Raw genomic sequence first — 115,343 nt, 5'->3', positions numbered from 1 at the left:
CGTTCGTGTTGGCGATACCTGCCTGATAATAGGCCGAGTAGGACCAATTGCCCTTGCCAAGTTCGAACTCGCCATCGGCACCAGCGACGAAGCGATAGACTTCGCGGGTGTTGCTGGAGCCGGCGGCGGGAAAGCCGTTGTTGCTGGTGCCGATCGAGATGCTGTTGAGGTTGCGTGCAACCATCTGGTCGACGATTGCCGTGGGCAGGAAGGCATTGTCCCGCTGGATGGTCACGCCGGTGCTGGGCGTCTGCTGATAGAAACTGCTGCCGGAATAGCCGGAATAGCTGTATTGCAGGAACGGCGTGAAGGCCGGGCTGACTTCATAGCTGATGCGGCCGAAGATGTTGCCGCGCTCTTCATCGGGCGCCAGGCTGTTGCTGCTCCAATGGCCTTCGCGGCTGATCCGAAAATCCCCGCCGACCATCCATTGGCCACGCGTTGGGCCGTAGTTGAACTGATTGAGGCTGGCCTGGCCATTGACGATATTACCGAAATAGGTACCCCGCAGCGGGCCGGTGTTGATGATGCCGCCCGGCGTGATCTGATAAGTGCCGGCGCCGGCGGTCACCAGTCGTTCCGGCTGGCCGTTGCCCTGCACGAACGCCGGATTGTCGATCTGGAAGAAGCCCGATTCCTGCCACGGGCGATCATAGGTATCGACGCCCTTCTGGGTGAAATAATCCCCGGCCAGCAGCACCTTGCCGCGACCGCCGGCGAAATCGAAGCCGCTGGTGATGCGGAACGTGTGGTTGGGCACATCACCGTAATCGGTGATACCGAATTCATATTCGGCGCGCAGGCCCTTGAAATCGCGGTTCAGCGAGAAGTTGACGACGCCCGACACAGCATCGGAACCATAGGCCGACGACGCGCCGCCGGTAACGACTTCCACGCCCTTTATCAGGCCCTGCGGAATGGTCTGCACGTCGACAAAGCCGACCGGCGTGGAGGCAACCGACCGCTGGCCATCGATGAGCACCAGTGTGCGCGCCGCGCCAAGCGCGCGCAGGTTGACCGTGGCAAGGCCAGCCTGGCCGTTGGACAGCGAACCGGAGTTGGTGGACGACGACAACGAACCCTGCACCGACGGCAGCGTGTTGACATAATCGCCGATATTGGCCTGCGGTTCGGCCTTCAACTCGGCTTCGCCAATCACCGACACCGGGATCGGCGAATCATAACCGGTGCGCGAAATACGCGAGCCGGTGACGGTGATGACGGCGCTGTCTTCTCCGGCAGCTTGTTCGGCCTGAGCGGTGGCGACTGGTGCGGCTTGCGCCAGCGCCATGGCAGGGAGCAGGAGGGCGGCAGTGGCGCTGCCCAGCTTGAGCGTACTGCGCAAATTGGCGCAGGCACGACGGTGCATTGTCATTCGGCATCCCCTGATTGCGGCCACGTCCCCACGCGGCTGGAAAACGTACTTCTGGTGGATCGCTCTGGCGCGGCGATCCTGTCCAACGGGACGGCTGGCAATCATGGTCTCAGCCGGGGTTAACCCCCGTCCGACCCGATCTGAATTTCAACTGAACCCGGATGCGTCATTGGCATGACAATGGCTGGTCCGGCGTTACGTCTTTTGGCGTAGGCGCTGCCAGATTCACGTCGCGGTTGGTCAGGATCCTGGCAGCGGTACGTCAAACGCCGGGTCATTGGGGCGGAATTGCAGGCTGCGGGTCACGCCGGCGCGCCGCACATTCACCTGCGTGGAATGATCGGCGTGGGTTTCGCCGAACAGGCCGCCCATGATCGACAGGCTGTCCGGGGTGCCCGCCAACTGCCCGGTGTAGCGCAGCACGACCATGTCCCCGGCCAGCGTGTGGCCGGCAAAGGTCAGCGGCACGCCGGCAATGCGAAATTCGCGTCTGACATAGGCGATCAGGGACTGCACGGCATCCGGATCATCGAGGCTGGGCTGTGCATCGGGCGCGATGTTGGCGAGCACGGGCTCGACATCATGCGCGGACATGCGGTGCGTTACCATCACGGCGCCGGTCTTTGCATCAATTTCCACCACCGAAAGCGTGGCGTGGCCGCGATGCGCGGAGACCGGCCCGGCTGCCAACACGGCCAGCAGCAACAGGCCGATCAAACGCCTCATTTGTCGTCCTTCTTCTCGGGCGACTTCTTGATCGGCTGCGTCCTGGTGCTGTCCGGAGTCACTTCCAGTTCGCTGTCGGCCATGCGGTTGTCCGGGCCGGCCGGGTCGTCGCGCACCTTCAGAACGGCGGGTTCGATGCTGCGCGGATAGCCATTGTTGCTGCGATCGGCATCGGCGGTTTCCCACATCGGGTCGACCATGGCCGATTTCAGCTTCCTGGGCGTCACATGCTGCCAGGTGACGTTGCGATTGTTGTACCGCCACACTTCGGCCGGGATGCGGATGGTTTCCGTGCTGCCATCCTCATAATCCAGCTTCAGGATCACCGGCATCACCAGGCCGCCGATATTGCGGAAGCTGAAGTGATAGAAATGATCCTTGAAGTTCAGCGCCGCGGCCTGTTCGGGTTCCAGCTTCTTCTGCAGCGCCTCGTAATCCTTGCGATCCTTGGCGGTCACGGTGAAGCGATCGGTTTCATCATAGAAATCGCGGGTCGCGGGATCGCGGTCCACCACCGGCACCTGGGTATTGCGGATGTTGGTCAGCGGGGTGGGCTCGGTCTTGGCACGGTCTTTCGCCCAGGCCTTCTCCACTTCGGGATTGCGGGTGTCGAGCCGGGCTTCGACCACCTTGTCGAGGGCGATATCGACATGATCGGTGCTGTAGAACCAGCCGCGCCAGAACCAGTCGAGATCGACGCCCGAAGCTTCTTCCATGGTGCGGAAGAAATCATAGGGCGTCGGCCGCTTGAAGCGCCAGCGGCGGGCATATTCCTTGAACGCGAAATCGAACAGTTCCCGGCCCAGGATGGTCTCGCGCAGGATCACCAGCCCCGTTGCCGGCTTGGTATAGCCGTTGGGGCCGAATTGCAGCAGGCTGTCGCTGTGCGTCATCAACGGCACCTGATCGCGGCTGACCATATATTCGACGATATTGCGCGGTTCGCCGCGGGCATTGGGAAAATCGGGATCCCAGCGCTTTTCGGCTTCGAACTGCAGGAAGCTGTTGATGCCTTCGTCCATCCAGGTCCACTGGCGTTCATCGCTGTTCACCGTCATCGGGAACCAGATGTGGCCAACCTCGTGGATGACCACGCCGATCAGGCCATATTTGGCGCGCTCGGTGTAGGTCAGTTGCCCGGTCTTCTTGTCCTTCACCGGGCGCGGGCCGTTGAAGGTGATCATCGGATATTCCATCCCGCCCACCGGGCCGTTGACGCTCTGCGCCACCGGGTAGGGATAGGGGAAGGCGAAATCACCATACACCTCGATGGTGTGCGCAATGGCCTTGGTGGAATAGGCATCCCACAGCGGGCGGGCTTCCTTCGGGTAAAAGCTCATCGCCATCACCAGCGGGTTGGCGGCATCCTTTTGCTGCACGCCCATCGCATCCCACACGAACTTGCGGCTGGACGCGAAGGCGAAATCGCGGACATTGCGCGCGGTGAAGCGCCAGGTGCGGGTGGTGCTGCTCTTGCCCTTCTCCGCCGCCAGCGCTTCGGCCGGTGTCACGATATAGACCGGTTCCTTGGCGGTGCGGGCCTGCGCCAGGCGCGCCCGCTGCGCGGCAGACAGGATATCGGGATTGGCCAGTTCGCCGGTGGCCGAGATCACATGATCGGCTGGCACCGTCAGGCTGACGTCGTAATCGCCGAATTCCAGCGTGAACTCCCCGCCGCCGATGAAGGCCTTGTTGTGCCAGCCTTCGTAATCCGAATAGACGGCGGCGCGCGGGAACCACTGCGCCGCCAGAAAGATGCAATTGCCATCATCATCGGGCTTGGTGAAACACTCATAACCCGAACGGCCGCCAACCACGCGCGTCTCCGGCATCGGCAGGGTGAAATCGATCTTCACCGTCGTCACGCCGCCGCTGGCCAGCGGTGCGGCCAGATCGATGCGCAGCAAGGTATCGACCACGGTGAATTTCAACGCGCGGCCGGACGCATCGGTGACCTTCAGATCGTTAAAGCCGCCTTCCCACTCCTTCATGCGCATGGCGCGGCGCACGCCGGTCAGGCTGATGCTGCCACCGGGCGACACGGTTTCGGCGCGCTCGGCGATGTGATCCCGCTTGTAATTCTGATCGAGCAGCAGCCACAGATAGCGCAGACTGTCCGGGCTGTTGTTGTGGTAGGTGACCGTCTCGCTGGCGCTGATGGTGCGGGTGGCTTCATCCAGGCGCGCGGTGATGCGGTAATCGACCTTCTGCTGCCAATAACGATGGCCGGGGGCGCCAGCGGCATTGCGGTAATCGGTCGGCGTCGGCCAATCCTCGCCCTCCAGTTGGCGGAACTTGTCGACGAAGCTGCCCTTGGTCTGTTCGATCGGGCTGGCGATTGCAGAACCAAAAGCCGCGGCCCCGGCGATCACGATTGCCCAGCGCGCCAGTTGCCCCAAGATTATCATGAACTGCCCTCTTCCCCCGGCCACGCTGGCCCCTTCGATAGCATCGCCATCTGCCCCGGCGCCCAAAGCTTGGCAAGCACCCCGAAGCAATTGGCTGCTTCCGAGCATGATATACAGTTACATTCAACCCCGGCAACTGGCCTACATGGGTCATTTGCCCCATCAGGCACCGCTTCCATGACACCATGGCGCACACCCGATGCCATTGCGCACAACGGCGCCGTGTGACATTGTATTGTGGGATTCGACGTGATTTGGGAGGGTTCGATGCGCCTGATCGCTTTTGCTGCAATCATTGCTGCTGGCAGTGTCGCTGCGCCGGCCATGGCCTGCGCCTTTGATGGCATGCCGGGTTACAGCCATTATGCCGCCGATGGCAGCGATCCCTATGCCGGCGCCTATGCCGAAGCAGCGGCCCGCATCGCCGAACAGCGCCGCCAGGAAGCCATTGAAACGGCCCGCCTGGCCATGATGAAGCGGCTGGGCATGAAGGACGCAACGGAAACGGCTTCAGCCTCGGGCACGGCGGTCGCCGTGGCCAATGTCCAACCCTGACACGCCAAGTTCAGTGACCGAAAGCGCAGGGCCCCTGGTGGCAGCCAGGGGCCTTTCCCATGCCCGCGATGGCCGCACCGTCATGCAGATCGGCGACTGGACGCTGCAAACCGGTTGCCACGCCCTGCTGCTCGGCCCGTCGGGATCGGGCAAGACTAGTTTCATCAACATCGTCACCGGTCTGCTGACTCCCACCCAGGGCGAACTGTGGGTGGCCGGGGAGGCCATGTCGAGATTGCCGCCCGCGGGGCGCGATGCCTTGCGGCGGCGCACCATCGGCCTGGTGTTCCAGACGCTGCGGCTGATCCCGGCCTTGTCGGTTGCCGACAATCTGGCGCTGGCCCAAAGGCTTGCGCTCGGGACCGCCGATCATGCCGAAATCGCTCGGCTGATTGATCGTGTCGGGCTGGCGCACCGGGCCAATGCGCGGCCGCGGCAACTCTCGCAAGGCGAAGGCCAGCGCGCCGCCATTGCCCGCGCCCTGTGCACTCGCCCGCGCCTGCTGGTTGCCGACGAACCGACGTCGGCGCTGGATAACAGCAATGCGACCCGCATGATCGATCTGATGTTCGAAGCCGCCAACGCCACCGGCGCCACATTGTTGATCGCCACGCATGATGGCCGCATCGCCCATCGTTTTGCCAATCGGCTTGATCTGGTGGCGCCCATGGCAAATGCGGCATGATCGGTCTCAGCCTCGCTTACCTGCGCGATCGGGCGCTCAACACTACGCTCAACATCCTGCTGCTGGCGCTGGGCGTGGCCAGCCTGGTGATCCTGCTGCTGTTTTCCAGCCAGCTTGAAAATCGCTTCGATCGGGATGCGCAAGGGATCGACATGGTGGTCGGCGCCAAGGGCTCGCCGCTGCAATTGATCCTGTCCAGCGTCTATCATGTCGATATCCCGACCGGGAATGTGCCGCTGGACACCGTGCCGCTGCTGCGCCGCCAGATGGGTGTGGCCCAGGCCATCCCGCTGGCCTTGGGGGACAGTTTCCGGTCCTTTCGCATCGTCGGCACGGAGCCGGCCTATCCGGCGCTGCTCGGCGCCGAAATCGGTGAGGGCCGCATGTTTTCGGCGCCGATGGAGGCCGTGATCGGTGCCGAAGTGGCGCGCCGCACGGGGGCCGGGCTGGGCCAACGTTTCGTCGGCGGCCACGGCATGGGCGGCGGCGAAGACGGCCCCAAGCATGACGAAGCCCCGTTCATCGTCGTCGGTCGCCTGAAGCCCACCGGCACGGTGATCGATCGGTTGATCCTGACCACCGTCCAAAGCGTGTGGGCCGTGCATGGCATCGAAGGCCCCCATGACGATGATGATGAGCATCACGAAGGCGAAACCGCCGCCGAGCACGCCGCGCACGATCATGACGATAAGGATGGCGAATCGGCAGAAGAGCATGCCGCCCATGTCAGCCCGGCGGAAGTCACCGCCGTGCTGGTGCGCTTTGGCTCACCGATCGCCGCCGTGCGCCTGCCCGGCTTCATCAACAAGCAGACCAATCTGCAGGCCGCCGTCCCGGCTGTGGAAGTCTCGCGTCTGCTCGCCCTCGTCGGCGTCGGCCTCGATGCGGTGCGCGCTTTTGCGGTGCTGCTGATGCTTACCGCCGGCCTGTCGATTTTCGTGGCCCTGCTCACTGCACTGAAGGAGCGGGAAGGCGACATGGCGATGCTGCGGGTGATCGGCGCCAGCCGGGGCGCGATCATCGCCCAGGTGGCCAGCGAAGGCCTGATCCTGGCCGGCGCTGGCGCGGCGCTTGGCCTGGTGCTTGGTCACGGCGTCATCGCCATTGCGGCGGCCAGCATCGATCAACTGGCGCAACTCGGCTTGTCCGGCCTGTCCTTCCACCCTGGCGAGGCCATCATTGTCGCTGCGGCCTTGACCATCGGGCTGATCGCCGCATTGATACCGGCCGTGCGGGTGTTGCAATCTGATATCGCCGATACGCTGGCCAATGCCCGATAATCACTGGAGGAAGCCGATGTTCGCTCGCATGTCCCTTGCCCTGGCCGCGCTGGTCGCCGTGCTGATCAATGCTCCGGCCGCGCAGGCCCAGGCGGCCGCCGGCGCCTTGCAGCCTTCGGAATCGATCTGGAAACCTGCCCCCACCCCGCCCGGCGGTGTGGCCTGGGGCGTGCTGGAGGCGGCCAAGGAAGACCCCGCCGCCGCCAAGTCCGGCGCGATGAAGCCGGTCTATCCCGCCGCGGTGAAGGCGCTGGCCGGCAAGCGGGTGAAGATCAACGGCTATATGCTGCCGCTCGGCAAGGGCGCCAGCCAGAGCCATTTCGTGCTGCTGGCCTATCCGCCCGATTGCCCGTTCCACCTCAACCCCGGCCCGCAGCAGTTCATCGAGGTGAAAGTGTCCAGCGCCGTGCCGATGAACTATGACGTGCGCACCATCGAAGGCACGCTGGAGCTGGCCGGCGGCGATGGTGCGGGCGTTTTCTACAAGATCAGCGACGGCAAGGAATTATGAGGTCGCTGCTTGCTGCCGTGCTGCTGGCCGCGCCAGCCGCCGCGCAGCCGGTGCCGCCTGAACTGGCCGGCCGGATCGACGCGTCGATGCGCGACTGGGCCGACAAAAATCATGTGCCCGGCCTGACCTGGGGGATCGTCCGTCGCGGCCAGGGCCTGGTGCATGCCGGGCACGCCGGCGTGGCGGATGTCGCGTCCGGGCGCAAGGTAGAGGCCGACACCCGCTTCCGCATCGCCAGCATGACCAAGGCGTTCACGGCGCTGACGCTATTTGATCTGGCCGCGGAAGGCAAGTTGCGGCTGGACGATCCGGTCACCACGCGCCTGCCGGAAACCGGCGATTGGGCCGGCCCGATCACGATCACCGATCTGGTCCACCACATGGCCGGCTTTGTTACCGACGATCCGTGGGGCGACCGCCAGACCCCTTTGCCGGAGGCGCAATTCACCGCGCTGCTTGCCAGGGGCGTGCCCTTCACCCGCGCGCCGGGCCTGGTCCACGAATATAGCAACCTCGGCTATGCCATGCTCGGCCGCATCATCGCCAATGCCAGCGGCCAGCCGTTCGAAGCCGAAATCGCCCGCCGCCGCTTCCAGCCGCTGGGCATGGCCGCCACCAGCTTCAATCTGGCCGATGTGCCCGCCGCCAAACTGGCCACCGGCTGGCGCTGGGAAGACAGCAAGTGGCTGCGCGAACCCGACATGCCGCCGGGCGCCTTCGGGGCGATGGGCGGCGTGATCACCACCGCGCCGGATTATGCCCGCTGGATCGATCATCTCTTGTCCGCCTGGCCGGCCGCCGTGCCGGGGACCGAGGAACCCAAAGCCCGCGCCACCGTCCGCACCCTGCTGCGCGGCGAAGGGTCCCCACGCCGCCAGAACCGCTACAGCGAGACGGCCGCCGAACATCCGTGCCAGATCGCTGTCGTCTATGGCGGTGGGCTGCGGGTCGGCGATGATTGCACGCTGGGCCGCGTGGCGTTCCACGGCGGCGGCTATCCCGGCTATGGCAGCCACATGGTTGTTCTGCCGGAAAGCGGCTGGGGCATTTTCGTGTTCACCAACCGCACCTATGCCGGCCCGGCCGGCCCGGCCTGGGATGCCATGCTGGCCTTGCACGCGGCCGGCGTGATCAAGCCGGATATCGTGCCGATCTCGGTGCCCCTCGCGCAAATGGTCGATCCGCTGCACCGGATCTGGACCAGCGGCAGCGTGACCGGCGAAGCAAAGTCGCTGGCCGTCAACCTGCTGATGGACCGTGATGCCGCCCACCGCGCCGCCGATATCGCCGCCATGAAGGCGCGCAGCGGCCCCTGCCCGCGCCCGCCCGGTGTTCGCGCCCATGGTGCATTGGCCGGCGATTATCTGTGGCATTGCCAAAATGGCACCTTGTTTGCTCGCGTCCTGCTCGCGCCGACGCCGGGTCCACAGATCCAGGCATTGGATTGGTCGTTCGAACCCACGGCGCGCAAGTAACGCGCCACTTCATCGCCATCTTGGCCGATTGATCAGAAACCCGAGCGTTCCGGCCATCAACCAGTCGCGGGACGGACGGCAGGCGATGGCCTGACCGACTCCCTCGGCCGGGTCTGGATCATGCAATGTGGGCTTGCCATCCGGGGATGCGCCTTCATTCGCGCAGCGCTGTCTGGCTGAGCCGGGTGATTGGAGTGAAGATATACGCCAGGACCGAACGCTTCTCACCGATCAGATTGACATCGGCGGTCATGCCCGGCCCGATCGGCAGCGGCTTGCCTGTCGTGTCACGCAGCGAATCCTGATCGACCTCGACCTTAACGATATAATGACTCTCGCCGGTGCGTTCGTCCTGGGTCGCATCGGGCGAGATGGTCAGCACCTTGCCGTCCATCGAACCGTAGATCGCCGAGTCATAAGCCGACAAATTGACCTTGGCTGCCTGGCCAATCGAAATGGCCGCAATGTCCTTGGGCGAAACCAGCGCTTCGATCAGCAGGCGCTTGTCACTGGGCACCACCTCCACAAGCGGCTGGCCCGGCGAAACGCTGCCGCCGATCGTGGAAATCAACACGCGGTTCACCTTGCCGTCGAGCGGTGCCGTCACCGTTGTCCGACCCAGGCGATCGGCCAGCGCCGGCAACACGCGTTCGCGCGCCTCGCGCTCGCCTTGCGCCGCGGCAAGCTCGGTCGCGGCCAGCGAACGCCAGTTCTGCCGCAACTGCGCCAGTTGCGACGTGGCCTCGACAACGCCGCCCTGGGCACGGGCAATCGCCGCCTGCGCCGCCGCTGCATCGCTTGCTGCGACCGATGCGCTGCTTTCAAGCTGCAGCAAGGTCAGTTGCGGCTCGATGCCTTTTTCGACCAGCGGGCGGATGATGCGAAGCTGCGCCTGCGCGGAATCGCGGGCAGTGATGCGCGACTCATAGGTTGCTTGTGCCTCGGCAACTGCGCGGCGGGCTTGTTCGATCCGCGCATCGGCTGCCGCGCTGAGCGCCGACAAATCGGCCATGCGCGAGGCGTGCAGCGACGTTTCGATCGCAATTTGCCGCGCTTCGGCCGCGTTGCGCGGCGCCGGATACACCGGCTTGGTGCCACGCACTTCGGCCACAAGCCGCGCGACCTTGGCATCGAGCGCACCGACCGAAGCCTCGCTGCTGCCGAGTTCCGCGCCGGCCTGCACTTGCGCGAGCAGGATCAGCGGCTGGCCCTTCTTCACCAGATCGCCCGGAACGACCAGGATTTCGCGCACCACGCCGCCTTCGAGATTGGACACGATCTGCAGCCGGTCACTGGGGATCACCCGTCCAGCGGCGTGCACCGTACGGTCAAGCTCGGTTAGCGCCGCCCACACCACCGCAGCCACGAAAAACACGAGGATTGCCCACAGCAGCACATTGGATGCGGCCCGCGGCTTGATGCGATCGACATAGTTTTCGAAATGCGATCGATCGACCATCTTGTTCATGACATTCGTCCTGCTGCCGTGTCGATCAGGCGACGGATCGCGGCCGGTTCATCTTGCTGATGATCTCGTCACGGGGGCCATCGCTGACAATCCTGCCCTGGTCCACCACCACGATCCGATCGACGAGCCGAAGCAGCGAAGCGCGGTGGGTGATGAGAATGACCGTGCGACCCGCCATCTCGATGGCAAGCTGATCGATCAGCGCACTCTCGCTTTGCGTGTCCATCGCGCTGGTCGGTTCGTCAAAAACCAGGATGGGCGGCCGCCCGGCGAGGGCGCGCGCCAGGGAAATCGACTGGCGCTGTCCGCCCGACAGGCTCTCACCGCGGTCGGCGAGCTGCAGATCATAGCCATTGGCCAGTTTACCGATGAAACCATGTGTCCCGCTCATCGTCGCGGCCCGCAGCATTTCGGCATCATCAAGCCCTGGCCGGTCGAGCAGGATATTGTCGCGCACCGAACCGCTCAACAGCACGCTTTCCTGCAGGGCGCTGCCGATGTGGCGGCGCAGCGCAGCCGGATCAAACTGGCGAATATCGGTCTCGTCGATCATCACGAGCCCTTCGGAGGGCGGATACAGGCCCAGGATCGTTCGGGCGATGGTGGATTTGCCGGACCCGACCCGACCCAGCATGGCAAGCTTCTGCCCGGCCGGGATCTTCAGACTGAAGCCGGCCAGCGTCGGTTCGGCGGCGCCAGGATATTTGAACGTCACATTGCGCCATTCCAGGGCGCCCTTGATCGCAACCGGGATCATGCCTTGCGTTTCCGGCCCTTCCGACGGCATCGACATCATCCGGTCGATTTCGCGATAGGCGGTGCGGGTCGCCGACACGCGTGACAACAGGCTGGCAATCTGCGCCAACGGCTGCACGGCGCGCCCGGACAGGATGGAACAGGCAATCAGGGCACCCATCGTCATGTTCTGCGCAGCGATTTCGAACACGCCGACAATCACGACCCCAGCATAGCTGATGCTGTTGGCGCTCGCGGCGATGGTGATGGCGACCGTCGACACCAGGCGCTGCCGCAGCGAGAAATCGGAATGGGCGTCCATCGCGGCGCGCCAACGCTTGGCCAGCATGGTCCCGGCGCCTGTCGACTTGACCATCTCGAGGGCGCCAATGGTCTCGACCAGCACGGATTGCTTGTTCAGCCCTTCCTTCATCGACTTGGCCGACAGCCGATCAAGCGCCGGATGGGTCAGCCACCCGGCGCCGACCACGATCGGGATCATCGCCATCGGCACCAGCACGACCGGGCCGCCGATCACTGCAATGAACACCAGCGTCAGGATGATGAACGGCACATCGACCACCGCCGTCAGCGTTGCCGAAGCAAAGAAGTCGCGCAGCGTTTCAAGTTCGCGCATCATGCCGGCCAGCGCGCCGGTGGACCCGCGCTTCATCTCCATGCGGATGGCGAGCAGCCGATCAAACACCGCCCCGCCCACATCCCGATCGATGTCGGCGCCGGCGACATCGACGAAATAGGCACGCAGGATGCGCAGCACGAAATCGAACACCAGCACCACCGCCAACCCAATCGACAGCGCCAGCAGCGAGGACAGCGCATTGTTCGGCAGCACCCGATCATAGACCGTCATGGTGAACAGCGAGGTGACCAGACCGAACAGATTGATCATGACCGCCGCCAGGGCGACCTTGATATAAATGCCACGGTTCTTCAGCATCGGCTCGGCCAGCCAGCGGGCGAAACGATAATCGCGATCCGGAATGAGCGATTGATTATTCATCAAGGTTTCCGCTGCGCAGAAGGAATATCAAGCACATCCAGCATCTTGCCGGTACGTGCCATCAACACGTAGCGGGCCGTGTCCAGTTCGATCACGGTCTGTATATACTGCACTGCGACATTGTAGAGATTATTCTCTGTATTAAGCACGTCAAACGGCGTGCCGCGCGACAACCGGAACCGTTGGGCCACCGCATCGCGTGATTTCAGGCTGGCGATGTAATTTTCCCGGATCGAACCGCGCGCCTCGTCGAGCGCCTTCGCATCGGCCCAGGCAATCGCGGCATCCCGGGTCGCTTCCAGCCGGATCCGCCTGTAGCTTGCATCAAACCCGCGTGCGCGCGCCCTCGCCCCGTCAGTGCGCTGCGCGGCACCGCCAAATAATCGCCAACTCAACGATGCCGTGCCGCGGACATCAAAATCGCGTGGATTTTCAAATACACCGTAGCGGCCGGCATCCACCCCGGCCGTAACGCCCGGCAAGCTATCGGCCTTGAAGGCCTTGGCATCATAGTCGGCAGCCTCGGCCTGCAGCTTTGCTGCCGCCACCGCCGGGATGGTTTCGGCCTCGGCCTGCGCCTCTTCCAGCGTCATCGTCAGCGCGCCGGGCGCGGGCACGCGGCCAAGGCTTTCGGGGGACGGCAAACCCGTTAACTCCTGAAACTGAGCCTCTGCGCTGGCGAGTGACCGCCGGAATTGCGCCAACTGCGTGTTGGAAGAGGCAACATAGCTGTCAATCTGCGCCAGGTCGGCCCGCGCCGACACACCCTTGGCCACCCGTTCTTCCAGACCGTCGCGGAGTTGACCCAGCCTTGCCGCATAATCGTCCGCCAATCGAAGCAGTGCACGATAGCCAAAGACCAGATTCCAGGCCGATACAGTACGAAGCCCAACTTGTGTCGAACTGTCATCGATCGTCAGCACCGCAGCGTCGATGCGGCGGTTGCCCGCCTTGATCCGGGCCGCGGTCGATCCGAAATCATAGATCGGCTGCTGAACGCGCATGATGGCATCGGTGCGGAACGATGGCCGCTGCCGCTCCAGGATATTGTTGGGATTGTTCGAAAAATCCCGAGCGATCACCCGGAAATATGTCAGCGAAACATCGACAACCGGAAACAGGCCAGCCCGCGCCTCGGACCGCGTGGCAGCCGCCACATCACGCTGCGCTTCGGCCTCGTCCAGCGCCGGATTGCGCCCGATTGTCGTTTGCACGATTTCGATGAACTGGTCGCGAGGACCAAAGGCTTCGAAAAAATTGAGCATCGGATCGGTGGTGCCATCCGCCGCCAGCGGATCATCTGCCGGTGCCGGCATCAGACCTTTGCCAACCGATCCGGGCAGTGGCTCCGTCACAACAAAGCCGGCATCAGCCGAAGCCGGCGGCGCGCCCTGAATGGGGCGGACCGTTGCTGGTGCCGGTGGACCCAAGATCGGTGACGGCACGCGATGGGCCGGCCCGGCAGGTGGCGTCACCGGCTGCGTTTGCAAAGGCACCGGCGTGGCGCCCTGCTGCGGGTTCTGCAGCAGCGACCCCGACTGTGCACGCACCGGCTGCGATGCCGATTGGGCATCAGCCGTCACGCAAACCTGCAACAACGCGGCCCCGATGACGAAGCGATAACCAGACTGCCGATGAGCGCAAAACAACAACTGCGCCACTCCTGAAAAATCGCCGACGCCTTATCAGCTTTCCCTTCAGGCACAATGCGCCATCACCCAGGACGCGACGGGATCATCGTTGACCGGATGATGGTCGGGGAGACAGGATTCGAACCTGCGGCCCTCTGCTCCCAAAGCAGATGCGCTACCAGACTGCGCCACTCCCCGACGCCCGTTTGCCCTAGGTGAAGCCCTTGAAAAGCGCAAGGCTGGTGGGTGAGCCCGTGGACAGGAAAGGCCAGTGTTCGACACGGATTTGCGCAAAAGTCCCGGAATAAGTTCACCACATGTTCCGCCGGATAACTACGACAGGCCGTTGTTCAGCCCCAAATCAACGCTTCATGGGCAATCTTTGGGCCGTTTGCGGACATGCCGGTCTTGGAAGTGACGGAGCACGCAAACTGACGTTTACCGGCTACGGCAACTGGATGACATCGTTGGCGGTTCGGCGCTGACGCGGATTGAGCGGGTCATTTGCGCAAGATAGCGCAAGTGTGCAAAAATTTTCATTCCGCCAGGCATCATCACCACAAGGAACAACGGTTCATATGCCGGACCAACCCATTGTTGCCGCAATCACCGGCCTGCTGTTGCTGCTGGGCGGCGGTCAACTGGTTGTACGCGAGGCTGTAACGCTCGCCACCCGCCTTGGCTTGTCGCCGTTGTTCATTGGGGTGGTGATTGTCGGTTTCGGCACATCTGCGCCCGAATTGGCCACCGGAACGCAGGCAGCGTTCACGGGTGCGCCGGCATTGGCGTTCGGAAATGTCATCGGGGCTTCGCTCGCCAATCTGCTGATCGTGTTGCCCCTGGCGGCGCTGCTGCTGCCGTTCCGCGTGCCGCGCGCCGCCATCCGCCATGAAGCGGCCGCCGTGGTGGCCGCCGCCGGATTGCTGGCCGGAATCGCTGTCCTGCCGCTGCTGGCGCGGGCTGGCGGCTTTGTCCTGTTGCTTCTGCTCGCCGGCTGGTTGTTGATCAGCCTGCGCCAGGCCAGCAACGCGGCCGGAACGGCGGCCTCAGCCAGGCTTCAGGAACGGGAGGGCCAGGCTTTGGTGATCAGCGGGCAGCCGCTGTGGCGCGCCTTTCTGCTGCTGGTGGCCGGCATTGCCGCCTTGCTGGTGGGTGCAGCGCTGCTGGTTGCTGCTGCCACCGATTTTGCCGTGCGCATGGGCGTGGGCGAAGATGTGCTTGGACTGACCTTGCTGTCGGTCGGCACCTGCCTTCCCGAACTGGCGACAGCCATCGTTGCGGTGCGCCAGCGGCAGACCGATATCGTGGTGGGCAATGCCCTTGGCAGTTGCCTGTTCAATCTGCTGGCGGTTGGCGGCACGGTGCTGGCGATATCCGGCACTGGCCCCGCCGGCCTGGCGCGGCAACTGGATGCCCCCATGCTGGTGCTGGCGGCAGCAACTGTTGCGGCGATCCTGCTTGTCCACCAGGGCCTGAACCGGTTTGGCGCGCTGTGCCTGATGGCGCTTTATGCCGCCTGGCTGACCACCCGCTTGCTGATGTGACGATGTCGGTACGGTGTGCGTGTGCGATCAACCGGGCTCAAACGCCTCCGATGCGATCGCTGGAAACGCTGTCCGCGCTTGGGGGGCAGCGCCGCAGAGCATGTCAACAGCGCGATCGGCCGCGTCCTGGAAGGGTTCCAGCACGATGTCCGCGCCGATCGCCAGCATGGCGGCGGTTTCCTGGCTGTTGTGTGATGTCACCGCGATCTGGCCCTGAAATCCGCTGGTGCGGGCCAACTGGATCAGCGTGGCGCGGGCATCTTCGTGGCTGAGGCCGGTGACATGGATGGGAATGGTGGAGACCAGCCAGCCCGCCTTGGCCAATGGCAATTCGTTGATGAACTCCGGATCGGTGACATCACCGAATTCGGCTTCCAAACCCAGTTCACGCCAGCGCCGCACGGCGCCCGGATTGAAATCCACACCCAGCACCCGGATTCCGCGCTTGTGCAATCGCATGCCGATGGCGGTACCGAACCGGCCGAGGCCAAACAGCAAAATGGCCGGCGTATCCTCGCGATGTGCCGCCGCTTCGTGGGGCTCCCGCGGCGTGCCAGCGCGTTCGAAACGCCCGAGCAATGGTTCGCACAGCGCATAAAGTTGGTGGGACCAGGTGATCATATAGGTGGACACGGCAATGGTGACGAGGCCGACCATGGTGACCAGTCCCAGCGCGTCCTGCCCGACATGGCCGAGCGACACCCCCATGGCGACGAAGATCAGCGAAAACTCGCTGATCTGTGCCACGGTGAGCCCGGCGAGGAAGCCGGTGCGCTTGCGGTAGCCCATCGCACCCATGATCGCGAGCACGATCAGCGGATTGCCGATCAGCACGAACAGCGAGAAGATGATCGCAGCGGGAATGTTGGCGCCCAGCAACGACAGATCGAGCTTGGCACCCAGCGCGATGAAAAAGAACAGCAACAGGAAATCCCTGAGCGGTGCCAGCCGGGCGGCAATCGTTTCCCGATAGGGCGTCGAGGCCAGCGACACGCCGGCGAGCAGCCCGCCCACTTCCTTGCCAAGCCCGACCAGATCGCCGACGGCGGCAAATATCGCGGCCTGAGCGATGGCAAAGATCACCAGCAGTTCGGGCGCGTGGGCCAGTCGTTCCGTAAGCGGATTGGCGATATAGCGGATGAACAGCGCCACCAGGGCCACCATCACCAGGCCCGATGCCAGCACGCCGGCCACTGAACCACCGCCATGGCCATCGCCCGACGATCCGATGCCGATCGCCGACAGCACGATCAGTGACAGCACCACCACCAGATCCTGCACGATCAGAAAGCCCAGCGCGATCTGGCCATGCAGCGCATCGATCTCGCGCTTGTCGGACAGCAGCTTGACGATGATGATCGTCGAGGAAAAGGTAAGGGCGACAGCCACATAGAGGCTGGTGATCTGGTCGAGCCCCAGCGCCAGCCCGATCAGGAAACCGAAGACCGATGTGAAGGCGACCTGGCCCAGGCCAGTCATCAGTGACACGACGCCGAGCGAGCGGACAAGCTTGAGGTCAAGCTTGATGCCGACCAGAAACAGCAGCACGGCAATGCCAAGCTGTGACAACAGACTGATCTGTTCATCGGCATGCACCAGATCAAGCGCCGAGGGGCCGGCAAGCAGACCGACGGCAATGAAGCTGACGATCAACGGCTGGCGCAGCACGAGGCCACCAAAACCGATCACCGCGGCCATCACCATCAGCGCGGCAACTTCCCCGAACGGCGTCTGCAACAGCATTTCCATCAGCAGGCTTTCCTTGCACGGTATTGGCCCGAACGGACGCGTTTGCCGGATATCCCATGGTCTTAAGGCGCGCGCACGCGTTGCTGCAAGCGGAGTCGTGTAGGGTATTGTCCGAACTTTACGTAGGGCGCAGCCTAGGCAATCATGACAGGAAAGCAATGAAGGAGAAAAGGCCGTGCAACACCTTCTTGTCGCACTCGATCTTTCCGAACGGGCGGATCGGGCCTTGCGTCGGGCGGTCCTGCTGGCCCGCCAATATGGTTCGCGCCTTACGCTGGCGCATGTGATCGACGATGATCAGCCGGCCTGGCTGCAAGACAGGCAGCGGATGCAGGCCAGGATGATCCTTAATCGCCTTGCCGCAACACTTCACGCGATGGACGGCGTAACCTGCCAGGTTCGCGTGCCCACCGCCCCAACCGACGAGGGTCTGATCGGCCTGGCCGCCGAGCTTTCGCCCGATCTGCTGATCGTGGGCCCGCGCCGGCCGCAGGGGCTGACAACCCTGTTTCGCGGCACCACCGGTGAGCGCACCGTCGGGGTCATGGCGTGCCCGATCCTGATGGCAAATGCGCTGGCGGCAGGGCCGTATCAACATGTCGCGCAGACCAGTGACAAGTCACCGGCCTCGGCCGACGCGCTGCAGCGATTCCGCAATCTCGGCCTGTCAGGCAGCGACCGCAACAGTCTTTTGCATATCTTCGACGCGCCGGCGCTGAGCGCGACGACCAGTTTCGGGACCGGCAAGGGCGAGCGCGACCATTATCTGAAGAACGAGCGCAATCGCGCCAATCTGATGCTGGAAGACTTTGCCAATGCCGCGGCAATCGCCAATCCCGACACCATCCTGCGCCCGCTGGAAACCAGCTATGCCAACGATATATTATTGGCTGCCGAAGAAGAAATGGTCGATCTGCTGGTGATCTCCACGCATGGCAGAGGCGGCATTGCCAAATTGATGCTGGGCAGCGTGGCGCAGAATATCATCGGCAAGGCGCAGATCGATGTGCTGGCGATCCCGCCACGGCAATCCTGACGATCATTGCAGCCGCCACGATGCTGATCGATCCGCACAGCCGCAGCACCGACGACTGTATCGCGGCGCTGGCCAGCACGGCCGATGGCCTGAGCGCCGCAGAAGCGGCCCGGCGCTTGGCCGAACATGGGCCCAACCGCCTGCCTGCCGCACAGGCCAGAAGTTCGCTGCGGCGTTTCCTGGCCCAGTTCAACAATGTGCTGATCTATGTGCTGGTCGCCGCCGCCGTCGTTACCGCGGCCTTGCAGCATTGGGTGGACACCGGGGTCATCCTGGCGGTGGTGGTGGCCAATGCGATCATCGGCTTCATCCAGGAAGGCAAGGCCGAAGCGGCGATGGCAGCGATCCGGTCGATGCTGGCCCCGCGCGCGGCCGTGCTGCGCGACGGCCTGCGCACCAGCATTGATGGCGCCGATCTGGTGCCCGGTGATGTCGTTTTGCTGGAAGCCGGTGACAAGGTGCCGGCGGATCTGCGCATCATCGAAGCCCGCGGCCTTGCCGCCCAGGAAGCCATGTTGACTGGCGAATCCGTGCCGGTCGAAAAGACGCCCGCGCCTGTCGCTGCCGATGCGCCGATTGGTGATCGGCGCACGATGCTGTGGTCCGGCACGCTGGTCACCCAGGGCACCGCGCGCGCCATGGTGGTGGCCACTGGCCCGGCGACCGAGATCGGCCGGATCGGCGGCCTGCTGACGAGTGTGGAACAACTGACCACGCCGCTGGTCGCCCAGCTCGACTATTTCGGGCGCTGGCTGTCGTTCCTGATCGTGCTGATTGCCGCCCTGTTACTGATTTACGGCTATTTTGTTGGGCATCAGGATTTTTCCAGCCTGTTCATGGTGGTGGTCGGCCTGGCCGTGGCCGCCATCCCGGCCGGCCTGCCGGCGGTGATGACCATCACGCTGGCCATCGGCGCGCAGGCCATGGCGCGGCGCAATGCCATCGTGCGCCGCCTGCCGGCCATCGAGGCCATCGGTTCGGTATCGGTGATCTGCACCGACAAGACCGGCACGCTCACCCGCAACGAAATGCTGGTCGCCGCTGTCGAAACCCCGGCCGGGCAATTCACCGTCTCGGGGGAAGGCTATGCCCCGGCCGGCAGCATCACGCCGCCCGGCAACCTGGCCGGCCTCGGCCATGCGGCGGCGCTGTGCAACGACGCCGCCATCGTCTGCCGAGATGACGTCTGGTTGGTCGAAGGCGATCCGATGGAAGGTGCGTTGCTGGCCTTTGCCGGCAAGGTCGCCAGCGATAACCGGGCCACAAGGCTCGATGCGATCCCCTTCGACAGCCGCCACCGCTTCATGGCCGTGCTCACCGAAACGCCGGCGGGGCGCATGATTTACGTCAAGGGCGCGCCGGAACGGGTGCTGGGCATGTGCGGCAGCCTTGATCAGGCGGACTGGCAGGCGCGCGCCGACAGCCTGGCGCGGCAGGGTCTGCGGGTGCTGGCACTGGCCGAACGCAAGTCAACGGGCGACCGCATTGATCCCGCTGCGCTGGAAGGCGGGCTGGATTTCCTCGGTCTTGTCGGCCTGATCGATCCGCCGCGACCCGAAGCCATTGCCGCCGTGGCCGAATGCCGGGCCGCCGGCATCCGGGTGAAGATGATCACTGGCGATCACGCCGGCACGGCTGCCGCCATCGCTGCGCAGATCGGCCTTGCCGCGCCCGATCGGGTGTTGACTGGCGCCGATCTCGACAGGCTGGACGATGCACAGCTGGCGGTTGAGGTTCTGTCTGTCGATGTGTTTGCGCGCACCAGCCCCGAACACAAGCTGCGGCTTGTCACCGCCTTGCAGGCGCACGGCCTGTCGGTGGCGATGACTGGCGACGGCGTGAATGACGCCGCGGCCCTGAAGCGCGCCGATGCCGGCATCGCCATGGGCCTGAAAGGTTCGGAAGCGGCCAAGGAAGCCGCCGACCTGGTGCTCGCCGACGATGATTTCGCCAGCATAGCCGCCGCCGTCCGCGAAGGCCGCACCGTGTACGACAATCTGAAGAAAGTGATCACCTGGACCCTGCCCACCAATGCCGGCGAATCCATGGTGCTGCTGCTGGCTCTGGTTGCCGGGCTCGCCCTGCCGGTGACAGCGGTACAGATATTGTGGGTCAACCTGGTCACGGCAATCACGTTGGGCATCGCCTTGGCCTTTGAACCGACGGAGGCGGGCACCATGGCCCGCCCGCCGCGCGCGCGAAATGCGCCCATCCTGTCGGGTGAACTCGTCTGGCATGTCGTGCTGGTATCTGCGCTGTTTCTGGCGGCGGTGTTCGGCATCTTCAACTATGCCATCGACAAGGGCTATTCGCTGCCGCTGGCCCAGACGATGGCGATGAACACGCTGGTGGTGCTGGAAATCTTTCACCTGTTCTTCATTCGCAACATCCATGGCACGTCGCTGACCTGGGACGCAGTGCGTGGTACGCGCGTGATCTGGACCGTGGTCGCCGGCGTCACCGCAGCCCAGTTCGCCGTGACCTATCTGCCACCGCTGCAGGCCTTGCTGGGAACGCGCCCGATCGACGTCGGCGAAGGGTTGTTGATCGTGGCGATTGGCGTCGTCTTCTTCACCATCATCGAGATCGAAAAGCAGATTCGGCTGAACCTTCAGGGCTGGCGACAACAAGGCATGGCTGCAAAATTGGCCTGAAACGAACAGGCAATTGCGCACCTGATCCTTTGTCCTGGCGGTGCCCTGCTACGTCAGCAATGGAGCATCTGCGCCAACGGGATGAATGTCCGAAAGGAGGGCGCACAGCAGGGATATGCGCCATGCCAATCCAGCGCTCGCCGAACTGGCGATAAGGATGTTCGAGATCGTCGGAAACGGCCCTTCGCTTCAGTTGAACCCAGAACTGCCCCAGTTACGACTCGATCAGGATCAAGCGCATCATGGCAAAAGCTTTTGGTGCCGTCGCGCCGGGGTTCATGGTCGCCCCTGTAACAAAGGCTGCAAGAACAAAGGGGCGGGCGCCGCTATTGCGGCGCCCGCCCCTTTTTGTCCGAAACTGAAACTGTGAGCTTACTTCGGCATCACCACTGTATCGATAACATGGATCAAGCCATTGGATGCTGCCACATCGGTCGCGGTGACCTTGGACGTGTTGCCGGCCGCATCGGTCAGCACAACACCGCCATCGACGATCTTGGCCGTCAAGGTGCCGCCGCCGACGGTTATGATTGCGTAACCCGCTTCACCCGCTGCTGCGATTGCCGCGGTGAGCGTTGCCGCATCAACCGAGCCTGCCACCACATGATAGGTCAGGATGGCCTTGAGCGTTTCCTTGTCGTCCGTTGTCAGCTTTTCCACAGTGCCCGCGGGAAGCTTGGCAAAGGCCGCATTGGTCGGCGCAAACACGGTGAACGGACCAGCGCCCGAAAGCGTTTCGCCCAGTTCGGCTGCCGTCACAGCGGTAACCAGCGTCGAGAAATCGGGGTTGCCCTGCGCCACAACGACAATGTTGCCGGCAGTGGCTGTATCGACGGCGGCGGTATCGTCAGCAACAACCGTGGTATCGGTCGTCGTGGTTTCTGCGGCCTTTTCGTTGGAGCAGGCGGCCAACGCAAGCGCAGCGACCGAAGCAAGCGCGAAATGCATGATCTTCATGGATAATTCCTGTTGTAGACCCAGGGGCCGGGGGTGGCTCGGATACGCCGATGGGTCAGAGGCGAGCAATAAAATGCTTTGCGTCGCGTAGTCGATAAACCGGGCAACGGTCCACCGCTTTGGCTGTTGTGGGGTCCAGACAAATAGCCGCATGCTGTCCGCCGACCGCGCTAGGCGGGCGCAATTCAGCCGTCGATCGCCAGCAGGCTGGACAAGTCCATCCAGTCGTCCTCGCCGATTGGATCGCCTGGCGGCACATTGACGGCCCGTGGCAGGGCGGTGCCAAGTTCTTCGCGCTGTCTGGCATCCAGCAACCGCCGCGCCAGGCTCAACGCCCACGCCCGCTCGGCGCCGCTGGCCTTGCGCTGCGCCAACGCTTCGCCAATGTCGTGCAGTTTCTGGTCGAGCGCGGCGGCAACCTCCGGGCTGGCATCCGGACGGTGCGCGACCTGCGCCATCGTGGCCAGCGTGCGGGTGGCGATGCGGCGGCCGAGATCATCGCTGGTCGACGCCAGCACGTGCCCCGTCAGCCGATCGAGCAGTTCGTCGAGGCTGAGGGCAGACGCATTGCCCTGCTGCTGGACGACGATCCGCGCCAGCCGGCGCGGGGCGAGCAATGTCTGCACCGTCAGCTGCGCGGCAGCATCGGCGGCAACGAGCGGATCGAACACCGGGCCGCCGGCCGTCGCGAAGACCTCGGTGTCGTACTGGCGATCGCTGTTGCCATTCTGGGCTGCCGACAGCAGCGGCAACAACGCCTGCGGCACGCGCAGCGCCTCGGGCTTCAGGGTGGCCAGCGCCGCAGCCAACGCCGCGCGTTGCTGCGCCGGCGCGACCGGCGTGGCCGCCTCACGCCCGCCGCCGTTGACCGCATAAACGAAATCGACACCGCCGATCAGTTTTGCTGCCGTCACCAGCTGATAGCGGTGCAGCAGCCACAGCGGCACCAAGCGGCGACGCAGGTTCGCCACCGGCTCGCCGGGGCTCAACACGCCCAGGCCGAAGCGGGACAGTGCCGCGGCGCGCACGGTCATCAGCCGGTTGAGCTCGGCCACCGGATCGGCGCCATCATCCCACAGCCCGCCCCAGGCATAGGCCGTATCGGCAGCGCGGGCGTTGTCATCCTGCACATAGCGGAACCGTGCGGCCATCGCGGCCGTCTCGCGCTCATCCGCATCGGCATATTGCCAGCGCACGGTTGCCACGTCCCAGGCACCGATCCCCTTGGCATAGGCGTCGGACAGATCGGGCTTGCCATCGATCAGGCCGATGCGCGGCGGCGGATAATCCATCACCGAGGCGCGATCCTGCGTGCTGGCGGCGAAATTGTGCGAAAAGCCCAGCGTATGGCCAACCTCGTGCGCGCCGAGCTGGCGCAGCCGGTCGAGGGCGACCACCACCGGATCATTGGGCCGGCCACTGTTGAGTTCAGCGGCGCCGACCAGCGATTGAAAGATCTGGATGTCCTGGCGCGCCCGCAAGGAGCCCAGCACGACCATGCCCTTCACGATCTCTCCGGTGCGTGGATCGGCGATGATCTGGCCATAGGCCCAGCCGCGCGTGGCGCGATCCACCCAGTTGACCATATTGTAGCGGATATCGAGCGGATCGGCCCCTTCGGGCAGCATTTCCACCCGGAAGGCATCGATCAGGCCGGCAGCATCAAAGGCTTGCGCCCACCAGCCAATCCCTTCGAGCAGCGCCGCCCGGATCGGCTCGGGGGTATTGCGGTCCAGATAGAAGACGATCGGCTTTTTCACCCGTGAGCGCGGCGCCGCAGGATCGACCTTCTCCAGCCGAAACCGGTTGGCCAGATCATATACGACCGCGCCGCCCAGCGGCGCAGAGAAATCCACCGCCTGGCTGGCAATGCCGCCCATACGCGGATCAAATCGGCGCGGGACGAAGCCCGGTTCCGGCAGCCGCACAAAGCTGTGATGCACGGTCAAGCTGACTTTCCGGGGATCTGGCACGATATTCTCGACCTCAGCGCCCGGCATGTCGGACACAAAGGTCTGCAGGGCGTCCACTTCCAGATTGTCGGGAAACAGCCGCACCGAAGCCGGATCGGCAAGGCTGAGTTTTTCATCCAGCTTGAAGCCCTTGCCCGCGATCGCGGTTGCCGCGCCGATGCCCAGATTGTCCTGATCCTGGTTGAACGAGGCGGCAATGCCCAGCGTATCGAGCACCAGGAACGGCGCGATATCGATCACCAGCCGGCCATCGCCCAATGTTTCGGCAATGTCGGTCAACCAGACGGTGGAGATCCCGAAATCGCTGGCCACCACCTTTTGCTGGGTGGCGTCACCAGCGCTGGCCCGGAACCGCGGATTTTCGAACTGCACCGCGATTTTGCCGCCGATCCGCCGGAACGCCAGCACCTGGGTGTTGCCGATCCGCCCGCGATCGAGCACCAAAGGAGCCGAGCCCAGTCCGGTTTTCAGCGCGGTGCTGTACAACAGGCGCAGCGCCACGCCATCGTCCGCAGGGCGCGGCAGGGTCAACAGGATACGGCCCTTGGCGGCATCGGTGCGCACCAGCATCAGCCGGCCCTCCCCTGCGGGCGCCGCGACCTCCTGCAAGCCAGCCTGTGCGCTGAGCGGCGCAAGTGGCAGGGACAGCATCAACAGAAGCGCTCCAAGGCGCATGCGGCGTTTCATTCTCATCCATCCCCCTGTCGGCCCTGTGTCGCATCCGGTGGCCGCCTGGCATCCCGCCTGTCCCGCTCATGCTCGGGCACGAACCGCCAAAACTCAAGCAGCAAACGGCGTGTCGCCATCCGGCCATCTGCACGCACATCAGGTCACGCCCGCTGTTGGCGCGCGGTTAGCCCAGCCTGGGTGTGAATGTGCTTTCATCCTTTAACGCCACACCCGTCAGCCGCCGGGCACGGGCCTGGTGCACCAGCCAGGCAATGCGCGTCGCGGCGGTTTCATAATCCAGTCCATGCGGCGGGCGGATGTTGGAAACACAATTGCGCTCGCTGTCCTGCCGGCCTGGCCGCGGCTGCCAGGTGATATAGGCCCCCAGGGAATCAGGTGCACTCAGCCCCGGCCGCTCACCGATCAGCATCACCACGACATCCACCGCCAGCGCGGCCCCGATCGCATCACCCAGCGCCACCCGGGCCTGATGGGCCGCCACAATCGGCGCCCACACGCCGCCAAGCCGGGGCCGTAGCGCCTCGATCAGCGGTACGGCATGCAGGGCGACCGCCGTCGCCGACAGGCCATCGCCCACCACGATGGCCGTGTTCGCCCCGGTCGGCGCCAGCCGGGCGGCCTCCGTGGCTGGCAGTTGCCGACCCAGATCGGGCCGTTGCAGATAGGTGGCCCGGTCGGGCGCGGCGCTGCGCACTTCGATGGCGCCAAACGCCGCGTGCAGGGCGCCAGCATCAAACACGGCGTGGACGGCATCGCGCGCCCGGGCGTGCGCCAGATCAAAGGCCAGCGTCGCCGCCGTATTCAGCGCATGCCCGGCACGCGGCAGGCCGATGCGCGCCTGGGTGAGCGCGGCCAGACGCGATGGCAGCTCAGCCATCGAGCAGCGCCGGCAGGGCAAGGCGGGCTGACGATGCCGAAATACGCCCGGCCGCATCGGTGATGCCGCTGGCGAGCAGCCACGCCTCGAACTCCGGCGCTGGCCGCAGCCCCAGCACATCGCGCAGGTACAGCGCGTCGTGAAAACTGGTCGATTGATAATTCAGCATGATGTCGTCGGCGCCGGGCACACCCATGATGAAGTTCACCCCCGCCACCCCGGCCAGCGTGACAATGCCATCCATGTCGTTCTGATCGGCTTCGGCATGGTTGGTGTAGCAGATGTCTAGCCCCATCGGCAGGCCGAGCAGCTTGCCGCAGCAATGATCCTCCAGCGCGGCGCGCAAGATCTGTTTGCCATCGTAGAGATATTCCGGCCCGATGAAGCCGACCACCGAATTGACCAGCAACGGCCGGAAGGCGCGCGCCACGCCATAGGCGCGGGCCTCCAGCGTCTGTTGATCGACGCCGTGGTGTGCACCAGCAGACAGGGCCGAACCCTGGCCGGTTTCGAAATACATCACATCCTGGCCCAGCGTGCCGCGCTCCAGCGCCAGCGTTGCCGCCTGCGCTTCGGCCAATAGCGCCAGATCGATGCCAAAGCCGCGATTGGTGCCTTCCGTGCCGCCAATCGACTGGAAGCACAGATCGACCGGCGCCCCGGCTTCGATCAGTTGCAGCGTGTTGGTGACATGGGTGAGCACGCAGCTCTGGGTGGGAATGGCATAGGCTGCACGCAATTCATCGATCAGCAGCAGCAGATTGTGCGCCGCCCCAACGCTGTCGCCGGCGGGATTGATGCCGATCACCGCATCGCCCGATCCCAGCAGCAGCCCATCGAGAATGGCTGCGGCAATGCCGGCGGGATCATCGGTGGGATGGTTGGGTTGCAACCGCACCGACAATCGGCCCGGCAGGCCAATGGTGCCCCGAAACCGCGTGATCACCCTGATCTTGCGTGCCACCGCAATCAGATCCTGATTGCGCATGATCTTGGTGACGGCGGCGACCATCTCCGGCGTCAGGCCGGGCGCCAGCGCTGCCAGGGCGGCACCGTCGGCTTCGCTGGAGAGCAGCCAGTCCCGAAAGCCCCCGACGGTCAGATGGGCGATGGCGGCAAAGGCATGTTCATCATGACGGTCGATGATCAGCCGGGTCACCTCGTCGGCTTCATACGGCACCACCAGATCGGCCAGGAAGCTGGCCAGCGGCAGATCGGCCAGCACCAGCCGCGCCGCCACCCGTTGTTCGGCACTGGTGGCAGCAATGCCGGCCAGCACATCGCCGGACCGGTGCGGGCTGGCCGCAGCCATGACGGCGCGCAAATCGGCAAAGCGGTGGCGCGTGCCGCCAAGATCATGGGTGTAGGGCATCAGACCGGCACCGCCTTGATCGGCCAGCGCCGCCAAGCGGCCAGCACGGCGGCACCCATCAACCCGGCAAACAGCGCGAACAGCCAGGGATTGAACCAGATCATCGCCGCCAATGCCGCCAACGCCAGACCGAGCGCCAGGCCGGGCAGCCATGGATACAGCGGTGCGTGCCACGGGCGTTCCAGTTCGGGCGCGATCGCGCGCAGGCGGAACAGGGCGGCCATGCTCATCACATACATCACCAGCGCCCCGAACACCGCCAGAGTGACGATGCCGGCGGTGAGCGGCTGGCCGCCGAGATGCACGAAACGGTCGCTCCAGATCGCGGTTATGCCCACAGCGCCGGCGGCCAAGGTGGCCAGATGCGGTGTGCGAAAACGCGGATGCAGCCGCGCCAGCGGGCCCGGCAGAAAGCCGTCGCGCGCCAACGCATAGATCTGGCGGGCACAGGCCATGATGATGCCATGGAAGGAGGCGACCAGCCCAAACAGCCCCAGCCATACCAGCATGTGCAGCCAGCCGCTCGCCTGGCCGACCACGGCCTGCATGGCACGCGGCAACGGATCGTTGATGTTGGCCAGCGCCCGCCAATCGCCAGACCCGCCGGCAAACAGCATGACACCAAAAGCCAGCAGGATCAGCGTCATCATGCCCGACACATAGGCGCGCGGGATGGTGCGCTGCGGATCGCGCGCCTCCTCGGCGGCCATCGCCACGCCTTCGATGGCCAGGAAGAACCAGATGGCAAAGGGGATCGCCGCCAGCATCCCCGGCAAAGTCGCCAGGCTGAATTGCTCCGCCCCCGCCCAGCCACCAGCGGCAAAGGCCCGCCACGAGAATGAAGGTGCCACCACGCCCATGAACACCAGCAGTTCAGCCACGGCCAGCAGCGTGACCGCCAGTTCAAAGCTGGCGGCAATGGCGATGCCGGCGATGTTGAGCGTGACAAACACGGCATAGGCACCAGTCGCCACCAGCTTCTCGTCGCTACCTGGAAACTGCACGGCCAGATAGGCGCCGATCGCCAGGGCAATCGCCGGCGGCGCGAACAGGAATTCGATCAGCGTGGCATAGCCGGCAATGGCGCCGCCCAATGGCCCGAAGGCGCGCAGACTATAGGCAAAGGGGCCACCGGCTTGCGGAATCGCCGTCGTCAGTTCGGTAAAGCTGAAGATGAAGGCGACATAGAGCACCGCCACGCCGGCAGCCGTGATCAGAAAGCCCAGCGTTCCGGCCGTCGCCCAGCCATAGCTCCAGCCGAAATACTCCCCGGATATGACCAGGCCAACCGCAATGCCCCACAGCTGCACGCTGCCCAGCGTGCGCGGCAACGTCGAATCCCCGGCTTCATTCATCCCTGGCCCCCTCGCCGGCAAGCCGCTGCTGGCAGCGTTCGCCACAGTGGCGGCGAAATCGTCGTGCGCCAAGTGTAGGGATTCCCCACGGGGAAGCCGACTGAGCGGTACAGACCCGGTCAGCAGGCGTTGCTCAACGGACCACCAGCCTCAAGCGATCGTGGATATGCTGCCCATCGGTCAGCGCCACCAAATGCACGCCCGGGACCGGCCGCCACAACGCTGTCAACCGGTTGCCGTCACGTCGCATTGCGACGGCACGCCCATCGATGGCGATCGCCAAACCTGGTAGCGATCCCGTCGCCCGGATCGTCACCCGCTGCCGCGCCGACGGAATATCGGGATCGATTGCAACCACCGCCCCATCGGCCGGTGCCAGCAGCCGCGGCCGCAGCTGCGCCGCCTCGGCGATGCGTACGGTGTCGAGAGCGGTGCCGCGCAGGAACAGCTCCTCGCGCGGCGGCTCGATGGCCGGCGCCCAGTGCACCCGTTGCCGCACAACGCCGGCGGGCAGTGAAAAACCCTGCCCCGGCTTCGCTGCATGCAGCGCCAGCATGATGCGCGCCCATGCCGGTGCCGCCCCGGTCATCCCCGACACCCCGATCATCGGGTCGCCTTCGAAATTGCCCACCCACACGGCGACGGTGAAGCGATCCGAAAAGCCGATGCACCAATTGTCGCGCAGCGCCTTCGACGTGCCGGTCTTTACCGCCGCCGGAAACGGCATGGCGAGGCCGTTATCCTCCCCGAACGTCGCTGTCCGCGCCGAAGGATCGACCAGAATGTCGCGCACGATGCCCGCTGCGCCCGCCTCGATCACCCTCACATCAGCCGGCGCTGCACCAGGCCGGATACGCAACGGAGACCAGCGTCCGTCCCGCGCCAGCGCCCGAAATGCCGCCGCCTGCTCCAGCAACGTCACCTCCGCGGATCCCAGCGCCAGCGAAAAGCCATAATAGTCGCCGTCTCGGCTGATCCCCTTGTACCCCGCATCATATAGCCGGTCGCGAAACGCATCGACCCCGACGAGCAGAAGGGTGCGCACCGCTGGCACGTTCAGGCTGTTGCCCAGCGCCGACCGCACCGTCACCGGCCCGCGAAAGCTGCGGTCGTAATTCTGCGGGATATAGAGCCCCGACGCAGTATCCAGATCGACCGGTGCATCATCCAGCACCGATGCCGCGGTCAACAGCCGCCGTTCGATGGCCAGCGCATATAGTTGCGGCTTCAGCGTCGAACCGGCCTGGCGCGGCGCCGTCACCCCGTCGACTGCCGCCGCTGTCGACGCCGGCCCGGCTGATCCCACCCACGCCAGTATCTCGCCGGTTGCGTTGTCAACAACGATGGCGGCGCCATCCCGCACGTTGCGCGGCGACAGTGCCGCCAACTGGCTGGCGAGGGCATCCGACGCAAGCCGCTGGATATCGAGGTCGATCGTGGTTTGCACCGCGCCGCTGGTGCCGGCCACCAGCAGCCGGTCCGCCAGTTGCGGCGCCAGCCCGGGTCCCCGGATCGCCGCGCGCGGGCCCAGCATCCGCGCCGTCACCACTTCGATATCGCGGCACGGCAGCGCTGGCGCCGCCCGACACGCCCGCGCCATCACCACCGCCTGACGTGCCGATGGCCCGCGCGCCAGCGCCGTCAGCACCGCAGCCTCCGCCGCATCGATCCCGGCCGGCGCCTTGCCGGCCAGCGCGCGGGCCGCCGCATCAATGCCCACCAGGTCCCCCCGGAACGGCAGCAGGTTCAGCCACGCCTCCAGTATCTGCGGTTTCGTCCAGGTCCGCTCAATTGCCCACGCCGCCCGCGCCTGCATCAGCTTTTGCCGCCAGGAACGGTTGCCGGCACTGCCGATTGCCGGGTCGAGCAGTGCCGCCAGTTGCATGGTGATCGTGCTCGCCCCGCGCCCACCCTGTCCGCGCAGCCGGTCGCGCAGCGCACTCCCGGCCGCCGTCCAGTCGACCCCGCGGTGGGCGGCAAAGCGCCGGTCCTCCGATGCCACGATGCGTGCCGTCAGGGCGCTGCTGATCCGCGCCAGCGGCACCCAGTCGAGCTGCCGCAGCTCAGGATCTGTTCGCCGCACGTCCAGCAGCCGACCGTCGCGTGCCAGCAGCCGCGCCTCGCTCGAAGGCGCTCTTGCCCGTAACGCATCGTAAGTTGGCGGTCGCCCCGGGTCCGTCAGCAGCGCGGCGCAAATCAGCCCGATCGCCATCGCTGCCATGATCGCCAGGCGTTTTCGGCGCTCCGTCAACGCCCCGCCACCACAACCGGCGCGTTCGGCACCATCGCCATCATCTCGGGCGCATACAGCGCTTCGACCCGCGTCGGCGGCATCCGGAAGGTGCCGGCACTGCCCAGCCGCAGCGTATATTCATAGGTCACCGCCGCCCGTCCCAGCGCCGCATAATGCGCGTGCACCGCATCACCGCGCCGTTCGACAAAGCTCGGCTGCGCGCCGCTGCCGGTCTCGTTGCCTGCCAGCAGCTGCGATCGGCCGCCCAGCGCACCGCCCAGGATCGTCGCGCCCGCCGGCACCGGATCGTTGATCACCACCCATTGCGCCGGCGCGCGCGGCGTCACCGTCACGCGCACTCGCATCACGTCGCCGCGCGTCCACCGCCCCGCCACCGCCTGGCTGACGGCCGTCACCTGTCGGCTCAGCGCGAAGCCACTCGCCACCGCCGCCCGCAATGGCACCGCCGCCCGCGCCGACACCATCAACCACGGCGCCCCGCCACCTTCGTGGCTGCTGGTGAGGGTCCCCGGCCCGCCCGGCCACGCCAATGTCTGCGTCGCCGGGCTGCCGTTCCAGGCAAAGCGCGCCGTTGCACTGCCCAGCGCCACCCGCGTCGTCCCGGTCACCGGCGCCGCCTCGAACGCCTGCGCGAACTGGCGCATGGCCAGCGTGCCGAGCGCGTTGGCCGGCGTCGTGTCCCAATGCCCGCGCCGCTGCCCCAGCATCAGCGCCCGCGCGATCCGCGGCGCATCGGCCTGCCACCCCGGTCGGCGGCTGCTCAGCATCAGGAGCTGCGCCGCCGTCGAATCGGGGCTGGCCAGTAGCTGGAACGGCGCCTCGCTGCGCGTGATCCGCAGCGTTGTGCCCTGCACATCGATGCGCGCCCGCAACACCGCCTCGGCTTGCGCCATCTTTGCCGCGCGACCCGAGACCGACAGCCGTTCAAGCAGCTCGATCCAGTCGATCACCGTCACCGTCGGCCAGGTGTCGGGCGCCACATTCAACGGCTCCACCATCTGCGGTGTGGCGGCCCCCACCGCCGCCAGCGCCGCCACTGCCGCCACCAGCCGCGACGGGCCATCGCCCAACACATCGGCACGGCTGCGCACCACCCGCCCGGCGACAAAGCCAGTCAGCCCGCGCACCATCTTGTCGCGCGTCACCTCTGGCAGCGCCCACCCGCTGGCCGTCGACAGGCGCAGGATATAGGCCGTCAACGCCTCGTCGCCTTCGATCCAGTCCGCCGGGAAAAACCGCACCAAACCATCCCGATCGAGATAGCCCGGCAACGCCGCCACCGCATTGTCCCAGGCCGCGCGATCGCCCAGCGCCACCGCCCGCGACAGGCGTTGTTCGATGCAATCATAGGGGTAGGCCGCCATATACTGGCGCACGCCGGGCAGATCGCCGCCCAGCGACCGGCTCGCCGCCACCACCACGCCGCCACGCCCGGGCAAGGCCCCCGCCGGCGCCGCCACTGGCAGCGCCGGCGCCCCGGCCTGGACGACACTGGCTGCCCAGGTCTCCACGGGTACCGCCGGCAGCACGGCTTGCGTCACCTCGACCCGATCGGTCTGGCCAGCTTCAGCCTTGGCCGCCACCCGCCACACCACCGGGCCATCGGCGGGCGCCACCACCCGCCACGCCGCCGTCTGTGCTCCGCCCGCCGGCACCAGCAGATCGATCGGCGGCAGCACGATCGCCCCGGCGTTGCCAGTCATCCGCACCCGCATCGGCGCTTGCGTGGTGTTGCGCGCCAGCACGGTCGCCACATAATCATCGCCATCGCGCACCAGCGGCGGGATGCCGGCCAGCAACTGCAGATCCTGTGTCGTGCGGATCGTCGTCATCCCCGTTCCGAACAGATCCGCCCCCGCCGTCGCCACCGCTACCAGCCGGAATCCGGACAGCGAATCGTTCAGCCGCAGCGGCACCACCGCTTGGCCGCGCGCATCCAGCGGCACCCGCGCCCGCCACAACAGCACGGGATTGAACTCGCGCCGCACCTGGCCCGTACCGGCACCGCCACCTCCGCCGGCCGCCACCGCCTTGCGCCCATAATGCCGCTTGCCGACCACCTGCGTCTGCGCCGTGGCCATCACCACGCCCAGCGGCCGTTCCGCCATCATCGCGGTCAGCACATCCCAACTGTCATTGTCCTGCAACTGCAGCAGCGCTTCATCGACCGCAGCGAACGCCACCTCGGCATCGCGTGGCAGCACCCGGCCCTTGGGCGGCACAACCCGCACCTGCGCCTGCGCCGCACTGCGCACGGCGTAGCTCGGCCGGTCGCTCGCCACGGTCACACCCAGCCGATGCCGATCCCAACCCACCGTCAGCTTGGCCATGCCCAATCGGTAACTCGGCTTGGCCAGGTCGACGAGCGATGTGGGATACGCCGCCTCGCGGCTGATCCATGGCAGGTTCCAGCGCCGCGCCAGATCCGCCAGCCACAGCCGCCAGCCCGCTACCCGGCCCCTGACCGCCAGCACCGACACATAGACATTGGGCGCATGACCCGCCTTCATCCGCACTTCGACCACCGGGTCCTTGCCCGAAAGCTCCGTCACGAAGCTGTCGATCACGCCGTCGCGCAGCACCGTGACCAGCGCCGTGGCCCGCCGGAACGGCATGCGCACCTGCAAGCGTGCCACGCCATCGGCCGCCACCGTCGCCTGTTCCGGTATCACGTCCATGCGGTCGCCATTGTCGCCGCCGAACCACCAGTCGTCGTCACCGGCCAGCCAGACCGAAGTCGAGGCCCGCGCCACACGCCCGGCCGTGTCCTTCGTCTCGGCCACCGCCACCACTTCGCCCGACACACCAGCATCGAGGCTGCACGCCAGCCGACCCAGCGCATCGGTGGTGCCGGTGCATGTGGCAGCGAGCTGCTTCGTCTCGCGGCTGTTGTCATAGGCATAAAAGCCCCCGATCAACCGCTTGCGATAACTGTACGTCTCGCGGGAAAACAGCGTCACGCCCACCCGCTGGCCCTTGACCGGCCGGCCTTCCAGATCGAGCACCACCAGCGTCAGCCGCAGGTCATCGGCCTTGGCCAGCCAGCCGTCGGTCTTCAATCCGACCCGCACCGCGGCTGGATCAAGGTCGATCCGCGCCGAGGTCGTCGCCACTTCGCCGTTGGCGTCGTCATAATCCATCTCGGCAATCAGACGCGACGGTACCGTCACCGGCGCGAGATCACCCACCACCACCCGCGCCACGCCTTTCGGGCCCAGCGCCACCGGCTCGATCCGCGCGCGCATCGGTGCGCGCGCTGCATCGGGCGCCTCGCCATCGCTGCCCAGCGGCACGATCCCCGCCACCATGGTCTCGCCGCTGAACGACCAGTCCTCATAGCCCGGCACGATCACCGTCCGCGGCTCCACGATGGTGCGCAGCTTGACCGGCGCCGCCACCACCGCGCCACCCGACAAATAGGTCAACGCCAGATCGACCGGCACCTGTGTCGGTGCCACCAGCCGCCCGCGCGGCCCCGTCACGCTCGCCCGCACGGTCGGCAGGCGATATTCTTCCACCTTGAAACGGCCCACGGTTTGCGCTTCGCCGTCGGTGCCGGTCAGGCGCAGTTGATAATCCCCCAGCGGCGCCGTCTTCGGCACCGTCCAGCTTGCCGTCGCACCCGCGCCCACCACCGCAAGCGGTGTTTCGAAATCGGTATCCGATCCCAGATGGCGGATCGTCAGCTTGGCAGCGGTAATCGGCGGTGCCGCGGCAAACCCCGCATCCGTCCGTTGCCGCGCCAGCAGCTTCATGTTGATCGTCTCGCCCAGCCGCAGCAACGTCCGGTCGAAGATCGTGTGTACCGCCGTCGCCTGATATCCCCAGCCCTGCGACAGGTTGAAATCGCTGCCCTGGATGCCGCTGCCCCAGTTGGACAATGTAAAACTATAGTCGTCCGCCGTCCGCGCGCTCACCATCAACGGGTGATCGGTGCCATAGCGACAACTGCCATAGCTCGACGGCGGCGGCAGCACATCGCCGATCACCGCCCGCCCTGCCGCATCGCTGCGCCCTTGCCACAACAGCCGCCCCGAACAACTGTCGGTCACTGCAATCACCGCGCCGGCCACCGGCGTGGCGTCTGCAAGCCGCGTCACCCAGGCCAGGCTCCGCCCCTTGCCCCATTGCCAGTGCACCGCCATGTCGGTGACCAGCGCGCCGGTCGCCACATAGCGCGTGCCGCCGCGCCCAAGCAGCGCCTTGCCCAGCGCCGGCGAGGCAATCTCGACAACGTGAAAGCCGCGCGCCTTCAGGGGAATGCCCACGACCTCGAACGTGCGCGGGTCCTTGTCGCGCGCAATCCGGAAGCTGAGCGCCGCCGCATTGCCTGCGATCAATGGCGTGTTTCGCGTTGTCTCGATACGCATGGTGCGGTCCGATCCTGCGATCGGTTCTTCGGCAAATGTGCGTTCCTCGGCCTCCTCGAGCCGCCGCAGCCACGCCGCCACCGCGCCGTCGTTCGTCACCGGCAGGGCCCGTGCCTGCAACGTCAACCCGCCCGCCGCCACCGGCGTCTCCACGCCGCGCAGCGTCACCGGCAGCACGCTGCCCTCCGCCGCCTCCAATATGCCGAAGGTCCCGGCGAACTTTGCCAGCGGCGGGAAGTCCCCGGTCGCCACCGCCAGCGGGAAGCGTCCCGCGTTCACCAGCGAACGCCCGGCATCGTCCTTCAGCCCGGCCGGCAGCACAATCCGATACTGCGCCTGCGCAACGAACGGCGCTTTCCACTCGACCTGCCCGACGGTCGCCACCCGCTGCTTGGGCGCTACCGGCGCCAGCGCCTTGCCATCAGGGCCAACCAGCCGCACCGCCATGGCCCGGGCCAGCGGCACTACGCCGGCAAAGCTGAGCCGCATCGCTTCGAGGGGCAAGCACGCCGCCGCGCTGTTGACCCGCGCACATTCGAAGCGGGCTGCAAACGCCGGCCGCACCGCGATCGCCGCCCGGTAAGGCGCGCCGGCCTTCAATCCTTCGGCCGTTGCGATGTCGCCGCCCCAGCGCAGCGTGACCTTGCCTCCCGCCGGCAACGCCCGACGGCACCGGGTCGCCACGATCACCGCCCGCGGCGGCACCGCATCATCCCCATATTCGGGCTTGCGCCACCCCGCCAACTCCAGAAACCGCCGCACCCGATAGTCGGCGGCCGCACCCTGCAGCACCGTGTCGCGCGCGCTATCGGGCAAGATGTCGAGCGGCACGGCCTCCCCGACCCCCTCGATCAGGCATGCCGCCCCGGCCGCCACCGACGCCGCCGTCGGCCGCGCGTTCAACGCCAGCAGGAACAGCTGATCCTCCTCGATCTGGCCATCGTCGGGCAGTGCCGCCCGCACGGCCGGACCGCCAGTGTCGAAGCCGAACCGGCGCGCCCCGCCCACCGCTGCGCCGCGGGCATCGCGCAGCCCCGGCACCAGATCATATTGGCATTTGCGCCCGCCGGGCAGCGCCGCCGGCAGATCGACGACATAGGTTTGCGCATCGGCCCAGCGCCCCGCCGCGCCCGCCGAACAATTGCCCATGATTGGCGCTGCTTGCCGCGGATCGCCAAGTGCCACCATCGGCGTCGCGAACTGCACGGCGATCTGCTCGGGCGCCTGGACACTGCCGGTCGGCGAAAAGCGGCTGACACGCGGCGGCGGTGCACCCCCGGCAGCGGCGGCGGCCAACACGAGCAACGCAACGCTGATGATCTGCCCCTGCCGCGTCACCGCAATCCCTTTTCGAGCAGAAACACGATGGCCCAAGCACGTGTGTTCGACAAGCCGCCGGGCGCATCGTGGATCCATTGACAGCACAGCCTGACCCCTTCTGGCCGGCTCAAGCCCGACGTTTCGACATCGCGGCTTGCGAATGCCATGGCGCCACAGCGCCATACCGAACCAGAACAGCCAAACCATCATGCCCGCAAAGCCGATGCGCTGATCGCAGCCGGGCAAGATCGGCAGGCCAGCGCGCGGCAAGGCGGGACAACGGCAGGCTTTGGCAAGCCTGCCGTTGTCCAACACGCCTGTGATGGCCTAGAAGCGAGCCGGCGGCCGGTTCAGGGGGGCAGCCAGTGAATTGGGGCAACATGTTCTATATTTCCGAACAATGCGTGATCGATCTGGTGCCACAAAACAGGGTCACCGCCGTGATCGAGGCGGTCTATGCGGCGATGGCATCGGGCGAGGCCGCAAATTTTCCCGTGGTGCGTGAACGGCTGGGATATGCCGATGCCATTTTCGGATTCAAATCCGGCATGGATCGCACCGGGCCGGCGCTGGGCGTGAAGGCTGGCGGGCTGTGGCCGGGCAATCGTGCGCGCGGCCTTGCCAATCACCAATCGACCGTCCTGCTGTTCGACTGCGACAGCGGCGCGCCGATGGCACTGGTGCGCGGCACATTCCTGACAGCGCTGCGCACGGCGGCGGCCAGCGCCATATCGATCCGGCACCTTGCCCGGCCAGACGCCAGGGTGCTGGGCATCCTCGGTGCCGGCGGCCAGGCGGAATTCCAGATGCGCGCCGCGTTGGCGGAACGGGCCTTTTCACGGCTGGTGATCGCAGCACGCGATCCGGCGCGGGGCGAGGCGCTGGCGGCGGCGCTGGCGGACACCGACCTGCCGATCAGCATCCAATCGGCCGAGGACATGGCGCGCATGTCCGACGTGATCATCACGGTAACGCCGTCGTTCAGCGCCGTGATCGAGGATGGCTGGGTGCGCCCCGGCACCCACCTTGCGTGCATGGGCGCCGACACCAAGGGCAAGCAGGAAGTAGACGCGCACCTGGTGGCGCGGGCCAGACTGTTCGTCGATGAACCGGCGCAGGCCATCACCCTGGGCGAGTGCCAGCATGCCCACGCGGCCGGCCTGATCGACACCGCCGCGCTGACGCCCATCGGCGCGGTGATCAACGGCACGCAGCACGGGCGCCTGTCGGCCGACGACATCACCCTGTTCGACAGCACCGGGGTCGGGCTGCAGGATGTCGCAGCGGCGCGGCTGGCCGTCGCGCTGGCGCAGGCTGCCGGACGCGCGGTCGAACTGGAGGATTGAACCCATGACCATCACGATCGCCGATATCGAAGCCGCCGCCGCACGCATTGCCGGCACCGCCGCCGTCACCCCGCTGCTGTCGTTTGACGCGCTCGACGAACGGGTTGGTGCGAAGGTTCTGGTCAAGGCCGAGATGCTCCAGCGCTCGGGCTCGTTCAAGTTTCGGGGCGCCTGCAACCGGCTTTCGATGTTGACGGCGCAGGAACGTGCAGCCGGGGTTGTCGCCTGGTCATCCGGCAATCATGCCCAGGCGGTGGCCGCCGTTGCGCGGTTGCTGGGTACGCGGGCTACGATCGTGATGCCGTCCGACGCGCCGGCCATCAAACGCGCCAACACGCTGGCATATGGGGCGGAGGTGGTGTCGTATGATCGCCACACCGAGGATCGCGAGGCGATTTCCTTTGGCATTGCGCGCGATCGTGGTGCGGTTGTGGTGCCATCCTACGATGATCCGCACATCATCGCTGGCCAGGGCACGGTCGGGCTGGAGATTGTTCGGCAGGCGGCCGCGGTGGGTGCCGATCTTGATATGCTGCTATGCTGCGTTGGCGGGGGTGGGTTGATTGCCGGCACGGCGACCGCGGTCAACGCGCTCAGCCCGGCGACCGCGGTTTTTGGCGTGGAGCCGGCCGGCTTTGACGATACCGCCCGATCTCTTGTCGGCGGCGTGCGGAGGTCCAATTCGCCCGAAGCCCGCTCGATCTGCGACGCCTTGCTGGCACCGACCCCCGGCGCGCTCACATTCCCGATCAACCAGCGGCTGCTCGCCGGCGGCCTGGTGGTGAGCGACGACGAGGTGCGCGACGCGATGCGATTTGCCTTCACCGCGCTGAAGCTGGTCATCGAACCGGGCGGCGCCGTGGCGCTGGCGGCCTTGCTGTCGGGAAAGATCGACGCGCGGGGGAAGATTGTCGCCATCGTCGTTTCGGGCGGCAATGTTGACCGGGAGGCATTTGCGGCCATCCTGCGGCAAGGCGACGAATGACCGCCCTTGCTGACCTCGAAACCCCGTCGCTGCTGATCGATGCCGCGCGAATGCGGGCCAACCTCGCGCGCATGGCGCAGCATGTCGCGGCGCGCGGTGGAAGGCTGCGCCCGCATGTGAAGACCCACAAATCGGCCGACGTGCTGAAGCATGTGCTGGCCGCTGGAAGCGTCGCCGGCATCACCGTGTCCACCCTGGCCGAGGCGGAACATTTCCTGGCGGCCGGGATGACCGACATTTTGTACGCGGTGGGCATCACGCCGCGCAAACTGGATCAGATCGCAGCGCTCCAATCGCGGGGTGGCGACATGAAGATCATTCTCGACAGCGTCGCCATGGCCGAAGCGGTTGTCGCCCGCGCCGCCGCGATGGACACCCGGTTCAAGGTGCTGATCGAACTGGATGTCGACAGCCACCGTGGCGGCGTCGATCCGCATTCCGACACCTTGCTGGCGATCGCGCGGACCCTGCACGCCGCCACGGGCACCGAATTGATGGGGGTGATGACCCACGCCGGCGGTTCTTACGATGCCAGTTCCGACGCTGCGTTGCGCCGCGCCGCCACGACGGAGCGTGACCTGTCCGTACTGGCGGCCGAACGGCTTCGCGCCGCCGGCCTGCCCTGCCCGATGGTTTCGATCGGTTCAACGCCGACGGCGCTGCACGTGGAGGACCTGTCCGGCATCACCGAAGTGCGGGCCGGCGTTTATACCTTCTTCGATCTGGTTCAGGCCGGCATCGGTGTCTGCACGGTCGCTGACATCGCACTTTCGGTCCTGGCGACGGTGATCGGACATCAGGAGGACAAGGGCTGGGCGATCGTGGATGCCGGCTGGATGGCCATGTCACGCGATCATGGCACCGAACGGCAAGCCGTGGATCAGGGTTATGGCGTGGTCACCGATCTGGACGTCCAGCCATTGCCGGGCGTGATCATGGGCAGCGCGAACCAGGAACATGGCATCCTGATGATGCGCCCCGGCGATCCCCGCCCCATGCCGGTGCTGCCGATTGGCAGCCTGGTTCGTATCCTGCCCAACCATGCCTGTGCGACCGCCGCGCAGCATGGCCATTATCACGTGATCGAAGCTGGCCGCGTGACCGCCCGGTGGGCGCGTTTGCGCGGCTGGTGAGCCGCCGCTCCGTCAGCGAGGTGCCGGCATCGACATGCCAGTTGCGCGCAATTGCTGGGTGAAGCGCGGCACGTCCGCCTGCATCAGGGCGCGATATCGGTCCATCACCACAGCAAGCTCGCCCTGCAAAACGTCGTAAACCTGCCGCTGCGCCAGGGTTGGCGCCCCGCTGCCCTGGCCAACGACGGCCATCAGGTGTGCAAGCCGGTCGTTCAGTTGAATGGGGAAGGCAATCTTGTCCTTCGGGCTCTGGTTGCGAACCTGATAAAGGGTCGCCTCGATCGCGCCGAGCTTGTCCAGCAGCACCTGGCGCCGATCAGCAAGCGCGCCGCGGCGCAGTGGCATGGTCCACGACGCGCGCAAGGCCCGGATGTCGCGCACCGTCTGATTGGCCGTCGACACCGCATCCCGCAGCTTGAGCGCCAGATCATGCTGTGCCTCCAGGTCGCGCGGGGTCACGCCATCCAGCCGCGGGTCCAGCAACACCGTCACGTCACGCGAAAGGCGGGTCTGCCCGATATCCAGCGTGACCCGGTAGGTTCCGGGCAGTACGTTCGGGCCATTGGCCGGGTTGGCGGCCTCCAGCACCATGCCATCGAACACCACCGCACCATCGTGGCGCAGGTTCCAGGCGAAGCTGTGCGCGCCGGCAGCAAGGCGCCCGGGCAGCGCGATGCGGCGCACCGTGGCGCCAGCCTGGTCCGACACGGTCAGGGTTGCGCCGTTCACCGCCGTGTCCAGATAGGCATTCATGCGCGCCGGGACGGCGTTCAGCACGGCATCGGCCACGGGAAACAGCATGGGGCCAGACGGCAGCCCGCCGGCCGCGAGGTGGCGCAGCGTTTCCAGCCCTTCCAGCACATAGAAGGAGCGGCCGTGCGTGGCGATGGCAAGCTCGTTACCCACCACGCTCAGCCCGGAAACATGCGTCACCGGCAGGTTCAAGGACAGCGGTTGCCATGATGCGCCATTGTCGAACGAGGTGTGCACGCCCTTTTCGGAGCCGACAAACAACAGGCCCCTTTGCTTGCTGTCCTCGACGATGGCATGGGTGAAGGCCTCGGCGGGCAGGCCCGTGTCGATCCGGCTCCACGACGCGCCATAATCTTGCGTGCGGTAGAGATAGGGCTGGCGATCCCCCATTTCGTGGCGCTTAGCGGCCAGATAGGCCGTGGCGGGATCGTGGGCGGAGGCATGGATGAAGCTGATGCGGGTGTAGGGCGGCAGGCCAGCGGGGGTCACCGCCTGCCAGGATGCGCCATCGTCGCGGGTGACATGCACCAACCCGTCATCCGAACCGGTCCAGACGAGCTGTGGGTTCACTGGCGAGGGCGCGATGGTGAAGATCGTGCCATAGACTTCCGGGCCATCCTGATCCGGGCGGATCGGCCCGCCGGTTTCGCCCAATGTCGCGGGATCAGCACGGGTGAGATCGGGACTGATCTTCTGCCAGCTTTGGCCCTCGTCCCGGCTGCGCCACAGATGCTGGGACCCGATGTACAGCGGATGCGGCGCGATCGGCGAGAACAGGATGGGATAGGTCCAGTTCCAGCGTTCCTTCATGGAACTGGCTGGCTGACCCATCACGCTGTACGGATAGGGTTGCACATCGCGCGTATGCTGCCGACCGGCATCAAAGCGCGACAGGGCATTGGTGGCGCCCACGAAGAACAGGCCCGGCTTGGCGGGATGCGGTGCGACATAGCCGCTTTCGCTGTTGGCGACCACCTTGAAGTCGGCAAAGGCGTCAACATGCGATGCCTCGTCGAGGCGGCTGGTCAGCCGGCTGGGCACGCACACGCTGCTGTTGTCCTGCAAGGCGCCGCAAAGCTGGAACGGGAAGCTGTTGGTTGTCGCTAGTCGATAGATTTGCGCGGTCGGCAGATCCTGTTCGGTCCAGGTGGCGCCGCCATTGACCGATACGCTGGCGCCGCCATCATCGGCGACGATCATGCGGCGGGGATTGGACGGATCGATCCACAGGTCGTGGATGTCGGCATGGCGGGTTGGCACCGGCGAAAAGCTCTTGCCGCCATCGGTGGATTTTTCGAGCCGGAAGCTGAGCACATACAGCGTGTCACGGTCTGCCGGATCGGCCTGCATCCGCATGAAATAAAATGATCGCTGCCACAGGTTGCGATCATCATTGATGTGCGTCCATGTCTTCCCGGCGTCATCGGACCGGTAGAGCCCGCCCGCTTCGGCTTCGATATTGGCATAGATCCGACTGGAATCGGCTGGCGAGACTGTCACGGTGATCTTGCCAAGCACGCCGGACGGCAGACCCTTGTTGCGGGTCAGTTCGGTCCAGGTGTCGCCGCCATCGGTTGATTTGAACAGGCCCGATCCCGGCCCGCCGCTCCACAGCTTCCACGGCTTGCGATAGACCTGCCACAACGAGGCATACAGGGTTTGCGGGTCGCGCGGATCGATCGCCAGGTCAACCGCGCCGGCCTCTGCCGATCGGTACAATATCTTCTGCCAGCTCTTGCCGCCGTCGCGGGTGCGGAAAACACCGCGATCCTCGTTGCTCGCATAGGGATCCCCCAGCGCGGTGGCATAAACCATATCGGGGTTGGCCGGATGCACCCGCAGCGCCGTGATCGTGCGCGTGTTCGCCAGCCCGACATGCGACCAGGTCTTGCCGGCATCGCTTGACCGGTAAACACCGTCCCCCTGCATTACGTTGGCGCGAAGTTCCCCTTCGCCCATGCCGATATAGACGGTGTCCGGGTTGGAAGGCGCCACGGCAACGGCGCCCACCGATGCGCTGTTGATCTGCCCGTCGGTTACCGGGCGCCAGCTGGTGCCGCCATCGTCCGTCTTCCAGAGGCCGCCGCCGGTGGCGCCGAAATAATATTCAAAGGGCCGGCTGGCGTGGCCTGCCGCCGCAATGGACCGGCCGCCGCGCGCCGGGCCGACATTGCGCCACTTGAGCATGGCATAGGCATCCTGAGGCGCCGGAGCGGCCCGCGCCGGCGCACCGGATATTTGCAACGCCAGCGCGATCGCCGGGATTGCCAGCAATTGCCAGAGCCTGCCTGTCGCTGCCGATGCCTGTCGTGTCGCCGCATTCATCGCCCGTTTCCCCCCAAGCGCTGCACTATGGCCGGGTGGCGTTGCAGCCAGTCCCCTTCCCCGGTCCGCACGCTATGACTCTTTTTACGGGATGACCAGTCGCTGATCGTGGCGATGGCAGCAATGGTCCGGTGGACAGCGCAACCCCGTATCGGCCGCGAATCTGGCGAAAAGTCCCGAAATTGTCGCGGGCCAAGCCTGATATTCCCCGGGCCTTCCCTTGGTCTGGGAATCCCATTGTCGTCGGGGAGAGCGGTCCTGTGCGTGTCCAATCTCAGCGGGCGCGGCCCAGCCCCATGCGTGGCAGCAGATTGTCCCGGTCCAGCCATTTGTGCTTGATGATCCCCATCACATGCAGGGCCAGCAGTGCAAGCAACGCCCAACCCAGAATCTCGTGCAGATCATGCGCTGTATCGGCGATCGCTTTCTCGACACCGAATTTGGGCACCGGCACCCCGAACCAGCCCAGCGGCCTCGTGTTGCGATCGGCCATCACCCAGCCCGACAGCGGCAGCGCCAGCATGGCAGCGTAAAAAGCCCCATGCACGGTTTTCGACAGGAAGCGTTCACCGGTGGTGAAATAATTGGGCAAGGGCGGCGGCGGGTTGGCCAGCCGCCAGCCAAGCCGCACCAGGCTGAGCACGATGATGCTCAGCCCGAAGCTCTTGTGCAGGCTCATCACGAGGCTGCGCTGCCCGCCTTCGGTGGGAACGAAATCATGCAGGAAGCCGCCGGCCAGATTGCCGATGATCAGCACCGCCATCAGCCAGTGCAGTGTGATCGCGCCCTTGCTGTATCGGCTCATGTCGGCAAACTCCGCTGTGGTCTGACCAAGGCCTATCCGGCGGAGGGGCGAGTGTCGATAAGGGCATCGACCACGGTCGGATCGGCCAGCGTACTGGTGTCGCCCAGGCTGCCCACGTCATTCTCGGCGATCTTGCGCAGAATGCGCCGCATGATCTTGCCGCTGCGCGTCTTGGGCAGGCCAGGCGCGAAATGCAGCGCGTCGGGCGTGGCGATCGGGCCGATTTCACGCCGGACATGCGCCACCAGCGCGCGGCGCAGTGCGTCACTGGCACTCTCGCCGGCGTTCAGGATGACATAGGCGTAAATGCCCTGGCCCTTGATCTCGTGCGGCACCCCCACCACTGCGGCTTCGGCCACCAGCGGGTGCGCGACCAGCGCAGATTCCACCTCAGCCGATCCCATGCGGTGGCCCGACACATTGATCACATCGTCCACCCGGCCGGTGATCCAATGATAGCCATCGGCATCGCGCCGGCAGCCGTCGCCGGTGAAATACAGGCCGGGAAAGGTGGAGAAATAGGCATCGAAGAACCGGCCTTCGTCGCCCCACACACCGCGCATCTGGCCGGGCCATGACCGCGCCAGGCACAGATTGCCGTCCACCGCGCCCTCCAGCCGCCGGCCTTCGCCATCGACCAGCACCGGCTCGACCCCAAAGAACGGCAGGCTTGCCGATCCTGGCTTCAGCGCCGTGGCCCCGGGCAGCGGCGTGATCAGCGCGCCGCCGGTTTCGGTCTGCCACCAGGTGTCCACGATCGGGCAGCGGCAATCGCCGACCACCCGGTGATACCAATCCCAGGCTTCGGGGTTGATCGGTTCGCCGACACTGCCCAGCAGGCGTAGCGAGGAACGGTCATGCGCCGTCACCCACGCATCGCCTTCGCGCATCAGCGCGCGGATGGCGGTGGGCGCGGTGTACAGCGTGTTGACCTGCCATTTCGCCACGATCTGCCAGAACCTGCCATGATCGGGATAATTGGGCACGCCTTCGAACATCAGGGTGGTGGCGCCGTTGGCCAGCGGGCCATAGACGCCATAGCTGTGCCCGGTGACCCAGCCGACATCGGCGGTGCACCAGAAAATCTCGCCCGGCTGATAATCGAATATATATTTGTGTGTCAGCGCTGCCCACACCAGATAGCCGCCGCTGGTGTGCAGAACGCCCTTGGGCTTGCCGGTCGATCCGCTGGTGTACAGGATGAACAACGGGCTTTCGGCCTCCATGATCTCGGCCGGGCAGGTCGGTGATGCCGCCGCTGCCAGTTCGTCCAGCCACAGATCGCGCCCGGCCTGCATCGCCACCTCGCCGCCGGTGCGCCGCACCACCAGCACCCGGGCCACATCCGGGCACAGCGCCAGCGCCGCATCGACATTGGCCTTCAACGGCACATGCTTGCCGCCGCGCAGGCCCTCATCGGCGGTGATGACGATGGTGGCGCCGCAATCGACAATGCGCCCCGCCAGCGCTTCGGGCGAAAAGCCGCCGAACACCACAGCATGGACGGCGCCGATCCGGGCGCAGGCGAGCATGGTGGCGGCGGCCTCCGGGATCATCGGCAGATACAGCACCACCCGGTCCCCCGGGCGCACGCCTTCGTTTTTCAACACGTTGGCGATGCGGCAGGTCATCTCGTGCAGCGCTGTATAGCTGATCACCCGACTATCGGCGGGATCATCGCCTTCCCAGATGATGGCCGGCTGGTCGCCGCGGGTCGCCAGATGACGATCCAGACAATTGGCGGACACGTTCAGCAGGCCGTCGCTGAACCAGCGCACGCCAAAGCCTTCACGGTTGAAATTGCTTTCGTCGATGCGCGTGAACGGCTGGATCCAATCGATGATCTTGGCCTGTTCGCGCCAGAAACCATTGGGGTCCGCCAGGCTGCGTGCGTGCATGCGCGTGTAGCGCGCCGCATCGATATGGGCACGCGCTGCCCACGCCGCGGGGACTCGATACAGGGCTTCGGCCATGGCGAAATTTCCAGATGGAGCGAGGAAAAGCCAACCCGGCGGCGCTCCAGCCGCCGGGTTGGGGCAATATCGTCAGAAGAACAGGATAGCGCCGGCTGCCAGCGTGTCGGAATTGGCCCGATTGCCGCCGTGCGCGCGGCTCATGCTGTGGGTATATTCGCCGATCAGCGTCACCCAGCTGGTCAGGCCATAGCGGAGCTGCCCGACATAGCTGCTGTTGCTGCGCAGCAGTTCGGGGTTCACCTCGCCGGGTGTCAGGTTCAGCCGCGACTCGCCATAGCTGGCGCCCACGGTGAACTTGCCGGCGGTGTAGGTGCCCTGCAGATAATAGCCGTTCGACCCGCGGGCCCGGCCGGCTGCGTCGGTGGAGAGGATGAACAGCCCGGTGGTACCAAGGCCCTGGCCGGTATAATAATAGCCCAGCAGCGACGCGCCGCCCACGGACAGCTTGGTGCCGAAATCCAGACCACGGCCGGTATAGCTGACGCCGCCGACCGGATTGTGATCCTGGGTGATGCCCGACAGCCAGGCATGCACGCCAACGTCACCGAACTTGCCGTCATAGGACAGGCGGGCCTGGAACCCCGGCGTACCGTTCACTTCCTGCGCACCGAAGGTGTTGAGGGGCATGAAAATGCCGGCCGCGATCTTGAAGCCGTTCAGATCCGGCGTCGAATAGGTGATCTGCGGTTGGAAATCGGTGTAGATATAGCCAACCCCGATCCGGCCAAGCGAGGTATTGGATGGCGCGGCATTGCCAGCCGCCGTGCCGACCGACAGCAGGGTGATGTCGTTCAAGATGGCGTCCTGCCCGAACAGGCCGATGGCGCGGCCGATGGTGACCGTGCCGAAATTCGCCTTCCCAAAGGTCAGGTAGGTTTCGCGGGCATCGATGCCGCTGGTGGCCAGCGCCTGCGGGTTGCCACCGCTGTTGGCGCCGCCGGCGCCGGTCACGCTGTTGATGCCCGGATACAGGCCGAAATGCGCGCCGATATCCCAGCCGCCCTGCTGCGTGGTCACGTCCACCTTCAGGAAGCCTGGCAACAGCCCGTTGCGCACGGCCGATGTGTTGCCGCCCACGGTCGCCAGCCCGCCGACCACATTGGTGTTCGGGCCGGGGGCGGTGCCGCTGTCGTGCGCATAAAAGCCGTTGATCGATCCGGAGAAGGTCAAGGTCACGTCGCCCAGCTGCATGCCGACGCCGGATTTGGACATCGTTACCAGCCGGCTCCGGTCCAGCGGTTCGGCGGCGGCCTGTTGCGGCGGCGGGGCAGCAACCGGCAAGGCCGTGGCCGTAGCTGGCGCCGGCTGCTGCTGCTTCAGCTTGAGCAGGGCATCATATTCCTCATCCGACAAAATGCCTTTTTCCTTCAGCCGCAACAGCAACTGATCGGTGGCATCGAGCGGATTGGCGGATGAATTGGCCTGTGCATATGCCGGCACGGCGGCGGTGAGCAATGCCAGGGTGGCGACGGCTCCCAAGGTCTTGGTGATGGTCATCTGGTCTCCCCCAAGTATCTTCGCAGTCTCCGTTCTCGACGGCTGCACCCTGTCTTTGGCGGAGAGTGACCCAGGCCAGTATTGGACTATGGGCGGGGAAAATCGTGCTGGGGTATTAGGGCGCTCTATCTACTCTGGCACACGGCTTCACGCACCCGCCAGGCACATGCCTGACGTGATCACCGCCCGGCAGGACCGCGGCCCGCCGGCTGCAGCCATGATCCTGTCGCTATCGGCCGACGGCAACACCCCAGGGCGCGCGGGCCAGAGGCACGGTGGCGATTACCTTGGCCGCCGCAATATCGATCACGCTCAGATTGTCCGAAAGGCCGTTGGCGGCATAGGCGCGCCGGCCGTCGGCGGAAATCGCCAGGTGCCACACGCGGCTGCCCACCGGCACCAGCGCCGTCACCTTGCGGGTCGCCACATCGATGATCGCCACATGATTGGCGCGGCCCAGCGCCACCAGCGCCTGGGCCCCATCCGGCGTGAAGCGCACGCCCACCGGCAAGATCTTGTCGGCCGGCACGCCGGGGACGTCGAACTTCAGCCGACCCGTCTCGCGGCGGCTGGCCACATCGATGAAGTGCAACGTGCCGCCGATTTCGGCCGTGGCCCACAGCGCCTTGCCATCGGCGGTGAATTCGGCATGGCGCGGGCGGATGTCCACTTCGGTCTCGTCCACCATCTTGCCCGCGGCGATATCGATCCAGTGCAGCTTGTTGTCGGTTTCCGATGTGGCGACCACAAATTTGCCATCGGGCGACGTGGCCATGCCTTCGGGTTCCACGCCCACCACCACCTGGAACGCCACGCGGCGCCCTTCGATGTCGATCGCCGTCACCTGCGCGTCGCGTTCATTGCTGGCAAACAGCATCTTGCCGTCGGCAGACAGTGCAAACATTTCCGGATCGTCCCCCGACGGCAGATCCGCGATCACCTTGCCGGTGGCGACATCGATGATCTGCACGGCATTTTCATCGCTGGCGCACACATAAAGATGGCGGCCGTCCTTCGACAGGATGATGCCGCGCGGGCGCTTGCCCACCGGCCAGTTCGCCTTCACCTGCAACGTGGCACCATCGACCACGCTGATCAGATTGGCGCGTTCGTTGGAAATATAGATGGTTTCCGCAGCCAGCGGCGCGGCCAGCATGGTAGCCAATGGCAAGATACGCAGCAGCATCGCAAATTCCTCAAATCCAGCCACACCCTAGGCCGGGTCCTGCCAGCCTGCATCTAGGACCAAGGTAGAATGGGCGAAGCACCCCTGTCTGCCGCAATATGATGCCACGGGACAACACACCGGACAGGCGGCCTGTCACCAGGCCACGGGAGCATATCATGACACGGAACACGGCCCGATTGATGGCGATGAGCACAATTGCCCTTGTGATGGGCCTGGGCGCCCCGGCACTGCTGGCGCCACTGGCAGCCCATGGCGATGTGACGCCGCAGGCGGTGGACACCAGCAAGTTGCCGGATATCGGCCCGGAGTGGGTGAAGGCCAATCCCTATCGCGGCAACGCGGTGGCGATTGCCATCGGCCAATCCGCCTATGGCCAGAATTGCGCGCGCTGCCACGGGCTCGATGCCATCTCCGGCGGGATTGCACCCGATCTGCGTTATCTCGACAAGGATGACGCCGGCGACGAGTGGTATATTCAGCGCTATCAGCACGGTGCCGTCCGCGACGGCAAGGTGTACATGCCGGCAATGGGCGATACGCTTGGCCAGAAGGCCGGGTGGGCAATCCGCGCCTGGCTCGATACCCGCTACGATGCCGGTTGATCCCCTCGCTCGGCCGGTGACTGGCCGGCGGGCGCTGCTGCTGGGCCTGCTCGCGCTGGCCGCCCCGGCCCCGGTCTGGTCGCGCCCGATCGACAAGATCGCTGCAGATGGCGTGCTGTCGATTGCGGTCTATCGCGATTTTGCGCCGTGGAGCTGGCGCGATGCGGCCGGCGTGTTGCGCGGCATCGATGTGGATCTGGGCACAGCGCTGGCGGCGGCCATCGGTTTCAAGGCGCGCTTCACCGATTTCCCGGCCGATGAAGGCGTGGAGGACGACTTGCGCAACATGGTGTGGCGCGGGCCGCTGATTGGCGGCAGCGCTGCCGACCTGATGATGCACGTCCCCACCGATCGTCGGCTCGCGCTGAAGGTGGAACGCTGCGTGATCGGCGCGCCTTATGCCCGGGAAAATTTCGCCATCGCCTGCGGGCCCGGCGCCGATTGTGAGGTGCCGCCGCCGCAATGGGCTGGCAAGCGCCTGGCGGCCGAACTGGATTCGGTGCCGGATTTCTGGCTGTCGGGCAGCTTCGGCGGCGTGATGCGCGCCAATGTGGCGCATTATCTTTCGGGCGCCGCCGCGCTCGATGCGCTGAAGGCCGGCAAGGCGGATGTGGCCATGGCCACGCGTGCCCAGATCGAACATGCGCTGGCCGACAATGCCGCGCCGCAGATCAAGCAGCGGCGCGCGCCGATCCCGGCATTGTCCAGCCCCGGCTGGGATGTCGGCATCGCCGTCAAGGACGACAGCCGCGATCTGGCCGACGCGCTTGAGGCAGCGATGGAGCGATTTGCAGCCGATGGCACGCTGACCAGGCTGTTTGCCGCTTATGGCGTCACGCACGTGCCGCCGCAGCGGTCGGTCTGATCCGGCATGTTGGGCCAAGGTGCAATGGCTGCCGCCGGGCATCAGCCTAACATGGAATTGCACACGCAAACGAACGGCCAGGTGATTGGCCCAAACCAGAGGGGAGACGAAACATGACGAAGGCAAAATGGCTGAACACGGGCTTGGTGGCTGGCGCTGCCCTGTGGATGGCTGGCGCGTTGCCGGCGATGGCCCAGGCGCCAGCAACGGGCCCGATGGACGCCGATATCATGAACGACGAAGCCACGCCGGGCGATGTCCTCACCTACGGTATGGGCCACAAGGGCCAGCGCTTCTCGCCGCTGGACAAGATTCACGCTGGCAACGTCAAATCGCTGGTACCGGCGTTCACCGCCAGCTTGGGTGGGGAAAAACAGCGCGGCCAGGAAAGCCAGCCGCTGGTGTATGACGGCACCATCTATGTGACCGGCAGCTATAGCCGGGTGTTTGCCTTTGATTCGCGCACCGGGGCCGAAAAATGGCAATATGATGCGCGGCTGCCCGATGGCATCATGCCGTGCTGCGACGTGGTCAACCGCGGTGCTGCCATCCATGGCGACAAGATCATCTTCGGCACGCTCGATGCCCATCTCATCGCCCTGAACCGCAACACCGGCCGGGTGATCTGGAACAAGACGATGGCCGACTATTCCGCCGGCTACAGCTTCACCGCCGCGCCGATGATCATCAACGGCAAGGTGATCTATGGCAACAGCGGCGGCGAGTTCGGCGTGGTCGGCAAGGTGGAGGCCCGCGATGTCGAAACCGGCGAGCTGATCTGGTCGCGCCCCACCATCGAAGGCCATATGGGCAGCCTGAAGGGGGCCGACAACGGTATCACCGGCACCACCAACGCGAGCTGGCAGGGCGATCAGTGGAAGAACGGCGGCGGCGCCACCTGGCTGGGCGGCACCTATGACCCCGATACCAACCTGATCTACATGGGCACCGGCAACCCGTCCCCGTGGAACAGCCATCTGCGGCCCGGCAACAATCTCTATACCGCGTCCACGCTGGCCATCGATCCCGATACCGGCGTGATCAAGTGGCATTATCAGACCACCCCGCACGACGGCTGGGATTTCGATGGCGTGAATGAATTCATCCCGTTCGATCACACCGTGAACGGCAAGGTGATGAAGCTGGGCGCCAAGGCCGATCGCAACGGCTTCTTCTTCGTGCTCGATCGCACCAACGGCAAGTTCGTTTCGGCGACGCCGTTCGTCTCCAAGGTCACCTGGGCGAGCGGCTATGACAAGGCCGGCAAGCCGATCACCATCCCGGCCAACCGCCCCGGCGCGCCGAACGCCGATGGCACCAAGGGCACGGTGGTGTTTGCCGCCCCCAGCTTCTTGGGCGGCAAGAACTGGATGCCGATGGCCTACAGCAAGCAGACATCGATGTTCTATGTGCCGTCCAACGAATGGGGCATGGACATCTGGAACGAACCCATCGCCTACAAGAAGGGCGCTGCCTATCTGGGCGCCGGTTTCACCATCAAGCCGCTGTATGACGATCATATCGGCGTGCTGCGGGCCATCGATCCCGCCACCGGCAAGATCGCCTGGGAATACAAGAACAAGGCGCCCTTGTGGGGCGGCGTGCTGGCAACGGGCGGCAATCTGGTGTTCACCGGCACCCCCGAAGGCTATCTGAAGGCGTTCGACGCCAAGACCGGCACCGAATTGTGGAAATTCAACACCGGGTCGGGTGTGGTCGGCACGCCCGTCACCTGGGAACAGGATGGCGAACAATATGTGGCGGTGATGTCGGGCTGGGGCGGCGCCGTGCCGCTGTGGGGCGGCGAAGTCGCCAAATCGGTGCAGAACATCAACCAGGGCGGCATGCTCTGGGTGTTCAAGATGCCGAAGTGATGGCCAGCCCGGCACACGTCAGCCAGGCAAATACCGGCCCAGTCGCGGCGCGGACGGATTCTCCGTCCGCGCCTGCGCCGCCCCCCGCCGCTTACGCACATGCCCCTATCGCCCAGGCGCGCCCTGTCGGCTTATTCTCTCCGCCTGGGGAGGTCGTGGCCGTGGAACGTGTGCTGATCGTCGATGATCATCCGTTGGTGCGCGATGGCCTGCGCACGGTGATTGCCGTCGCCTTCGATCAAACCGAATTGTTCGAAGCCGCCAGCATCGCGGAGGCCACGGCGATTATCGATCGCGAAGGCGATTTCGATCTCGTCATGCTCGATCTCAACATGCCTGATGCGCAAGGCTTCAGCGGATTGGCCGCCCTGCGCGAACGGTTTCCCGCGCTGCCGATCGTCATCGTGTCGGGCGCGGTGGAGGCCGGGCTGGTCCAGGGCGCGATTTCCAATGGTGCCGCCGGTTTCATTCCCAAAAGCCTGAAACGCAGTGCCATCGTGGCGGCCGTGCAATCGATTCTGAACGGCAATCTGTTCGTGCCGGATGAATTTGCAGCACCCGATGATGCCGAACTGGAGGAAATCCGCCACCGCATCGACAGCCTGACCCCTCAGCAGCGCGTGGTGCTCGGGCTGGTGGTAGCCGGCAAGCTGAACAAGCAGATCGCCTGGGAACTCGATGTATCGATGACCACGGTCAAGGCGCATGTTTCGGCGATCCTTGCCAAGATGAGCTGTTACAGCCGCACCCAGGCGGTGATCATGGCCGGCAAGGTGCATTTCACCCCGCCCGAACGCGAACGCACCAGCGCCTGATTTCGTCAGGCCAGCAGCCGGCCCATCAAGGCCCGCAATTGCGCTGGCTTCACCGGCTTGGTCAGGATCGCCAGCCCCTCGGCGGTCAGACTGTCTTTCAGTTCGGGCGTGCGATCGGCGGTGATGATGGCCGCCGGGATGCGGCGCGCACAGGCATCGCGCACCCGTTCCACCACGGCATCGCCCGTCACGCCATCGGCAAGATGATAATCGGCCAGCAACAGGTCGATCGGCCGGCGACGGGCAGCCGCCAGTGCGGCGGCACCATCGGGTGCGGTCAGCACATGGCAACCCCAGCCAGCCAGCATCGCGGACATTCCGGCCAGGATCGCCGGTTCGTTGTCGATCACCAGCACGGTGGCCCGGCCCACGCCGGCGCTGCCCCGCATATTGTCGGTATCAGGCTCACGCGCTTGCGGTATGGTGGCTGGCACCGTCACGGCAAAGGTCGCGCCCGCATCCGGCGCGGAGGTGAGATCCACCTTAAGATCGAGCATGCGCGCAGCGCGCTGGACGATGGCCAGGCCCAGGCCCATCCCGCGCTCGATGCCCTTTTCCTCGGCCTCGCTGCGGGTGGTCAGCCGGCGGAACTCCTCGAAAATCAGCGCCTGATCGGCGTGCGCGATGCCGGGCCCGGTATCGGTGACGGCAATTTCCACGCCATCGGCCACGTGGCGTGCGGTCATCGTGACGCTGCCGGCCCGTGTATAACGCACGGCATTCGACAGGAAATTCTGCAGGATGCGGCGCAGCAGGCGCGGATCGGTCGCGGTCCAGGCATCGGTGGGCGTCACGTGCAGCGTCAGGCCCTTGCGCTGCGCCGCCAACGCGAATTCGCCGGTCAGCGCGTTAAACAGACCCGCCAGCGCGACAGGGCGGATTTCGGGCTGGATGGCGCCGGCATCCAGCCGCGATATCTCCAGCAACGCCTCCAGCAGCGATTCGATGGAATCCAGCGCCGACGATGCCTGGCTGACCAGCAGGCGGTTGCCGTCGGCCATGCGCCGGCCCGCCAAGGCCGAAACGAACAGGCGCGCGGCGTTCAGCGGCTGCAACAGATCGTGGCTGGCCGCAGCCAGAAACCGGGTCTTGCTGCTGTTGGCGGTGATTGCCTGATTGCGAGCCTGTTCCAGCGCCGCCGTGCGTTCGGCCACCAACGCTTCCAGATCGGATTTGCGTTGCGCGATGGCGGCGGCGGCGGCGCGGGCCTGAGTCACATCGTCCAACCGCATCACCATGCCGCCGCCCGGCATCGGCTGACGGTGCACCTCCAGACTGCGGCCATCGGCCAGCGCAGCGACATGCACCGATTCCGCGCTGCCCGGTGCCAGCCAATCCAGCGCGCCGACGTCGGCAACGCCGGGCAGCACCAGCCGGCTCCACGCCGTGAAGGCGCTGTGGCTGGCGACCCGGTCCGCCGCGGTCGGGCCGCGGTCAGCCAGTTTCAGCATGGTCAGCAACGGCCCGTTCCAGGCTGTCAATTTCTTGCCGGCATCAAACAGCGCCACGCCGTGCGGCATCGCATCCAGCGTTGCCTGCAGCACGGCGGCCCGCTCGGCCAGCACGCGGGCGCGATCGCGGGCTTCGGCGGCCTTCACATCGGTGATGTCGGTGTAGATCGCCACGATGCCGCCATCGCTGGTGCGCCGTTCATTCACCTGCACCCAGCGCCCATCCGACAGGGCAATGGCCTGGCCGCCATCGGCGATACGGTGGCGCGCCAGCCGATCCGATACCCAGGCGTCGGGCGCCGCCAGCGCCGCCAGTGGCACCCGCTGGCGGGCAAGCGTGCTGATGATCTCGCTGAAATGCGCGCCGGGGCGGATGATGTCGGCCGCTTCGGGCCACAACGAAACATAGGTCTGATTGGCCAGCACCAGCCGGTCGTCGCTGTCGAAGATCGCAAAGCCTTCATCGATGCTGTCGATGGCATCGGCCAACCGCCGCCGCGCCTTGTCGGCTTCGTCGCGGGCCATGGCCAGCGCGGCGTTGGTGGTGGCCAACGTGTCCATCGCGCCTTCCAGTTCCGCTGTGCGGTCACGCACCCGGCCTTCCAACGCAATGGCGGTTTCAAACAACGAAAACGCCGTGCCGTGCAGATCCGTGGCACGCTCCACCCGGCCGATCAGCGCCGCGTTGATGCGGGACAATTTGGCGACCTGCGCCTCCAGCGCAGCGATACGCTTCCTGTCTGCTTCGTTGCCGGTCCGGACAGGCGGGTCCGTCATCCGGTCAACCGCGACCGATGGCCAGGCCGGAAAATGTCTGGTTCATGTGCAGGGTGCGCACCTGTTCGCCATAGGTGTTGAACCCCACCACCCGCGACCGCGCATAGAGCCGCGATACGGTTTCCGCGAGCTGCCGCTGGCGGATTTCCAGGCCATTGAGCACGCAATCAAACGCGAGCACGCGGTCGATCCCGCCCACCTGCACTTCCAGTTCGGCAAACAAGGCCTCCAGGCTGGCCACGATGTCGCCGGTGTGGCCCAGCGTCATCACCACGCCTTCATCGATTGCGCCATAAAAGGTCAAGCTGCCGTCGGGATTGGCGGCTCTGATGGACCTGGCATAATATTCGCCGCCGATGCGCACGATCGGCGGGTGACTGGCAAACAAGGCCGGTGTCAGATCGGCCACCCGCGAACCGATCAGCCGGGCATATTCCTCCGCCGCCGGCTCTGCATTGATTTCGTGGACAATGCGGGCCGTGGGATCGGCACCGGTGATCACCATGCGCGCCGGGCCGGGCCGGAAATGCTGCGCGCGGAACACATGCAGCGGCCGCCGCGACGACAGCATCGCCACCACCGCAGCGTCCCGGCGGAAATGGCTCTGGTGGAACACGAAGGTTTCGCGGAACACCAGGCTGTCGCCCGACGATCCACCCACCAGCGGCACCTGCCCCAGGGCATTCTGGATGGTGAGCGTCAGCAGCTCTTCCTGCGCAGACAGGCCGTCGATCAGGAAAATGCCGGCGTGATGACAATGGCCCCAGCGCGCGCGCCCTTCCGTCTCGGCCTCCACCGCCAGGCGGCGCACGGCGTCATGGGTTTCGGCAGCGCTGTTTTGCGAAATGTTATCAAGGCACAATGCATCGAAGCGGAAATCACTGGCCGGGAAACCGATGGCGGTCAGGCTGCCTTCGGCCAGCCCCTGCGGCGTGATTTCGCCCGAAGACGTGCAGGCGATGATGACATGGCCGTTGGCACGCATCGCCAGCGCCGGGCCCAGCGCATCGATCGGATAGCGGCTGGAGCAGAACAGGATCACCCCGGCCAGATCAGGCAGATCAAGCGCGCGCATCACTTCACGCACCGCCATTTCCGGTTCATCGGCCATCGAATGCGCCACCCGCACCGGATTGCCTGCACCGGCAACGGTCACCGGCCGGAAGGCAGGCATTTGTGGCGGAGCCGGAGCAGGGGCGGGCGCGGGTTGGGACATCGTGACCATCATGTCACAAGCAACGCCGGTGCCAAGATGCAAACTTTGTACACGGTGCCGCGGTAACGAAAAAATACCTGCCAAAAAAGGAGGCGGGCATGGTGTGCCATGCCCGCCAAAGTTGGTGTGCCGCCGCCCCGCAGCATGGCCTTGCAGCCGCCGCAGGGTTGGGAAGAGCCGGCGGCAACCTGTGCCGGCCGGCGAGGGTCAGAAAAAGCCCATCGCCTTGGCCGAATAATTGACCAGCAGATTCTTGGTCTGCTGGTAATGATCCAGCATCATCTTGTGATTTTCGCGGCCGATGCCCGATTGCTTGTAGCCGCCGAACGCTGCGTGCGCCGGATAAAGGTGATAGCAATTGGTCCACACCCGCCCGGCCTGGATGGCGCGGCCGGCGCGATAGGCCTGGGTGCCATTGCGGGTCCACACCCCGGCGCCAAGGCCAAAGCTGGTGTCGTTGGCGATACGGATGGCGTCTTCTGGGTCCTTGAAGGTCGTCACCGACACCACCGGGCCAAAGATTTCTTCCTGGAACACCCGCATTCCGTTGTTGCCGGCCAGGATGGTCGGTTCCAGATAATAGCCGTCGGCGATTTCGGTGCCGATATTGGCGCGGCCACCGCCGGTCAGCACGCGGGCGCCTTCGTTGCGGCCGATATCGACATACGAAAGGATCTTGTTGAGCTGTTCTTCCGATGCCTGCGCGCCGACCATCGTGGCTGGATCAAGCGGGCTGCCCAGCTTCATTGCTTGCACCCGCTTCACGGCCTTTTCCATGAAGCGTTCATAGATGCTTTCCTGCACCAGCACCCGGCTGGGGCAGGTACACACCTCGCCCTGGTTCAGCGCGAACATCGAAAAGCCTTCCAGCGCCTTGTCGAGGAAATCATCGTCATGATCGATGACATCGGCAAAGAAGATGTTGGGGCTCTTGCCGCCCAGCTCCAGCGTCACCGGGATCAGATTTTCGGTGGCATAGCCCATGATCAGCCGGCCGGTGCCGGTCTCGCCGGTAAAGGCGATCTTGGCGATGCGCTTGGAGGTGGCCAGCGGCTTGCCGGCTTCCACGCCAAAGCCATTGACGACATTGAGCGTGCCCGGCGGCAGCAGATCGCCGATGATGTCCATCAGCACCATGATCGACATCGGGGTCTGTTCGGCGGGCTTCAGCACGATGCAGTTGCCGGCCGCCAGCGCCGGCGCGACTTTCCAGGCCGCCATCAGCAACGGGAAGTTCCACGGAATGATCTGGCCGACGACGCCCAGCGGTTCGTGGAAATGATAGGCGATGGTATCATGATCAATCTCGCCGATCGATCCTTCCTGGGCACGGATGCAGCCGGCGAAATAACGGAAGTGATCGACAACCAGCGGCAGATCGGCCGCGGTGGTTTCGCGGATCGGCTTGCCGTTGTCGATGGTTTCCACCAGCGCCAGCAGCGGCAGATTTTCCTCGATGCGATCAGCGACGCGATTGAGGATCAGCGCGCGTTCGGCAGGGCTGGTGCGGCCCCAGGCATCCTTGGCCTTGTGCGCGGCATCCAGCGCGACCTCGATATCGGCGGCCTGGCTGCGGGCGATCTCGCAGATCTTCTGGCCGGTCACCGGCGACAGATTGTCGAAATAACGGCCCTCTTGCGGCGCTACCCACTGGCCGCCGATGAAATTGTCATAGCGTGAGCGGATCACGATCTGGCCACGCAACTGTTCAAGTGCCTGCTGCAACATGGTTTGCCTCCCGTAAACCCATGCTGATCGGCTTATTCCGACTCCGGGTTTCGTCCATAGTGTCGCGCCGCCGGCTTCGGCTTGCCATTCTACCAAGGCACAATGGCGTTTGCCGGGGCATCGGCGCTGATATGGCGCCAACAAAACACGGCTTGAGGAGCGAGATGATGACATCCGTGCAGTTGTTGCTGGCGGCCGCGCTGTTGGCTGCGCCGGCGATTGCCTCGGCAAAGCAGATCGAGGTGAAGATGCTCAACACCGGCAAGGACGGCGCGATGGTGTTCGAACCCGCCTTCATCAAGGCCGGCCCCGGTGACACGGTGAAATTCATCGCCACCGATCCCGGCCACAATGCCCAGACCATCGCAGGCATGCTGCCCGATGGCGAAACCGAACAGAAAGGCCCGATGGGCAAGGATTTCGTGCTGAATGTGAAATCGCCCGGCCTGTATGGCATCAAATGCCTGCCGCATTACTCGATGGGCATGGTGGCACTGGTGCAGGTGGGCACCGGCGCGTCGGCAAATCTGGCGGCGGCCAAGGCGGTGAAACTGCCGCCGCTGGCAAAAAAGCGGATGGACTCATATCTGTCCGAAGCGAAATAACCAGCAACCAAGGGGAGAATATCATGGCGAAACTGGTGGTGACCTATCCGGCGCAAGACGGCGCGACTTTTGATCGGGATTATTATGTGAACGTCCATCTGCCGTTGGCGCAGAAACATTTCGGCCCGGTGGGCATGACCGGCGGCGAAGCGCTGTTCCCGCTGGCCGGCGATGCCGCGCTGCTGTGCGTTGGCATCCTCACCTTCGACAGCGCCGAAGCCATCGGCGCCGCCATGGCCGTGCCAGGTGCCGCCGAGGTGTTTGCCGATATCGGCAATTTCACCGGCGTGCAGCCCACCGCCACCGCGATGGCGTGACCTGCTGCGACAGGCTTTGGCCCGGCTGCAGTGAATCCACTGCAGCCGGGATCATTTTTCCTTGTTGATATAAGGTTCGATCGGCACCAACGACCGCCCGGCGGCCGCCCAGCCATCGCGCCCGGCGCCATACCAATGCACGCGCAGCCCCATGCGGTGCAGCCGCAACGCAGCGTTCCAGCTCATCCAGCAATCGGCCAGGCAAAACACCACCACGGGCCGCCCGGCCGCCAATTGCGGCACCAGCGCCGTGAAATGATCAATGATCGCGGCGTTGCCCGGCACGCGCCCGGCCTCTGGAAACCACAGCGCCCCCGGGATCGATCGCGCCGGCGCGCGCAGCGTCCAGCGCCCGGTCTGTGCGTCGCGCTGGCCATCTTCGACGGGGCTGACATCGATCAGCAGCGCGCGCCCAGCCAGCCGGGCAACACCCGTGTGATCCACCGCCATCACGCCTTCCGGCGGGCCAGGCACCGGGCTGCGGGGGCGATCGATGCGATACAGGCTGACGGGATCGTGAAACCGCGACGCCCGCCAGTCCGCGGGCCCGGCAGCGGCCACCAGCAGCGCGGTCAACATCAGCATCCGGGCCTCCATCCTCGCTCTCGTTCCAAGGTGCCATGGTAACATGCCCACGCGGGGCGTAACGTGGCCATTGGAATGAGACATCAAACCGCATTGATCGGGATGATCCTGATGGCAGCGCACGCTGCACCGGCTCTGGCCGCACCCGAAGCTGCGTCCGAAGCCGCGTCCTCTGGCCTCGCGGGCGTGCCCGGCGATCCGCTGCAATCGCCCTTCCTGCCCGTGGTGTTGCAGCTCGTGCTGCCCGAAGGCGCGAAGATCAGGTTCGATGATCGCGTCAAGGTCAGCTTCCCGATGATCGCCGAAGATCAGCGTCAGTTTCCGGTGCAGGTCGATGCGCGCGGCATCCCCGGCGCGCAGCGCATCATCGTCTTTGCCGATCTCAATCCCATTCAGATGGCCGTGGATTTCACGCCCCGCGATGCCGAACCCTTCATCGCGCTGCGCATCAAGCTGGATCAACGCACGCCCGTGCGCGCCGCGGTGCAGATCGCCGATGGCAGTTGGCTGATTGCCGGCAACTGGATCGATGCCGCCGGCGGTGGCTGTTCGGCGCCGCCGGCCAGCCGCATCAAGGGCGACTGGGCGCATAATCTGATGCAGTTGCGCGGCCGCATGTGGACCACGGCCGCCGATGCTGGCCCTGGTGGTGCGGCCGCCGCCGGCACCACGCGCCTGGCGCTGCATGTGCGCCATCCGATGGACACCGGCTTTGTCGACAATATCAGCAGCTATTGGCTGGAAACGCTGCGCGTCACCGCCAATGGCCGCCCGATTGCCGACTTGACGCTGGCGGCATCGGTGGCCGAAGACCCGGCGATCATGCTGATGCCGCGCCTGCGCGGCGACGATCAGGTCAATGTGGCCGCGCGCGACAGCGGCGGGCTGGAAATGGCCGCCGACATCGCGCGTCCGGCGCCGATGTCGCCGCTGCCGTTTTCGGCGCGTCTGGCCGCTCCAGCGATGCCATGAATGTTTCGCGCCGGCGGCTGCTGGCCGGGTTGGCCGCTGCACCGCTGATCGCGGCTGCACCAGATTATCAGTTGGAGGCGGTGGCGGTCGCGCCCGGCGTGTGGGCGGTGCGCGGCGCCGATGATGCCATCGCCATGCGCAACGGCGGCGCCATCGCCAATATCGGCATCATTGCGACCGCTGCCGGCGCCGTGCTGATCGATGCCGGCGCATCGCACCGTCACGGCCTGGCGTTGGCGGCGCTGGCCCGCCGCCTGACTGGCAAGGCAGTGGCGCTTGTCTATCTCACCCATCTCCATCCCGATCACAGCTTTGGCGCGTCGGCATTCCCGCCTGCGATGGTCGCCGCCACGCCAGCGGTCGTTGCCCAGGTGGCCGGCGATGCGGCCGGCTTTTCCGCCGGCCTCTATCGCCTGCTCGGCGACTGGATGCGCGGCACCGACGTGCTGGCGCCGCAGTTGCCGGCGGTTGCCGGCCTGGTGCAATTCGGCGGCCGCACGCTGGAGTTGTTGACCCTTGCCGGCCACAGCGAATCGGATCTGGCCGTGCTCGATCGCGACAGCGGCACCTTGTTTGCCGGCGATCTGGTGTTCCACAATCGCGCGCCATCAACCCCGCACGCCGATCTGGCGCGCTGGCGGCAATCGCTCGATCAACTGGCCGGGCTTGGCCACGCCCGCGTTGTCCCCGGCCATGGCCCCGTGGATCAAACGCCGGGCACTGCCATCGCCCAGACCCGCGCCTGGCTCGATTGGCTGGAGCCTGCGCTGCTCCATGCGCTGGAACAGGGGCTGTCGATGGTCGAGGCCGGCGAAATGCCGATCCCGCCGCAGCTCGCCGGCATGGCGATGGCCCGTTATGAACTGCAGCGCAGCGTCAGCCATTATTGGCCGGCGCTGGAAACCGCGCGGGTCCCAAGGCTGTAGCGCGGCAGCGCGGGGTTCGCCCTCAATATCGGAACCGTACGCCGCCCACGATCGTCCGCGCCCGCCCGGCGCCCATCCCATCGACCCGCGTGGCCAGATAGCGGCGATCGGCGAGGTTCCAGCCGGTGGCAAACAATGTCACCCGGCCTTCGCCAGGCGTGAACGACAGGCCGGCGTTGATCAGCGTCACCGCCGGAATCGGCCCGGCCAACCCGGAACAGGTCGCATCCGAACAGCCCACGGCGTTGATCGCGGTATCGAGCACGCGGGCAAACGGATCGGGCTGCTGCGCGCTGCGATGGTCCAGGCCCACGCGCGCCTCCACCCCGGCCGGATGGCGATAGCCCAGCGTGGCCGACACGGCATGGCGCGCGGCATAGGCCAGCCGGCTGCCGGCAATGATGCCGTTGCCGTTCACGCAGCCGTCGCCATCGTCGCACGGCGCGCCAATGATCCCGCCGTCGCCGCTGTTGAACGCGGCATCCGACGTGGTGAGGAATTTGGCCGTGGGCAGAAAGGTCCAGGCGGTTTGCAGCCAGACATTGTGGCGGCTGCCAGTGATCGGTGCGCTGTCGATGCGGCCCGACATTTCCAGGCCCTGTTGCCGTGACCGGCCGCCGTTGATGAAACGGCCCACCGCGCTGCTGATGACGATCTCGCGGAAATCGGTGCGGAACAGCGTGGCGGCCAGCGTGATGCCGTCGCGTGGCTGGCTGCGCACGCCGAATTCCCAGTTGGTTGAGCGTTCGGGGGCCACCGGCGCCGGCCCCTCGCTGCCGATATCCCGACTTGGGCGCGGCGGGGCAAAGCCGCTGTGGACACCGGCAAAGATTTCGGTGCCGCCGCCCACGCGCCACACCGCGCCCAGGCCGGGGAGCAGCGCCGTGTCATTCTGCTCCACTGTCACATTGGCGGCCCGGCCACTGGCGCGGCGGATGGTGGTGACGGTGCGCACATCCTCCAGCCGCAGGCCGGCGGTGATGGTGACGGCGCCCATGGTCATGCTGTCCTGCACGTAGGCGCTCCAGGCGCGCACCCTGATGCCGGCGTCTTCGCGGTGGGCGCCGCCGGTCAGGCCAAGCGCGAAATCCAGATCCTGGATGGCCGGATCGGGGCTGCGAAACTGGTCGCGCTGCACGCGTTCCTGGTGCCAGCGTGCGCCCAGCGTTGTCTGATGTTCGGCGCCGAACAACGTGTGGCTGGCATCGAGCCGCGGTTCCACGCCATAATAATGAAACCGCCGGGGCCGCCAGCGCCCACCACAGGCCGCAGCGGCGGCGGGCGTGATGCGGTTCGCCGCGCTGCCGCCGGTGCCGGGCTGCGGATCATCTTCATCGAAACAGCGATCGAGCACCGACCAGCCGGTGGCGAGGCCGCGTTCATCGGATTCGTCGCCCCAGGCGCCGGGCGTATTCGTCTGGCGGAAACTGGCGCGGTGGGTGTTCACCCAGTAACCGGTGGTGACCAGCCGCACCTGGTCCGATGCCGTCCAGATATGCGACGCCTGCAGATGGGTGCGGTCCATTTCAAACCGATCCTGCCCGGCCGTTGGCGCCTGCAGCGGATCGTCGGCCCATTCGCGCGTGCCCAGCATCACTTCGGTGATGGCCGATCGTTCGCGATAATGGCTGGCACGCAGTTTCAGTTCATGATTGGCGCCGATCATCACCCGCGCCTTGCCCACCAGTTCCCACAGCCCGAAATCATGGCCGGTGCGGATGCCGTCGCCTTCGCGCGCGGTGGCTTCCAGCAACACGCCCATCCGTTCGTTGCCGGTGCCGACAGCGCCCTGCAGGCCCAGGAAATCGGTGTTGCCGGCGCGGGCCTCGGCGCGCAGCAGCAGGCCCTTGGTGGGCACCGGCGTGGTAACGAAATTGATCATGCCGCCCACCGTCTGCGGCCCGTGCAGGATCTGGCCCGACCCGCGCACCACTTCGATGCGCTCCACCCGTTCCACCGGCGGCGCATAATGCGCCGCCGGATCGGCATAGGGCGCCAGAAACAACGGTACGCCGTCTTCCATCAACAAGGTGCGCGCGCTGCGGCGCGGATCGAGGCCGCGCACACCGATGTTGATCGCCAGACCGCCGGCGTCCTCCTCGATCACGGCAACGCCAGGGATCGCGATCAACTGGTCGCGCAGGCTCAGCGGCGCGCGCGCCTCGATGTCGGCCCGCTCGATCACGTCATGGGCCCCGGCGATCAGTCGCGTATCGGCCGGCACGATCGCCGTCACCACGATCTCCGGCAAGACTTCGGCAACTTCGGCTGCCAACACCTGTGCCGGCACAATCGCGGCCAAAGCCGTTGATGCCAGCAACATCCGCCCGGTTCGGCCACCCCACAATGTCTTCACGCTCAAGGCCCCCTGCCACGCTGCATCGGTTGCAGCAGTCAGGGAAACTATGCGCGGCGGTTACCCACGGTCTTGATGAAATTATGAGAAACCGGTCAAAGCGGCTTGTGCTTTGGTCTCATCACAAAGCCGACGCCGCGCACCGTGGCAATTTCAGGTGCCTGGCCGTGCAACGCCAACGCGCGGCGCACATAGCCGACGTAAACGTCCACGGCATTTTCAGTGATGTCACTGTCCGGCGGCCATGCTTCCTCGATCAGGGTGGCACGGCTGACCGCCTGTCCCTGATGGTGAGCGAGGCACAGCAGCACCGCAAATTCCCGCCGCGACAGCGCCAGCGGCACGCCGGCAACGTGCGCGCTTTGGCCGTGCGTATCGATGTCCAGACCACCGACGGTGACACGGTGGGCGATCCGTTGGCGTGCCAGCAGCACGGCCAGCCGTGCCGACAGTTCGGCCAGCGCAAACGGCTTGCCGAGATAATCATCAGCGCCGCTGCCAAACCCGTTCAGACGGTCCTCGACATCGCTGCGTGCCGTCAACATCATGATCGGCACTGTGATCCCGGCTTGCCGCACATCGCGGCACAGCACCAGCCCGTCGCCATCGGGCAAGCCCAGATCGAGGATCGCGCCCGCAAAACGCCGCGCGCGCAGCGCCGCGCGGGCGCTGGCACTGGTGCGGACCCATTCGACCACATAGCCGTCCGCGACAAGCCCCCGGCACAACACGCTGCCGATGACGGCATCGTCTTCGACCACCAGCAGCTTCAGCCCTTCAGCGGCAACCGGATCGATACGCATAATCCCTCCCCACCATGCCCGGCCTGCGCGGATATGCTGCCGCCGTGCGCATCGGCGATCCAACGGGCAAGAGCAAGGCCGAGCCCGCTGCCGCCGTGGCTGCGGCCGGCTTCACCTTGTACATAGGGTTCGAAAATGGCCGCAATCTCGTCTTCGGTTACGCCCGGGCCTTGATCGGCAACGCTGATGACAGCCCAGCCGGCCTCGGCCGCGCCGGAGACCAGCACCGCGGCGCCTGGCGGCGAAAACTTCAAGCTGTTGTCGATCACCGCAGCAATGGCCTGGAACAGGCGATCGGCATCACCGATCACTGGCAAATGCGCGGGCAGCGAACCGATTTCCAGATCGATCATGGCCAGCCGGGCATAGCTGGCGGTGCGGCGCACGGCGTCACGCGCGATGGCCGCCAGATCGTTTGGCGCCATGATCAGGCCCAACGCGCCGCTTTCGGCGCGCGCCAACGCCAGCAGATCATCAAGCCGCCGTTGCATGAAGCTGCCGCTGTCAATGATGCTGCCGAGCGCATCATGCAGCACTGGACCGCTGCTGCCGCTGCGCAACGCCAATTCGGCTTCGGCGCGCATCACAGTCAACGGGGTGCGCAGTTCATGGCCGATCTTGGAGAGGAACAACCGGCGGCGGCTTTCGATATCTGCGAGCCGGCTCAGCGCCGCTTCGAGCGCGGCGGTGCGCCGGGCCGCCTGCGCATCGACGTTGGCAGCCATATGGTTGAAGCCGCCAATCAGGCGGTGGATTTCGTCCGGGCCTTCCAGGCGCAGGGGTGCCAAACCAGCGCCGCGCGCTACGGCGTCGACGGCGCCAGCAAGGGCGCGGAGCGGCTTCACGATGTGGCGCCACACCAGCAGGCCGACAGCGGTGCTGATCACCGCCAGACCTGCCATTGCCAACCATAGCAGCAAGATCAATCGCTGCCAGGCGTCCTGCAGGGCCCCCGCCGCCGTTTGCGCTTCGGCCAACTCGCGGTTGGCGATGCTGCTGGCCAGCGTGCTGGCCTGCTCCAAGCTGGGCGGGTCCAGCGGCCCATTGATCAGGCCTGCGAGCTCGGCAGCATTGGCGGCTTCGCGGGCATCGTCAGCCGGGCTGAACATCAGGTCATGGCCGCTCATGGCGCGCTCGGCGGCCAATGTGGCGAGATAGGCCTTCAGGCGCGCCTGCAACGCCAATGAAGCCCGCTGCGACGGCGCAGTCTGGCGGGCCAGCAACGTCTCGATCTGCGTGACCAGCAAGGCCTGTCGGTTGGCAATTGCAGCGCGCGCCTCGATGGCGGCGGTGGTGCGCTGCATATCGACGAGGGCCAGCGCCAGACCAGCCCATAACAGGACAAGTGTCATGGCCGCGGCCAGCACCAGCATGATCAGCCCCGGTGGGCGCCGACCCGTGCGCTGCACTGGGTCTTGATCACCGTCCACCCCGCAAGGTGCCGTCATTGTCTGTAACTTGGCTTCCATTGCCGCCATGCTGCACCAGACGGGTTGCTGTGGCCAGACTCCCGGCCGGCGCGTTCATTGCCGGTGCCCACGGCCGCTTGCAGGCCCAGGAAATCGGTCGTGCCGGCGCGGGCCGCCTGGCAGGGCGGCTGCCGCCCGACGCGCGAGTATTTTTTCGCGCTCGCGAGACGATCCGCAGTTGGAAGCGGAACAACCAGCCTTCCGGTCGCCAGCGCCAGGGTGGGCAACGGCCGGATACGCATTGATCTTGCCGAGCCTGTTGTCCGCCGCGCTGGCGCCGGGTGCAGCTTGCCCGAAAGCACCATCATCTGTTCAGCGCCCTCGCGCGCAATCCGGGGCATTTGGAACAAGGGGGAATTTCGGCCGTTGAAGGGTTGAACTGCAAATCCCATCCAGGACGGAGCAACTGACATGAAGCGTTTGTTCACCGCACTCGGGTCCAATGCAGCCTCAGGCTGGCGGCTGGCAAAGAGCTCCCGATGATTGAAACACGGCTGGAAACCGATGCCATGGGCGCGATTGCCGTGCCCGCCCATCGGCTGTGGGGCGCCCAAACCCAGCGCAGCCTGCAGAATTTCCGCATCGGCGTTGAGCCCATGCCGCTGCCGATCATTCATGCGCTGGGCGTGATCAAGGCGGCCTGCGCGCGCACCAATGCCAGGCTGGGCGTGCTCCAACCCGAAATCGCCGCCGCCATTGCCGACGCGGCGCAGGCCGTGGCCGCCGGGCAATTGGATGACGAATTCCCGCTGCTGGTCTGGCAGACGGGATCGGGCACGCAAACCAACATGAACGCCAATGAAGTGATCGCCAACCTTGCCAGCGAAGCGCTGGGCGGTCAGCGCGGCACAAAATCGCCCGTGCACCCCAATGATCATGTGAACCTCAGCCAATCGTCGAATGACTGCTTCCCCACCGCACTGCACATTGCCGCGGCGCGCGGGATCATCGATCACCTGCTGCCGGCCCTGAATGCCCTGCACGCCGCGCTGTCCCGCAAGGCGACACAGTGGGACGACATCATCAAGATCGGGCGCACCCACGCGCAGGACGCCACGCCATTGACGCTGGGGCAGGAATTTTCGGGCTATACGGCGCAGATTGCAGCCGCCGTGGCGAACATCGAGCTGGCGCTGCCGGGCGTTTACCAGTTGGCCCAGGGCGGCACCGCAGTCGGCACCGGGTTCAACGCGCCGCGCGGCTTCGCGGATGGCGTCGCCGATGAAATTGCCGCCAGCACCGGATTGCCCTTCGTGACGGCGCCCAACAAATTCGCCGCGCTTGCCGGCCAGGATGCGCTGCTGTTCCTGCACGGCGCGCTGCATGCGCTGGCCACCAGCCTCTACAAGATCGCGAGTGACATTCGCCTGCTCGGCTCCGGCCCGCGCGCCGGGTTGGGCGAGCTGGCGCTGCCCGAAAATGAACCCGGCAGCTCGATCATGCCGGGCAAGGTCAACCCGACCCAGGTCGAAGCCTTGACGATGGTGTGCGCACAGGTGTTCGGCAACCATGCAACCCTCGGCTTTGCCAACAGCCAGGGGCAGTTGGAACTGAATGTCTATCGCCCGGTGATGGCGCACGCCTTCCTGCAGAGCGTGCGGCTGCTGAGCGATGCGGTGACCAGCTTCACCACCAATCTGCTTGCCGGGTTGGCGCCGCGGCGGGACAATATCGCGCGCGGCGTGGAAAATTCGCTGATGCTGGTCACCGCGCTGGCCCCGTCGATCGGCTATGACGCTGCGGCCGGCATCGCCAAGATAGCGCACGCGCAAGGCCTGACGCTGCGCGAGGCGGCGCTGCGCAGCGGCCTGGTGGACGCTGCCGACTATGACGCGATCGTCGATCCAGCCAGAATGCTGGGACCGCACTGAGGCCCGGAATGCTGCCTGCCCGGTCAGCCGCCCATGGCTTTGACCGGTACCACCAGGCAATGGCTGGAGGCCGGCAGCAGATCGCGCCAATCGGCGATGAGTTTCTTGAAGGCGCCACCGACCGGTCGCAACTTGCGGTCCAGATCATAAAGCCCGACCGGGAACACGCGGTTGTTCACCTCCCGCAGCGCCGTGTCCCAATCGATCTGGTCGGTCAGCGAATACCAGGTGAAGCCGACCGCCGGGATGCCGATGTTGCGCACACGCAGCATGTTGGCCCATTCCTTCCACAGCCACTGCACGGCTTCCTGGCCGCCGGGCCCTTCGCGCATGTTGGTTTCGGTGTGCATGATCGGCAGGCCATAGCGTTCATAATATTGGCGGGTGATCTCGGCATAGCCGAACACTTCGCCGGCTGATTCCGTGTGGCCATCGGCAAACACCCGATGTTCGTTGGTGGCGTAATAATCGGTTCCCAAAATGCAATGCTGTTTCAGTTGATGTGTCAGAAACCAGTGATATTCATCACGCGTCATGCCGTTGTCGAGCAGATATTCATACATGTCGCTGTTGACGCGATTGCCGTAATTCAGATCGAGTGACAGGAAACGCCAGCGGTTGCGCAATTCGGCGGCATGGATGGCGGGCGGACTGTCGGCGTGGAAGTATTCGGAAGACTCGCTCTGGATGAAGATGGCATCCGGCCGGCGCTTGAGGATCTCCGTCATGGCCATCACATTGGCCTTCACGATATGCTTCAGCGCGGTAACGAAGGCCTGATCGCTCTTGAGCTGCTCGTTCCACCAGCCATACATCGACGAGAAAACCGCGCAGATGAACATCTCGTTCACCGGCGTGTACAACTGCACCCATGGATAACGATCGGCAAAGGCGCCCGCATACAGCGCAAACAACTGCGGAAAATCCGGGTTCTGGAAATTGCCGATCCAGTCGGGCACGCCGAAATGGCAAAGATCGACGATCGGCACGATGTCACGGCGCCGGAGATCGGCCAGGGTCACATCGGCAAACGCCCAATCATAGCTGCCAGGCCCACGATAGCTGGTGTGCAGCGGCGGGCCATAGCGCAGAAAATTGATCCCCAATTCCTCGACACAATCGAAATCGGTTTGCCAGTGGCGATAATGGCCGCAGGATTCCATCTGGTCGATCCGGGTGCGCCCGCCGTTGATGGTCGGGATGCTGTTTTCGATCCCGGTGGCAAACATGAAACTGGCGATATATTCTCTCCTGGTGGCGGCATTGATGGCTCAGCCGCCGAACGGCGTGTCCGGCAAGCCATGGACCCCTGGCCGGACCATGAACAGCCCACCGGCGTGGGGCTGACCCGCCTTTTGCGCTGGTGTGAGGTCACGGCTGGCCGAAGTGATGAACAATTGATCGAGGTCGGCGCCACCGAAGGTGCAACTGGTCGGCCGCTGCACCGGCACCGGAATTTCGCCGATTTGCTGCCCATCCGGCGCAAAGCGCCGCACGCACCACCCATCCCAGAAGGCAATCCACAGGCAATCATCGGCATCCACGGTCATGCCATCCGGATAGCCATCGCCGTCACCGAATTTCAGATGCACCCGCCGGTTGCGCGCCGCACCGTCTCCCGCCAGATCAAAGGCATAGACCGTCTGCCGCGCCGAATCCGTGTGATAGAGCGTGCGCCCGTCGCGGCTGAACGCCGGGCCGTTGGTGACGCGGTAGCCAGTGTCGATGCGCTGCCAGCTCAGATCGACATCCAGCCGGTAGAGTGATCCGCTATCCGCCGCTTCGGCGCGGTCCATGGTGCCGGCCCAGAAGCGGCCGGAACGGTCCAGCTTGCCATCGTTGCAGCGATTGCCAGGCAGGTCAGGCTCCGGATTGCCGATCACAACGATGGCAAGGCTGGCATCCAGGCGCAGAAACCCGTCATAGCCGCCGCCGATGAACCCACCGCTGGCCCGCGGTACCAGCGAACAGACATGATGGGACATCGGGATGGTGCGCGTCCCGTCGGCGTCCGACCAGCGGAACAGGCGCTTCTCCGGGATATCGACCCAGTATAGCGCCGCTTCGCGTGCATCCCAGACCGGGCCTTCGCCAAGCGTTGCGCCCACATCTGCAATACATTCCATCTCAACCCGTCCGGTCTGCATCGGCGATCAGCGTCACCACGTCGGCGATCAGTTCCGCCATGGCCGCCCGTGCCGCATCAGGCTTGCGCGCCGCGATGGCGGCCAGCACCGCGTGATGCTGCGGCAGGCTGGCAGTGCGGCCCTTGAAGCAGTTGGTGAAGCGGATCGACGTCCGCAGCGCCGTCGTCACCACATCCTGAAACTGCGCGTAGAAGGGATTTTCCGACGCGCGCAGCACGGCAATGTGGAACGCCACGTCGGATTCCAGCGGATCATCCTTGCCCTGTTCGGCCGCCGCCATGCGATCATAGCCAGCCTGGATGGCGGCGATACGCTCGGCACTGGCCGCACCGGCCGCCAGCGCCGCTGCCGCCGGTTCGATGGCGATGCGTAGCTCGCTGAACTGCCGCAGCAGATCGAGCGAGAATTTCCGATCCAGCAGCCAGCGCAGCACATCGGGATCGAACAGATTCCAGTTGGCCGCCGGCTGCACGCTGGTACCCTTGCGCGGCCTTGCCGTCAGCAGGCCCTTGGCGGTCAGCATCTTCACTGCCTCACGCGTCACCGATCGGCTGATCGCATATTGCCTGGCCAGTTCGGCTTCGGTGGGAAACGGCACTTCATCATAACGGCCAGTGACGATGGCCTTGCCCAGGGTGTCCAGCAGCCCGTAGGTCAGATTGCGGCCAGCCCCCGCTGGTTTCGATCGTGCAATCGTGCCGGCCAACGCCCTCCACTCCCCCGTGAATTGCCAAGGGCTTGTATGCGCGATCACGCCGATGTGGTCCACAGGAAGGGTGCAACTTCGGTGCGGCTGCCGATCAGGAACGCATCAGCCACGATCCGCAGCGGTTCGATATCGACCAGCGATGCGCGCGCTGCCACCAATTCGGCAAACCGGCTGTAGAGGGACGGATATTCGCCATGCCCCGCAATCGGTTGCGCCTGGCCATCGACCACCAGTCGCGCGCCGCCATTCCGCAGTTCGATGCAGCGGCCGTCGTCGGTTTCAATCTCGATGGTCCAGCATTCGCCATCACCATGGCGCCAGTCGAACGATGCGCCATGGGCAGGACCTGCGAACTGCAATTCTGCGGCGATCGGTGCCTGCCGGCCGGCCGGAATCTGCAGCTTGGCGGCCCGCACCGTCAGCCGCTCCGGCAGGATCGCCGTGGCGATGGACAGCGCGTTGATGCCGGGATCGAACACGCCGAAACCACCGGCTTCCCACACCCAATCCTGCCCCGGATGCCATTTGCGGACATCCTCGTGCCAGGTGATCTGCAGCCGGCGAATTTCCGCACCAGCCAGCAGCGCGGCAGCCGGCTGCACTGCCGGCGCATGCTGCGAATGCCAGCCAGCATAAAGCGTGCGATTGCCCGCCTTGGCCAGGGCAATCAGGTCCTGCGCTTCCCCCAACGTGGCCGTCGGCGGCTTCTCCAGCAACACGGCCAGCCCGGCGGCAAGGGCCTGGTGGGCAATGCCATGCCGAACATCGGGCGGGGTACAGATGGCGACGGCATCAACCCCATCGGGCATGGCGGCGAGCAGCGCGCCGAGATCGCTGAATGCCGGCACCCCGACATCCGGGTCACCGCTGCGGCTGGTCACCGCCACCAGTTGGAAGCGCGGGTCCGCCCTGATCGCCGGCACATGCGAATCGCGGGCAATCTTGCCAAACCCCACAATCGCAATCCGGATCACCATCAGCCGGCCTGCCCGCCCAGCGCCGTCATATAGGCCCGGGCGCGTGCGCCAACGTCCGCCGCAGTCATGCCCGGTTTGTAAAGGCCGCCGCCCAGCCCGAAACCGTTGGCGCCGGCCGCCAGCCAGGCCGCCATATGCTCGGGCGCGACCCCGCCCACCACCAGGATGGCGACATCGGCCGGCAAGACGGCGCGCTGCGCCTTCAGAACCGTCGGCGACGCGGCTTCGGCTGGAAACAGCTTGAGCGCATGGGCCCCGGCGCGCAGGGCGGTGAAGGCCTCGCTCGGCGTGAAATAGCCTGGCGCGGCAACCAGTCCGGCAGCAACCGTGGCTTCGATCACATCGGTCGCGACATTAGGAGACACCACAAGCTGCCCACCGGCGTCGGCCACACGGCGCACATCGGCCGGTTCCAGCACGGTACCGGCACCGATCATCGCTGCATCGCCCCAGCGCCGCGCCAAGTGGGCAATGCTGTCAAACGGATCGGGCGAATTCAGCGGCACTTCGATGATGCGGATGCCGGCATCGATCAGCGCGCCGCCGATCTGCTCTGCTTCCGCCGCACGCAGACCGCGCAGGATCGCCACCAGCGGGCACGCGCGCAGACTCGCGTCAAACAGGCGGGCCGCGTCCATCAGAAATGCGCCGCAATTTGGCCGATACCAGCCAGAAAGGCCTCGGCACCGTCGATCGACGTGGTGCGGTGCCCGGCCCGCTGTATCGCAGCGGCATAAAGCGCGGTCAGTTCCGGCCGGCCGAGCAGCGTCACCGGGCTGGAGCCAGAGAATGCCAGCCCCTCGCGCACATCGCTGCCGATCAACAGCCCGCTGGCATGGGCGGCAGGATCACGGCTGCCCTCCCCCAGCAACGCGCCGGCGCGGATGCGAAACAACGAAGACAGCAATTCCGCCCCCGACAAGGCTTCGTCAACGCCGGCCAGAAACGCCGCGTCCGGCACCACGCTGCCCCGCAACTGGTTGCGCAGGATGCTGTGGTCCGACAACAGGGCAAACATCTCGCCGGTCATCATGGTGCAAAATGCGCTGATCTCGCTGTTCGCCACCTTGATCCACTTGGCGTGGGTGCCGGGGTGGCAGACGATGGCATCGGGCGGCATCAGCCCGGCGGCGATGGCGCCGATCACCTGCACCTCCTCGCCGCGCATCACGTCTGCCCCGGCCGCGCCGCGCTGGCAGACGCCGGGAATGATGCAGGTGCGGCCAGGTGCGATCCATAATGTGGCCTTGGCCAGGGCCTCCGCGCTGGCCGGGCATGGCACATAGGCGGCCTCCCGCCAGCCGCGGTTCGATCCGATCATGCCGGCCATCAGCAGCGGCAGATCGCTCAGCGCCGTGCGGATATCGGCGGCAGCCGCTTCGAAGCCGCCGGCCGCAACCGCCGTCACCCCCTGATCATCCTCATGGTCCGCCACCAGCGCGCCACCAGCATCGATCCGGTAGGCCCGGCGGTTGGTCGTGCCCCAATCCACCGCTATGTAGCCGTCTCGCAACAACATTCAGACGTTCCTTGCTGGTATCGACAGGCCAGTTTCGCTAACGCCGCAACGCATTTTCCCTTGTTGGGATGCATTTATCATATAATTTGCCCATTCGTTCGCACCAGCCGCAAAGTGTGCAAAATGAAAATCGACCGTATCGAAACCTTCCTCGTCCCGCCACGCTGGCTGTTCGTGCGGGTCGAAACCGCCTGCGGCGCCGTCGGTTGGGGCGAAGCCAGCCTGGAAGGCTATGCCGAGGCCGTGGAGGGCGCATTCGAAGCGCTGCGCGACCGCTTCATCGGCGCCGACCCGTTCCGCATCGAGGATATCTGGCAAGTGGCCTATCGCGGAGGCTTCTATCGCGGCGGCGCCGTGCTGATGTCGGCGCTGTCGGGGCTGGACCAGGCGCTGTGGGACCTGAAGGGGCGGGCCGTCGGCCTGCCGGCGTATGAAATGCTCGGCGGCCTGGTGCGCGACAAGGTGCGCGCCTACGCCTGGATTGGCGGCGACCGGCCAGATGATATCGCGGAGGCGGCGGCCGCGCGCAAGGCGCAGGGCTTTTCCGCGGTGAAGATGAACGCGACTCCGGAGGTCGATTATCTTGAGCCGGCGCGGTTCGATGAAGTGATCGCGCGCGTGGCTGCGGCACAGGCAACCGGCATGGCGGTCGGCCTCGATTTTCACGGCCGGCTGCACCGGGCGATGGCCAAAAAACTTGCCAAGACGCTGGAACCGATGGGGCTCCTGTTCATCGAGGAGCCGGTGCTGTCGGAACATGGCGAAGCCCTGCGCGAGATCGCCAATCATGTCAGCACGCCGATCGCCGTGGGTGAGCGCCTCTATTCCCGTTGGGATTTCAAGCCGTTGCTGGCCAGCGGTGCCGTCGATATCATTCAGCCCGACCTGAGCCACGCCGGCGGCATCAGCGAGTGCCGCCGCATCGCCGCGATGGCCGAAGCCCATGACATCGCCGTGGCGCCGCATTGCCCGCTGGGGCCGCTGGCGCTGGCGGCCTGTCTGCAACTGGCCGGCTGCACGCCCAATGTCGTGCTGCAGGAAATGTCGCTGGGCATCCATTACAACCAGGGCCACGATCTGTTCAGCTTCGTGCCGGACGCGCAGGCGCTGACGCCGGTGGACGGCTTTCTGGCCATCCCCACCGCGCCCGGTTTGGGCATCACGATCGACGAGGCCTTGGTGCGCGCCGCCGACCGTGACCGGCATCGCTGGCGCAACCCGGTGTGGCGCAACACGGACGGCAGCTTCGCCGAATGGTAGCCGCCGCACCCAGGCGGCAGCCCTGAAGCCACAACTGGCCACGGATTTGTAGGGGCATATTCAGCAGCCGGCAACCTGATCCTGGGCCAAAGCGGGCGCTGAATCCCGCCGGATTCCTCGGATGCATCAAAACTGCGCCATTGCGGCGATGCATGCGGACCGGGGAACCGCAGCTTGCATCCGATGGTAGGGCAGCCATGCAACTTCGGATCAAGCCTTTGGGCATCGCAGCCAGTGCGGCAGTGGCGATGGCCGCCCCAGTGCACGCCAGCCGGCGTCGCTGCCTGATGCTGCTTGGCGGCTCGTTGCTCACCAGTGGTTGCAGCGCCGGCCGCAGCCTCTTCGGCAGCGAAACCAGTGGCCTCGATGCCGAAACCATGGTCCGCACGCTGGCGGGCGCCGAACAACTGCCGCGGCTGCGGTCACTGCTGGTGCTGCGTGGCGGCGTTACCCTTGCTGCGCACCGCTTCAACGGCGGGCCAGCGTTGGACCAGCCGGTCAATGTCAAATCCGCATCGAAATCCCTGCTGTCGGCGCTGGTCGGCATCGCCATCGAACGCGGCGTGCTGAAAGGCGTCGATCAACCGATGCTGTCCGTGCTGGCCAGCGATGCGCCGGCCACGCCCGATCCGCGCCTGGCCCAGATCACGGTCGGCCATCTGCTCAGCATGCAGGCCGGGCTGGAGCGCACGTCGGGCGAATTTTATGGCGCGTGGGTGTCCAGCCCCAACTGGGTGCGTGCCGTGCTGTCGCGCCCCTTCGTCGATGAACCCGGCGGCGCCATGCTGTACAGCACCGGCAGCAGCCACTTGTTGTCGGCGATGCTCACCCGCGCGTCGGGGCGGAGCACCCTCGAACTGATGCAGCTATGGCTGGCCACCCCGCTGAACATCACCATCCCGCCATGGACACGCGATCCGCAGGGCATCTATTTCGGCGGCAACGACATGCGGATGTCCCCGCAGGCGCTGGCGCGGTTCGGCGAGCTTTACCGCCTCGGCGGCGCCATCGACGGCAAACAGATCGTCCCGGCCCAGTGGATCGAGGATAGCTGGCGCCGCCGCAGCGTGTCGCCGTGGAGCGGCAACAAATATGGCTATGGCTGGTTTCTGGACATCATGCGCGGCCATGCGCTGCGCTTCGCCTGGGGCTATGGCGGGCAGATGATCTATATCGTCCGTGATCTGGGCCTGACCGTGGTGATGACCTCCCAATCCGACGCGGCCAGCGATTTCGGCCACTTGTCGGCCCTGCATGCGCTGGTGGCGAACGGCATCATCCCGGCAGCGGAGCTTGGCGACCAAGCGGGTTAGCGCCAAGCTTGCCAATCGGATGGGGCTCGGTCACGGTGCTTCCGGGGGACGGACACATGCGGCAATATGCAAATCTCAACGCACGCTATCGCACGGTCATTGCTGTGCTGGCGCTCGCCGCGGCATCAGCACAAGCAGCACCGCGCCAGACCGACGAAGGCGCCTATACACGCTATGAACTGCTGGCGCCCGGCACGCACAAATTCCGCATCATCTACGACATAACGGCGGCCACCGCTGACGCCACCGCCTATTACAACCCGATCCGCACCGGCAGCATCGCAACGGATGAACGGGTCACCGATCTGGCCACCGGCAAGGCGCTGGCCTTTGCCGAAGTCGGCGGTGACGTCGCCCGCGCCGGCGGCGTGACCAATGCCGCACCCGACAGCCGCTACATCGCCGTCACCCTGGCGCGGCCGGTGCCCAGCGGCGGCGGCGCGCGCATCCGCATCGACAAGACCTATGAGGACGCCAAAAGCTATTTTGCTGACGGTGAGGCGATCATCTTCGACCGGTCGCTGGGCATCAAGCGCAACAGCGTCGTGCTGCCACCCGGCTATCGTCTCGCCAGCGTCAATGTGCCGGTACAGGTGATCCAGCAGGGCGATGGCCGCATCGCCATATCATTCTGGAACGCCACCCCGGCACCGATGCCGCTGCGCATCCACGCCGTGCCCACCGGCGCGCCGGTGCCAGCCGGATCGAGCATGGCCGCAAAAATCAGCGAACGCGCCGCGCAAACCCGCGAGATCGTCTATCATCTGCAACAGCCCGAAACCCACAGCTTCGACCTGACCCACGACTATACCGAGGAACGGGCGGGCGTTGGCGCCTATGTCAACATCGTGCGCGCCGGCAGCACAGTCTCCAACCCGTCGGCGCGCGACCTCGACACCGGCGCCGCGCTGGCGACCGAGACGGTGCGCGGCGCCGCGATCACCGCGATCGATCCCCGCGCAACCGGCGTTACGGATACGACAACGGCTGTCGTGTTCCGCTTCCCGCCGGTGGTGGCCGGGCAAAGCCGGCGCATCCGTATCGCCGAAACCTATACCGATGCCGACCGCTACCGCCTGGCCGGCGACGAGCTGGTCTGGCACCGCGCGTTCGGCCGCCCGGCCAATGCCGTCGTGCTGCCGGCCGGTTGGGTGCTGACCAATTCGACCATCCCGGCCGCCATCAGCGAACTGCCTGACGGGCGCACCCGGCTCGACTTCATCAATCCCCGCCCTGACGAAATCGACACGGTGATCACGGCACGGCGCGCGGGCAAGCCTGCCTGACCGCCTTGCCCTTTACGGGTTTGTGCGCGGTGTGCATCATCATGCCTGGGAGAAATGCGATGTTGCTATGGTCCGCGCCCGATCCGGCGCCCAATCCGCGCCGGGTCCGTCTGTTCCTCGCCGCCAAGCGCCTGACCGTGCCCGAACGCCTGCTGTCCCTGCCGGCCCGCGAGCACAAGTCCGCCGAAGTGCTGGCGCTGAACCCGCGCGGCCAGGTGCCGTTCCTGGAACTGGACGATGGCCGCATCATCGCCGAGACCGTCAGCATCTGCCGCTATCTTGATGAACTTCATCCAGAACCGCCGCTGCTCGGCAGCACACCCTTCGAACGCGCGGAGACCGACATGTGGCTGCGCCGTGTCGAAACCGGGCTGGGCACACCGGTCAGCCTGTTTTGGCAGCACGGCCACCCGCTCACCGCCCGGCTGGTCAATCAGATCCCGGCGATGGCCGAGGCAGCGCGCACCCAGGCACTGGCCATGCTGGGCTGGATCGACACGCAACTGGATGACCGGCCATGGCTGGCCGGAAACCGTTTCACACTGGCCGACATCACGCTGCTGACCACGGTGGACTTCGCCGGCTGGATCGGCCTTGCGATGCCCGATGACAAGGTGCGCCTGCACAACTGGCACCGACGCTGCACGGCGCACTTGACGCCCTAGAAGAACAGCTTCCGGAACGACAGTGTCACGGTGCGGCCGAGCGGATCAAGCTGGTCGCGCTGGAAGCCCAGCGGCTCCGCGCCCAGCCGGTTGCGCACATTGATGCGATCGTTCAGCACATTGTCGAAATTCAGGCTGATGCGGCTGCCGCGCAGGAACGGGATTTTTGTCACGATCTCCGGCCGCTGCCCCAGATCGACGAACATCCGCAGATTGGCGGTGGTGCGGCCCGAAAAGAACAGATCGTCCGGCGATTGCGTGGCGCCGGTGGGATCGACCAGCACCGATGTGGCCGATTGCCAGTTGAGGCCCAGCCGGGCGCCAACGCCGCGCCGGGCGCCGCCCAACCGCATCTCCACCTGGTGCCGCGGTGCGCCGCCCGACGAGCCGACCGCCGAACCGTTCAGCAGATCGAGCACCGGCAGGCCCGGCCCGATGCCGATCTCGTTGCGGAAGGTGACAGTGTGGAACAAGGCCAATTGCAGCCGGCCATCGAGGAAGCCGCGCCGGCCGCCACCGCCACCAAACCCACCGCGGCCACCACCAGGCGGGCGGGCCGCTGCCGGCGGCGCCGGCGCCGGTCCAGCCGCAGGTGGTGCGCTGGTTGCTGGCGGCGCACCACCGGCCGGCGCCGCGGGCGCAGCGCCTGCCGCGCCGGGCGGGCGCTGGCCGGGCGTGAACCCATAGGGATTGCGGGCAAACGCCCGGATTTCCGGCGGCAGCGGCTGGCCGGCGCGGATGGCCTCTGCGGCCTTGGCCCGGGTTTCGGCGATGCGTTTTTCCACGGCCGCACGCTCGGCAGCGTCGGGCTTCAGCGCCTGGGTAAGCGTGAAGCCCCAGCGCAATTCGGTGCGCTGCGAATATTGGAAATTTACCGGGCGATTGTCGATCTGCACCAGCCGGCCGGTGTCGTCACGGCTGAACCGTTCCGGAAACGCCGCCTCAAGCTCCGCCGTCGCGGTCGGGAAGGCGGCGATCGGATCGTCGATGCGTGTGTCGATGAAATTGGCATTGAACACCAGGTCGGTCGCTTCGAACGGCTTCACGTTCATGCCCAGCTTCACCACCCGGCGCGTGTCGTTGCGCAGCGCCGCGGTGCCGCCATCCAGCCGATTGATGTCCACCGTTTCGCCGCGCAGAAAATCGAACACCCGCACGTTGGGCGTGATGATGGTCGGGTCGCCCAGTTGGCCGATGCTGGGCGGCCCCTGTTCGCGGGTGAAGCTGGCGATCAGCGTCCAGCCGCTGGTCGGCACCCAGTTCACGCCGGCGCCCCAGGTGATCAGCGTGCCGAAATCCGACAGCGTATCCAGCGCGATATTGCCGTTCAGCGTCAAGGTGCCGAGCGCCGACAGGACATTGTCGCGCACCGAAGCAATCGGCAGATCGAAATTGGCCTGAAAATTGCCCTGGGTCCGCGCCAGATCGGCGCTGGTGGCAATGCCCGCCCGCAACGATCGCGTATCCAGCGCCAGATGCTGCACCTGCGCCTTCAACGCCAGCCCGACCGGGCCGGCCGGCAAGGCAAAGGGCGAACCGTTCAGCAGCAGATCAAGATTGGCATTGTCGCTGATGCTGCTTGCCGTGTCCGTCAACACCGCGCCCGCCAGCACGGCATCGCCGAACGGCGACAGGCTGGGGCTGCCGGCCAGGATCTGCGCCTGCGCTGCGCCGATGTCGATGCCGCGATCGATGCGGGTGCGATTTTCGCTGTGATTCCAGTTGCCCGTCAGGTTCCAGCGCCATTTGCCCATATTGCCATCCAGCACCGTGCCCAGCCGGCTCGACCAATTGTCACCTTCGCGGCGCAAGGGATCGGGGGCCTGGGTGTTGACCAGTACCGCCTGGCTGAATGGCGAAAAGGGATTGCCGGCCGGCACGGTCAGGCTGGCCGATGGCAAGCCGGCCATGCTTTCCGTTTGGGTGCGTTCGATGCCGCCGGACAGCGTCGCGCCAAGCGTGCCCAGAGCGCCGGCCATGGTGCCGTTCAGGCTGATCGTGCGGCTGTCGGGCAGCAAGGTGCGGAACGGGCGCAGATCGGTGCTGTTCACCGGGGCCGCGCCGAACTGCGCCAGGCTGGGGCTGGCAACGCCGGCCGGCACGCCCAGCACATCGCGGCCCGGCAAGGCCGGATCGATGATGGCACCCGGCACAATCGCGCTCACATTGCCGCCGATGGCAAACGGCCGGCTCTGCGGCGGCGTGGTGATGCGGCGCTCGGCTTCGGTCACCATGGTATCGATGCGATACTGGGCCTCGATGCTGGTGCGGGTGCCATTGTTCAGCTTGAGCAGATTGGCTTCGAGCTCGCTCGAAAACCGGCCGCCATCGGTCGGGCCGCCGATATCCAGCTCCCCGGTCACCGCCGAAAAGCGCGGGCGCAGCACGAAGTTGATCACCCGCTGATCGGCGCGAAAGCCATATTTCAGACTGACCTCTTCCGGCAACACATCAACCCGCAAGATGGCTTCGGGCGGGATGTTGCGGATTTCGGCAAAGCCCGACACGCGCTTGCCGTTGATCAGCACGGCCGGCGGGCCGCCACCGCGCCCGCGGCCGGAGCGGGTCTGCGGCGCCAGTTCGGCGAGCAATTCGGTGATCGAACCGGCCCCGATGGCGCGCAATTCCTGCGGGCCGAAGCTCAATTCCGGCTTGATATCGCCAACCACCTGGCCAGGCAGGCGCGCAGTGGAGACTGTGATGGCCTCTTCCTCGTCCTCCGGGATGGCCTGTGCGACCTGTGCTGCCGGCGGTGCGGCGGTCTGGCCAACGGTCTGGCCAGCGGCAAGGGCAGCAGGCGCGGCCGCCAACAGCATGGCGGTACGGGAAACGATACGGATCAAGCGGGCAGTTCCTGTGTTGGGCGGGGGCTTGCCCGATGATGCAGCGTCGCCCGTAGCCGTAACGGCAGCCCCGGAACAACCCATGCGGCAATCACTACGGCCGGGCGTGCGCTTTCCCCCGCCCCGCCGCAGACAACTTGCCAGTGGTAACACGGCTGCGGCACAATGAAGAAGACATGGGAGGAACCGACATGCGACAAATGCAGGTGACAATGCTGGCCATGGCCCTGTGGCTGGCGAACGCCGCCCAGGCCGAACATCCGGTGCGGGTGTTTGATGTGCCCAAGGGCGCCCATCCCCACGATGTCGCGCCGGGCGCCGGCAACACCATCTGGTACACCGCCCAGCATCAGGGCGCGCTCGGCATCATCGACATCGCCACCGGCAAGGTGGAGCAGGTGCCGCTGGGCGACAAATCCGCGCCCCATGGCGTGATCATGGGCCCGGATGGCGCTGCCTGGATCACCGATGGCGGCCAGAACGCGATCGTGCGCGTCGATCCGGCCACCAAGGCCGTCAAGCGCTGGCCCCTGCCCGAGGGCAGCGGCTACACCAATCTCAACACGCCGGCCTTCGATGGCAAGGGCCGCATCTGGTTCACCGGGCAGACCGGCATCTATGGCCGGCTCGATCCCAAATCCGGCAAGATGGACGTCTGGCCAGCGCCCAAGGGCCGTGGCCCCTACGGCATCGCTGCCACGGCCGATGGCCAGATGTGGTATGTCAGCCTGGCCGGCAGTTACCTCGCCAAGGTCGACCTGGAATCCGGCGCCACCACGGTGGTCGAACCGGCAGAACCCGGTGTCGGCTCGCGGCGGGTGTGGCCGGACAGCAAGGGCCATTTGTGGGTATCGGAATGGAACAGCGGGCATCTGGCGCGCTACACGCCGGCCACCGGCACCTGGAAGCGCTGGAAACTGGCCGGCGACAAGCCGCAGGCCTATGCCGTGTATGTCGACGATCGTGATGTCGCCTGGGTGACCGATTTCGGCAGCAACGCGACGCTGACCTTCGACACCAGGACCGAGAAATTCACCGGCCGCTACCCGGGCACCGCCGAAAAGGCGCAGGTGCGGCAGATTCTGGGCCGCAAGGGCCAGGTCTATCTGCCCGAAAGCGGCCTCGATCGCGTGGTGCTGGTGGACACGAGCAAGCCGGGTTGATGCTGATCGCGGCACTGTTGCTGGCGGCGGCCACCCCACCGCCAGCCTTCAACTATTGCATTTCGTGCCACAGCGTCGATCCGGCAGAAACCGACCTGCCGGCGCCGAACCTGGATGGCGTGATCGGCCGCCGCGCCGGCAGCCGCAGCGATTTCGAATATTCCCCCGCAATGTTGGCTGCTGGCGCCAGCGGCATGGTCTGGACGCGCGAGACGCTGCAGAGGTTTCTGGCCAACCCGCAGGCCATAGTGCCCGGCACCGCCATGCAGCGCCTGCCGCCAGGGGCGCCGGTGGACGAGGTGGTGGACTGGCTGGCGGCCCGCGCGCCGGAGTAGCGGGGTCAGCGCACCAGCATCAGGCTGTGATCGCCGGCCTTCTTCACCACCACATCGGCAACCGGCAGCGCGCGGGCGATATGATCCTGCCAGTTGGGCCGGTTGATGCCGGTCCACACGTTCAGGGCAAACGCGCGCGCTTCGGCTTCGCTCATATGGCGAAACCGGGCGTAGAAGCTGGCCGCATCGGTGGCGGCCGCTGCCCACAACGCCATGAAGCGCGCCAGGAACCAGGCGATGATGTCGTCTTCGTCGGCATCGATATAGAGCAGCAAGTCAAGCGGCAGCCGATGGCCGCTTGGATCGGGCGCCAGCCCCAACCCCTCCACCAGAACGACGTCCGCACCGCTGATGGTGCGGGCTGCGGCGGGATCAACGTCGTAAGTGGCATGGCTGTAGGCGGGCACCGTCACCGGGCCTGATTTCAGTCCAGCAATCGCCGCCGCCAGAGCGGCCGCATTGTAGCTTTCCGGAAAGCCCTTGCGCAGCATCAGCCCCTCGGCTTCGAGCATGGCGTTGGGTTTCAGGAAGCCGTCGGTGGACAAGATTTCGACGGTCTGCCCCACAGCGTCGGCAATCTGGCGGGCTAGCGTGGTCTTGCCGACAGCGACGGACCCCGTGATGCCGACCACCAATGTGCTGCCTTGCCGGCGCTGGGCCGCGATGCGCTGCGCAAGATCGGCGGGGGTGACTGGTATCATGCACCAAGTGTGGCGGGGGATATGCTAACCGGCAAGGTCGCGATTATCGGCGTTCGGCCTTGCGCAAGGCCGCTTCCAGCGTCTGCCTGATGAAGCGCTGATAAGAAATGCCCAACTCTGCGGCCTGCGCCTTGACAGCAACCAGCAGAGGCTCAGGAAAACGCATGTTTACCTGCGCAGTTTTTGGCGCAAATTCAAAGCTGTGGGCAATCATTGGCGAAAGATCATGCTTCGAAAGATCGGCTGTATCCACAAAGGCTTCGGCTTCGGCATCACTGGCCAGCACGGGCAACGGCGTCCTCATAATGAACAATTTCCCTCGCATGCATGTAACGGGCACTGATCGGCCGGATCAACTGGCCCTGTTCCCCCTGGCGCAGGGTGAACGCCACGAAAACGTGCCGCCCGGAACCAGCGATACCGATTGCCAAATATCGGGTTTCGGCTGTGGAATGTGCAGGATCGGGAAACAGATGGTGCGGACCGCGGAAGATCGCCTCGATCTCATCCGTTGAAACACCGTGCTTCCGGCACTTGTCGCGATTGCCTGCATCCCAATCAAACCCTTGAACAACCTGCATCGGCTTGGCTATATCGCATTTTGTCTATACAAACGTCAACATTCCTCACACCAGCCGGCTCTGCGCCATCGCGGCCGCCACGAACCCGGCAAACAATGGATGCGGGTCGAACGGCTTGGATTTCAGCTCCGGGTGGAATTGCACGCCGATGAACCATGGGTGGTCCGGCCGTTCCACCACTTCGGGCAGCAGGCCATCGGGCGACATGCCGGAAAAGATCAACCCCGCCGCCTCAAGCTGCGGGCGGTAAGCCACGTTCACTTCATAACGATGCCGATGGCGCTCGGCGATGTCGGTCTCGCCATACACACTGGCCACCACGCTGTTGTGCGCCAGTGCCGCCGGATAGGCACCCAGCCGCATGGTCCCGCCCAGATCGCCACCCTCGATGCGGGTCTGCAACCCTTCGGCGCTCATCCATTCGGTGATCAAGCCGACGATCGGCGCGTCGGTTGGGCCGAACTCGGTGGTCGATGCGGCATCGATGCCGGCCTCGTTGCGCGCTGCCTCGATGCAGGCCATCTGCATGCCCAGACAAATGCCGAAAAACGGCACGCGATGTTCGCGGGCAAAGCGCACACTGGCGATCTTGCCTTCGCTGCCGCGTTCCCCAAAACCGCCGGGCACCAATATGCCATGCATCGGCTCCAGCCGCGCGGCGACATCGTCGGTCTCGAATTCTTCGGCGTCCAGCCACTTGATGTTGACCTTGACCCGATTGGCCAGCCCGCCATGCACCAGCGCCTCGGTCAGCGATTTATACGCATCCTTCATGCCGGTATATTTGCCGACGACGCCGATGGTGACTTCGCCTTCCGGGCTGTGGATGCGGGTGGCAATTTCCTGCCACCGGGTCAGATCCGGCTGCGGCGCCGCCTCGATGCCAAAGGCACGCAGCACTTCATCATCCAGCCCTTCGGCATGATATTGTAACGGCACTTCGTAAATCGACGCCGCATCCAGCGCCGAAATCACCGCTTCCTTGCGGACATTGCAGAACAGCGCGATCTTGGCGCGATCACTGTCGGGCAACGGATGTTCGGATCGGCAGACCAGCACGTCGGGCTGGATGCCGATACCGCGCAATTCGGCCACGCTGTGCTGTGTCGGCTTGGTCTTCAATTCGCCGGCCGCCGCGATGAACGGCACCAGCGTGACGTGAATGTAGCAGACGTTCGCCCGGCCCACATCGGCCGCCATCTGGCGGATCGCCTCCAGGAACGGCAAGCCCTCGATATCGCCCACCGTGCCGCCGATTTCGCACAGCACGAAATCCAGGCCATCGGTTTCGGCGCGGGCAAACAGCTTGATGGCGTCGGTCACATGCGGGATCACCTGCACGGTGCCGCCCAGAAATTCGCCGCGGCGTTCCCGCGCGATGATATCCTGATAGATGCGGCCCGAGGTGATATTGTCCGTCTTGCGCGCGGCCACGCCGGTAAAGCGTTCATAATGCCCGAGATCGAGATCGGTCTCCGCACCATCGTCGGTCACGAACACTTCGCCGTGCTGATAGGGGCTCATCGTGCCGGGATCGACATTCAGATAGGGATCGAACTTGCGGATGCGCACCCGATAGCCACGCGCCTGCAACAGGGCCGCCAAGGAGGCGCCCATCAGGCCTTTGCCGAGCGAGGAAACCACGCCGCCGGTGATGAAGATATACCGCGTCATGGGAGAAGAGCGTTACGCCGATTCCACCCCGGCGCGCCAGCCCCTGCGTCACCCGCGGTGCGATTTGCCTGTGGACATCTACCAGCCCAAGAACAGTCGGACGGCCGCGCCCTGATCGGCGGGAGCCTCGGCGATATGGCCGGGATGGTCGCGGTGAAACAGGCTGAACTGCACCTGGCCGCCGCCGGGCAAGGGCCTGGCATAGGCCGCTTCCAGGGCGGTTTCGCGCTGCGTGGGCCCCAGCCGCACCGCGTCGGCACCGCCCGCCAACCACACCGGACCCGCCAGCGCCAACGGGCGCGTGACGGCCAGGCTGAGCCTGTCGCCGGCCGGGCCGGCACGGCTGAGCGCGATGCTGGCGGCATCGCCAGTCAACGCGCCAGCCGCAGCGATCAGGCCGGGAGACAAGTTCAACTGGCTGCGCGCGTGCCGCCATTCGCCCGCCAGCGCCCATGGCCCCAGCGCCAGCCGCGCCGCCAGCCCCAGGCTGACCGTACTGGCACCGGCGAGGCCAAAACCACCCGACAGCCGCGTGCCGGCCAGGCTGCCGCGCTCATCATCAAAGCGCAGCGTGCTCGCCAGTTCCAACCCGGCAAGGCGCCGCGACAGGCGGACCAGCGCCGTCGATTGCTGCGCAACGGCCTCCCCGCGCACCATCGGCAGCAGCGCCTGGCCCACACTGGCCGCCAGCATGAAATCGCCCAGCGGCTGCGCCAGCGCCGCCGCGCCCAAGGGCCGGCTGCCGATGGGCAGCGCCAGATCGGACGTGAGCAGATCAGGCGCCGCCGCCGTGCTGTCGGCCAGCATCAGCAGGCTGGTTGCCGCCTCGCCATGGCCGGCGGCAATCACTTGCCCGCCGGCCAACGCCAGCCGCACATGCCCGGCCGGGCTGGCTTGCGGCGCGCCACCCGGCGCCAGTGCGGCCATCGTCGCGCGGTCACCGGCCCACAAATCCCGCGGATCGCCGTTCAACCGGAACGCCGCCACGCTGCCGCCGGCCTCAGTCACCGCGCTTACCGCCGGCTGGCCCAGCAATCGCGCCGCCAGCCGGCCGGGTGCCGCCGTCTGCAACCCCTGTGCCAGATCGGCGGTGAACGGCCGCGCATAGCCATCGCGCACCGGCACCGCGGCCAGCGCCCCCCGCAACGCACCGCCATCGCCCAGCGGGCCGCCCAGGGTGCCGCCCAATGTTACCAGTGTGCCGCCGCCTGATGTCAGGCCGCCCACCGGCTGAAAGGCACGGAGCAGGTTCAATCGCCCCTGGCCATAAATCGCATCCGGCCCTGGTGCGCCCAGATCATCGGCGGTGCGCAGCAAAATCTCGACAATCTGCGCGCCCGTCAGCGACGGAAACGCCTCAGCCAGCAACGCCACCGATCCGGTCGCCGTTGGTGCCGAAATGGAGGTTCCGCTGTACAGGAACGCCGTGCCGTCCTGGTTGAAACTGCGCACCGACACGCCTTGGGTCACCAGGAAATTCGACACCAACGTGCCGGCACGGTTAGAAAAATCGGCGATCTCGCCATTGGCCTCGATGGCGCCGACCACCAGCGTCGTCGTCGGCGCCACCGCCGTCAACTGGTTGGCAAAGCCTTCCGGGCTGGCCAGGCTTTCATTGCCGGCCGACAGCACCAGCACGATGCCGGCATTGCTCGCCCGCGCGGCCGCGGCACGCAGGGCCTGGGTGGTGGCGCCGCCGCCCAGCGAGATGTTGATCACCCGCGCACCGCCAGCCACCGCTGCATCCAGCCCGGCGGTGATGGCCTGGCTGGTGTAGGCACAGTCCTGATCGTTGCAACTGCCCGGTGTGTCGGCGCGCAGCGCCAGCAGGGTCGCTTGCGGCGCGACCCCATGGATGCCGCTGCCGTCGCGCGCCGCCAAGATGACGCCCGTCACCGATGTGCCGTGGCCGCGTTCATCGGCCAGCGCGCGGTTGGAAACGACATCGCGGCTGGCTGGCGAAATGCGCCCGGCAAATTCGCTCAAGGCCGGGTTCACGCCCGAATCGATCACCGCCACGGTGATGCCCTGCCCAGACGCACCGCGATCATAGGCAGCAATCGCCTGCACCCCGACGGCAGCGGTGGAACGGCGATATTCGGCCGTATCGAAATTGCTGGGGCCCGGCGCCGGGGCTGGCGCGGGTGCGGGGGTTGGCGCTGGCGTGACCGCCGGCGGCGGCGGGATGACCACGGCGGCACCGCCACCACCGCCGCCACCACTGCAGCCGGCCAGCAGCAACGCCAGCACGCTGGCCTGGCCAATCGGAAAGCGGAAACGCGACGACACCATGCAACGAAGGATGCGTCAGCCAGCGCTTGCTGGCAATTGCCGCGCGATGTCGCTCAATCGGTTTCGATACGGCTGTGGCGTTTCAGATCCGGCATCGCCAGCGCCGCCAGCAACGCCACGCCGGCCATGCCGGTCACATACCAGAAAAAACCGGATTCAGCGCCAGCGCCCTTGAACGCCAGCGCGACATATTCCGCCGAACCGCCAAAGATCGCCACCCCCAGCGCATAGGGCATGCCCACCCCCAGCGCCCGCACATGCGCCGGAAACAGCTCCGCCTTCACCACGCCGGAAATCGCGGTGTAGCAGGACAGGATCGCCAGGCAGCCGATCATGATCATCACGCTGCCGGCGCCCGGTTGGGCGCCCCCCAGAAAGGTCAGCGCCGGCACGGTCACTGCGGTGGCCATCACGCCAAAGCCCAACAACAATGTGCGCCGGCCCAATATATCCGACGCCGCGCCAAACAACGGCTGCATCAGCATATAGGCCAGCAGCGCCAAGGCCGTGGTTGTCGTCGCCTCCTGCTTGCTCCAGCCCGCCGACAGCACCAGATATTTCTGCATGTAGGTGGTGAAGGTATAGAACCACAGGCTGCCGCCCGCCGTCAGCGCCAGCACGATCAGCAATTCGCGCGGATGCGCCATCAGCCGCCGGAACAATTCGCCCTGTGACCCGGCGCGCTTGGCATTCTCAAAGGCTTCGGTCTCCACCAGCCCCTTGCGCAGCCAGAACACCAGCACGGCACACAGCGCGCCGACCACGAACGGGATACGCCAGCCCCAATCGTTCAATGCATCCTCGCTGAGCACGCCCTGCAGCAACACGAGCAGCGCCAGCGCCAGCAACTGCCCACCGACCAGCGTGACATATTGGAAACTGGCGAGAAACCCGCGCCATCTGGCCTGCGCCACCTCGCTCATGAAGGTGGCCGACGCACCATATTCGCCGCCGACCGACAGGCCCTGCACCAGGCGCGCCAGCAGCAAGATCGCCGGCGCCAGCAGCCCGACATCATCATAGGTCGGCGCCACGGCGATCATCAGCGATCCGAAGCACATCATCGCAACCGACAGGGTCAGCGCCGATTTGCGCCCCTTGCGATCCGCCCACACACCCAGGAACCAGCTGCCGATCGGCCGCATCAGAAAGCCGACCGCAAAGATCGCCGCGCTGTTCAACAGTGCCGCAAGATCATCGCCCGGTGGGAAGAATCGCGGCCCGAAATAGAGCGCGAACGCCGAATAGGCGTACCAATCATACCATTCGACAAGATTGCCGGCCGCGCCGCCGAAAATCTGGCGTGCCTGGCTCGGCCGCCGCGTCTCGCCCCCCGGCACGCGGCTTGATTACTGTGCGACCGGAACGCCGGGCAACGCCGGCGCTGGAGCGGCAGGCGTTGTCGCCGGCGCAGACCCCGGACGAGCTTGGGCAGCAATCGTCGGATCGATCACCCGCGACTTGTTGGTGCCAGCCGCAAGCACCGCCAGCAAAATCGACGTCACGATGAACAGCGCCGCCAGGATCGTGGTCGACCGTGTCAGCAGATTGGCCGCACCGCGCGCCGTCATCAGCCCGCCGCCACCGCCGCCACCAATGCCCAGCGCACCGCCTTCGGACCGCTGCAACAGGATGACCGCCACCAGCCCCAACGCAATCAGGCCATGGACGACAAGCAGGAAGGTGATCACTTGTGACGCGCTTTCGGTTCGATTGTCGGTATGAGATGGGCCTTACATCGGTTCGGCGGCCCGTGCAATCAAGCCGGCGCTCTCCATGGCTGCGTTATGGCGCGGCGCTGGCCATGGCCGCGTTACGGCGCGGCGCTGGCCATGGCCGCGTTACGGCGCGGCGCTGGCCATGGCCGCGTTACGGCGCGGCGGCAGCAATCGCCAGCAGGCTCGCCGCGGTCAGGCTGGCGCCGCCAACCAGCACGCCGCCCACGTCCTCCACCCGCAGCAGTTCCCCAGCATTCGCCGGCGTCACTGATCCGCCATACAGGATGCGCACCCCATGGCCGCCGCCGCCATAGCGCGCCGCCAGCCGCGCCCGGATGAAGCCATGCGCCGCCGCCACATCATCCAGCGTTGGCGTCACGCCAGTGCCGATCGCCCACACCGGTTCGTATGCGATGATCAACCCCTCCGCATCCTCCGGCAATGAGCCCTCCAACTGCGCCGCCAGCACGGCCTCCGTCTCGCCGGCATCGCGCTGCGCCTGGGTTTCGCCAATGCACAGGATCACCTGCAGCCCCGCCGCCTGCCCGGCCTGCGCCTTGGCGCGCACGTCCGCATCGCTTTCGCCGCAATCGCGCCGGCGTTCGCTATGCCCGACGATAACGAAACCAGCGCCCAGATCAGCCAGCATCGCTGCCGACACACACCCGGTGTGCGCGCCCTTTTCCTTGGCATGGCAATCCTGCCCACCGATCCGCACCGCCCCGGCCGACACGATTATCGCCCGGTCGATCAGGGTAAACGGCGGCGCGATCCACACGCCTTGCGCGCCGCTCCCGGCGATGGCGGCAATCTCGGCGATGTCCTCCCCCATCCCGTTCATCTTCCAGTTGCCGACAATATGGGCTGGCATGGGCGGTAGGCTCCTCGAACAGGGGTTGCGGTTGCGGCGCTTGTGACAAGCCAATGGCGTCGTTACAAGCGGCGCGTTCACCGTCTGACGGGTAATCGATGATCAGTTTTTTCCGCCGTTATCTCACCAGCTGGCCCGTGTTGATCCTGTTCGGGATCATCCTGGTCGCCTTTGCCGTGACCGGTGTCGGCGATCCTTATGGCGGCAGCGCGCCGGCCGGATCGGTCGCCAAGGTCGGCGACCGCACCATCACCGAACCCGATCTGCTGCAAGCCATCGACCGCACCGTGCGCGAAGTGCGCCAGCGCGATCCCGCCATGACTCAGGCCGAAGCTGCCCGCCAGGGCGTCGTCGAGCTGATGGCCACCCAGTTGATCGGCCAGGCCGCGCTGGAGGAAATGGGGACACGCGCCGGGCTGGGTGCGTCGCAGGAGGCCGTCGATCTGGTGATTGCCGGCATCCCGGCCTTTCAATCCGCCGGCAAGTTCGATCAGGCCACCTATGATCGCGTCATCGCCGGCCAGGGCATGACCGACAAGCGCCTGCGCCAATCGCTGCAAGGCGACCTGACCCGCGAACAGATCATCAAGCCCGCCACCGCCGCCCTCGCCGTGCCCGATGGCGTGGCCGAACTTTATGCCCGCCTCATGGTCGATCGCCACGAAGGCGCCGTCGTGCTGGTGCCCGCCGAGCCGGCCGGCACACCCACGGCTGCGGAGGCCGAGCGCTGGTTCAAGGCCAATGCCACGCGCTTCACCATCCCGCAGCGTCGCGGCTTTCGTTATGCGATGATCGATCGCGCCAGCATCGCCGCCGGCGTGACCGTCACCGACAAGGCGATTGCCGACGCGTTCGCCAAGGATCCGGCCCGCTATGGCGGCGCTGCTACCCGCGTACTGGAACAGGTGGTGGTGCCCGATGAAGCGAAAGCCAAGGCGCTGGCCACCGCCGCCGCTGCCCAGGGTTTTGCCGCCGCTGCGCAAGGCATCGCTGGCTTCGGCGCCGCCGATATTGCGCTCGGCAGCCAAACCGAAGCGGCGTTTGCCCGTGCCACCAGCGCTGCGGTGGCCAAGGCCGCCTTCGCGCTGCCGGCTGGCGGCATCAGCGCACCGATCAAATCACCGCTGGGCTGGCACGTCGTGCGCGTCGCCAGCATGGGCGGTGCCGGCAAGACACTGGCCGAGGCCCGCCCGCAGATCGAAACCGAATTGCGTGACCGTGCCATCGATGACGCGGTTGCCGATGTCGTCGCCCGCATCGAGGATGGCGTGGAAGCCGGCAAGAGCTTTGCCGATATCGCTGCCGAAACATCGCTGACCATCGCCACGCAGACGCCAGTGACCGAGCGTGGTCAGGGCGAAAACCAGCCGCCACTGACCGGCGATCTCGCCACCATCGCTGCCCGCGCCTTCAAACACGAAGCTGCCGATGGCCCGGTGGTGGAGGATATCGGCGGCGGCAAGCTGGTGGTGATCGAAACCAGCACCGTGCTGCCCGCCGCGCCGCCGCCGCTGAACGAGGTGATGCCGCTGGCCATGGCCGGCGCCGCCCAGGACAAGGCGATGAAGGCTGCGCGCGCCAAGGCCGAAAAGGTGCTGGACGCAGTCAAGAAGGGCGCTGTGTTCGCCAAGGCCGTTGCCGATGCCGGTTTCCAGTCGCCGCAGCCGTTGAATGGCCGGCGCATCGATCTGGTCGGCCAGCAGAATGTACCCGCCGCGGCCCGCGCCTTCCTGAACGGTGCGCCGGGCACCACGCAATTGATTGCCGTGCCCGGCGGCTGGGCCATGGTGCATGTCGATCGTGTCATCCCCGGCAATCCGCGCGCCGAAGAAGGCCTGATCGAGGCCAGCCGCCGCGAAGTGGGCAGCGCGCTGCCTGCCGAAATGGCTGAAGCCCTGGCCAAGGCAAGCATGACGGCGGTGGGGGTGGACCGCAACGAAGCCACCTTGCGCACCATCCGCCAGCGCCTGTCGGGCGACGGCGTCCAGTAAACGGCAGCGCCAAGCATGGACATTTCAACCCGGCGCATTTCGCCTGATCGCGCCGTGGCCGTGGCTGCGCTTGGCGCTGGCCAACCGCAACTGATCTGGACACGCATCGTGGCCGATACCGAAACCCCGGTGTCGGCGATGCTGAAACTGGGCAGCGAAGGCTCTGGCGCCTTTCTGCTGGAGTCGGTGGAGGGCGGCCAGGTGCGCGGGCGCCACTCGCTGCTCGGGCTCGATCCCGATCTGGTGTGGCGGGCGCACGGCAACAGCTCGGAAATCAACCGGCACTGGCAGACGGATCGCGACGCATTCGAACCGGTGGCCGGCGACACGCTGGCGGCCCTGCGTGCGCTGGTGGCCGAAGCCCGCGCCGACGTACCGCCCGAACTGCCCGCAGCGCTGGCCTGTCTGGTCGGCTACATGGGCTATGAAACCATCCGGCTGGTCGAACCCAGCGTGCCGGCGGCGGGCGAATCGGCGCTCGGCCTGCCCGACATGGTGTTCGTGCGGCCGACCCTGCTGCTGGTATTCGATCGGTTGAAGGACGAATTGTTCATCGTCGCGCCGATCTTCGCAGCGACTGATCCGGATGCTGCCTACACGGCCGCCGCCGACCGCATCCAGGAGGCGGAGCGCAAGCTCGCGCAGGCACTGCCGCTGCAGCCGCGCCCGCCGGCGCCCTTGCCCGACGCACCGCCGCGCCACCACACCAGCCGCGAACGATTTGCCCAAATGGTGGACCGCGCCCGCGACTATATCCTGGCCGGCGATATCTTTCAGGTCGTGCTGTCGCAACGCTTCTCGGTCGATTTCCCGCTGCCGGCCTTTGATCTGTATCGGGCCTTGCGGCGCATCAATCCGTCGCCGTTCCTCTATTTCCTCGATCTGCCCGGCTTCGCGCTGGTCGGGTCGTCGCCTGAAATCCTGGTCCGCGCCCGCGATGGCGACGTGACGATCCGGCCGATTGCCGGCACCCGCCCGCGCGGGCGCGATGCGGCGGAGGATGCCGCCAACCGGGACAGTTTGCTCGCCGACCCAAAGGAACTGGCCGAACATCTGATGCTGCTCGATCTCGGCCGCCATGACACCGCGCGCGTGTCGGTGCCCGGCACGGTGAAGGTGACGGACCGCTTCTTCGTCGAATTCTACAGCCATGTCATGCACATCGTCTCCAATGTCCAGGGCCGGTTGGCGGATGGTATCGATGCGGTGGCGGCGCTGCTGGCGGGTTTCCCGGCCGGCACCGTATCAGGGGCGCCCAAGGTGCGCGCCATGCAGATCATTGCCGAACTGGAAGGCCAGGCCCGTGGTGCCTATGCCGGCGGCGTCGGCTATTTCAGCCCGAACGGCAACATGGACAGCTGCATCGTGCTGCGCACCGCGGTGGTGAAGGACGGCGTCATGCACGTGCAAGCCGGCGCCGGCATCGTGGCCGACAGCGTGGCCGACTATGAACAGCGCGAATGCGAAGCCAAGGCCGGCGCGCTGATCGCCGCCGCCCGCGAAGCCATTGCTGCGGCCAGCAGCGCCGGCTTCGGGCAATAGCTGCGAAGCTGTCGGAAAAATTTACAAATCTTTCCGCATCAATTTGCTGTAATTTAAACTTATCAAAATCTTAAAAGGTTGGCACGTAATTTGCATTACATCCTGTGCGGCACGGGAGCTGCAAAGCAGGGGAACATATCGTGAAATCGCTTATCTCATTCGGCCTTGCCGCCGCGCTTGCGGCAGCGCCGGCGACAGCCGCCACGCTGGTTGCCGATTATCAGTTGAATGGCAGCCTAGCCGATGCGCTGGGCGGCCCCGACATCACCAACAATGGCGGGACGCTCGGCCCCAATGGCATTACCTTCAACAACAACCAGGGCCCGTCGCTGGGCGGCTTCAACGATACGCAGCAATTTTCGATCATTGTCGGCTTCTCTTTCGATACGCTTTCGGGCTATCGCAAGATCCTCGATTTCAAGAACCGCACCAGTGATGCCGGACTGTATAATCTGTCCAATTCGCTGAATTTCTTTCCATTCAACGCGACGATCAGCAACCAGTTTCAAGTGGGCACGTTGCACCGCCTGGTCTTCACTCGTGATCTGGCTGGCAATGTGAACACGTTCGTTGATGGCAACAATGGCCTAACATTAGTGGATAGCAGTAATCAGGCGACGATCACCAGCGTGCTGCATTTCTTCAACGATGATTTCGCCTTTGGTCCGCAGGAGTCCTCGTCTGGCTTTGTCGACTATATTCAGATCTATGATGCGGCGCTCACCAACACGCAGATCATCAGCGGCGCGATTCCTGAACCTGCCAGCTGGGCGATGCTGATCGCCGGCTTCGGCTTGGTGGGCGCTACCCTGCGTCGCCGCCGCGCCGTCCTCGCCTGAGGCGCGTTCCGAACAAGATTGGGGGCCGTTGCGCTGGCAACTGCCCCCTTTTTGTTGGGAGCGCAGCCATAGCCGCGACGTTGCTTGCCCTTGCACCGGCTGCGGCCCCCTGTCACGCCTGCGTCACACATTTGGACAGGAGCATCAGCCATGGCGCGCGCAGAATGGAACGGACAGGTGATCGCCGATACGCCCGACACTGTGGTCGTTGAAGGCAATCATTATTTCCCGGCCGAAGCCGTCGATCCGGCACTGCTGAAGCCGAGCAGCACCACCAGCGTGTGCGGCTGGAAAGGCACCGCCAACTATCACAGCCTGGTGGTGGACGGCGCCGAAAACCGTGACGCGGTGTGGTATTACGCCGATCCCAAGCCGCAAGCCGCCAACATAAAGGGCCGCCTGGCCTTCTGGAAGGGCGTGAAGGTCACGGCCTAAAGCCGCTCGAACAGCCGCACACCGGCCAGTCCGGAGAAATCCGCATCCTGCGTCCATAACGTGGCGTCGTGCGTCCGGGCTGTCGCTAATATGACCGCGTCCGCCATGGCCAAGCAATGCTGCGCGGACAGCAAGGCAGCTTCGCGTGCCAACTGTCCGCTCAAATCGATTACGGCGAGTTGTTCCATCTCGCTCGCGGCCAATTGCGCGTCTTTTTCCCGCTTTCGCGTCAGATACCAGCGGGACACTTCGTAAATGCAGATGCTTGGCACCAGCAGGCGTCCGGCCGGATCGGCGAGGATTTCGGCATAAGAGTCAGCCTGCCGGCCATCGGTCAACCACTCGATCCAGACACTGGTATCAGCAACGATCAAGCCGGTATCAGCCATTGTCACGGTCCGACTTGTCACGGACAAAGTCATTCGGCAAATCGCGCGTCAGACCGCGCAAGCCGGCAATGCCGATCTCCGGCAGCAGCACGATCCCCTTGCCCCAGGCCATGGCCCGCAACTTCTGGCCCGGCCTGATGTTCATCTGCTGACGCACATCCTGCGGAATCACCACCTGAAACTTCGGCGAAACCGTGACTGTCGCCATCATACATGCTCCTTGATCGATAGGGCAAACCGTAGCACGCACACCCACCCCATCACAAGCAGATGACGCCGCCGCGCCGACACGCTACACCCCCGCCATGACCATCCTCGTGATCGACAATTACGACAGCTTCACCTTCAATCTCGTTCACTATCTGGCCGAGCTTGGCGCCGACACGCGCGTGGTGCGCAACGATGCCATCACCACCCAGGATGCCATGGCCATGCACCCGCAAGCCATCCTGCTCTCGCCCGGCCCCTGCTCGCCCAACGAAGCCGGCATCTGCCTGGCGCTGATCGCTGCCGCCGCCGAAACGCGCACGCCGCTGCTGGGCGTGTGCCTTGGTCATCAGGCGATTGGCCAGGCCTTTGGCGGCATCGTCGAGCGCGCGCCGCAGGTCATGCACGGCAAGGTCAGCGCCATCACCCACAGTGGCACGGGCGTCTTCGCCGGCATCCCCAGCCCGTTCGAAGCCACCCGCTACCACAGCCTGACCGTGCGCGAAGCTGGCCTGCCCGCCGAGCTGATCGTCAACGCGCACAGCCCCGATGGCCTGATCATGGGGATGCATCACCGCGACCTGCCGCTGCATGGCGTGCAGTTCCACCCCGAAAGCATCGCCACCCAGCATGGCCACAGATTGCTGGCCAATTTCATGGCACTGGCCGGCCTGGCGCCAGACTTCTCTATCGCCGCATGAGCATATTGCCCGATCCGACCAGCCCGCTCGACTGCGACGCGGCGGCCAATGCTTTTGCCGCGATTTTCGACGGCAAGGTGGAGGATGCTGAACTGGCCACCTTCCTGACCAGGCTCGCCGACCGCGGCGAGACCGCCGGCGAAGTCGTCGCTGCCGCCACTGCGCTGCGGATGCGGGCCATCCAGCCGTTCGCGGCGCCGGCTGCCATGGATGTGTGCGGCACCGGCGGCGATGGCATGCACAGCCTCAACATCTCCACCGCGGTCTCGCTGGTGGTGGCGGCGTGCGGGGTCAAACTCGCCAAGCATGGCAACCGCGCCGCCTCCTCCACCAGCGGCGCGGCGGACGTGCTGATGATGCTGGGCGTGCCAGAATTGCCGATGGACCGGCTGGGGCCATGCCTCGATCGTGTCGGCATCACCTTTCTGCATGCCGCCCGCCACCATCCGGCGATGGCCCGCGTCGCCACGGTGCGGCGCCAACTTGCCCGGCGCACCATCTTCAATCTGCTGGGGCCGCTGTGCAACCCGGCTGGTGTCGAACAGCAACTGCTCGGCGTGTTCGCACCCGCCCCGGTGCCGCTGATGGCCCACGCGCTGCGCGATCTCGGCAGCCGCGCGGCGCTGGTCGTCCACGGCCAGGGCTTTGATGAAGTGGCGATTTCCGGCGAAACGACAGCCATGGCGCTCTGTGGCGGCACACTGACGCCGCTGACACTCACCCCCGAAGCCGCCGGCCTGCCGCGCCACCCGAACGAGGCCCTGAAAGGCGGCAGCCCCGACTATAACGCGCAGCGGCTGCGCGCCCTGCTGAACGGCCAGCGCGACGCCTATCGCGACATGGTGATCCTCAACGCCGCCGCCGCGTTGACGGTTGTGCGCCCTGCCCTCACCCTGCCGCAGGCCGCCAGCCAAGCGGCCGCCGCCATCGACTCCGGCGCTGCCGCCGACACCCTTGCCCGCTGGATTGCCTTCCGATGACCGACACACTCGCTACCATCGTCGCCCACAAGCGCGACCTGTACGCGCTGCGCAAGGCGCAGCGCAGCCTGGCCGATGTGGAGGCCGCCGCCCGCGCTGCCGACGCGCCGCGCGGGTTCATCGCCGCCCTACACGCCAAACATGCCGCCGGCCATCACGCACTGATCGCCGAATGCAAGAAGGCCAGCCCCAGCAAGGGCCTGATCCGCGCCGATTTCGATCCCGCCGCACTGGCCCGCGCCTATCAGGCCGGCGGTGCCGCCTGCCTGTCGGTGCTCACCGAAGAACGCTGGTTTCTGGGGCATGATGATTATCTGGTCGCCGCCCGCGCCGCCTGCACATTGCCCGTCATCCGCAAGGATTTCATCGTCGATCCCTATCAAGTGGTGGAGGCCCGCGCGCTCGGCGCCGATGCAATCTTGCTGATCATGGCCGCGCTGTCCGACACGCAGGCCGCCGAACTGGAAGCCGTGGCCAGCCAATGGGGCATGGATGTACTGATCGAGGTGCACGACGCCGCCGAACGCGACCGCGCCTTGCTGCTGAACACGCCGCTGCTCGGCATCAACAACCGCAACCTGAAGACGCTGGAGGTCAGCCTGCAGACCAGCTTCGATCTCGCCGACACGCCGGGAAAGACGCTCGTCGCCGAATCCGGCCTGTCCAGCCACGCAGATCTCGCCGCGCTCAGCGCCGTCGGCATCCGCACCTTCCTGGTTGGCGAAAGCCTGATGCGCTGCGCCGACGTCACCGCCGCCACCCGCGCCCTGCTGGGCCTCGCCGCATGAGCAACCTCGCCCATCTCGACGACAGCGGCGCCGCGCGCATGGTCGACATCAGCGCCAAGCCGGCCACCCGCCGTGAAGCCACCGCCGAAGGCTATATCCATATCGCAGCCGAAGCGCTCGCCGCCATCGCCGCCCAGGCCGTGAAGAAAGGCGACGTGCTGGCCACCGCCCGCATCGCCGGCATCATGGCCGCCAAGCGCACCGCCGACCTGATCCCGCTTTGCCACCCGCTGCCCATCGATGCGGTGACTGTCGACCTGGCGCTGGATGCCACCGGCATCCGCGCCACTGCCACCGTTGCCACCACCCATGGCACCGGCGTGGAGATGGAGGCACTCACCGCCGTCTCCGCCGCGCTGCTGACGGTATATGACATGGCAAAGGCGCTGGACCGTGCCATGCGCATCGACGGCATCCGCCTGCTCAAGAAATCCGGCGGGCGCTCTGGCGACTTTGTGGCCGAATGACTGGCCTGCTGCCCTATCCGGCAGCACTGGATCGGCTGCTGGCGGCTGCCGAGGCCCTTCCGGCCGAAACCCTGCCGCTTGATGCCTGCGCCGGCCGCGTGCTGGCACAAGCCATCACCGCCCGCCTCACCCAGCCGCCATTCGCCGCCGCCGCCATGGATGGCTATGCGATCCGCTGGGCTGATCTCCATGTACCATGGCGCATGGTCGGGGAAAGCGCTGCCGGCCACGGCTGGGCCGGCCTGCTCGGCGCGCGCGAGGCGGTGCGCATCTTCACCGGCGCACCGCTGCCCGGAGGCGCTGACACGATCGTGGTGCAGGAAGAGGTCACGCGCGACGGCCACACCGCCCGCCTGACCGGCGCCGGCCCGCCCCGCCAAGGCGCCCATATCCGCGCCCGGGGCCAGGATTTCGCCGCCAAAGACGCCCTGATCCCCACCGGCACCCGCCTGTCGCCGCCGCATCTCGGCCTCGCCGCGGCCGCCGGCCATGGCGACCTGCCCGTCGTGCGCCGGCCCCGCGTCGCCCTCATCGCCACCGGCGACGAACTGGTGCCACCCGGGGCCACACCCGGACCGGGCCAGATCGTTTCCAGCGTGCCGGCCATGCTTACCGCCCTGCTGCGCAGCGCCGGCGCGATGGTCCACGATCCCGGCCTGGTGCGCGATGATCGCGACGCACTCGCCGCGGTCATTACCGCGGCCGACGCCGATCTGATCCTCACCATCGGCGGCGCGTCGGTGGGGGATCATGACCTGGTCGTGCCGGTCTTGCGCGACCTCGGAGCCGATATCGATTTCTGGAAGGTCGCCATTCGCCCCGGCAAGCCCATGCTCGCCGGCCATCTGGCAGGTCGCCGCATCCTCGGCCTGCCCGGCAATCCGGTGTCGGCGTTCGTCACCGCCCTGCTGTTCGCTGTCCCGCTCCTCGCGCGCCTCGGCGGCCGCACCCATGTCCTGCCCATCGAAACGTTGCCGCTCGCCGCGCCGCTCGCCGCCAATGATGGCCGCCGCGATCATCTGCGCGCGCGCCGTACCCCCAAAGGTGCCGAAGCCTTCACCCGGCAAGACAGCGCGCTGCTCTCGCGCCTCGCCGCCGCCGATCTGCTCATCATCCGCGAACCCCACGCGCCACCGGCCGCAGCCGGCGAATCGGTGGCCTGTATCGCGCTTGACATGTTCCAATCTGTTTTCTAGATGTTCTTCCCATGTTCCAAAGCGGGAGGCGTGGGTGCTCACCAAGAAACAGCAGGAATTGCTCGTCTTCATCGATGAGCGTCTGAAATCCGATGGCGTGTCGCCCTCCTTCGAGGAAATGAAGGAGGCACTGAGCCTCAAGTCCAAATCCGGTGTGCATCGCCTGATCAATGCACTGGAAGAGCGTGCCTTCATCCGCCGCCTGCCCAACCGCGCCCGCGCGCTCGAAGTGCTGCGCCTTCCCGAGGCTCTCATAACGCCCCGACCGGCACTGACACTCGTTGCCAGCCGTCCCGAACCACGTGCAGTGCCGCAAGCCATGCTTGCCGCCAATGACACGGTGGTGGTGCCGCTGCACGGCCGCATCGCCGCCGGTCTGCCGGTCGAGGCGCTGGAAAGCGATCAGTCACTGTCGGTGCCGTCGGCCCTGCTCGGCCCTGGCGATCATTATGCCCTGGAAGTGTCAGGCGATTCGATGATCGAAGCCGGCATCCACGATGGCGATTACGCCCTCATCCGCCGCTGCGAAGACGCCCGCGACGGCGACATCGTCGTGGCATTGATCGACAATGAAGAAGCCACGCTGAAATATCTGCGCCGTGAAGCCGGCATGGTCCGTCTTGATCCCGCCAACAGCACCCACCAGGCGCAACGCTATCGTCCGGATCAGGTCCGCATCCAGGGCAAGCTCGCCGGCTTGTTACGTCGCTACCACTGATCGGCGGCGTGGATCGTCACGCCACCGCCATCCATGCTGCCAGATCGGCCCGCGCCCGCGCGACCAGCGCCGGCTTGCGCTGATCCTTGCTGGCTGCCGGCGGCACCAGCGCCGGGAACAGGCCGAAATTGACGTTCATCGGCTGGAAGGTCGCTGCTTCGGCGCCGCCGGTAATGTGATGCAGCAGCGCGCCGAGCGCCGTCGTCGCCGGTGGCGGCACCGGTTCGCGCCCCTGCCGCTCGGCAATGGCGAAGCGGGCTGCCATCAGGCCAACGGCAGCGCTTTCGACATAGCCTTCGCACCCGGTGATCTGGCCAGCGAAACGCAGGGCCGGCCGCGCCTTCAGGCGCAGCGTGGCATCCAGCAACACCGGCGACTTGATGAAGGTGTTGCGATGCAGCCCGCCCAGCCGGGCAAATTCGGCATTTTCCAGACCGGGGATGGTGCGGAACACCCGCACCTGTTCCGCGTGCTTCATCTTGGTCTGGAAACCGACCATGTTCCACAAGGTCCCGCTGGCATTGTCCTGCCGCAACTGCACGACGGCCCAGGCGCGGCGCCCGGTGGCGGGGTTGGTCAGGCCGACAGGCTTCATCGGGCCGAAACGCGGCGTGTTGCGACCGCGTTCGGCCATCACCTCGATCGGCATGCAGCCGTCGAAATAGGGGGTGTTGGCTTCCCACTGCTTGAACACGGTTTTTTCGGACGCCAGCAGCGCATCGATGAAGGCTTCATATTGCGCCTTGTCCATCGGGCAGTTCAGATAATCCTTGGTGTCACCCCGATCCCAGCGCGACTGGAACCAGGCGGTCTCCAGATTGATCGAGTCGTAATGGATCACCGGTGCAATGGCATCGAAGAAGGCCAGACTCTCCTCGCCAGTCAGATCGCGGATCGCTTCGGCCAGTGGCGTCGCGGTCAGCGGCCCGGTGGCGATGATCACATTGTCCCAATCCTGTGGCGGCAGGCCGGCGATCAACTCGCGTTGGATGGTGACATTGGGATGGGCGGCCAGCGCGGCCGTCACGCCGGCCGAAAACACATCGCGGTCCACGGCCAGCGCCGATCCGGCCGGCACCCGCGCCACGTCGGCTTCGCGCATGATCAGGCTGTTCAGTGCGCGCATCTCGGCATGGATCAGGCCGACGGCATTGTTATCGGGATCATCGCTGCGAAAACTGTTTGAGCAGACGAGTTCGGCAAGGCCATCGGTCTTGTGCGCATCGGTGCCCTGCACCCCGCGCATTTCGTGGATCACCACGGGGATGCCGGCCTGCGCAATCTGCCAGGCGGCTTCGGAACCGGCGAGGCCGCCGCCGATAATGTGAACAGGCTTGGTCATCCCAGAGCTATAGGCTTGATTGCACAGGCTTCCAAGCCGGCACACAGCATTGCCGCAGTGCGGGAAGCGTCTCACACACCCGGTAAATTTGCTTGGGTCGGGCCAAATGCGGCCGTTTGGCCTTTCCACGGCTTGTAGCGGCCGCTATACCCGCCTCGGTCTGGCAGACCTGCAGGGTCGTGCCGTTTTGGAAGTCAGCTTTATGTACGTGCGGCCAGCGCTCGGCCGGGCCATAAGGCCGCAAACGCGGCAGGATTGATCGAGCCATGCCCAGGTTGACCGTTGATGGTATCGAGGTGGAAGTGCCCACGGGCGCCACCGTGCTGCAGGCGTGCGAGATCGCCGGCGCTGAAATCCCGCGTTTCTGTTACCATGAACGCCTGTCGATCGCCGGCAATTGCCGCATGTGCCTCGTCGAGATGGAAAAGGCGCCCAAGCCCGTCGCAAGTTGCGCGATGCCGGCCGCCGATGGCCAGGTCATCCACACCCGCAGCGAGAAGGTGAAGCGCGCCCGCGAAGGCGTGATGGAATTCCTGCTGATCAATCATCCGCTCGATTGCCCGATCTGCGACCAGGGCGGCGAATGCGATCTGCAGGACCAGGCGCTGGCCTATGGCCGTGGCAGCAACCGGTTCGATGAGAACAAGCGGGCGGTGACCGAGAAATATATGGGGCCGCTGATCAAGACGGCGATGACCCGCTGCATCCATTGCACCCGCTGCGTGCGCTTTGCCGAGGAAGTCGCCGGCGTCGAGGAAATCGGCGCTATCGGTCGCGGCGAGACGATGCAGATCACCACCTATCTGGAAAAGGCGGTGACCAGCGAGGTGTCGGGCAATGTCATCGATCTGTGCCCGGTCGGCGCGCTGACATCGAAACCCTATGCGTTTCAGGCGCGGCCGTGGGAGCTGAAAAAGACCGATTCGATCGATGTCATGGATGCAATCGGCAGCAATATCGTGGTCGGCAGCCGCGGTGCCGCCGTGATGCGCGTGACTCCGCGCAGCAATGATGACGTGAACGAGGAATGGCTGGCCGACAAGAGCCGCTTTGCCGGCGATGGTCTGTCCGAACGCCGGCTCGATACGCCGTGGCTGCGCGAAAATGGCACGCTGCGCAAGGCAAGCTGGGGCGAAGCCTTTGCGGCCATCGCGGCGGGATTGCAGGGGTTGAGCGGTGACGCGATTGCCGGCGTGGTCGGTGATCTGAACGCCGTCGAGGACATGGTGGCGTTCAAGGATCTGCTGGGGGCACTAGGATCAAGCCGAATCGAATGCCGGCAGGACGGCGCGCTGTTCGACACCTCCGAACCGGCGGGCTGGTTGTTCAATTCCGGCCTGTCGGGCATCGAGACGGCGGACGCTATTCTGCTGGTCGGCACCAATCCGCGCCACGAGGCGGCATTGTTGAATGTGCGGTTGCGCAAGGCTGTGAAGAAGGGCGGCGCCAAGGCCTTCGCAATCGGGCCAGAGGTCGATCTCTCCTTCCCGGTGACGCAACTCGGCGACGATGCGGCGCTGCTCAGCGATCTGCCAGACGCGGTGAGGCAGGCTTTTGCCCACGCGGAACGGCCGGCGATCCTTGTTGGCATGGGCGCATTGCAGGTGCCGGGCCTGTATGTCGCCGCGCGCGCCGCAGCGACGAAGCTGGGCGTCATCAAGCCAGGCTGGAACGGTTTCAATCTGGTGCATACCGCGGCAGCGCGGGTGGGCGCGCTGCGGTTGGGGCTGAGCACGGATGCCGGCGTCAACAAATTGCTGGGTGATGGCAGCGTCAAGGCGTTGTTCCTGCTGGGTGCAGACGAAGCGCCAGTGATGGCGGGTGCCTTCACCGTCTATATCGGAACGCATGGTGATCGCGGCGTGCGCCATGCCGATGTGATCCTGCCGGCGGCAGCCTTCACCGAAAAAGCCGGCACCTATGTCAATCTGGAAGGCCGGGTGCAGCGGGCGTTGCGCGCCACCCAGCCGCCAGGCGACGCGCGTGAAGATTGGACGATCATGCGCGCCCTGTCGTCGGTGCTGAATGTGAAATTGCCCTATGATGATCTGGCGCAATTGCGGGCGCGGATAGCGGCCGAGTGGCCCGATCTGGCGCGCACGGGCCTGATCGACCGCGCCGGCGGGCTGGACGAAGTGGCGGCCACCACCGTGCATGGCCCGCTGCCGCATGTTTATACCAATTACCACCTGACCAACCCGGTGGCGCGCGCCAGTGCCACCATGGCAGCCTGCGTGTCGTCGCTGCTGGCGCCGCAGATGGAGGCAGCCGAATGAGCTATACCGGCTGGTTCGTCGCGCAGTTCGGGGAAGGTTTCGGCTGGTTCCTGGCAAATTTGACGCTGATTCTGGCGATCGCGCTGCCGGTGATGGTCGGCGTGGCGCTGGCAGTCTACGCCGATCGCAAGATCTGGGCGGCGATGCAGATGCGGCGCGGACCCAACGTGGTCGGGCCTTTCGGCATCCTGCAGACATTTGCCGATGCCGCAAAATTGTTCCTGAAGGAAACCATCATCCCCAGCGGCGCATCGACAGCGGTGTTCCTGCTGGCACCGATGATCAGCTTTACCCTGGCGCTGGTGATCTGGGCGGTGATGCCGTTCGATGCCGGAATGGTGCTGGCCGATCTGAATGTCGGGTTGCTGTTCGTGTTCGCGGTGTCGTCGATGGGCGTTTACGGCATCATCATGTCGGGCTGGGCATCCAATTCCAAATATGCGTTTCTGGGCGGGCTGCGCTCGGCGGCGCAGATGGTCAGCTACGAAGTCTCGATGGGCTTCATCCTGATCTCGGTCATCATGTACGCGCAAAGCCTGAATCTGTCGGATATCGTGCTGGCCCAGAAGGGCAATGTGCTGGGCGTGTTGAACGGCAATATCTTCAATCCGTTGCTGTTCCCGATGGCGATCATGTTCTTCATAGTCGCGCTGGCTGAAACCAATCGGCCGCCGTTCGATCTGCCCGAAGCCGAGGCCGAACTGGTCGCCGGCTACCAGGTCGAATATTCATCCATGAGCTTCGCGCTGTTTTTCCTCGGGGAATACGCGAACATTTTGTTCATGTGCGCGCTGATCCCCACCCTGTTCCTGGGCGGCTGGCTGCCACCGCTGGACTGGGCACCGTTGTATTTCATCCCCGGTTTCGTGTGGTTTCTGCTGAAGATGGCGCTGATGTTCTTCATCTTCGCCTGGGTGAAGGCCAGCGTGCCGCGCTACCGCTATGACCAATTGATGCGGCTCGGCTGGAAGGTGTTCCTGCCGCTCTCGCTGTTCTGGGTGGTGCTGGTATCGGGCTTTCTGATGTTCACCGGCCATTTCGACACCGTGCCGGGCAGCGTGACGCTGTGACGGCGGTGCGGCCGATCCTGACCCGTTTCGTCGGCATGCTGGCGCTGTCGGTGGTGGTGTGGACGGCGGCGCGGCTGGTCTATGCCGCCATAAGCGATGTGCCCTTCGAAAATGCGCTGCCCCCCACCTCCCTCAGCGTGATGGTGGTGGTGCTTATGTGCTTCCTGAACGCGCTGCCCCGAAATACGCCCGAGAACACACCATGACCGCCTTGCTCCGCTCCGCCAAATCGCTGCTGCTGCTGGAGTTCGTCTCCGGCATGTGGCTGACCTTGCGTTATTTCTTCCGGCCCAAGGCGACACTGAACTATCCTTACGAAAAGGGCGCGACCTCGCCGCGGTTCCGCGGGGAACATGCGCTGCGCCGCTATCCGAACGGCGAGGAACGCTGCATCGCCTGCAAATTGTGCGAAGCCGTGTGCCCGGCGCTGGCCATTACCATCGAGGCCGAACCGCGCATCGACGGCAGTCGCCGCACCACGCGATACGACATCGACATGACGAAGTGCATCTATTGCGGCCTGTGCCAGGAAGCCTGCCCGGTGGATGCCATCGTCGAAACGCCGAATTTCGAATTTTCGACCGAAACGCGCGAGGAACTGATCTACGACAAGGCCAAATTGCTGGCCAACGGCGAGAAGTGGGAACGCGCGATTGCCAGCAACATCGCGGCCGACAGCGAGTGGCGCTGAGATGACCGCGGCCTTCGCTTTCTATCTGTTTGCAATCACGCTGCTGACCGGCGGGCTGTTGGTGATCACCTCAAAGAATCCGGTACATAGCGTGCTGTGGCTGATCGTGTGCTTCTTCAACGCGGCCGGGCTGTTCATCCTGCTTGGCGCCGAATTTCTGGCGATGCTGCTCATCATCGTCTACGTCGGGGCGGTCGCAGTGCTGTTCCTGTTTGTCGTGATGATGCTGGATATCGATTTCCGGGCCTTGCGGCGCGGCACGTTGCAGAATTTGCCATTGGGCCTGTTCGTTGCCGGCATCATCCTGGCGGAGGTCCTGCTGGTCGCCACCGGTTGGGAAGCCGGCCAGGGCGTGATCATCCACGAAGCACTAGCCGGGCCGCCGCCGGGGATGAGCAACACCCAGTGGATCGGCAGCCAGCTCTACACGCGCTATTTCTTCGTGTTTTCCATGTCCGGGCTGATCCTGCTCGCGGCGATGATCGGCGCGATCGTGCTGACGCATCGCCGCCGTGTCGGCACCCGCAAGCAGGATATAAGCGTCCAGGTGGCGCGCACCCCGGCCGGCACGCTGCAAGGCGCACGCCCGGCGTTGGGTGAAGGGGTGAAACTGTGATCGGCCTCTCCCATTATCTCGCCGTGTCGGCGGCGCTGTTCGTGCTGGGTGTGTTCGGGATTTTCCTCAACCGCCGCAACATCATCATCATCCTGATGTCGCTGGAGCTGATCCTGTTGGCCGTGAACATCAATCTGGTCGCCTTCTCGGCCTTTCTGCACCAGGTGCACGGCCAGATTTTCGCGATGTTCGTGCTGACCGTCGCAGCCGGAGAAGCCGCGATCGGGCTGGCCATCCTGGTCATCTATTTCCGCAATCGCGGCACCGTGGCGGTGGATCAAGCCGACATGATGAAGGGCTGAGGCATGATCCAGCTCCTCGTCTTCCTGCCTTTGCTCACCGCGCTTGTCGCCGGCCTGGGCGGGCGCGCCATCGGCCATACCGCCGCCAAGGCGATCACCACCGGCGGGCTGTTTGTCTCGGCCGCACTGGCCTGGGTGATTTTCGGCGGCTTCTGGCTGGATGGCGCCGCTGCCTACACGGTGCCGGTGCTCGACTGGATTGAAAGCGGCGATCTGTCGGTTGGCTGGGCGCTCAAGGTCGATACACTGACCGCGGTGATGCTGATCGTCGTCACCAGCGTCGCCGCGCTCGTTCACCTCTATAGCTGGGGCTATATGGAAGAGGACCCGTCGCAGAGCCGCTTCTTCGCCTATCTGTCGCTGTTCACCTTCGCCATGCTGATGCTGGTGACCGCCGACAACCTCGTTCAGATGTTCTTCGGCTGGGAGGGCGTTGGCCTTGCGTCGTACCTGCTGATCGGCTTCTGGTATCATAAGCCATCGGCCAACGCCGCGGCGATGAAAGCGTTCGTGGTCAACCGCGTTGGCGATTTCGGCTTTTCGCTGGGAATTTTCGGCACCTTCCTGGTGTTCGGCACCGTTTCGATCGACGCCATTCTCGCCGCCGTGCCGCAGCACACGGGCCAGACCTTCAGCTTCCTCGGGTCGCAGGTCGATGTGATGACTTGCCTGTGCCTGCTGCTGTTTGTCGGCGCGATGGGCAAATCGGCGCAATTGGGCCTGCACACCTGGTTGCCGGATGCGATGGAAGGGCCGACGCCCGTCTCCGCACTGATCCATGCTGCCACCATGGTGACCGCCGGCGTGTTCATGGTCTGCCGCCTGTCCCCGATGTTCGAAGCCAGCGAGACCGCGCTGGCCGTCGTGACCTATGTTGGCGCGGTGACGGCGCTGTTTGCCGCCTCCGTGGCGCTGGTGCAGACCGACATCAAGCGCGTGATCGCCTATTCCACCTGCTCGCAGCTCGGCTACATGTTCTTCGCGGCCGGATCGGGTGCGTACGGGGCGGCGATGTTCCACCTGTTCACGCACGCCTTCTTCAAGGCGCTGCTCTTCCTTGGCGCCGGCAGTGTGATCCACGCCATGCACCATGAGCAGGACATGCGGTTCTACGGCGGCTTGCGTAAGCATATCCCGATCACCTTCGCGATGATGACCATCGGCACGCTGGCGCTGACGGGTTTCTTCTTCACCGCCGGCTATTATTCCAAGGATGCGATCCTGGAGGCGGCGTTTGCCAGTGGCACCAGCCATGGCCAGTTCGCCTTCTTCGTCGGCGCATTCGTGGCGCTGCTGACCAGCTTCTATTCGTGGCGGCTGGTGTTCCTGACCTTCTTCGGCAAGCCGCGCTGGGCAGGTAGCGAGCATATCCAGCATGCCGCGCACGACGCTCATCATGGCGCTCATCATGGCGACAACCACCATGCTAACGACGACGGCACGGCAGGCTATCACCCGCACGAAAGCCCGAAATCCATGCTGATCCCGCTGTTCGTGCTCGGCGCCGGCGCGTTATTCGCCGGCACGATCTGGCACGGCGCCTTCGTGGAGGCCGAGGAAGGCGAGGCCTTCTGGCGGGGCAGCCTGGCGTTCGACACGCACCTGATGCACGCCCTGCACGAAGTGCCAGCCTGGGTGGTGCAGGCGCCGACGCTGGCGTTCTTCACCGGCCTCGGGTTGGCGTGGCTGTTCTATATCAAGCGGCCGTCGTTGCCGCTTTGGTGGCAGGCCAATGTGCCGGCGCTGTACAAGTTCCTCACCCACAAATGGTATTTCGATGAGATCTATCATGCGATCTTCGTGATGCCGGCGCAGTGGTTCGGCCGCATGTTCTGGACGCGCGGGGATCAGCAGACCATTGATCGCTTCGGCCCGGATGGCGCTGCCGATATGGTGACGATGGGTGCCGGCCTCGCCCGCCGCTTCCAGTCGGGTTACATCTACAGCTATGCGCTGGTGATGCTGATTGGTCTGGCTGCTGCCGCCGCCTGGATGATGGGCCAGTGATGCCGATTCTTTCGATCATGATCCTGCTGCCGGTGGTGGCAGCTTTGGTGGTGGCAACGCTGCCTGGCGATGAAGCCGAACGCGCCGCCCGCGCCCGCATCGTCGCGCTGGCGACGACGCTGGTGGAGTTTGCGCTCGGCATCTGGCTGTGGACGCAATTCGATCAGACCACGGCTGCCTTCCAGTTCACCGAAGATCTGCCGCTGTTCGCGCCTTATCTGAACTGGTCGCTCGGCCTCGATGGCATCGCGCTGATGCTGGTCCAACTCAGCGTGTTCCTGATGCCTTTGTGCATCCTGGCGAGCTGGGTCGCCGTGAAGAAGCGCGTGCCGGAATATATGGCCGCCTTCCTGTTCATGGAGGCGCTGATGATCGGCACCTTCGCGGCGCGCGATATCTTCCTGTTCTATCTGTTCTTCGAAGGCGGCCTGATTCCGATGTTCCTGATCATCGGCATCTGGGGCGGTGCGCGGCGCATCTATGCATCCTACAAATTCTTCCTCTACACGCTGCTCGGATCGGTGCTGATGCTGGTGGCGATGCTGTGGATGGTCGGCGAGGCCGGCACCACCGACATTGCCGAACTCAGCCGCCAGGATTTCCCGGTGGAGGCGCAGTTCTGGCTGTTCCTCGCCTTCTTCGCCAGCTTCGCCGTCAAGATGCCGATGTGGCCGGTGCACACCTGGCTGCCCGATGCCCACGTCGAGGCGCCCACGGCTGGCTCGGTGATTCTGGCCGGCGTCCTGCTGAAACTGGGTGGCTATGGCTTCATCCGCTTTTCGTTGCCGATGTTCCCCGATGCCAGCGCGCAACTGATCTGGCTGGTGTTCGGCCTGTCGATGGTGGCGGTGGTGTACACAAGCCTCGTCGCGCTGGTGCAGCAGGACATGAAGAAGCTGATTGCCTATTCGTCGGTCGCCCACATGGCCTTCGTCACCGCCGGTCTGTTCGCGCTGAACACCCAAGGTATCGAAGGCGCCATGGTGATGATGCTGTCCCACGGCCTGGTGTCGGGCGCGCTCTTCCTGTGTGTCGGCGTCATCTATGATCGGCTGCACACCCGCGAGATCGGCCGCTATGGTGGCCTCGCCGATACGATGCCGAAATATGCTGTGGTATTGCTGTTCTTCACCATGGCCAGCGTCGGCCTGCCGGCCACCTCGGGTTTTGTCGCGGAATTTCTGGTGTTGATCGGCCTCTATCAAACCAGCACCTGGGCGACCTTCGTGATGACCACCGGCATCATCCTTGGCGCTGCCTATATGCTGTGGCTCTATGCCCGCGTCGCCTATGGCAAGGCCGCTGGCGAGGACACCAAGGCAATGCCGGACCTGAGTGTGCGCGAAATCGCCATCCTGGCCCCGATCATCATCGCAACCTTGTGGATGGGCATTTATCCCAAAAGCTTCCAGACGCCGATGAAGCCGGCCATCGCGCAGGTCGTCGCCCGGCTGGAGGGCCGCGAACTGGCCACCGTGCCCACCGACATGACCTTGTCGCCTGCGCTCCCGGCACTCGCGGCACCGGCGAACGCCGCAGAGAGCCAGCACTGATGAACCCGATCTTCACTTCCATCGCCATCGCCGGCCCGGAAACCATCCTGACGCTGGGCAGCCTGGCCGCGCTGATGCTCGGCACCTTCGCAAAGAAATCCAATGCGCTGGCTGCCACCAGCCTGTTTGCGGTCGCGATCCTGGCATTGGCCGGGTTCAGCCTGCTGGACGCGCCGGCCGGGCCGAACCAGGCCTTTGACGGCCTCTACATTGCTGATGCGTTCTCGGCCTTCCTGAAGATCATCATCCTGGCTGCCGCCTTTGCCTCGGTGCTGCTGGCGCTGCCGTGGCTGATGAGCAGCGACAGCAGCAATGGTGACGGGGGCGGCACCGTCGGCCGCTTCGAATATCCGGTGCTGATCCTGCTGGCGACCTTGGGCCTGACCATCATGGTATCGGCCAATGATCTGCTGACGCTGTACATCGGCCTCGAACTCGCCTCGCTGCCCTCCTATGTGCTGGCGTCGTTCGCGCGCAACGACAGCCGCTCGGCCGAGGCTGGCCTCAAATATTTCATGCTCGGCGCGCTGGCGTCCGGCATTTTGCTCTATGGCGTGACGCTGATCTACGGCTTCACCGGTTCCACCCAGTTCGACATCATCGCCGGCATTGTCGGCGGCCAGACGGAACGCAGTCTTGGGCTGATGTTCGGCATCGTGTTCATCATGGCCGGTCTCGCCTTCAAGGTCTCGGCGGTGCCGTTCCACATGTGGACGCCCGATGTATATGAAGGCGCGCCCACGCCGGTGGCGGCCTTCTTCTCGGCCGCGCCCAAGGTCGCAGCGCTCGGCCTGATGGTGCGCGTGCTGATCGTCGCCTTCCCCGGTGAGGCGGCGGCCGATTGGCAGCAGATCCTGATCTTCATCGCCATCGCCTCGATGATCCTGGGTGCGGTGGCGGCGGTGGCGCAGACCAATATCAAGCGGCTGCTGGCCTATAGCTCCATCGCCAACATCGGTTTTGCGCTGGTCGGCCTGACGCCGGGCACCCCGGACGGGGTAGCGGCCCTGCTGTTCTACAGTGCCGTCTATGTCGCGATGACGCTGGGCAGTTTCCTGGTCGTGCTGCAACTGCGCCGCCCCGATGGCACGCCGGTGGAGGCCATGGCCGATCTCGCCGGCCTGTCGAAAACGCAGCCCAAGCTGGCGCTGGCCATGGCGGTGTTCATGTTCAGCCTTGCCGGCATCCCGCCGCTGCTCGGCTTCTGGCCGAAGTTCGCGGTGTTCCAGGCCGCGATTGCCGCCGGGCTGCTGCCGCTGGCGATCATCGGCTTTGTCGCTTCGGTGGTCGCGGCCTTTTATTATCTGCGCATTATCAAGATCATGTACGCCGATGAGCCGGGCGTCGCCTTGGCGTCGACAAGCAGCGCGGTGAACGGTGCGATGATCGCCGGTGCGGCGCTGTTCTGCTCGCCGATTGGCATGCTGGCGATCACGCCAATTGTTGCGGCCGCCACCACCGCGGCGGCGGCGCTGTTTCCGGGCTGATGGGGCTGGCATTCACCCACCTGCCTGATGTCGGTTCCACCAACGACTGGCTGCTGGCGCGGGCCGACACGCTGCCGGATGGCCATTGGGTGATTGCCGATCGCCAGACCGCCGGCCGCGGGCGGCGCGGGCGGGCGTGGAGCGACGGGAGCGGGAATTTCATGGGCTCCGTGCTGATACGCAGCGAAGGCGCGGTGCAGCAATATAGTTTCGTGGCGGCGCTGGCGGTTGTGGAGGCATTGGCCGAAGTCACGGCTTGCTCAGCCTTCACCCTAAAATGGCCGAATGATATCCTGCTGAACGGCACCAAATGCGCCGGCATCCTGCTCGAGCGTCAGGGGCCAGCCCTCGTCATCGGCATCGGCATCAACCTCGCCCAGCACCCGGACGGCACCGAACGCCCCGCCACCAGCCTCGCCGCTGCCGGCCTGCCGGTGCCGCAGCCGCTGGCCGTGCTGGACATATTGGCTGCGCGCTTCGCGCATTGGCGGCACATCTGGGAATTTGAAGGTTTCGCCCCCATCCGCACTGCCTGGCTGGCGCGCGCGCATGGCCTTGGCCAGCGCATTGTCGCACGGCTTGGCGCGGAGACTCCCGAAGGCCTGTTCGATGGCCTGGCCGAAGATGGTGCCCTGCTGCTGCGGCTTGACGACGGCAGCGTGCGCGCCGTTCATGCCGGCGAGGTGTTTGCGATTTGATCCAAGGGTCTGACCATGCTGCTCGCGATTGATGTCGGCAATACCAATATCGTGTTTGCGCTGTGCATGGGCGACACCATCGTCCACCGCTGGCGCATCTCCACCAGCCATGATCGCACCGCCGATGAATATGCGGTGTGGCTGCACCAGTTGCTGGCCCTCGAAGGCGTCAGCCACGCCCATATCGATGCGGCGATCATCTCGACCGTGGTGCCGCCTGCCCTGTTCAACCTGCAGCGCCTGTGCCGCAAATATTTCCAGGTGGAGCCGTTGGTGGTCGCCGTCGGCCAGATCGATCTTGGCCTCACCATCGATCTGCCCAACCCGGCCGAAGTCGGCGCCGATCGGCTGGTCAATGCCGTGGCCGCCCACGCCATCTGGCCGGGCAGCCTGATCATCGTCGATTTCGGCACCGCCACCACATTCGATGTCGTGTCGGCCACCGGCGCCTATCAGGGCGGCGCCATCGCACCGGGGCCCAACCTGTCGATGGACGCGCTCTATCAGGCCGCCGCCAAGCTGCCGCGCATCGCCATCGAGCCGCCCCCCGAAGGTAAGGGATCGATTGGCAAAAACACCGTCCATGCCATGCAATCCGGCCTGTTCTGGGGCTATGTCGGCCTGATCGAAGGGCTGGTGGCGCGGATCGCCGCGGAAATGCCGCAGCCCGTCACCGTGATCGGCACGGGCGGTCTTGCCACCTTGTTCCATCGCCACACGACTGCCATAGCCCATGTCGATTATGATCTGACCATCCGCGGTCTGATCCGGCTGCACGCCATCAACACCCCAAAATCCCTGAACACAGAGACTGAATATATATGACACCTGGCAATGAGCTGATTTTCCTGCCGCTCGGCGGATCAGGCGAAATCGGCATGAACGTGAATTTGTACGGCGCCAACGGCAAATGGATCATGGTCGATCTTGGCATGACCTTCGGCGACGCGCGCTATCCCGGCATCGACGTGGTGCTGCCCGATCTGTCCTTCATTGAAGACCGCCGCAAGGATCTGCTCGGCGTCGTGCTCACCCACGGCCACGAGGATCATATCGGCGCCATCCCCTATCTCGCGGGCGAACTGAAGGTCCCGCTCTACGCCACCCCCTTCACCGCCGGCCTGATCGCCAAGAAGCTTGAGGAAGAAGGCCTCAGCCGGGAGGTCAAGCTGAAGATCATCCCCATGGGCGGCACCGTGGAACTCGGCCCGTTCGCGCTGAAATATGTGGCGCTGGCCCACTCGATCCCCGAGGGCAATGCGCTGGTGATCGATACACCCTATGGCCGCATTTTCCACACCGGCGACTGGAAACTCGATGATGCGCCGATGATGGGCGATCCCGTCACCGCTGCCGAGCTGACCCGCATCGGGGACAGCGGCATCCTGGCGATGGTCGGTGATTCCACCAACGTGTTCAATATCGAAGCCTCGGGCAGCGAAAGCGACGTGAAGGACGGTCTGATGCGCCTGATCAAGGCGCGCAAGTCGGGCCGTGTGCTCGTCACCACCTTCGCCAGCAACGCCGCGCGGCTGGCCACGCTTGGCCAGGTCGCCCGCGCCTGTGGCCGTGAACTGGTGCTGGCCGGGCGCAGCATGGACCGGATCGTCGGCGTGGCGCAGGCCACCGGGTACCTCAAGGACCTGCCACAGCCGATCGATTGGGATCAGGCGATGGGCCTGCCGCGCAACAAGGTGTTGATCCTGTGCACCGGCGCCCAGGGTGAGCCGATGGCGGCGCTCAGCCGCATTGCCGACGGCTCCCACCCCAAGCTGAAGCTGGAGACCGGCGATCTCGTCGTCTATTCCTCCAAGCAGATCCCCGGCAACGAACTGCCGATTGCCCGTGTACAGAATGCGCTGGCGGCGCGCGGCATCGATATCGTCACCGAAAAGCAGGCGCATGTCCACGTATCTGGCCACCCCGGCCAGCCGGAGCTGGAGGCGATGTACGAATGGATCCGCCCGCAGATGGCCATCCCCGTGCACGGCGAACGCCGCCACATGGAGGAACATGCCAAGCTGGCGCTGGAATGCGGCGTGCCACAGGCGATGGTGCCGGTGAACGGCAGCGCCATCCGCCTGGCGCCCGATGGCCCGAAACTGCTCAGCCATGAAAAGGCCGGGCGGCTGGTGCTCGACGGCGACATCATCCTGCCGGCCGAAGGCGCCACCATGGTGGAACGTCGCCGCATCGCGCAATATGGCGTGATCACCGTCGCCGTGGTGGTCGGCCGCAACGGCCTGCCCGCCGCCACCCCCGCCGTGAGCGCGCAAGGCGTGCCGGTGGAAGAAGACAAGGCCGATTTCCTCGCCGCCTGCGCCGAAGCCGCCGAAAAGGCTGCCGCCAAGGCCGATCCGAAACGGCAAGAAGCCTATGCCGACGCCGTCCGCAACGCCGTCCGCCGCGTCGCCCGCGAATGGACCGGCAAGAAGCCCGTCACGGACGTGCAGGTGATGCGCCTGTGAAAGCCGTCGGTCGTTCCAATGCGATTGCACCACCTCAACTCCCTCCCCCTTGCGGGGAGGGCGAGAGACGCCGAAGGCGGCCCGGGGTGGGGGTCACCCCCTCTGGTATGAAAGGCCAGGAACCCCCACCCCGCTCGGCTGACGCCGAGTCGCCCTCCCCGCAAGGGGGAGGGAGTCGGCCCCTTCAACCCGCTTGCAATCGAGCCTGACGCATGAAACTGGGCTCGGCGCTGGCCATCTATCTGCTGTTCTGGACGATCACCCTCTTCGCCGTCCTCCCCTTTGGCGTGCGCACCAACGCCGAAGCCGGCACCACCGACGTCCCCGGCCAGGCCCAATCCGCCCCCGCCAACCCGATGATCGCGAAGAAACTGGCCTGGACCACCCTGATCAGCGCGCTGCTGTTCGGACTGTTCCTGGCCAATTATCACTGGGGCTGGCTGGAACTGGATGATGTGCCGTTCTGGCGGACGCGCGGCCCCTATGCGCCGGTGCCGCCGCAGGGCTGAACCCTATGGCCCGCGTCGCGCGCGCGACCGGTTCAGCGCAGCAGGGTTTGCAGCGCGCTGACGATATCGGCGGATTTATATGGCTTGCCCAGCACCCATGCCTTCTCGAACCGGGGGGGCAGAACCGTGCCGCTGTCATAACCAGTCGTGAAGATGAACGGGATGTTGCGATCCTGGAGGATGGCCGCGACATCCCACGACATCTCGCCATGCAGATTGATATCGAGCAGGGCCGCGTCGAATGACCCGTCGCGCGCCAGCACCAGCGCATCGACCAGGCGCAAGGCAGGCCCGACAACCTCCCAGCCAAGGCCGGCCATCACATCTTCGAGCACCATCACGACCAGAGCGGAATCCTCGACAATCAGGATGCGCGGGTCAGCAATAACCGGCACTGCGGGCACCACGGGCGCCTTGTGTTCGATGGTGACCGCGATGCTTGTTCCGACGGCTTTATGAACTGCCGATGCCGGCAGCGCGATCGTGCATTTCACGCCGGCAGGCTCAAAGGCCAGGGTCGGACGCCCGCCGGTTTCCATGGCCAGCGCGCGTTCGATCAACGTGGAGCCAAAGCCGCGCATCTTGGGTGTCTTGACCGGCGGGCCGCCGCTTTCCTGCCACACCAGGTTGAGCCCGCCGACGGTATCGAGCTGCCAATTGATATCAACCCGCCCCCCGGCGACCGAAAGCGATCCGAATTTGGCTGCGTTGGTTGCAAGTTCATGAATGGCCAGCGACAGCGCCAGCGCAGCCTT

The 115,343-nt window shown here is 65.6% G+C and carries 96 protein-coding genes and 1 tRNA gene (2 of these 97 running past the window's edge); 50 read left to right on the top strand and 47 right to left on the bottom strand.

Features of this window, described 5'->3' with window-relative positions; all coding sequences use genetic code 11:
- The 3 genes from ACTIEZ_RS07825 to ACTIEZ_RS07815 all read right to left on the bottom strand — a co-directional run.
- A protein-coding gene (locus ACTIEZ_RS07825) for a TonB-dependent receptor plug domain-containing protein (RefSeq protein WP_439546103.1) crosses the window boundary here: on the bottom strand, positions 1-1,375 show its 5' end (the start). Its footprint begins 1,526 nt before the window's first position; the window shows 1,375 of its 2,901 coding nt (coding positions 1-1,375); the start codon lies at positions 1,373-1,375; its stop codon lies beyond the left edge, outside the window.
- A gap of 240 nt (positions 1,376-1,615) precedes the next feature.
- A complete protein-coding gene (locus tag ACTIEZ_RS07820) occupies positions 1,616-2,101 on the bottom strand; it encodes a DUF6702 family protein (protein ID WP_439546102.1) in 486 nt (161 codons plus the stop codon).
- Positions 2,098-4,509 (bottom strand): M1 family metallopeptidase, encoded by a 2,412-nt coding sequence (locus ACTIEZ_RS07815; protein ID WP_439546101.1) that lies wholly within the window; start codon positions 4,507-4,509, stop codon positions 2,098-2,100. The genes ACTIEZ_RS07820 and ACTIEZ_RS07815 overlap by 4 nt, the downstream gene beginning before the upstream one ends.
- Positions 4,510-4,776: 267 nt before the next feature.
- Here ACTIEZ_RS07815 and ACTIEZ_RS07810 point away from each other — a divergent pair, with 267 nt between their 5' ends.
- The 5 genes from ACTIEZ_RS07810 to ACTIEZ_RS07790 are packed head-to-tail and all read left to right on the top strand — an operon-like array spanning position 4,777 to position 9,015.
- Positions 4,777-5,064 carry a hypothetical protein gene (locus tag ACTIEZ_RS07810; RefSeq protein ID WP_439546100.1) on the top strand — a complete coding sequence of 96 codons (288 nt, stop codon included), beginning with the start codon at positions 4,777-4,779 and terminating at the stop codon, positions 5,062-5,064.
- 37 nt (positions 5,065-5,101) lie between these two features.
- Positions 5,102-5,749, top strand: a complete 648-nt coding sequence (locus ACTIEZ_RS07805; RefSeq protein WP_439546099.1) for an ABC transporter ATP-binding protein — start codon at positions 5,102-5,104, stop codon at positions 5,747-5,749.
- Positions 5,746-7,029 (top strand): ABC transporter permease, encoded by a 1,284-nt coding sequence (locus tag ACTIEZ_RS07800; RefSeq protein WP_439546098.1) that lies wholly within the window; start codon positions 5,746-5,748, stop codon positions 7,027-7,029. Before ACTIEZ_RS07805 ends, ACTIEZ_RS07800 begins: the two co-directional genes overlap by 4 nt.
- Before the next feature lie 16 nt (positions 7,030-7,045).
- The gene (locus tag ACTIEZ_RS07795) at positions 7,046-7,540 is read left to right on the top strand and encodes a DUF3299 domain-containing protein (RefSeq protein ID WP_439546097.1); all 495 of its coding nucleotides are present in this window, start codon (positions 7,046-7,048) and stop codon (positions 7,538-7,540) included.
- Positions 7,537-9,015 carry a serine hydrolase domain-containing protein gene (locus ACTIEZ_RS07790; protein WP_439546096.1) on the top strand — a complete coding sequence of 493 codons (1,479 nt, stop codon included), beginning with the start codon at positions 7,537-7,539 and terminating at the stop codon, positions 9,013-9,015. Before ACTIEZ_RS07795 ends, ACTIEZ_RS07790 begins: the two co-directional genes overlap by 4 nt.
- A gap of 154 nt (positions 9,016-9,169) precedes the next feature.
- Here ACTIEZ_RS07790 and ACTIEZ_RS07785 read toward each other — a convergent pair whose 3' ends face one another.
- The 4 genes from ACTIEZ_RS07785 to ACTIEZ_RS07770 all read right to left on the bottom strand — a co-directional run bounded on the left by ACTIEZ_RS07785 (position 9,170) and on the right by ACTIEZ_RS07770 (position 14,068).
- A complete protein-coding gene (locus ACTIEZ_RS07785) occupies positions 9,170-10,483 on the bottom strand; it encodes an HlyD family type I secretion periplasmic adaptor subunit (RefSeq protein ID WP_439546095.1) in 1,314 nt (437 codons plus the stop codon).
- 25 nt (positions 10,484-10,508) lie between these two features.
- Positions 10,509-12,239, bottom strand: a complete 1,731-nt coding sequence (locus ACTIEZ_RS07780; protein ID WP_439546094.1) for a type I secretion system permease/ATPase — start codon at positions 12,237-12,239, stop codon at positions 10,509-10,511.
- A complete protein-coding gene (locus ACTIEZ_RS07775) occupies positions 12,239-13,789 on the bottom strand; it encodes a TolC family protein (RefSeq protein WP_439546093.1) in 1,551 nt (516 codons plus the stop codon). Before ACTIEZ_RS07775 ends, ACTIEZ_RS07780 begins: the two co-directional genes overlap by 1 nt.
- A 202-nt stretch (positions 13,790-13,991) precedes the next feature.
- Positions 13,992-14,068: transfer RNA gene (locus ACTIEZ_RS07770), tRNA-Pro, on the bottom strand.
- A 380-nt stretch (positions 14,069-14,448) separates the two neighbouring features.
- Between ACTIEZ_RS07770 and ACTIEZ_RS07765 the strand changes: the two genes are divergently transcribed.
- Positions 14,449-15,414, top strand: a complete 966-nt coding sequence (locus ACTIEZ_RS07765; RefSeq protein ID WP_439546092.1) for a sodium:calcium antiporter — start codon at positions 14,449-14,451, stop codon at positions 15,412-15,414.
- A 27-nt stretch (positions 15,415-15,441) separates the two neighbouring features.
- On the opposite strand, the gene ACTIEZ_RS07760 is transcribed toward ACTIEZ_RS07765, so the two are convergent.
- Positions 15,442-17,163, bottom strand: coding sequence for a cation:proton antiporter (locus ACTIEZ_RS07760; RefSeq protein WP_439546091.1), 1,722 nt, complete (start codon positions 17,161-17,163; stop codon positions 15,442-15,444).
- A 175-nt stretch (positions 17,164-17,338) separates the two neighbouring features.
- Here ACTIEZ_RS07760 and ACTIEZ_RS07755 point away from each other — a divergent pair, with 175 nt between their 5' ends.
- The 3 genes from ACTIEZ_RS07755 to ACTIEZ_RS07745 all read left to right on the top strand — a co-directional run bounded on the left by ACTIEZ_RS07755 (position 17,339) and on the right by ACTIEZ_RS07745 (position 21,223).
- Positions 17,339-18,199: a universal stress protein gene (locus tag ACTIEZ_RS07755; protein WP_439546090.1), complete on the top strand. Its 861-nt coding sequence runs from the start codon at positions 17,339-17,341 to the stop codon at positions 18,197-18,199.
- A gap of 20 nt (positions 18,200-18,219) precedes the next feature.
- The gene (locus tag ACTIEZ_RS07750) at positions 18,220-20,853 is read left to right on the top strand and encodes an HAD-IC family P-type ATPase (protein ID WP_439546089.1); all 2,634 of its coding nucleotides are present in this window, start codon (positions 18,220-18,222) and stop codon (positions 20,851-20,853) included.
- A gap of 157 nt (positions 20,854-21,010) precedes the next feature.
- Positions 21,011-21,223, top strand: coding sequence for a hypothetical protein (locus ACTIEZ_RS07745; protein WP_439546088.1), 213 nt, complete (start codon positions 21,011-21,013; stop codon positions 21,221-21,223).
- Positions 21,224-21,225: 2 nt separating this feature from the next.
- On the opposite strand, the gene ACTIEZ_RS07740 is transcribed toward ACTIEZ_RS07745, so the two are convergent.
- The 7 genes from ACTIEZ_RS07740 to ACTIEZ_RS07710 form a co-directional block, all read right to left on the bottom strand.
- Entirely contained in the window at positions 21,226-21,963 is a 738-nt protein-coding gene (locus ACTIEZ_RS07740) for a fasciclin domain-containing protein (protein WP_439546087.1), read from the bottom strand.
- A 32-nt stretch (positions 21,964-21,995) separates the two neighbouring features.
- A complete protein-coding gene (locus ACTIEZ_RS07735; protein WP_439546132.1) occupies positions 21,996-24,434 on the bottom strand; it encodes a zinc-dependent metalloprotease in 2,439 nt (812 codons plus the stop codon).
- Positions 24,435-24,636: 202 nt separating this feature from the next.
- Positions 24,637-25,350: an ethanolamine ammonia-lyase subunit EutC gene (eutC, locus tag ACTIEZ_RS07730; RefSeq protein WP_439546086.1), complete on the bottom strand. Its 714-nt coding sequence runs from the start codon at positions 25,348-25,350 to the stop codon at positions 24,637-24,639.
- Positions 25,343-26,722 (bottom strand): ethanolamine ammonia-lyase subunit EutB, encoded by a 1,380-nt coding sequence (locus ACTIEZ_RS07725; protein ID WP_439546085.1) that lies wholly within the window; start codon positions 26,720-26,722, stop codon positions 25,343-25,345. Before ACTIEZ_RS07725 ends, eutC begins: the two co-directional genes overlap by 8 nt.
- Entirely contained in the window at positions 26,722-28,077 is a 1,356-nt protein-coding gene (gene eat, locus ACTIEZ_RS07720) for an ethanolamine permease (protein ID WP_439546084.1), read from the bottom strand. Before eat ends, ACTIEZ_RS07725 begins: the two co-directional genes overlap by 1 nt.
- Positions 28,078-28,210: 133 nt before the next feature.
- Entirely contained in the window at positions 28,211-30,289 is a 2,079-nt protein-coding gene (pbpC, locus tag ACTIEZ_RS07715) for a penicillin-binding protein 1C (RefSeq protein ID WP_439546131.1), read from the bottom strand.
- Positions 30,290-30,324: 35 nt separating this feature from the next.
- Positions 30,325-36,000 carry an alpha-2-macroglobulin family protein gene (locus ACTIEZ_RS07710; RefSeq protein WP_439546130.1) on the bottom strand — a complete coding sequence of 1,892 codons (5,676 nt, stop codon included), beginning with the start codon at positions 35,998-36,000 and terminating at the stop codon, positions 30,325-30,327.
- Positions 36,001-36,401: 401 nt separating this feature from the next.
- Between ACTIEZ_RS07710 and ACTIEZ_RS07705 the strand changes: the two genes are divergently transcribed.
- The 3 genes from ACTIEZ_RS07705 to ACTIEZ_RS07695 are packed head-to-tail and all read left to right on the top strand — an operon-like array spanning position 36,402 to position 39,485.
- Positions 36,402-37,367 carry an ornithine cyclodeaminase family protein gene (locus tag ACTIEZ_RS07705; RefSeq protein WP_439546083.1) on the top strand — a complete coding sequence of 322 codons (966 nt, stop codon included), beginning with the start codon at positions 36,402-36,404 and terminating at the stop codon, positions 37,365-37,367.
- Between the two features lie 4 nt (positions 37,368-37,371).
- Entirely contained in the window at positions 37,372-38,352 is a 981-nt protein-coding gene (locus tag ACTIEZ_RS07700) for a threonine ammonia-lyase (protein WP_439546082.1), read from the top strand.
- On the top strand, positions 38,349-39,485 hold the full coding sequence (locus ACTIEZ_RS07695) for an alanine racemase (RefSeq protein WP_439546081.1): 1,137 nt from the start codon (positions 38,349-38,351) through the stop codon (positions 39,483-39,485). Before ACTIEZ_RS07700 ends, ACTIEZ_RS07695 begins: the two co-directional genes overlap by 4 nt.
- A gap of 12 nt (positions 39,486-39,497) precedes the next feature.
- On the opposite strand, the gene ACTIEZ_RS07690 is transcribed toward ACTIEZ_RS07695, so the two are convergent.
- The 5 genes from ACTIEZ_RS07690 to ACTIEZ_RS07670 form a co-directional block, all read right to left on the bottom strand.
- Positions 39,498-42,512, bottom strand: coding sequence for a VPS10 domain-containing protein (locus ACTIEZ_RS07690; protein WP_439546080.1), 3,015 nt, complete (start codon positions 42,510-42,512; stop codon positions 39,498-39,500).
- Between the two features lie 325 nt (positions 42,513-42,837).
- On the bottom strand, positions 42,838-43,368 hold the full coding sequence (locus ACTIEZ_RS07685; protein ID WP_439546079.1) for a cytochrome b: 531 nt from the start codon (positions 43,366-43,368) through the stop codon (positions 42,838-42,840).
- Positions 43,369-43,400: 32 nt separating this feature from the next.
- Positions 43,401-45,341, bottom strand: a complete 1,941-nt coding sequence (gene acs / locus ACTIEZ_RS07680) for an acetate--CoA ligase (RefSeq protein WP_439546078.1) — start codon at positions 45,339-45,341, stop codon at positions 43,401-43,403.
- A gap of 72 nt (positions 45,342-45,413) precedes the next feature.
- Positions 45,414-46,841, bottom strand: a complete 1,428-nt coding sequence (locus ACTIEZ_RS07675; RefSeq protein ID WP_439546077.1) for a porin — start codon at positions 46,839-46,841, stop codon at positions 45,414-45,416.
- A gap of 229 nt (positions 46,842-47,070) precedes the next feature.
- On the bottom strand, positions 47,071-48,027 hold the full coding sequence (locus tag ACTIEZ_RS07670) for a PQQ-dependent catabolism-associated beta-propeller protein (protein WP_439546076.1): 957 nt from the start codon (positions 48,025-48,027) through the stop codon (positions 47,071-47,073).
- A 188-nt stretch (positions 48,028-48,215) separates the two neighbouring features.
- Between ACTIEZ_RS07670 and pedF the strand changes: the two genes are divergently transcribed.
- The 4 genes from pedF to ACTIEZ_RS07650 all read left to right on the top strand — a co-directional run bounded on the left by pedF (position 48,216) and on the right by ACTIEZ_RS07650 (position 52,186).
- The gene (gene pedF, locus ACTIEZ_RS07665; RefSeq protein WP_439546129.1) at positions 48,216-48,632 is read left to right on the top strand and encodes a cytochrome c-550 PedF; all 417 of its coding nucleotides are present in this window, start codon (positions 48,216-48,218) and stop codon (positions 48,630-48,632) included.
- The gene (locus tag ACTIEZ_RS07660) at positions 48,622-49,497 is read left to right on the top strand and encodes a substrate-binding periplasmic protein (RefSeq protein ID WP_439546075.1); all 876 of its coding nucleotides are present in this window, start codon (positions 48,622-48,624) and stop codon (positions 49,495-49,497) included. Before pedF ends, ACTIEZ_RS07660 begins: the two co-directional genes overlap by 11 nt.
- 113 nt (positions 49,498-49,610) lie before the next feature.
- Complete coding sequence (locus tag ACTIEZ_RS07655) at positions 49,611-51,371, top strand: methanol/ethanol family PQQ-dependent dehydrogenase (protein ID WP_439546074.1); 1,761 nt, start codon at positions 49,611-49,613, stop codon at positions 51,369-51,371.
- A 161-nt stretch (positions 51,372-51,532) separates the two neighbouring features.
- Entirely contained in the window at positions 51,533-52,186 is a 654-nt protein-coding gene (locus ACTIEZ_RS07650; RefSeq protein ID WP_439546128.1) for a response regulator, read from the top strand.
- A 5-nt stretch (positions 52,187-52,191) separates the two neighbouring features.
- Here the strand turns inward: ACTIEZ_RS07650 and ACTIEZ_RS07645 are convergent, their stop codons facing one another.
- The 3 genes from ACTIEZ_RS07645 to adh all read right to left on the bottom strand — a co-directional run bounded on the left by ACTIEZ_RS07645 (position 52,192) and on the right by adh (position 57,358).
- On the bottom strand, positions 52,192-54,414 hold the full coding sequence (locus ACTIEZ_RS07645; protein WP_439546073.1) for a NahK/ErcS family hybrid sensor histidine kinase/response regulator: 2,223 nt from the start codon (positions 54,412-54,414) through the stop codon (positions 52,192-52,194).
- 4 nt (positions 54,415-54,418) lie between these two features.
- A complete protein-coding gene (locus ACTIEZ_RS07640; protein WP_439546072.1) occupies positions 54,419-55,588 on the bottom strand; it encodes an FIST N-terminal domain-containing protein in 1,170 nt (389 codons plus the stop codon).
- A 249-nt stretch (positions 55,589-55,837) separates the two neighbouring features.
- The gene (gene adh / locus ACTIEZ_RS07635; RefSeq protein ID WP_439546071.1) at positions 55,838-57,358 is read right to left on the bottom strand and encodes an aldehyde dehydrogenase; all 1,521 of its coding nucleotides are present in this window, start codon (positions 57,356-57,358) and stop codon (positions 55,838-55,840) included.
- Positions 57,359-57,525: 167 nt separating this feature from the next.
- Between adh and ACTIEZ_RS07630 the strand changes: the two genes are divergently transcribed.
- Both ACTIEZ_RS07630 and ACTIEZ_RS07625 read left to right on the top strand, forming a co-directional pair.
- Positions 57,526-57,963 (top strand): pseudoazurin, encoded by a 438-nt coding sequence (locus ACTIEZ_RS07630; RefSeq protein WP_439546127.1) that lies wholly within the window; start codon positions 57,526-57,528, stop codon positions 57,961-57,963.
- A gap of 23 nt (positions 57,964-57,986) precedes the next feature.
- Entirely contained in the window at positions 57,987-58,280 is a 294-nt protein-coding gene (locus ACTIEZ_RS07625; protein WP_439546070.1) for an EthD family reductase, read from the top strand.
- Between the two features lie 51 nt (positions 58,281-58,331).
- Here the strand turns inward: ACTIEZ_RS07625 and ACTIEZ_RS07620 are convergent, their stop codons facing one another.
- Positions 58,332-58,865: a rhodanese-like domain-containing protein gene (locus ACTIEZ_RS07620; RefSeq protein ID WP_439546069.1), complete on the bottom strand. Its 534-nt coding sequence runs from the start codon at positions 58,863-58,865 to the stop codon at positions 58,332-58,334.
- Positions 58,866-58,967: 102 nt separating this feature from the next.
- Between ACTIEZ_RS07620 and ACTIEZ_RS07615 the strand changes: the two genes are divergently transcribed.
- Together ACTIEZ_RS07615 and ACTIEZ_RS07610 are read left to right on the top strand one after the other, a co-directional pair.
- Positions 58,968-59,837, top strand: a complete 870-nt coding sequence (locus ACTIEZ_RS07615; RefSeq protein ID WP_439546068.1) for a quinoprotein dehydrogenase-associated SoxYZ-like carrier — start codon at positions 58,968-58,970, stop codon at positions 59,835-59,837.
- The gene (locus tag ACTIEZ_RS07610) at positions 59,834-60,763 is read left to right on the top strand and encodes a quinoprotein relay system zinc metallohydrolase 1 (protein ID WP_439546067.1); all 930 of its coding nucleotides are present in this window, start codon (positions 59,834-59,836) and stop codon (positions 60,761-60,763) included. The genes ACTIEZ_RS07615 and ACTIEZ_RS07610 overlap by 4 nt, the downstream gene beginning before the upstream one ends.
- A 22-nt stretch (positions 60,764-60,785) precedes the next feature.
- On the opposite strand, the gene ACTIEZ_RS07605 is transcribed toward ACTIEZ_RS07610, so the two are convergent.
- The 4 genes from ACTIEZ_RS07605 to ACTIEZ_RS07590 form a co-directional block, all read right to left on the bottom strand.
- The gene (locus ACTIEZ_RS07605; RefSeq protein WP_439546066.1) at positions 60,786-63,119 is read right to left on the bottom strand and encodes a TonB-dependent receptor family protein; all 2,334 of its coding nucleotides are present in this window, start codon (positions 63,117-63,119) and stop codon (positions 60,786-60,788) included.
- 95 nt (positions 63,120-63,214) lie between these two features.
- Complete coding sequence (locus tag ACTIEZ_RS07600; RefSeq protein ID WP_439546065.1) at positions 63,215-63,922, bottom strand: response regulator transcription factor; 708 nt, start codon at positions 63,920-63,922, stop codon at positions 63,215-63,217.
- Positions 63,889-65,274 carry a HAMP domain-containing sensor histidine kinase gene (locus tag ACTIEZ_RS07595; protein WP_439546064.1) on the bottom strand — a complete coding sequence of 462 codons (1,386 nt, stop codon included), beginning with the start codon at positions 65,272-65,274 and terminating at the stop codon, positions 63,889-63,891. Before ACTIEZ_RS07595 ends, ACTIEZ_RS07600 begins: the two co-directional genes overlap by 34 nt.
- 92 nt (positions 65,275-65,366) lie before the next feature.
- Entirely contained in the window at positions 65,367-65,741 is a 375-nt protein-coding gene (locus ACTIEZ_RS07590; RefSeq protein WP_439546063.1) for a hypothetical protein, read from the bottom strand.
- Positions 65,742-65,870: 129 nt separating this feature from the next.
- Here ACTIEZ_RS07590 and fumC point away from each other — a divergent pair, with 129 nt between their 5' ends.
- Complete coding sequence (gene fumC, locus ACTIEZ_RS07585) at positions 65,871-67,262, top strand: class II fumarate hydratase (protein WP_439546062.1); 1,392 nt, start codon at positions 65,871-65,873, stop codon at positions 67,260-67,262.
- 23 nt (positions 67,263-67,285) lie between these two features.
- Here the strand turns inward: fumC and ACTIEZ_RS07580 are convergent, their stop codons facing one another.
- The 6 genes from ACTIEZ_RS07580 to ACTIEZ_RS07555 are packed head-to-tail and all read right to left on the bottom strand — an operon-like array spanning position 67,286 to position 72,614.
- A complete protein-coding gene (locus ACTIEZ_RS07580; RefSeq protein ID WP_439546061.1) occupies positions 67,286-68,491 on the bottom strand; it encodes a family 1 glycosylhydrolase in 1,206 nt (401 codons plus the stop codon).
- Between the two features lie 42 nt (positions 68,492-68,533).
- Complete coding sequence (locus ACTIEZ_RS07575) at positions 68,534-69,388, bottom strand: SMP-30/gluconolactonase/LRE family protein (RefSeq protein WP_439546060.1); 855 nt, start codon at positions 69,386-69,388, stop codon at positions 68,534-68,536.
- Position 69,389: 1 nt separating this feature from the next.
- Positions 69,390-70,115 carry a FadR/GntR family transcriptional regulator gene (locus tag ACTIEZ_RS07570; protein WP_439546059.1) on the bottom strand — a complete coding sequence of 242 codons (726 nt, stop codon included), beginning with the start codon at positions 70,113-70,115 and terminating at the stop codon, positions 69,390-69,392.
- 44 nt (positions 70,116-70,159) lie between these two features.
- Complete coding sequence (locus ACTIEZ_RS07565) at positions 70,160-71,095, bottom strand: Gfo/Idh/MocA family protein (RefSeq protein WP_439546058.1); 936 nt, start codon at positions 71,093-71,095, stop codon at positions 70,160-70,162.
- Entirely contained in the window at positions 71,095-71,733 is a 639-nt protein-coding gene (locus ACTIEZ_RS07560) for a 2-dehydro-3-deoxy-6-phosphogalactonate aldolase (RefSeq protein WP_439546057.1), read from the bottom strand. The genes ACTIEZ_RS07565 and ACTIEZ_RS07560 overlap by 1 nt, the downstream gene beginning before the upstream one ends.
- On the bottom strand, positions 71,733-72,614 hold the full coding sequence (locus tag ACTIEZ_RS07555) for a 2-dehydro-3-deoxygalactonokinase (protein ID WP_439546056.1): 882 nt from the start codon (positions 72,612-72,614) through the stop codon (positions 71,733-71,735). The genes ACTIEZ_RS07560 and ACTIEZ_RS07555 overlap by 1 nt, the downstream gene beginning before the upstream one ends.
- Before the next feature lie 123 nt (positions 72,615-72,737).
- Here ACTIEZ_RS07555 and dgoD point away from each other — a divergent pair, with 123 nt between their 5' ends.
- From dgoD to ACTIEZ_RS07535, 4 genes are all read left to right on the top strand, one after another.
- Positions 72,738-73,874 carry a galactonate dehydratase gene (gene dgoD / locus ACTIEZ_RS07550; RefSeq protein WP_439546055.1) on the top strand — a complete coding sequence of 379 codons (1,137 nt, stop codon included), beginning with the start codon at positions 72,738-72,740 and terminating at the stop codon, positions 73,872-73,874.
- 197 nt (positions 73,875-74,071) lie between these two features.
- Complete coding sequence (locus ACTIEZ_RS07545; protein ID WP_439546054.1) at positions 74,072-75,187, top strand: serine hydrolase domain-containing protein; 1,116 nt, start codon at positions 74,072-74,074, stop codon at positions 75,185-75,187.
- A gap of 56 nt (positions 75,188-75,243) precedes the next feature.
- Positions 75,244-76,473 (top strand): hypothetical protein, encoded by a 1,230-nt coding sequence (locus ACTIEZ_RS07540; protein ID WP_439546053.1) that lies wholly within the window; start codon positions 75,244-75,246, stop codon positions 76,471-76,473.
- Between the two features lie 41 nt (positions 76,474-76,514).
- Positions 76,515-77,138: a glutathione S-transferase family protein gene (locus tag ACTIEZ_RS07535; protein WP_439546052.1), complete on the top strand. Its 624-nt coding sequence runs from the start codon at positions 76,515-76,517 to the stop codon at positions 77,136-77,138.
- On the opposite strand, the gene ACTIEZ_RS07530 is transcribed toward ACTIEZ_RS07535, so the two are convergent.
- Positions 77,135-79,981: a TonB-dependent receptor domain-containing protein gene (locus tag ACTIEZ_RS07530; RefSeq protein ID WP_439546051.1), complete on the bottom strand. Its 2,847-nt coding sequence runs from the start codon at positions 79,979-79,981 to the stop codon at positions 77,135-77,137. The two genes, ACTIEZ_RS07535 and ACTIEZ_RS07530, sit on opposite strands and share 4 nt — an antisense overlap.
- Positions 79,982-80,172: 191 nt before the next feature.
- Here ACTIEZ_RS07530 and ACTIEZ_RS07525 point away from each other — a divergent pair, with 191 nt between their 5' ends.
- Entirely contained in the window at positions 80,173-81,144 is a 972-nt protein-coding gene (locus tag ACTIEZ_RS07525) for a Vgb family protein (protein ID WP_439546050.1), read from the top strand.
- Positions 81,144-81,479 carry a c-type cytochrome gene (locus ACTIEZ_RS07520; RefSeq protein WP_439546049.1) on the top strand — a complete coding sequence of 112 codons (336 nt, stop codon included), beginning with the start codon at positions 81,144-81,146 and terminating at the stop codon, positions 81,477-81,479. Before ACTIEZ_RS07525 ends, ACTIEZ_RS07520 begins: the two co-directional genes overlap by 1 nt.
- 5 nt (positions 81,480-81,484) lie before the next feature.
- On the opposite strand, the gene ACTIEZ_RS07515 is transcribed toward ACTIEZ_RS07520, so the two are convergent.
- The 8 genes from ACTIEZ_RS07515 to tpiA all read right to left on the bottom strand — a co-directional run bounded on the left by ACTIEZ_RS07515 (position 81,485) and on the right by tpiA (position 89,316).
- Positions 81,485-82,180: a type I pantothenate kinase gene (locus tag ACTIEZ_RS07515; RefSeq protein ID WP_439546048.1), complete on the bottom strand. Its 696-nt coding sequence runs from the start codon at positions 82,178-82,180 to the stop codon at positions 81,485-81,487.
- A 43-nt stretch (positions 82,181-82,223) separates the two neighbouring features.
- On the bottom strand, positions 82,224-82,466 hold the full coding sequence (locus tag ACTIEZ_RS07510; protein WP_439546047.1) for a CopG family antitoxin: 243 nt from the start codon (positions 82,464-82,466) through the stop codon (positions 82,224-82,226).
- Positions 82,453-82,761: a BrnT family toxin gene (locus tag ACTIEZ_RS07505; protein WP_439546046.1), complete on the bottom strand. Its 309-nt coding sequence runs from the start codon at positions 82,759-82,761 to the stop codon at positions 82,453-82,455. The genes ACTIEZ_RS07510 and ACTIEZ_RS07505 overlap by 14 nt, the downstream gene beginning before the upstream one ends.
- 45 nt (positions 82,762-82,806) lie before the next feature.
- Positions 82,807-84,435: a CTP synthase gene (locus tag ACTIEZ_RS07500; protein ID WP_439546045.1), complete on the bottom strand. Its 1,629-nt coding sequence runs from the start codon at positions 84,433-84,435 to the stop codon at positions 82,807-82,809.
- Between the two features lie 78 nt (positions 84,436-84,513).
- Positions 84,514-86,727, bottom strand: coding sequence for a S8 family peptidase (locus tag ACTIEZ_RS07495; RefSeq protein ID WP_439546044.1), 2,214 nt, complete (start codon positions 86,725-86,727; stop codon positions 84,514-84,516).
- Positions 86,728-86,780: 53 nt separating this feature from the next.
- The gene (locus tag ACTIEZ_RS07490) at positions 86,781-88,067 is read right to left on the bottom strand and encodes an MFS transporter (RefSeq protein WP_439546043.1); all 1,287 of its coding nucleotides are present in this window, start codon (positions 88,065-88,067) and stop codon (positions 86,781-86,783) included.
- 9 nt (positions 88,068-88,076) lie between these two features.
- The gene (gene secG / locus ACTIEZ_RS07485; RefSeq protein WP_439546042.1) at positions 88,077-88,418 is read right to left on the bottom strand and encodes a preprotein translocase subunit SecG; all 342 of its coding nucleotides are present in this window, start codon (positions 88,416-88,418) and stop codon (positions 88,077-88,079) included.
- A 178-nt stretch (positions 88,419-88,596) separates the two neighbouring features.
- Positions 88,597-89,316: a triose-phosphate isomerase gene (tpiA, locus tag ACTIEZ_RS07480; protein WP_439546041.1), complete on the bottom strand. Its 720-nt coding sequence runs from the start codon at positions 89,314-89,316 to the stop codon at positions 88,597-88,599.
- A 98-nt stretch (positions 89,317-89,414) separates the two neighbouring features.
- Here tpiA and ACTIEZ_RS07475 point away from each other — a divergent pair, with 98 nt between their 5' ends.
- From ACTIEZ_RS07475 to ACTIEZ_RS07460, 4 genes are all read left to right on the top strand, one after another.
- Positions 89,415-91,307 carry a peptidylprolyl isomerase gene (locus ACTIEZ_RS07475; protein ID WP_439546040.1) on the top strand — a complete coding sequence of 631 codons (1,893 nt, stop codon included), beginning with the start codon at positions 89,415-89,417 and terminating at the stop codon, positions 91,305-91,307.
- Between the two features lie 15 nt (positions 91,308-91,322).
- A complete protein-coding gene (locus ACTIEZ_RS07470) occupies positions 91,323-92,849 on the top strand; it encodes an anthranilate synthase component I family protein (protein WP_439546039.1) in 1,527 nt (508 codons plus the stop codon).
- A gap of 140 nt (positions 92,850-92,989) precedes the next feature.
- A complete protein-coding gene (locus tag ACTIEZ_RS07465) occupies positions 92,990-93,688 on the top strand; it encodes a PEPxxWA-CTERM sorting domain-containing protein (protein ID WP_439546038.1) in 699 nt (232 codons plus the stop codon).
- 150 nt (positions 93,689-93,838) lie between these two features.
- The gene (locus tag ACTIEZ_RS07460) at positions 93,839-94,123 is read left to right on the top strand and encodes a DUF427 domain-containing protein (RefSeq protein WP_439546037.1); all 285 of its coding nucleotides are present in this window, start codon (positions 93,839-93,841) and stop codon (positions 94,121-94,123) included.
- On the opposite strand, the gene ACTIEZ_RS07455 is transcribed toward ACTIEZ_RS07460, so the two are convergent.
- Both ACTIEZ_RS07455 and ACTIEZ_RS07450 read right to left on the bottom strand, forming a co-directional pair.
- Positions 94,120-94,512 (bottom strand): type II toxin-antitoxin system VapC family toxin, encoded by a 393-nt coding sequence (locus ACTIEZ_RS07455; protein ID WP_439546036.1) that lies wholly within the window; start codon positions 94,510-94,512, stop codon positions 94,120-94,122. The two genes, ACTIEZ_RS07460 and ACTIEZ_RS07455, sit on opposite strands and share 4 nt — an antisense overlap.
- Complete coding sequence (locus tag ACTIEZ_RS07450; RefSeq protein WP_439546035.1) at positions 94,505-94,723, bottom strand: AbrB/MazE/SpoVT family DNA-binding domain-containing protein; 219 nt, start codon at positions 94,721-94,723, stop codon at positions 94,505-94,507. Before ACTIEZ_RS07450 ends, ACTIEZ_RS07455 begins: the two co-directional genes overlap by 8 nt.
- 94 nt (positions 94,724-94,817) lie before the next feature.
- Here ACTIEZ_RS07450 and ACTIEZ_RS07445 point away from each other — a divergent pair, with 94 nt between their 5' ends.
- Genes ACTIEZ_RS07445 through lexA form a run of 6 tightly spaced genes read left to right on the top strand, consistent with a single transcriptional unit; the run spans position 94,818 to position 99,569 of the window.
- Entirely contained in the window at positions 94,818-95,420 is a 603-nt protein-coding gene (locus ACTIEZ_RS07445) for an anthranilate synthase component II (protein ID WP_439546034.1), read from the top strand.
- Positions 95,417-96,400, top strand: a complete 984-nt coding sequence (trpD, locus tag ACTIEZ_RS07440) for an anthranilate phosphoribosyltransferase (protein WP_439546033.1) — start codon at positions 95,417-95,419, stop codon at positions 96,398-96,400. The genes ACTIEZ_RS07445 and trpD overlap by 4 nt, the downstream gene beginning before the upstream one ends.
- The gene (trpC, locus tag ACTIEZ_RS07435) at positions 96,397-97,188 is read left to right on the top strand and encodes an indole-3-glycerol phosphate synthase TrpC (RefSeq protein ID WP_439546032.1); all 792 of its coding nucleotides are present in this window, start codon (positions 96,397-96,399) and stop codon (positions 97,186-97,188) included. Before trpD ends, trpC begins: the two co-directional genes overlap by 4 nt.
- On the top strand, positions 97,185-97,655 hold the full coding sequence (moaC, locus tag ACTIEZ_RS07430; RefSeq protein WP_439546031.1) for a cyclic pyranopterin monophosphate synthase MoaC: 471 nt from the start codon (positions 97,185-97,187) through the stop codon (positions 97,653-97,655). Before trpC ends, moaC begins: the two co-directional genes overlap by 4 nt.
- Entirely contained in the window at positions 97,652-98,851 is a 1,200-nt protein-coding gene (locus ACTIEZ_RS07425) for a molybdopterin molybdotransferase MoeA (RefSeq protein ID WP_439546030.1), read from the top strand. Before moaC ends, ACTIEZ_RS07425 begins: the two co-directional genes overlap by 4 nt.
- A gap of 34 nt (positions 98,852-98,885) precedes the next feature.
- The gene (lexA, locus tag ACTIEZ_RS07420) at positions 98,886-99,569 is read left to right on the top strand and encodes a transcriptional repressor LexA (protein ID WP_439546029.1); all 684 of its coding nucleotides are present in this window, start codon (positions 98,886-98,888) and stop codon (positions 99,567-99,569) included.
- 16 nt (positions 99,570-99,585) lie between these two features.
- Here lexA and trmFO read toward each other — a convergent pair whose 3' ends face one another.
- Positions 99,586-100,911 (bottom strand): methylenetetrahydrofolate--tRNA-(uracil(54)-C(5))-methyltransferase (FADH(2)-oxidizing) TrmFO, encoded by a 1,326-nt coding sequence (trmFO, locus tag ACTIEZ_RS07415; protein ID WP_439546028.1) that lies wholly within the window; start codon positions 100,909-100,911, stop codon positions 99,586-99,588.
- A gap of 266 nt (positions 100,912-101,177) precedes the next feature.
- On the opposite strand from trmFO, the gene nuoG reads away from it, so the two are divergent.
- The 13 genes from nuoG to ACTIEZ_RS07350 all read left to right on the top strand — a co-directional run bounded on the left by nuoG (position 101,178) and on the right by ACTIEZ_RS07350 (position 114,588).
- On the top strand, positions 101,178-103,187 hold the full coding sequence (nuoG, locus tag ACTIEZ_RS07410; RefSeq protein WP_439546027.1) for an NADH-quinone oxidoreductase subunit NuoG: 2,010 nt from the start codon (positions 101,178-101,180) through the stop codon (positions 103,185-103,187).
- Entirely contained in the window at positions 103,184-104,257 is a 1,074-nt protein-coding gene (gene nuoH, locus ACTIEZ_RS07405; RefSeq protein WP_439546026.1) for an NADH-quinone oxidoreductase subunit NuoH, read from the top strand. The genes nuoG and nuoH overlap by 4 nt, the downstream gene beginning before the upstream one ends.
- Positions 104,254-104,463: a hypothetical protein gene (locus ACTIEZ_RS07400; RefSeq protein ID WP_439546025.1), complete on the top strand. Its 210-nt coding sequence runs from the start codon at positions 104,254-104,256 to the stop codon at positions 104,461-104,463. The genes nuoH and ACTIEZ_RS07400 overlap by 4 nt, the downstream gene beginning before the upstream one ends.
- Positions 104,460-104,948 carry an NADH-quinone oxidoreductase subunit NuoI gene (gene nuoI / locus ACTIEZ_RS07395; RefSeq protein ID WP_439546024.1) on the top strand — a complete coding sequence of 163 codons (489 nt, stop codon included), beginning with the start codon at positions 104,460-104,462 and terminating at the stop codon, positions 104,946-104,948. The genes ACTIEZ_RS07400 and nuoI overlap by 4 nt, the downstream gene beginning before the upstream one ends.
- A gap of 1 nt (position 104,949) precedes the next feature.
- On the top strand, positions 104,950-105,564 hold the full coding sequence (locus tag ACTIEZ_RS07390; RefSeq protein ID WP_439546023.1) for an NADH-quinone oxidoreductase subunit J: 615 nt from the start codon (positions 104,950-104,952) through the stop codon (positions 105,562-105,564).
- Positions 105,561-105,866, top strand: coding sequence for an NADH-quinone oxidoreductase subunit NuoK (nuoK, locus tag ACTIEZ_RS07385; RefSeq protein WP_439546022.1), 306 nt, complete (start codon positions 105,561-105,563; stop codon positions 105,864-105,866). The genes ACTIEZ_RS07390 and nuoK overlap by 4 nt, the downstream gene beginning before the upstream one ends.
- A gap of 3 nt (positions 105,867-105,869) precedes the next feature.
- Entirely contained in the window at positions 105,870-107,873 is a 2,004-nt protein-coding gene (nuoL, locus tag ACTIEZ_RS07380) for an NADH-quinone oxidoreductase subunit L (RefSeq protein ID WP_439546021.1), read from the top strand.
- Positions 107,873-109,426 carry an NADH-quinone oxidoreductase subunit M gene (locus ACTIEZ_RS07375; protein ID WP_439546020.1) on the top strand — a complete coding sequence of 518 codons (1,554 nt, stop codon included), beginning with the start codon at positions 107,873-107,875 and terminating at the stop codon, positions 109,424-109,426. The genes nuoL and ACTIEZ_RS07375 overlap by 1 nt, the downstream gene beginning before the upstream one ends.
- A complete protein-coding gene (gene nuoN / locus ACTIEZ_RS07370) occupies positions 109,426-110,913 on the top strand; it encodes an NADH-quinone oxidoreductase subunit NuoN (RefSeq protein ID WP_439546019.1) in 1,488 nt (495 codons plus the stop codon). Before ACTIEZ_RS07375 ends, nuoN begins: the two co-directional genes overlap by 1 nt.
- Complete coding sequence (locus ACTIEZ_RS07365) at positions 110,913-111,611, top strand: biotin--[acetyl-CoA-carboxylase] ligase (RefSeq protein ID WP_439546018.1); 699 nt, start codon at positions 110,913-110,915, stop codon at positions 111,609-111,611. The genes nuoN and ACTIEZ_RS07365 overlap by 1 nt, the downstream gene beginning before the upstream one ends.
- Positions 111,612-111,626: 15 nt before the next feature.
- The gene (locus ACTIEZ_RS07360) at positions 111,627-112,436 is read left to right on the top strand and encodes a type III pantothenate kinase (RefSeq protein ID WP_439546017.1); all 810 of its coding nucleotides are present in this window, start codon (positions 111,627-111,629) and stop codon (positions 112,434-112,436) included.
- Positions 112,433-114,079 carry a ribonuclease J gene (locus ACTIEZ_RS07355; protein WP_439546016.1) on the top strand — a complete coding sequence of 549 codons (1,647 nt, stop codon included), beginning with the start codon at positions 112,433-112,435 and terminating at the stop codon, positions 114,077-114,079. Before ACTIEZ_RS07360 ends, ACTIEZ_RS07355 begins: the two co-directional genes overlap by 4 nt.
- Positions 114,080-114,291: 212 nt before the next feature.
- The gene (locus tag ACTIEZ_RS07350; protein ID WP_439546015.1) at positions 114,292-114,588 is read left to right on the top strand and encodes a DUF1467 family protein; all 297 of its coding nucleotides are present in this window, start codon (positions 114,292-114,294) and stop codon (positions 114,586-114,588) included.
- 32 nt (positions 114,589-114,620) lie between these two features.
- Here the strand turns inward: ACTIEZ_RS07350 and ACTIEZ_RS07345 are convergent, their stop codons facing one another.
- Positions 114,621-115,343: the final stretch of an HWE histidine kinase domain-containing protein gene (locus ACTIEZ_RS07345; RefSeq protein ID WP_439546014.1), read on the bottom strand. Its footprint extends 1,881 nt past the window's final position; the window shows 723 of its 2,604 coding nt (coding positions 1,882-2,604); its start codon lies off the right edge, out of view; it ends in the stop codon at positions 114,621-114,623.

It is taken from the genome of Sandarakinorhabdus sp., assembly GCF_051860625.1.
Taxonomy (GTDB): Bacteria; Pseudomonadota; Alphaproteobacteria; order Sphingomonadales; family Sphingomonadaceae; genus Sandarakinorhabdus.
The sequence above is the reverse complement of the archived record's forward strand: the minus strand, read 5'-3'. Positions and strand labels throughout refer to the sequence as shown.

Coding starts and splice junctions, on each gene's coding strand:
- ACTIEZ_RS07660 (WP_439546075.1), top strand. CDS start 48,622: ATGCCGGTTGATCCCCTCGCTCGGCCGGTGACTGGCCGGCGGGCGCTG.
- ACTIEZ_RS07810 (WP_439546100.1), top strand. CDS start 4,777: ATGCGCCTGATCGCTTTTGCTGCAATCATTGCTGCTGGCAGTGTCGCT.
- nuoL (WP_439546021.1), top strand. CDS start 105,870: ATGATCCAGCTCCTCGTCTTCCTGCCTTTGCTCACCGCGCTTGTCGCC.
- ACTIEZ_RS07795 (WP_439546097.1), top strand. CDS start 7,046: ATGTTCGCTCGCATGTCCCTTGCCCTGGCCGCGCTGGTCGCCGTGCTG.
- ACTIEZ_RS07815 (WP_439546101.1), bottom strand. CDS start 4,509: ATGATAATCTTGGGGCAACTGGCGCGCTGGGCAATCGTGATCGCCGGG.
- pedF (WP_439546129.1), top strand. CDS start 48,216: ATGAGCACAATTGCCCTTGTGATGGGCCTGGGCGCCCCGGCACTGCTG.
- ACTIEZ_RS07460 (WP_439546037.1), top strand. CDS start 93,839: ATGGCGCGCGCAGAATGGAACGGACAGGTGATCGCCGATACGCCCGAC.
- dgoD (WP_439546055.1), top strand. CDS start 72,738: ATGAAAATCGACCGTATCGAAACCTTCCTCGTCCCGCCACGCTGGCTG.
- nuoG (WP_439546027.1), top strand. CDS start 101,178: ATGCCCAGGTTGACCGTTGATGGTATCGAGGTGGAAGTGCCCACGGGC.
- ACTIEZ_RS07760 (WP_439546091.1), bottom strand. CDS start 17,163: ATGGAAATGCTGTTGCAGACGCCGTTCGGGGAAGTTGCCGCGCTGATG.
- ACTIEZ_RS07685 (WP_439546079.1), bottom strand. CDS start 43,368: ATGAGCCGATACAGCAAGGGCGCGATCACACTGCACTGGCTGATGGCG.
- ACTIEZ_RS07375 (WP_439546020.1), top strand. CDS start 107,873: ATGCCGATTCTTTCGATCATGATCCTGCTGCCGGTGGTGGCAGCTTTG.
- ACTIEZ_RS07545 (WP_439546054.1), top strand. CDS start 74,072: ATGCAACTTCGGATCAAGCCTTTGGGCATCGCAGCCAGTGCGGCAGTG.
- ACTIEZ_RS07365 (WP_439546018.1), top strand. CDS start 110,913: ATGGGGCTGGCATTCACCCACCTGCCTGATGTCGGTTCCACCAACGAC.
- ACTIEZ_RS07820 (WP_439546102.1), bottom strand. CDS start 2,101: ATGAGGCGTTTGATCGGCCTGTTGCTGCTGGCCGTGTTGGCAGCCGGG.
- ACTIEZ_RS07470 (WP_439546039.1), top strand. CDS start 91,323: ATGGACATTTCAACCCGGCGCATTTCGCCTGATCGCGCCGTGGCCGTG.
- ACTIEZ_RS07560 (WP_439546057.1), bottom strand. CDS start 71,733: ATGGACGCGGCCCGCCTGTTTGACGCGAGTCTGCGCGCGTGCCCGCTG.
- ACTIEZ_RS07780 (WP_439546094.1), bottom strand. CDS start 12,239: ATGAATAATCAATCGCTCATTCCGGATCGCGATTATCGTTTCGCCCGC.
- trpD (WP_439546033.1), top strand. CDS start 95,417: ATGAGCATATTGCCCGATCCGACCAGCCCGCTCGACTGCGACGCGGCG.
- ACTIEZ_RS07390 (WP_439546023.1), top strand. CDS start 104,950: ATGACCGCGGCCTTCGCTTTCTATCTGTTTGCAATCACGCTGCTGACC.
- ACTIEZ_RS07695 (WP_439546081.1), top strand. CDS start 38,349: ATGACCGCCCTTGCTGACCTCGAAACCCCGTCGCTGCTGATCGATGCC.
- adh (WP_439546071.1), bottom strand. CDS start 57,358: ATGTTGCAGCAGGCACTTGAACAGTTGCGTGGCCAGATCGTGATCCGC.
- ACTIEZ_RS07705 (WP_439546083.1), top strand. CDS start 36,402: ATGTTCTATATTTCCGAACAATGCGTGATCGATCTGGTGCCACAAAAC.
- ACTIEZ_RS07445 (WP_439546034.1), top strand. CDS start 94,818: ATGACCATCCTCGTGATCGACAATTACGACAGCTTCACCTTCAATCTC.
- tpiA (WP_439546041.1), bottom strand. CDS start 89,316: ATGCCAGCCCATATTGTCGGCAACTGGAAGATGAACGGGATGGGGGAG.
- ACTIEZ_RS07360 (WP_439546017.1), top strand. CDS start 111,627: ATGCTGCTCGCGATTGATGTCGGCAATACCAATATCGTGTTTGCGCTG.
- moaC (WP_439546031.1), top strand. CDS start 97,185: ATGAGCAACCTCGCCCATCTCGACGACAGCGGCGCCGCGCGCATGGTC.
- ACTIEZ_RS07765 (WP_439546092.1), top strand. CDS start 14,449: ATGCCGGACCAACCCATTGTTGCCGCAATCACCGGCCTGCTGTTGCTG.
- ACTIEZ_RS07555 (WP_439546056.1), bottom strand. CDS start 72,614: ATGTTGTTGCGAGACGGCTACATAGCGGTGGATTGGGGCACGACCAAC.
- ACTIEZ_RS07620 (WP_439546069.1), bottom strand. CDS start 58,865: ATGCTGATGTTGACCGCGCTGCTGGTGGCCGCTGCCGGGCCCGCGGAC.
- ACTIEZ_RS07565 (WP_439546058.1), bottom strand. CDS start 71,095: ATGGTGATCCGGATTGCGATTGTGGGGTTTGGCAAGATTGCCCGCGAT.
- nuoI (WP_439546024.1), top strand. CDS start 104,460: ATGACCGCCTTGCTCCGCTCCGCCAAATCGCTGCTGCTGCTGGAGTTC.
- ACTIEZ_RS07525 (WP_439546050.1), top strand. CDS start 80,173: ATGCGACAAATGCAGGTGACAATGCTGGCCATGGCCCTGTGGCTGGCG.
- ACTIEZ_RS07355 (WP_439546016.1), top strand. CDS start 112,433: ATGACACCTGGCAATGAGCTGATTTTCCTGCCGCTCGGCGGATCAGGC.
- ACTIEZ_RS07610 (WP_439546067.1), top strand. CDS start 59,834: ATGAATGTTTCGCGCCGGCGGCTGCTGGCCGGGTTGGCCGCTGCACCG.
- acs (WP_439546078.1), bottom strand. CDS start 45,341: ATGGCCGAAGCCCTGTATCGAGTCCCCGCGGCGTGGGCAGCGCGTGCC.
- ACTIEZ_RS07535 (WP_439546052.1), top strand. CDS start 76,515: ATGCCTGGGAGAAATGCGATGTTGCTATGGTCCGCGCCCGATCCGGCG.
- ACTIEZ_RS07800 (WP_439546098.1), top strand. CDS start 5,746: ATGATCGGTCTCAGCCTCGCTTACCTGCGCGATCGGGCGCTCAACACT.
- ACTIEZ_RS07750 (WP_439546089.1), top strand. CDS start 18,220: ATGCTGATCGATCCGCACAGCCGCAGCACCGACGACTGTATCGCGGCG.
- ACTIEZ_RS07595 (WP_439546064.1), bottom strand. CDS start 65,274: ATGACACTTGTCCTGTTATGGGCTGGTCTGGCGCTGGCCCTCGTCGAT.
- ACTIEZ_RS07645 (WP_439546073.1), bottom strand. CDS start 54,414: ATGACGGACCCGCCTGTCCGGACCGGCAACGAAGCAGACAGGAAGCGT.
- ACTIEZ_RS07740 (WP_439546087.1), bottom strand. CDS start 21,963: ATGCGGCTATTTGTCTGGACCCCACAACAGCCAAAGCGGTGGACCGTT.
- eat (WP_439546084.1), bottom strand. CDS start 28,077: ATGAATGAAGCCGGGGATTCGACGTTGCCGCGCACGCTGGGCAGCGTG.
- ACTIEZ_RS07725 (WP_439546085.1), bottom strand. CDS start 26,722: ATGCCCTACACCCATGATCTTGGCGGCACGCGCCACCGCTTTGCCGAT.
- ACTIEZ_RS07580 (WP_439546061.1), bottom strand. CDS start 68,491: ATGTTTGCCACCGGGATCGAAAACAGCATCCCGACCATCAACGGCGGG.
- ACTIEZ_RS07790 (WP_439546096.1), top strand. CDS start 7,537: ATGAGGTCGCTGCTTGCTGCCGTGCTGCTGGCCGCGCCAGCCGCCGCG.
- ACTIEZ_RS07425 (WP_439546030.1), top strand. CDS start 97,652: ATGACTGGCCTGCTGCCCTATCCGGCAGCACTGGATCGGCTGCTGGCG.
- ACTIEZ_RS07505 (WP_439546046.1), bottom strand. CDS start 82,761: ATGCAGGTTGTTCAAGGGTTTGATTGGGATGCAGGCAATCGCGACAAG.
- ACTIEZ_RS07515 (WP_439546048.1), bottom strand. CDS start 82,180: ATGATACCAGTCACCCCCGCCGATCTTGCGCAGCGCATCGCGGCCCAG.
- ACTIEZ_RS07670 (WP_439546076.1), bottom strand. CDS start 48,027: ATGCTGCTGCGTATCTTGCCATTGGCTACCATGCTGGCCGCGCCGCTG.
- ACTIEZ_RS07475 (WP_439546040.1), top strand. CDS start 89,415: ATGATCAGTTTTTTCCGCCGTTATCTCACCAGCTGGCCCGTGTTGATC.
- ACTIEZ_RS07700 (WP_439546082.1), top strand. CDS start 37,372: ATGACCATCACGATCGCCGATATCGAAGCCGCCGCCGCACGCATTGCC.
- ACTIEZ_RS07785 (WP_439546095.1), bottom strand. CDS start 10,483: ATGAACAAGATGGTCGATCGATCGCATTTCGAAAACTATGTCGATCGC.
- ACTIEZ_RS07600 (WP_439546065.1), bottom strand. CDS start 63,922: ATGCGTATCGATCCGGTTGCCGCTGAAGGGCTGAAGCTGCTGGTGGTC.
- ACTIEZ_RS07630 (WP_439546127.1), top strand. CDS start 57,526: ATGACATCCGTGCAGTTGTTGCTGGCGGCCGCGCTGTTGGCTGCGCCG.
- ACTIEZ_RS07615 (WP_439546068.1), top strand. CDS start 58,968: ATGATCCTGATGGCAGCGCACGCTGCACCGGCTCTGGCCGCACCCGAA.
- ACTIEZ_RS07455 (WP_439546036.1), bottom strand. CDS start 94,512: ATGGCTGATACCGGCTTGATCGTTGCTGATACCAGTGTCTGGATCGAG.
- ACTIEZ_RS07640 (WP_439546072.1), bottom strand. CDS start 55,588: ATGCCTGCCTTCCGGCCGGTGACCGTTGCCGGTGCAGGCAATCCGGTG.
- ACTIEZ_RS07735 (WP_439546132.1), bottom strand. CDS start 24,434: ATGCTGTCCCTGCCACTTGCGCCGCTCAGCGCACAGGCTGGCTTGCAG.
- ACTIEZ_RS07575 (WP_439546060.1), bottom strand. CDS start 69,388: ATGGAATGTATTGCAGATGTGGGCGCAACGCTTGGCGAAGGCCCGGTC.
- trmFO (WP_439546028.1), bottom strand. CDS start 100,911: ATGACCAAGCCTGTTCACATTATCGGCGGCGGCCTCGCCGGTTCCGAA.
- ACTIEZ_RS07745 (WP_439546088.1), top strand. CDS start 21,011: ATGTTCGAGATCGTCGGAAACGGCCCTTCGCTTCAGTTGAACCCAGAA.
- ACTIEZ_RS07655 (WP_439546074.1), top strand. CDS start 49,611: ATGACGAAGGCAAAATGGCTGAACACGGGCTTGGTGGCTGGCGCTGCC.
- ACTIEZ_RS07675 (WP_439546077.1), bottom strand. CDS start 46,841: ATGACCATCACCAAGACCTTGGGAGCCGTCGCCACCCTGGCATTGCTC.
- ACTIEZ_RS07625 (WP_439546070.1), top strand. CDS start 57,987: ATGGCGAAACTGGTGGTGACCTATCCGGCGCAAGACGGCGCGACTTTT.
- ACTIEZ_RS07450 (WP_439546035.1), bottom strand. CDS start 94,723: ATGATGGCGACAGTCACGGTTTCGCCGAAGTTTCAGGTGGTGATTCCG.
- ACTIEZ_RS07495 (WP_439546044.1), bottom strand. CDS start 86,727: ATGGTGTCGTCGCGTTTCCGCTTTCCGATTGGCCAGGCCAGCGTGCTG.
- trpC (WP_439546032.1), top strand. CDS start 96,397: ATGACCGACACACTCGCTACCATCGTCGCCCACAAGCGCGACCTGTAC.
- nuoN (WP_439546019.1), top strand. CDS start 109,426: ATGAACCCGATCTTCACTTCCATCGCCATCGCCGGCCCGGAAACCATC.
- ACTIEZ_RS07520 (WP_439546049.1), top strand. CDS start 81,144: ATGCTGATCGCGGCACTGTTGCTGGCGGCGGCCACCCCACCGCCAGCC.
- pbpC (WP_439546131.1), bottom strand. CDS start 30,289: ATGGCGATCGGGCTGATTTGCGCCGCGCTGCTGACGGACCCGGGGCGA.
- nuoH (WP_439546026.1), top strand. CDS start 103,184: ATGAGCTATACCGGCTGGTTCGTCGCGCAGTTCGGGGAAGGTTTCGGC.
- ACTIEZ_RS07540 (WP_439546053.1), top strand. CDS start 75,244: ATGCGGCAATATGCAAATCTCAACGCACGCTATCGCACGGTCATTGCT.
- ACTIEZ_RS07350 (WP_439546015.1), top strand. CDS start 114,292: ATGAAACTGGGCTCGGCGCTGGCCATCTATCTGCTGTTCTGGACGATC.
- fumC (WP_439546062.1), top strand. CDS start 65,871: ATGATTGAAACACGGCTGGAAACCGATGCCATGGGCGCGATTGCCGTG.
- ACTIEZ_RS07500 (WP_439546045.1), bottom strand. CDS start 84,435: ATGACGCGGTATATCTTCATCACCGGCGGCGTGGTTTCCTCGCTCGGC.
- eutC (WP_439546086.1), bottom strand. CDS start 25,350: ATGGCTGAGCTGCCATCGCGTCTGGCCGCGCTCACCCAGGCGCGCATC.